Here is a 115343-nt window from a genome sequence, read left to right on the forward strand (position 1 = left end):
TCAGTGGCGAGCTTAACCGAATAGGGGAGGCGTAGCGAAAGCGAGTCTTAATAGGGCGTCTAGTCGCTGGGAATAGACCCGAAACCGGGCGATCTATCCATGGGCAGGTTGAAGGTTGGGTAACACTAACTGGAGGACCGAACCGACTACCGTTGAAAAGTTAGCGGATGACCTGTGGATCGGAGTGAAAGGCTAATCAAGCTCGGAGATAGCTGGTTCTCCTCGAAAGCTATTTAGGTAGCGCCTCATGTATCACTGTAGGGGGTAGAGCACTGTTTCGGCTAGGGGGTCATCCCGACTTACCAAACCGATGCAAACTCCGAATACCTACAAGTGCCGAGCATGGGAGACACACGGCGGGTGCTAACGTCCGTCGTGAAAAGGGAAACAACCCAGACCGTCAGCTAAGGTCCCAAAGTCATGGTTAAGTGGGAAACGATGTGGGAAGGCTTAGACAGCTAGGAGGTTGGCTTAGAAGCAGCCACCCTTTAAAGAAAGCGTAATAGCTCACTAGTCGAGTCGGCCTGCGCGGAAGATGTAACGGGGCTCAAACCATGCACCGAAGCTACGGGTATCATCTTTTGATGATGCGGTAGAGGAGCGTTCTGTAAGCCTGTGAAGGTGAGTTGAGAAGCTTGCTGGAGGTATCAGAAGTGCGAATGCTGACATGAGTAACGACAATGGGTGTGAAAAACACCCACGCCGAAAGACCAAGGTTTCCTGCGCAACGTTAATCGACGCAGGGTTAGTCGGTCCCTAAGGCGAGGCTGAAAAGCGTAGTCGATGGAAAACAGGTTAATATTCCTGTACTTCTGGTTATTGCGATGGAGGGACGGAGAAGGCTAGGCCAGCCTGGCGTTGGTTGTCCAGGTTTAAGGTGGTAGGCTGAGATCTTAGGTAAATCCGGGATCTTAAGGCCGAGAGCTGATGACGAGTGTTCTTTTAGAACACGAAGTGGTTGATGCCATGCTTCCAAGAAAAGCTTCTAAGCATCAGGTAACCAGGAACCGTACCCCAAACCGACACAGGTGGTTGGGTAGAGAATACCAAGGCGCTTGAGAGAACTCGGGTGAAGGAACTAGGCAAAATGGCACCGTAACTTCGGGAGAAGGTGCGCCGGTGAGGGTGAAGCATTTACTGCGTAAGCCCACGCCGGTCGAAGATACCAGGCCGCTGCGACTGTTTATTAAAAACACAGCACTCTGCAAACACGAAAGTGGACGTATAGGGTGTGACGCCTGCCCGGTGCCGGAAGGTTAATTGATGGGGTTAGCGCAAGCGAAGCTCTTGATCGAAGCCCCGGTAAACGGCGGCCGTAACTATAACGGTCCTAAGGTAGCGAAATTCCTTGTCGGGTAAGTTCCGACCTGCACGAATGGCGTAACGATGGCGGCGCTGTCTCCACCCGAGACTCAGTGAAATTGAAATCGCTGTGAAGATGCAGTGTATCCGCGGCTAGACGGAAAGACCCCGTGAACCTTTACTATAGCTTTGCACTGGACTTTGAATTTGCTTGTGTAGGATAGGTGGGAGGCTTTGAAGCGTGGACGCCAGTTCGCGTGGAGCCAACCTTGAAATACCACCCTGGCAACTTTGAGGTTCTAACTCAGGTCCGTTATCCGGATCGAGGACAGTGTATGGTGGGTAGTTTGACTGGGGCGGTCTCCTCCTAAAGAGTAACGGAGGAGTACGAAGGTGCGCTCAGACCGGTCGGAAATCGGTCGTAGAGTATAAAGGCAAAAGCGCGCTTGACTGCGAGACAGACACGTCGAGCAGGTACGAAAGTAGGTCTTAGTGATCCGGTGGTTCTGTATGGAAGGGCCATCGCTCAACGGATAAAAGGTACTCCGGGGATAACAGGCTGATACCGCCCAAGAGTTCATATCGACGGCGGTGTTTGGCACCTCGATGTCGGCTCATCACATCCTGGGGCTGAAGCCGGTCCCAAGGGTATGGCTGTTCGCCATTTAAAGTGGTACGCGAGCTGGGTTTAGAACGTCGTGAGACAGTTCGGTCCCTATCTGCCGTGGACGTTTGAGATTTGAGAGGGGCTGCTCCTAGTACGAGAGGACCGGAGTGGACGAACCTCTGGTGTTCCGGTTGTCACGCCAGTGGCATTGCCGGGTAGCTATGTTCGGAAAAGATAACCGCTGAAAGCATCTAAGCGGGAAACTTGCCTCAAGATGAGATCTCACTGGAACCTTGAGTTCCCTGAAGGGCCGTCGAAGACTACGACGTTGATAGGTTGGGTGTGTAAGCGCTGTGAGGCGTTGAGCTAACCAATACTAATTGCCCGTGAGGCTTGACCATATAACACCCAAGCAATTTGCGTCGAATGACCAGATTGCGGTGACTGTGAAGATGACACGAACCGAAAGTTTGCGTCACAAGCGACACCTGAATAACTGACTGTCACATACCCGATTTGCTGAAGCGCGCCGTATGGCACGACTCGGTACCCGAATTTCTTGACGACCATAGAGCATTGGAACCACCTGATCCCATCCCGAACTCAGTAGTGAAACGATGTATCGCCGATGGTAGTGTGGGGTTTCCCCATGTGAGAGTAGGTCATCGTCAAGATTGAATTCCAGAAACCCTCATCGCTTATGCGTTGAGGGTTTTTGTTTTTATGGCGTTCGCCAAATTTCACTCCGCGCCAGCCTTTGACTTTGTATGTATGAAGCTCAGTGCGAAAATCCTGGTAGTGCCCGTGCTCTGATTGCAGGCATAAAAAAACCACCGGCAAGGTGGTTTTACGTTTGGTGCAGATCAATCTCCGCGATACTCACAACCACTGGTGCAGGTCTCGTGAATGCGGATGGCCGAAAGCTCAGGTAGCAACGGTTTCAATTCATCCCAGATCCACTTCGCAAGATTTTCGCTGGTCGGGTTTTCCAGGCCTGGGATGTCATTCAGATAATGGTGGTCAAGGCGCTCGTAAAGCGGCTTGAAGATGGCTTTGATTTCGGAGAAATCTCGAATCCACCCAGTATGCGGGTCTACCTTGCCGGCCAGGTGAATACCGACTCGAAATGAATGACCGTGCAGACGTCCGCACTTATGCCCCTCAGGAACGTGGGGGAGGAGATGTGCTGACTCAAACGTAAACTCTTTGAAGATTTCCACTGTGTATTGGCCCCGAAAAATGGCGATCGCAGACGCGATAAATGCAGGCGGCAAGTTTAACAGCAATGGTCCGAAACTCCATGCAACCAAAAAGATGACGACGCTTTAAAAATGATGGCACTCGGCCAGATCTATTCAGCTTGAGTTAAGTTGCGCCAGTTAAGGTGAGCACCATAAAAGCATCGACGGCTATGGACTCCCATTAATAATGAAAACGCTGACGAACCTTGCGTCGCTTATCACACTTGCTCTGGTTTCTTCGACCAGTCAGGCGCAAGGTGTTGATCCGCTTGAGGTGCTGCGTCTCAGTGATGCGGGCACGCTCCAGTCAAGCGAAAAGCTTGATGCCAAGGCCTTAAGCAAGCACCCAGGCGCAAGCATTATTGGCACTCAGCTCAAGAACATCTACGGCAGGTACGTTTACAATGTCGAGCTGCGCGATGCGCAGGATATTGAGTGGGACCTCGAAATAGACGCCGCCACAGGCCAGGTCTACCGGAATCATCAGGACAACTAATGAATGTCGACAAGCATCTCTGTGCCATCCTTGGTTTGAGCCTGATCTGCTCCTTAGCGCTTGCCAGAGATTTGAATCAGGATGAAGCGCTCAGTTTGCGTCAGCGCGGAGTGATTCTGCCGCTTGAACAGTTCATCGAACGAGCGATGGGGCTGCACCCCGGTTCGCGTTTGCTGGAAGCCGAGCTTGAAGAGAAAAACAATAGGTACGTTTACGAGTTCGAGCTGCTGACTCCGCAGGGTGTTGTGCGAGAGCTCAAGTTCGATGCCCGCGACAGCAGTCAGTTACTGAAAGACGAGGATGATTGATGCGCCTGCTACTGGTTGAAGACCATGTTCCCCTCGCCGACGAGCTGCTTGCTGCCTTGGGCAGGCAAGGTTACGCAGTCGATTGGCTGGCTGACGGACGTGATGCGGTGTATCAGGGGGCCAGTGAGCCGTACGACCTCATAGTTCTGGATCTGGGTTTGCCTGGGATGTCGGGGCTTGAGGTATTACAGCAATGGCGTGGCAAAGGTCTGGCGACGCCGGTACTGATCCTTACGGCGCGGGGCTCTTGGTCAGAGCGAATAGAAGGATTGAAGGCCGGTGCCGACGATTACCTGCCCAAGCCTTTTCATCCTGAAGAGCTGCAACTGCGTATTCAGGCCCTGTTGCGTCGCTCGCATGGTCTGGCCAACCAGCCAACGCTTGAATCCGCAGGCCTTAATCTGGATGAAGGTCGGCAATGCGTCAGCCGCGATGGTGTTGATATCCAGCTTACGTCCGCAGAGTTTCGCCTTCTACGCTATTTCATGCTTCACCCTGGGCAGATTCTCTCCAAAAGCCATCTGTCCGAGCATTTGTATGACGGTGAAAACGAGCGTGACTCGAATGTCATCGAAGTCCACGTCAATCATCTGAGGCGCAAGCTGGGTCGTGCGGTCATAGAGACACGTCGCGGGCAAGGCTACCTTTACGGCGGAGCCGGAGGTTGAAATCCATACAGCGACGTTTGAGCCTCGGCCTGATCGCTGTCATGGTGGTCGTTGGTCTGGTGATGGCGCAGACCAGTCTCTGGCTGTTTGAAGTGGGTCTGCAACGTTACCTGGAATCGGGCCTGCGCAACCAAAGCGAGAACCTTCTGGTAGCGTTGGTTCGCGGCCCCGCCGGACTGCAACTCGACGATCATCGCTTATCAGGGGCCTATCAGCGTCCTTTGTCCGGCCATTATTTTCGTATGGACCTGCCGCAAGGGCACTGGCGATCCCGGTCATTGTGGGATTTCGAGCTTCCTCAACCTGGTGTGGGTCTGCATGCCAATCTTGAGCTAGGCAAAACCGGACAGTCACTGTTGATGCTGACCAGCGAATATCGCAAGTTCGGCCAGCAGATTTCCATCACTGTCGCGCAGGACTACACCCCGGTAAGGGCAAGCTTTCGCCTCATGCAGCAGATCGGGCTAGGGCTCGGGCTCGCAGCGCTGATTCTTGTGCTTGTACTGCAGCGCATTACCGTGCGAAGGGCACTGCGTCCGCTGGAAACCGTTCGAGAGCAGATATCCCAGCTCCAGCAGGGCCAGCGTTCCCAGCTGGATAATCAGGTACCTCTTGAGCTCGAGCCTCTGGTCGCCCAGATCAACCACCTGCTTGCGCACACCGAGGACAGTCTGAAGCGTTCACGCAACGCGTTGGGGAATCTGGGGCACGCTCTGAAGACGCCGCTTGCCGTTCTCCTCAGCCTTGCCTTGAGCGGGGAGCTCGATGCCAATCCTGCGTTGCGCAAGACGCTCCAGGAGCAACTGGAAAACATCCGTCTGCGTCTTGAGCGTGAGCTCAATCGAGCACGCCTTTCCGGCGATGCGCTGCCGGGTGCTCGTTTTGATTGTGATGCAGAGTTGCCCGGGTTGTTTTCTACCCTGGGGATGATCCACGGTGCTCACCTGCAGTTGCTCAATGACGTCGAGCCAGGCATGTACCTGCCTTGGGATCGGGAGGATATTCTGGAGCTGCTGGGCAATCTGCTGGACAACGCCTGCAAGTGGGCCGACAGCGAAGTACGATTAGGTATCTTGCGTCAGAATCATGGCTTCTGCCTGTTGATCGACGACGATGGGCCCGGCATTCCCGAATCTCAGCGTGCAGAGGTATTCAGTCGTGGGGCTCGTCTGGACGAGCAGATCACGGGTCACGGGCTGGGGCTGGGCATCGTGCGCGACATCGTTGAAGCGTGGGGCGGTCAGCTGCAGTTGCTGGAGAGCCCTGCCGGGGGGCTTCGCGTACGTATCGAACTGCCTGAGCGCACGGCACCCTGAGCAGTCCACCTTGACTGGTCGGGCCGCAGCATAAAACCTTGTTGGAGGTTGTTGCCTTGCGATCATATTGCCTGCATGAGATGGCACTCGTACGTTCATGTGCTGACTAAGCTCTAGACCGCGCGCAAGGCGCGGTTTACTGACATGGACAGGACATGGACGAAACCACGTTGCAATACAAAACCCTTATTCTGCTATTGGTGCTGGTGAGCATTGCCTTCATCTGGATTCTGCTGCCGTTTTATGGTGCGGTGTTCTGGGCGGTTATTCTCGGAATCATTTTTGCGCCAGTACAGCGCAGGCTGCAGATCAAGTTTAACTGGTCACGCAATCTCACCTCCCTGTGTACCCTGACGATCTGTCTGGTGATTGCGATTCTTCCGGTGATCGTCATCAGCGCCTTGCTGGTTCAGGAAGGCACCACACTGTACAAAAACGTCGAAACCGGACAGCTGGATATTGCTGGCTACCTGGCCGAATTCAAGGACCTGCTGCCACACTCGATTCAGGCATTGCTCGACCGTCTGGGCATGGGCGATCTTGAAGGGCTGCGCGACAAGATCACCAAAGGTGCGATGCAGGGTAGTCAGTATCTTGCAACCCAGGCTTTCAGCTTCGGGCAGGGCACGTTCGATTTCGTGGTGAGCGTCTTCATCATGCTTTATCTGTTGTATTTCTTTCTGCGCGACGGGCAGGAACTGGTACGCAAGATACGCACTGCCTTCCCGCTGGGCGAACAACAGAAGCGTCGTTTGCAGCTCAAATTCACCCGAGTGGTACGTGCCACAGTGAAAGGCAACGTGGTGGTCGCGGTGACACAGGGCATGCTGGGAGGCTTCATCTTCTGGGCGCTGGATATTCCAAGCGCATTGCTCTGGGCCGTGATCATGGCCTTTCTGTCGCTTTTGCCGGCAGTCGGCGCGGGAATTGTCTGGGCTCCAGTAGCTGTCTACTTCCTGCTCAGCGGCATGATCTGGCAAGGCGTGATTCTGGGGTTGTTCGGTGTATTCGTCATCGGACTGGTGGACAACGTGTTGCGCCCGGTTCTGGTTGGCAAGGACACCAAGATGCCGGACTACCTGATCCTGATTTCTACTCTGGGCGGCATGTCGGTCTTTGGTCTGAATGGCTTTGTGATAGGGCCTCTGATCGCTGCGCTATTCATCTCCAGCTGGGGACTGTTCAGCGGAGCCAAAAAGACGGTAAAGCTGCCGGGCTAATTCTCGGAGGCAAAAAAAACCCTGCTCTAGCAGGGTTTTTTGTTTCCGGATGATCAGCCTGCGACGTGCAAGCCGGCATTGACCACCAGGTCCAGCAGCGGTTGCGGGTAAACACCCAGTGCAAACGTCAGGATCGCCACAGCCAGCAGCATTACGCCACCTGTGCGCTGTGCCCAGTTGATTGCAGCGTCGTGACGCGGCATCTTGTTGTCGACCAGATACATGGTCACCATCACGCGCAGGTAGTAGAACAGACCGATAGCGCTACCGATTACCAGCGCCCCGACCAGCCACCACAGTTGCGACTCGACGCCGGTTGCCATGATGTAGAACTTGCCGATGAAACCGGCAGTGAGCGGGATGCCGGCCAGCGACAGCATCATCAGGGTCATGACTGCCGTCAGATAAGGACGACGCCAGAACAGACCACGGTATTCGAACATCGCATCGGCATCACGCCCGCTGTAAGGCGAGGACATCATGGTGATCACACCGAAGCTGCCCAGCGATGTCAGGACGTAGGTCGCCAGATAGACGCCAATGGCTTCGACTGCCATACCTTTGCTGGCTACCAGCGCGATCATCAGGTAACCGAAGTGTGCGATGGACGAGTAGCCCAGCAGACGCTTGAGGTTGGTCTGAGTCAATGCCAGCAGGTTACCGACCAGAATGGACGCTACTGCAATCACTGCCAGTACGTCATGCAGCACGCCACTGCTCGCAGCCGGGGAAATCTGGAACAGACGCACCAGCACTGCGAACACGGCGACCTTGCTCGCTGTGGCCAGAAACGCAGCGACAGGGGCGGGTGCGCCTTCGTAAACGTCCGGGGTCCACAGGTGGAAAGGTACCAGCGACAGTTTGAAGGCAAGCCCCACAACCATCATGCCCAGGCCCAGGCTGGCGATCGGGCTGGGCATGCCTGTAGCTGCAATAGCCTTGCCGATGCCTTCAAAGCTCAGAGAACCCGCTTCTGCGTATAACAACGCCATGCCGAACAGCAGGAAAGCCGACCCGGCTGCCGATAGCACCATGTACTTGATGCCGCCTTCCAGCGAGCGCTTGTTGAAGAAGGCATAAGCCACCAGGCCATAGACCGGCACCGACAGCAGCTCCAGGCCGATGAACAGGCCAGCCAGATGCTGAGCACTGACCAGCACCAGGCCGCCGGCAGCTGCCAGCAGGATCAGCAGGTAAAGTTCTTCGCGGTTGCCCGGATAGCCTGCCTTGCCGTCGCCCAGATAAGCGTGCGCCATCGTTACGCAAGCCAGAGTAGAGGCGAGGATGATCGCCATATACAGACAGGCAAAGTTGTCGATGTGCAGCAGCGGTGTCACCACCAGCGGGGCAACTTTCAGTGCCGGGTAAATCGACAGCAGCGCCAGGTTGAGGCCTGCTACCGACAGCAGGAACGTTTGTGAGTGATTGCGGCGCCATGCAATCGCCAACATCACCACTACAACGGTGAGGCTGGTGATCAGCAGTGGCGCAAGCGCAATAAAGTGTTGAATCGTCAGGTCCATAGCGCTCTTACCGGGCCGAAGCGAGTTGAGTGAAGGCAGTGCCTAGCCATTGCTGCACGCCGTGCATGGTTGCTGCCGAGGTATCGAGGAACGGCTGCGGGAAAACCCCGAGCACGATCAGCAACACGGCAAGGCCCAGCACCATGATCATTTCCCGTCCGTCCATGCCTTTCAGAACCTCGTCGGATTTCGACGGGCCGAAGTAGGCGCGGTGGATCATGATCAGCGAGTAGACAGAACCAAACACCAGGCCGGAAGTGGCAATTGCCGTGATCCATGGCGAACTGGCGAAACTGCCCAGCAGGATCAGGAACTCACCGACGAAGTTACCAGTGCCGGGCAGACCCAGAGAGGCAGCCGCGAAGAACAGACTGATCGCCGGTATGTAAGCGATGCGTGACCACAGGCCACCCATTTCTCGCATATCCCGAGTGTGCATACGTTCGTACAACTGGCCACTGAGAATGAACAGGGCAGCAGCTGACAGACCATGCGCAATCATCTGGATCAGCACGCCTTGCAACGCCTGCTGGCTGCCCGAGTAGATACCGATCAGCACGAAGCCCATGTGCGACACACTGGAAAACGCGATGAGACGCTTGATATCGGTCTGGGCGAAAGCCAGAAATGCGCCGTAGAAGATACCGACCAGACCCAGGCCCATCGCAATCGGCGCGAATTCGGCCGATGCATTGGGGAACAGTGGCAGGGCGAAGCGCAGCAGGCCGTAGGCAGCGGTTTTCAGCAGGATACCGGCAAGGTCGACGGAACCGGCAGTCGGTGCCTGTGCATGTGCATCAGGCAGCCAGGAGTGCAGTGGCACCACCGGCAGCTTCACCGCGAAAGCGATGAAGAAGCCCAGCATCAGGATGTACTCGGTACCTGGCGCCAGCTTGGTCTTCAACAGGTCGGCGTAGGCAAAGGTGATCACGCCGGTCTGGTTGAAATGCACCAGCACCAGACCAAGGATCGCCACCAGCATGATCAGACCGCTGGCCTGGGTGAAGATGAAGAACTTGGTCGCCGCGTAGATCCGGGTTTTCTTGCCGTCCGATGAGCTATGGCCCCACAGTGCGATGAGGAAATACATCGGCACCAGCATCATTTCCCAGAAGAAGAAGAACATGAACAGGTCGATGGCCAGGAACACGCCGACGACACCGCCCAGAATCCACATCAGGTTAAGGTGGAAGAAGCCCACCTTGCGCTGGATTTCCTTCCACGAGCACAGCACCGACAGAACGCCGAGCAGGCCGGTCAACAGGATCATCAGTAGCGAAAGGCCGTCGAGTGCCAGGTGCACGTCGATGCCGAAGCGGGTGATCCACGGGTGGTGGAATTCCAGGGTCCAGGTCGGATCGGCACCAGGCACCGGCGCGTAGCCGAAGTTGCCGGTTGCCCACAGCCAGAGGCCGAGAACCAGTTCGAGGGTCATTGTCAGCAGCGCGATCCAGCGCGGCAGGGTAGAGCCGAAGCGCTCACCCAGCCAGCACAGCAGGCCGCCGATAAAGGGGATCAGGATTAGCCAAGGCAGAATCATGACGGGCTCAATTCCTTTCGCAAATTCGCAAGGTTCATGTCAGACCGCAACCAGAACGACGGCGCCGAGTACCAGAACGGCACCCACGGCGATCGAGGCAGCATACCAACGCAACTGGCCGGTCTCGGTACGGCTCATGGTGTCATGACCGCCTTTGACCAGACGTGGGATCAAGCCGATGGTGCGGTCGAATGGATCGCTACGCAGCACATGGCTGATCGCCAGATAAGGTTTGACGAACAGCTTGTCGTAGATCCAGTCGAAGCCCCAGGCGGCGAACCACCAGGCTGAGAGGAAGCGACCCGGACCACTATTGGCGATAGCCGTTGCCAGGCGACGCTTGCCGAGAAACAGCAACGCTGCCAGCAGGATACCGGCCAGGGCAATGGCCCCCGAGGCGATTTCCAGGCTGTGCTTGGCTTCGCCACCGGCATGCCCGACGCTTTGCGGCAGAACACCGGCCAGCGGCGGGGTGATCATCGCGCCGACGAATGTCGACAGTACGATCAGCACCGACAGTGGCAACCAGTGAGCAATGCCGTGACCCGCGTGCGCTTCAGTCTTGGCCTCACCATGAAACGCGATGAAGATCAGGCGGAAGGTGTACAGCGAGGTCATGAACGCGCCGACCAGACCGGCATACAGCAGACCATTGTTACCGCTGGCGAACGCTTCCCAGAGGATTTCGTCCTTGGAGTAGAAACCGGCAGTCAACAGCGGCAAGGCAGACAACGCAGCACCGCCGACGATGAAGCTGGCATAGGCCAGAGGCAGTTTCTTCCACAGGCCGCCCATCTTGAAGATGTTCTGTTCATGGTGGCAGGCAACGATGACCGCACCCGACGCAAGGAACAGCAGCGCCTTGAAGAAGGCGTGAGTCATCAGATGGAAGATCGCGCCTTCCCAGGCACCTACACCCAACGCCAGGAACATGTAGCCGATCTGGCTCATGGTCGAGTAGGCGAGAATGCGTTTGATGTCGGTCTGCACGAGTGCTGCAAAACCGGCCAGTACCAGCGTGACGCCACCGACCAGACCTACCAGATGCAGGATGTCGGGTGCCAGTGCAAACAGGCCATGAGTCCGCGCGATCAGGTAGACACCTGCCGTTACCATTGTGGCCGCGTGGATCAATGCAGAAACCGGAGTAGGGCCGGCCATTGCGTCTGCCAGCCAGGTCTGCAGTGGCAGCTGCGCGGATTTACCGACGGCACCGCCAAGCAGCATCAGCGTTGCCAGCACGATCCAGAAATCGCCAACCTTGAAGTGCTCAGGCGCCTTGATCAGCAGCTCCTGCACATTGAGCGTACCCAACTGCTGGAACAGGATGAACATGCCGATGGCCATGAACACGTCGCCGATACGGGTGACGATAAAGGCCTTGAGTGCTGCGTTGCCGTTGTTGCGGTTGCTGTAGTAGAAACCGATCAACAGGTAGCTGCACAGGCCTACACCTTCCCAGCCAAAGTAAATGAACAGCAGGTTATCGCCCAGTATCAGGAACAGCATGCTGGCGATGAACAGGTTGGTGTACGAGAAAAAGCGTGAGTAACCGGCTTCGCCGCGCATGTACCAGGAGGCGAACAGGTGGATCAGGAAACCGACGCCCACCACGACACCGAGCATCGTGACGGAGAGACCGTCCAGATACAGCGCGAAGTTGGGCTGGAAGCCATCGACGTCCATCCAGCGCCACAGCACCTGGGTGTAGTGACCGCCTTCTGGCGGTGCGACATTGAACTGCCAGATGATCCAGGCCGTCACGACAGCCGACAGGCCAATGGAGCCCACGCCGATCAGCGCTGCGAGATTTTCCGAGATGCGTCCTCGAGAGAACGACAGCAGCAGAAAGCCGATGAGGGGAAATACGAAAGTCAGAAAGAGAAGATTCATCCGCGCATCTCGCTGGCAGCATCGATATCGAGAGTGTGGAAGCGGCGATACAGTTGCATCAGGATCGCCAGGCCGATACTGGCCTCGGCTGCCGCAAGGCTGATCACCAGGATGAACATGACCTGCCCATCCGGTTGCGCCCAGCGACTGCCGGCAACTACAAACGCCAGAGCAGCGGCGTTCATCATGATTTCCAGGCTCATCAACACAAAGAGAATGTTGCGGCGCACCATCAGGCCGACCAGACCCAGGCAGAACAGGACCCCGGCAACCGCCAGACCGTGTTCAAGAGGGATAGCATTCATTGGCTTGGCTCCTTGGCCTCGTTGCGGCCCAGATGGAATGCCGTGATGGCTGCAGCGAGCAGCAGCATCGAGGCGAGTTCCACCACCAGCAGATAAGGCCCGAACAGGCTGATGCCGACCGCCTTGGCGTCGACCGTGGTGTGACCGATGGCAGCGCCGGTCGGATTGGCGAAGAGTACGTACAGCAGCTCGGCCAGCAACAGCGTGCCGAGAATCACCGGGCCAATCCAGATGCCGGGTTTGAGCCAGGCGCGTTCCTGCTGAACCGAGGCCGGGCCCAGGTTCAGCATCATGACCACAAAGACGAACAGGACCATGATCGCGCCCGCATAGGCAATAACTTCCAGTACCCCGGCAAATGGCGCGCCGAGGCTGAAAAAGGTCATGGCCACAGCGATCAGCGAAATGATCAGGTAGAGCAGGGCATGCACCGGATTGGTGTTGGTGATCACCCTAAGGGTGGACACAACAGCGATTCCGGATGCGAAGTAGAAAGCGAATTCCATCTTTACTTCCTTAAGGCAGCAAGCTCTTGACGTTGATCGGCTCGGCTTCATTCTGTGCGGCGCCCTTGGGCTTGCCGCCGATGGCCATACCGGCCACGCGATAGAAGTTGTAGTCAGGGTTCTTACCGGGACCGGAGATCAGCAGATCTTCCTTCTCGTAGACCAGATCCTGACGCTTGAAGTCGGCCATCTCGAAGTCCGGCGTAAGCTGGATTGCGGTAGTCGGGCAGGCTTCTTCGCACAGGCCACAGAAAATGCAGCGCGAGAAGTTGATACGGAAAAAGTCCGGATACCAGCGCCCGTCCTCTGTCTCGGCCTTTTGCAGTGAAATACAACCCACCGGGCAGGCCACGGCGCACAGGTTGCAGGCCACGCAGCGTTCTTCGCCGTCAGGGTCGCGGGTCAGAACGATACGGCCACGGTAGCGCGGCGGCAGGTAGACCTGTTCTTCGGGGTATTGCAGGGTGTCGCGTTTGCGGAAGCCGTGACCGAACACCATCACCATGCTGCGCAACTGGGTACCAGTACCCTTAACGATGTCACCAATATATTTGAACATGGGTCAAATCCTCACTGAACCGAGCCTGCCGGTGTGTTCAACAACACGATCGCAGCAGTCACCAGCAAATTGATCAGGGTCAGCGGCAGACAGAACTTCCAGCTGAAATCCATGACCTGGTCATAACGCGGGCGCGGGATGGAAGCGCGCAGCAGAATGAACAGCATGATGAAGAACGCGGTTTTCAAGGCGAACCAGAAGAACGCAAGCGATGGCAGGATATCGAACGGACCGTGCCAGCCACCGAAGAACAGCGTGACCAGCAGCGCCGAGATCAGGATGATCCCGATGTATTCACCCACGAAGAACATGCCCCATTTCATGCCTGCATATTCAATGTGGTAGCCGTCAGCCAGTTCCTGCTCGGCTTCCGGCTGGTCAAACGGGTGACGGTGAGTGACCGCAACGCCTGCGATGAAGAACGTACAGAAGCCGAAGAACTGCGGAATGATGAACCACAGGTTCTGCGCCTGATATTCGACGATGTCGCGCATGTTGAACGAGCCGACCTGAACCACGATGCCCATCAGCGCCAGGCCCATGAACACTTCGTAGGATACAGTTTGCGCCGAAGCACGCAGGCTGCCCAACAGGGCGAACTTGTTGTTGCTCGACCAGCCCGCAAACAAGACGGCATACACCGACAGACCGGCCATAGCGAAGAAGAACAGCAGGCCGATGTTCAGGTCCGCCACGCCCCAGGTAGGTGTGATCGGAATCACAGCGAAGGCGATCAACAAGGCGCTCATGGCCACGACCGGTGCCAGGGTGAATATCACCTTGTCGGCGAACGGTGGTGTCCAGTCTTCCTTGAAGAACATTTTCAGCATGTCGGCTGCGATCTGGAACATGCCGAACGGGCCAACGCGGTTCGGGCCGTAGCGGTCCTGCCACCAACCCAGCAGACGACGTTCCACAAAGCTAAGCAGCGCGCCGCAGACCACAACGGCCAGCAGCACGACAATGGCCTTGACCGCAGCAAGTATTGCGTCAATCACATCAGGGGTGAACCAGGTCATTGCGCTGCCTCCTGCAGACCGTCAACGGATTTGCCGAAGATCGCTGGTGGAATGCCTGGCAAACCGGCCGGCAATGCCACCAGACCGGCGCCCAGTTCTTCATTGATACGTAGCGGCAGTGTCAGCGACTGTCCTGCAACGCTCAGCGAAAGCAGGGCACCTTCGTTGACGCCCAGACGATCGGCTTCGGACTTGGCCAGTGCCACGTATGGCTGGGGAATGCGCTCTTGAACCGGTGCAGCCAGTGACGAGGTCTCGTCGCTGCCGAACAGGTGGAAGAACGGCACGACCTGCCAGGTACCGCGCTCCGGGGAGAACGCGCGTGGAACACCGGAGAACCACGACAGACCATCGCCATGGCTTTCGATCAGGCGGGTGCCTGGGTCGCCGGCGCGCAAATGACCGCCAACTTCGTCTTGGAACTTGTTCCAGGCTTGCGGCGAGTTCCAGCCCGGCGACCAGGCGAATGGCACCTGCTGACGAGGTTCGGCAGAACCCGAGTAGCCTTCCATGGAGAAGGAGAAGGCGGTATCGATGTCTTGCGAGGTACGAGGCTCATGCACGCTGATGTTCGCGCGCATCGCTGTACGACCGCTGTAGCGCAGCGGTTCGCGAGCCAGCTTCAGGCCTTTGATGCGGAACGAGGCAGACGGTGCAGCATTGACGATACCGGCGAGTTGCGCAGAGCTGCCAGCACAGGCTTCGGTGACGTGATCAAGCTGAGTCCAGTCAACCGGCTTGTCCAGCAAGGTCGCGCGCAGGGCATGCATCCAGCGCCAGCCTTCGTGAACCAGAATGGCAGGGTCCAGATAGGTTGGGTCGAACACCTGGAAGAAGCGCTGAGCGCGGCCCTCCTGGCTGACCAGTGTGCCATCGCCTTCGGCAAAGCTGGCTGCTGGCAGAACCAGATGTGCGCGATCAACAGTCGGTGTTTTTTGATGGTCAGCAACGATCACCACTTTCGCCGCGCTCAGTGCAGCGTCGACGATTTTGGCGTCCACACGGCGATACAGATCGTTTTCCAGAACCACAATGGCGTCGGCCTGACCGGAAATCACTGCCTGCAGTGCAGCATCGACAGACTCACCGCCGAACATAGCCAGGCCCATGCTGTTGGCTTCTGGCACGATCAGGCTGATAGAGCCCTGTTTGTCGCGTAGCTTCAGAGCCTTGGCAATGTTTGCCGCTGCTTCGATCAACGCTGTCGAACCCAGCGAACTGCCGGAAATGATCAGCGGGCGCTTGGCCGCGAGGAGGGCGTCGGCAATACGTTGCGCCAGTTCCAGCGCTTCGCTGTCCAGACCTTCAACGGCCGGTGCGCTGGCGTCCAGTGCGTGGGCAACAGCGAAGCCGATGCGTGCGAGGTCATCCGGTGCGGCGTGGACACATTCTTCTGCGATGTCGTCGAGTCGGGTTTCAGCCAGGCTGGCGATGAACAGCGGGTTCAGTTCATGCTGACCGATGTTCTTCACAGCAGCATCGAGCCACGGCTGGACTTTCATCGCTGCGGCCATGTCTTCGGCCTTGCCCTTGACGGCCTGACGCAGGCCCAGCGCCATGCGCGCTGCGGTCTGGGTCAGGTCTTCGCCAAGGACGAAAATGGCGTCGTGATCTTCGATGTCTCGCAGGGTAGGAATCGGCAGCGGGCTGTCGTTCAGCACCTTGAGGATCAGGCGTACACGTTCCAGCTCGCCGGCTTCGATACCACTGTAGAAGTGTTCGGCCCCGACCAGTTCGCGCAGGGCATAGTTGCTTTCCAGACTGGCACGAGGCGAGCCGATGCCGACAATATTGCGACCGCGCAACAGGTCAGCGGCCTTGTCCAGTGCCTGATCCAGGCTCAGCTTGACCTGACCATCAGCCAGTAATGGCTGACGTGGACGGTCTGTGCGGTTGACATAGCCGTAGCCAAAACGACCGCGGTCACACAGGAAGTACTGGTTGACCGAACCGTTATAGCGGTTTTCGATGCGGCGCAGCTCACCGTAACGCTCGCCTGGGCTGATGTTGCAACCGCTGGAGCAGCCGTGGCAGATGCTCGGCGAGAACTGCATGTCCCATTTGCGGTTGTAGCGCTCGGAGTGAGTCTTGTCGGTAAACACACCGGTCGGGCAGACTTCGGTGAGGTTGCCGGAGAACTCGCTTTCCAGCGTGCCATCTTCGACGCGGCCGAAGTACACGTTGTCGTGAGCGCCGTAAACGCCCAGGTCGGTGCCGCCAGCGTAGTCTTTATAGAAGCGCACGCAACGATAACAGGCGATGCAGCGGTTCATCTCATGCGCGATGAACGGCCCCAGCTCCTGATTCTGGTGGGTGCGTTTGGTGAAGCGATAACGGCGCTCGTTATGGCCGGTCATCACCGTCATGTCCTGCAGGTGGCAGTGACCGCCTTCCTCACAGACAGGGCAGTCGTGCGGATGGTTGGTCATCAGCCATTCGACGACACTGGCCCGAAAGGCCTTGGATTCATCGTCTTCGATGGAGATCCAGGTGTTGTCGGTGGCTGGTGTCATGCAAGACATGACGATACGACCACGGGTGTCGTTTTCGTCGGTGTACTGCTTGACCGCGCACTGGCGACAGGCGCCAACGCTGCCAAGGGCGGGGTGCCAGCAGAAATAAGGGATGTCGAGGCCCAGCGACAGACATGCCTGTAACAGGTTGTCTGCACCATCGACTTCGAGCGCTTTGCCGTCTACGTGAATAGTAGCCATGGTTCAAAGGTCTTCGTTGGCCCGTTGTCAGCGGGCGTGGCTAATGGAATCTCGGTAGTACCCGTATCGTTCAGCCCGCAGGCGTCAGCAGGTACGAGGTCGGCAGCCCGAACAGCCGCCGACCGTTGTGTCTTGTTATGCGCCGACCACAGTCGGACTTTTACCCGGAACAAGTGTGGACGCGCTGGCGGGCGCTATGCCTGCTTCGAACTCCGAGCGGAAGTACTTGATTGCACTGCCAAGCGGCTCGACGGCACCTGGTGCGTGAGCGCAGAACGTCTTGCCAGGGCCAAGGAAATTGACCAGTCCCAGCAGGGTTTCGATATCCCCCGGCTGACCCTGGCCCATTTCGATGGCGCGAAGCATCTTCACGCTCCACGGCAGGCCGTCACGGCAAGGGGTGCAGAAACCACAGGATTCCTGAGCAAAGAACTCTTCCATGTTGCGCAGCAGCGACACCATGTTGACCGAATCGTCTACAGCCATCGCCAGTCCGGTGCCCATTCGGGTGCCGACCTTGGCAATACCGCCAGCGTACATCTGCGCATCCAGATGCTCTGGCAGCAGGAAGCCGGTTCCCGCGCCGCCTGGCTGCCAGCACTTGAGCTTGAAACCGTCGCGCATGCCACCGGCATAGTCTTCGAACAGTTCGCGAGCCTGCACGCCGAAAGGCAACTCCCACAAACCGGGGTTCTTGACCTTGCCGGAGAAGCCCATCAGCTTGGTGCCGTGGTCTTCACTGCCTTCGCGGGCCAGCGACTTGTACCAGTCGTTGCCGTTATTGACGATGGCTGGCACGTTGCACAGCGTCTCGACATTGTTCACGCAGGTCGGCTTGCCCCAGACGCCTACGGCGGCGGGGAAGGGTGGCTTGGAGCGCGGGTTGGCACGGCGGCCTTCGAGCGAGTTGATCAGAGCGGTTTCTTCACCGCAGATATAACGACCGGCGCCGGTATGCACGAACAGCTCGAAGTCGAAACCAGTGCCCAGGATGTTTTTGCCCAGCAGACCGGCAGCCTTGGCTTCAGCCACGGCACGGTTCAAGTGCTTCGCAGCCGTTACATATTCGCCTCGCAGGAAGATGTAGCCGCGATAGGCCTTGAGCGCGCGTGCGCTGATCAGCATGCCCTCGATCAGCAGATGGGGCAATTGCTCCATCAGCATGCGGTCTTTCCAGGTGTTGGGCTCCATTTCATCCGCATTGCACAGCAGGTAGCGGATGTTCATGGATTCGTCTTTGGGCATCAGGCCCCATTTCACGCCAGTCGGGAAGCCCGCACCGCCGCGACCTTTGAGGCCGGAGTCCTTGACCGACTGAACGATATCGTCAGGCGCCTGCTGGGTCAGCGCCTTGCGCGCCGCTGCATAGCCGTCTTTGGTCTGATATTCGTCGAGCCAGACCGGCTCGCCGTCATCACGCAGACGCCAGGTCAGCGGGTGGGTTTCAGCCGTACGCGTAATGCGGTTGGCTGGGCCGAAGGAAGTGATGGTCATAGGTAACCCTCCAGCATCTTGGCAACGCCAGCAGGCTGTACATCGCCGAAAGTGTCGTCATCGACCATCACGGCCGGGGCCTTGTCGCAGTTACCGAGGCAGCATACCGGCAGCAAGGTGAAGCGGCCGTCAGCAGTAGTTTGCCCAAGGCCAATACCCAGCGAAGTTTTGATTTCGTCCACCACGTTCTCGTGACCACCGATGAAGCACACCATGCTGTTGCAGACACGAATGATGTGACGTCCGACCGGCTGGCGGAATATCTGGCTGTAGAAGGTCGCAACACCTTCGACGTCGCTCGCCGGGATACCCAGCAGATCGCCGATCGCATAGATGGCGCCGTCCGGCACCCAGCCGCGTTCCTTCTGAACAATCTTCAGGGCTTCGATGGACGCCGCGCGCGGGTCTTCGTAGTGATGCATCTCATGCTCGATGGCCGAGCGCTCGGTTTCGCTCAGGGCGAAACGGTCAGTCTGGATTAGCGGGCTATTCATGCTTAGCGGTCCACGTCGGCCATAACGAAATCGATACTACCCAGGTACGCGATCAAGTCCGCGACCATGCTGCCCTGGATCACCGAAGGGATCTGCTGCAGATGCGGGAAACTTGGTGTGCGGATCCGGGTACGGTAGCTCATTGTGCCGCCGTCGCTCGTCAGGTAATAACTGTTGATACCCTTGGTCGCTTCGATCATCTGGAAGGACTCGTTGGCCGGCATGACCGGGCCCCACGAAACCTGCAGGAAGTGCGTGATCAGGGTTTCGATGTGCTGCAGGGTGCGCTCTTTCGGTGGCGGCGTGGTCAGCGGGTGATCCGCCTTGTACGGGCCTTCCGGCATGTTGCGCATGCACTGGTCGATGATCTTGATGCTCTGACGCATCTCTTCGACACGCACCATGCAGCGATCATAGGCATCGCCGTTCGCGGCCAGCGGTACTTCGAACTCGAAGTTCTCGTAGCCGGAGTATGGGCGAGCCTTGCGCAGGTCGAAGTCGCAGCCGGTGGAGCGCAGGCCTGCACCGGTGACGCCCCATTCGAGGGCTTCCTTGGTGTTATAGGCGGCAACGCCGACGGTACGACCCTTGAGGATACTGTTCTGCAGCGCAGCCTTGGTGTATTCGTCGAGGCGCTTTGGCAGCCAGTCGACAAAGTCCTTGACCAGTTTTTCCCAGCCGCGTGGCAAGTCGTGAGCAACCCCGCCGATGCGATACCAGGCCGGATGCAGGCGGAAGCCGGTGATGGCCTCGATCACGGTGTAGGCTTTTTGGCGGTCGGTGAAGGTGAAGAACACCGGCGTCATGGCCCCCACGTCCTGGATATAGGTGCCCAGGAACAGCAAGTGGCTGGTGATACGGAAGAACTCGGCCATCATGATACGAATGACGTCGACTTTTTCCGGCACCTTGATGCCCGCCAGCTTCTCGACCGAAAGTACGTACGGCAGGTTGTTCATCACCCCGCCGAGGTAGTCGATGCGGTCGGTATACGGGATGAAGCTGTGCCAGGACTGACGTTCGGCCATTTTCTCGGCACCACGGTGGTGGTAGCCGATGTCTGGAACGCAGTCGACGATTTCTTCGCCGTCCAGCTGCAGAATGATTCGGAATGCGCCGTGAGCAGAAGGGTGGTTCGGCCCAAGGTTGAGGAACATGTAGTCCTCGTTCTGGCCGGAGCGCTTCATGCCCCAGTCTTCCGGGCGAAAGCGCGCGGCTTCTTCTTCCAGTTGCTGTTTGGCGAGGGTCAGGCTGTAAGGGTCGAACTCGGTTGCGCGGGCAGGGAAGTCCTTGCGCAGCGGGTGACCTTCCCAGGTCGGCGGCATCATGATGCGGCTCAGGTGCGGGTGGCCCGGGAAGTCGATACCGAACATGTCCCAGACTTCGCGCTCGTACCAGTTGGCGTTCGGCCAGATGCTGGTGATGGTCGGCACGCTCAGGTCGCTTTCCGACAGCGCGACCTTGATCATCACATCGCTATTTCTTTCAATCGACAGCAGATGGTAGAAGACCGTGAAGTCAGCGCCGGGCAAGCCCCGGCGATTGGTGCGCAAACGCTCGTCCACGCCATGCAGGTCATAAAGCATGGAGTAGGGCTTGGGCACGTTGCGCAGGAACGTCAGAATTTCAAACAGGCGAGCGCGCTCTACCCACAACACAGGCATGCCGGTGCGAGTCGGCTGGGCTGTGAAAGCCTCGGCGCCAAAACGGTTGTTCAGTTCAGTGACGACATCTTGGTCGTCAGCCTTGTAAGGCGGGATGTACAGAGCGTTGTCTGCAGTCATAGGTCTCAATCACTTCGGTCAACGTACAGAATCAACCCCGGTTCCTGTCTTTTTTATAAGCAGAACGGGCTGTATCAGACTTCGTCGGGGCTGCGCAGGTTGGTCACCTGAATACGCTGTTCGCGGCGCTGTTCCTTTTGCGAAGGCATCTCGGCGCGGTACACGCCTTGATCGCCTACAACCCATGAAAGTGGGCGACGCTCCTTGCCGATGGATTCCTGCAGCAGCATCAGGCCTTGCAGAAAAGCTTCGGGGCGGGGCGGGCAGCCGGGCACGTAGACATCCACGGGAAGGAATTTGTCCACCCCCTGGACCACTGAGTAGATGTCGTACATGCCACCGGAGTTGGCACACGAGCCCATGGAAATGACCCACTTGGGCTCGAGCATTTGCTCGTAGAGACGCTGGATGATCGGCGCCATCTTGATGAAGCAGGTACCGGCAATAACCATGAAGTCTGCCTGACGCGGCGATGCCCTGATGACTTCGGCGCCGAAGCGTGCGATGTCATGGGGAGCCGTGAAGGCAGTGGTCATTTCCACATAGCAGCACGACAGGCCGAAGTTGTAAGGCCAAAGGGAGTTCTTGCGACCCCAGTTGACCGCACCGTTCAGCACGTCTTCCAGCTTGCCCATGTAGATGTTTTTGTGGACTTGATCTTCTAACGGATCGGAGACGGTTTCCCGCTTGCCGATGGGGTACTGCTCGTTAGGAGCGTCCGGGTCGATCCTGGTGAGATTATATTGCATCGCCAAAGCCTCATTGTTTCAGCTTCGCTTGCCGATTACGGCGACCTTCAGGAGCCCAGTCAAGAGCGCCAACCCGCCATAGGTAGACAAGACCTGCCAACAGAATTGCTATGAAAACGAGAGCTTCGGCGAATCCGGTCCAGCCGCTTTCGCGGACGGACACAGACCAGGCAAAGAGAAAAAGGGCTTCGATGTCAAAGATCACGAAAAGCATCGCGACCAGATAGAATTTTGCGGAGAGCCGCAGACGCGCACTGCCGGTTGGCAGCATGCCGGATTCGAAAGGTTCGTTCTTGCTGCGGCCCCAGGCCTTGCTTCCGAGCAGGCTGGACAGACCGAGCATGAAGGCGCAAAGGCCGACAACACCCAAAAGGAAAATGGCGAAGCCCCAATTGTGGGCAATCAGACCTGTCGATTCGGGCATGCTGGCAGTCCTTGTTAGAGAGCAAAGGTCTCTGTGCTTGATAAAGAGTCGAGGCAGTGACGAAATGTCGCAGCGCGGTCAACGAATTGATTTTATGTGCAAACAGTTGGCAAGTAAATTTTCTACATCAAATTTATTTACCGAATCAATCACAGTCTGCCTTCTGACTGGGCTGCAGGCCCTGCCAGGCGGGCATTGACAGGTTTTTCGGCGATTATATTTCCAGAAGACAAAAAAGGGCGAAACGAAATTTGAATGATAATTGATATCATTTAAGTGCTCTGGATAGTTTATGCCTAGTTAGTCAAGCGGTAGTTGTCAGCAATGACAGTTAGAAAGTGCGCCCTTTTTAGCATTTCTGAAAGAGCAGATGATTGTCCAAGGTCAATTCAGGCAATGCCTGACAGAAAAAACAGGCCGCCCCTACGGACGGCCTGTTTTTTCAACGCGTTGCGCGATGAGTCAGTGGAATTGCTCTTCTTCTGTGGAGCCGGTAAGTGCGGTCACTGAAGACACGCCGCCCTGGATCACGGTGGTCATGTCGTCGAAATAACCGGTACCTACCTCCTGCTGGTGAGCTACAAAGGTGTAGCCCTTGGCGGCATCGGCGAACTCCTGTTCCTGCAGCTTCACATATGCCGTCATGTCGTTGCGCGCGTAGTCGTGCGCCAGGTTGAACATGCTGTGCCACATGTTGTGGATGCCCGCCAGGGTAATGAACTGGTGCTTGTAGCCCATGGCTGACAGTTCGCGCTGAAATTTGGCAATGGTCGCGTCGTCGAGGTTTTTCTTCCAGTTGAAGGAGGGCGAGCAGTTGTACGACAGCAACTGATCCGGGTACTCCTTCTTGATCGCTTCGGCAAAGCGACGTGCTTCGTCCAGATCCGGTTTCGCCGTTTCGCACCAGATCAGGTCTGCATAGGGCGCGTAAGCCAGGCCGCGTGAAATGGCTTGATCAAGACCCGCGCGAACTTTGTAGAACCCTTCATGCGTGCGCTGGCCGGTCACGAACGGTTTGTCGTAAGGGTCGCAGTCGGAAGTCAGCAGATCGGCGGCGTTGGCGTCGGTGCGGGCCAGAATAATCGTTGGCACCCCGGCAACGTCGGCGGCAAGGCGCGCAGCAACCAGCTTCTGGATGGCCTCCTGAGTTGGTACCAGCACTTTGCCGCCCATGTGGCCGCATTTCTTCACTGATGCGAGCTGATCCTCGAAGTGGACGCCAGCAGCGCCGGCCTCGATCATGCTCTTCATCAGTTCGTAGGCGTTGAGTACTCCACCAAAGCCGGCTTCCGCGTCGGCCACGATAGGCGCGAAGTAGTCGATGTAACCCTCATCCCCAGGCGCCTTGCCAGCCTTCCACTGGATCTGGTCGGCACGGCGAAACGCGTTGTTGATGCGTTTCACTACCGTGGGAACCGAGTCCACCGGGTACAGCGACTGATCCGGGTACATGGACTCGGCGGAGTTGTTGTCGGCGGCGACTTGCCAGCCGGACAGGTAGATGGCCTGAATCCCGGCCTTGACTTGCTGAACCGCCTGGCCGCCGGTCAGCGCACCCATGCAGTTTACGAAGTCCTTGTCAGGGCGAAATGAAGGTTTGGCACCTTGCGTCACCAGGTTCCACAACTTGTCGGCGCCCAGTCTTGCAAAGGTGTGTTCAGGTTGAACCGAGCCTCGCAGGCGGACCACATCAGTTGCAGAATAAGTGCGGGTCACGTTTTTCCAGCGCGGATTTTCAGCCCAGTCTTTTTCGAGAGCCGCTATTTGTTGTTCGCGTGTCAGTGCCATTTCATAAACCCCAGGAAGTAGGTCTCGATTAAAGTCCTGCTCCGCCAAATGCCTCGTGTCTCATGGCACTGTAAATGGCTGCTCGCTGCTCGGCGCGTAACGATCAGGGCGCGTGTCACGTGGGCTCCAGGCAGCGGGAGCGAGGCAATCATGCCTTGGGGTCTGGAAGGGCGTCAAACGTTTTGTAGTGCTTTTTTTGAATCACTACATATTTGTAAGGTGAGACCGGATAGTCATTAAAAGGCCCGCAAGTGCTAGCTTTTACGCCAGCCCTTGTTACTCAAGCGTTTCGACCTTGACTCGCAATACCATGTCGTTTCGACCCTGCGTCGAATAGCGTTGTGCGATACCTCTCTGGTCAGCAACAGACTGGTCGCTATTGCTTGCAAGGGTGATCCATTCGCCTAGCCTCCCGCTGACCTGACTGTCGGTGCTTTGCACCTTGATGGCGTCGGGCTGTTCCTGGCTCATGCGGTCATGGTTGGTGCTGATATTGAGGTGCACGGTATCGCCGGTCACGCTGGCCGTGACGTAAAACCCCTGAGTCACATTGCGGTACTCGGTGTTGTTCTGCGAATAGCCGTAAGAGTCCGTAGAGGAGGAGGTCAGCGGAACGCTTTGTCCGACCTGAATCAGCGCTGGTGTGCCTTCGCTGGTCTGTACCTGTTGCACGCCGCCCTCGCGGCTGGCAGTGCCATACTCGATAACCTGAGAGCCGCCGCTGCTGCGCATGGCGGTGTCGCTGGTATCGACACTGATCAACAGGCGCTTTGGTGCAGTGTCCAGCTGCGAGATAAGTGCACGAAGCTCTTCGATCTTGCGCGAGTCGGCGTTGACTATCAGCTGGTTGCCATAAGCGCTGACGGTACCGTCTGACCCTATAAAGGATTTGGCCACCGGCAGCAGGTCTGCGCTGGTGCGATAGTTGAGCGGGACCACTTCAGTCGCCGCCAGCGCGCTGGCACTGAATGCGATGAGCAGTGTGACAAGCAAAGTGCGTAAAAGCATGTTCATTCTCCGCGATGGGCGCGTGACACGTGATGCACGCATGCATTACGCATGAGTGTGCCTCTGTGTCGGCCGTTATGGATGCAAACTGAATGGCCAGACGCAAAAACGCCCTGCCTTTTGTCAGTCTGGTATGAGTGATACCAGCCTTCGAAGGGCAGGGCGTCAATTATGTAGTGCTTTTAAAACCGCCTACATGATCCAGGTTCGTTACGCTTCCTGGCGAAGCATATCGACATGGGGCAAACCGGCTTCGAGAAATTCCTTGCTGGTTATCTGAAAGCCATAACGCTGGTAAAACTCCACCGCCTGTACCTGAGCGCTGAGTCTCAACGTGGTGAACCCGCGTTTCTCTGCCTCCAGAAGCACCGCCTCAAGCAACATTTCACCAACTCTAAGGCCACGCCAATCCTTGAGTACTGAAAGACGACCAATTTCACCGCCATTCAACAGGCGTGCTGTACCTATCGCGTAGTCACCTTCGTAGGCCAGAAAATGCACCGCATCGGCGTCTTCGGCATCCCACTCCAGCTCGGCGGGAACTGACTGCTCGACGATAAATACTGACTCGCGTATGCGTCGTATATCGGCGTTGTTTTTCTGCCATTGTGCGGCAGCTACGGTGACTTTATTCATCGGCAAATCCCAGGCTTCCTTGTTTTACGAGTTCGCAAAGCAAATTGCGTCCCTCGTCGTCGGCCAACCATTGGCCGAGGTTTTCGCTGTGCAGCGCGTCGGCAGCGCAGATAAGTTTGAGCAGTTCGCGCAGGCTGCCCGGTAGCAGGCGACTCTGCCCGCTGGCAAATAGTAGCAGATCGTCATCAACCTCCGACCAGGCCAGCCTTGCACTCGGGTTGCGTATGAGTACGGCTCCTTGCTCCAGGCTGTCGAGCAAGTCCTGTTCCTGCAGTTCCGGACCGGTTACCAGCTCCGGATAGCGCGGCTCAGTCATGAACTGACCGAACCAGGTCAGCAGCAGTCGTTCATCACTCATGTGCTCCGTGAGCAGCGCCTTGAGCCGATCAAGTGCGTCATGCTGGATCTGGTGAGGGTCGCTGACCGGCTGCGCATCGGCGTCGGTGTAGCGCTCTTCATCCGGAATGAACTGGCTGAGGAAGTCGGTAAAGTGGGTCAGGACCTCAGCGGCGCTGGGTGCGCGAAAGCCGACCGAGTAGGTCAGGCAGTCATCCACTGCAACGCCGCAGTGCGCCAGGCGCGGTGGCAGGTACAGCATGTCACCTGGCTCCAGCGTCCATTCTTCGGTCTTCTCGAATTCGGCAAGGATGCGCAGGTCCGCGTGCTGCAGCAGCGGGCTTTCGGCATCGCACATCTGGCCGATCTGCCAATGGCGCTTGCCATGACCCTGAAGCAGGAACACGTCGTAGTTGTCGAAATGCGGACCCACGCTGCCGCCGGGCGCCGCATAGCTGATCATCACATCGTCAATACGCCAGCTGGGCAGAAAACGGAAGTTTTCCAGCAGCTCGCTGACTTCCGGGACGAATTGATCCACCGCCTGTACCAGCAGAGTCCAGTCGCGCTCGGGCAGTTTGCTGAACTCGTCTTCGGCGAACGGGCCGCGACGCAGCTCCCAAGGGCGCTCGCCGTTTTCGATGACCAGCCGTGACTCGACTTCTTCTTCCAGGGCAAGGCCGGCAAGCTCGTCTGCATCGATCGGGCTTTCGAAGTCCGGCAAGGCCTGGCGGATCAGCAACGGTTTTTTCTGCCAGTAATCGCGCAGGAAAACCCGAGCGCTGATGCCGCCGAGAAGTTGAAGAGGGATGTCAGGATTCATGTGTAAGCCCTTGAAATGAAAACGCCCGGCACAGCCGGGCGTGTGCAATAGTTATGCGTGTCAGATGCGCTTGGCCTGAGCGGCTGCGTTACCGATGTAATTGGCAGGCGTCAGCTTCTTCAGCTCGGCCTTCGCTTCGGCAGGCATGTCCAGACCGTCGATGAAAGTCTGCAGCGCTTGCGGGCCAATGCCCTTGCCGCGGGTCAGTTCTTTCAGTTTTTCGTACGGATTTTCGATGTTGTATCGACGCATCACGGTCTGGATAGGCTCGGCCAGAACTTCCCAGCAGGCGTCCAGGTCAGCAGCGATGCGTTGCTCGTTGAGCTCCAGTTTGCTGATGCCCTTGAGGCTGGCCTCGTAGGCAATGACGCTATGGGCAAAGCCTACACCCAGGTTGCGCAGCACGGTGGAGTCGGTCAGGTCGCGCTGCCAGCGAGACACTGGCAGTTTGCTCGCCAGATGCTGAAACAACGCGTTGGCGATACCCAGATTGCCTTCGGAGTTTTCGAAGTCGATCGGGTTGACCTTGTGCGGCATGGTCGATGAGCCGATTTCGCCAGCGATGGTGCGCTGCTTGAAATAGCCCAGAGAGATGTAGCCCCAGATATCACGATCGAAATCGATCAGGATGGTGTTGAAGCGCGCAATTGCGTCGAACAGCTCGGCAATGTAGTCATGCGGCTCGATCTGCGTGGTGTAGGGGTTGAAGCCCAGGCCCAGTTCGTCTTCGATGAAGGCGCGTGCGTTGGCTTCCCAGTCGATGTCTGCGTAGGCAGAGAGGTGGGCGTTGTAGTTACCGACCGCGCCGTTGATCTTGCCCAGCAGTGGAACTGCCGCAACCTGCTTGATCTGGCGCTCCAGACGGTAAACGACGTTGGCTAGCTCCTTGCCCAGGGTGGTCGGGGAGGCGGGCTGGCCGTGAGTGCGCGACAGCATCGGTACGTCGGCGAAACGTATTGCCAGTTCGCGGATGGCGTCGGCAATCTGGCGCATCAGCGGCAGCATGACGTTGTCGCGGCCTTCACGCAGCATCAGCGCGTGGGACAGGTTATTGATGTCTTCGCTGGTGCAGGCAAAGTGGATGAACTCGCTGACCTTCTCCAGCTCGGGCAGCTTTGCGGCCTGCTCCTTGAGCAGGTATTCCACAGCCTTGACGTCGTGGTTGGTGGTGCGCTCGATTTCCTTGACGCGCTCGGCGTGCTCCACGGAGAAGTCTTGAGCCAGCGTGTCGAGGATGGCGTTGGCCTGCGCAGAGAAAGCCGGCACTTCGGTGATCTGAGGGTGAGCCGCCAGGCGCTGAAGCCAGCGAACCTCGACCATCACGCGAAAACGGATCAGGCCGTATTCGCTGAAAATAGGGCGCAAGGCCTTGGTTTTGCCGGCGTAGCGGCCATCAACAGGGGAAACCGCGGTGAGCGAAGAAAGCTGCATGGGATGCTCTCGGACAGTCGGCGACGAAAAGGGGCGCGTATCATACATGAAAAGTCAGGCGGACCGGTGTCCGCCGACCAGCGTAGACAGCGTCGTGCCGGTGGTGGTGAAGGGCCATTGGTGCGCAGCGGATCAGCCGTGCAGCAATGGGTACAGTTCTTTCAATAACTTGCGACGGCTGAATACCAGCTGCCAGCGATGACCGCCAACTTGCCGCCACAGACGAGCGGAGCGTATGCCTGCCAGCAGAATGGCGCGAATCTTGGAGGCATTGTTTGGCTGCTGCAGGTTGCGCATGTCGCCCTGCACCTGAATACGTTGGCGCAATGTGCTCAGGGTGTCCTGGTACAGCGCGCCGGTCGCGGCTATCACGTTTTCATGCGCCACGCCGAAATGTTCGACCTGAGACTGAATCACCGGGATACGCTTGCCGATCACTTCGAGCAGATCATCACGCTTTGCCAGTTGCCGCTCGAGGCCGAGCATTGAAAGGGCATAGCGCAACGGTTCGCGTTGCAGTGTGGCGGGGTCGCGTTCCAGAGCGCTGGCCATGGCGCGATAACCTTCGTGCAGATTGAGGTCGTCACCGCCGTAGACGTCCAGCGTGTCTTTCGGGTTGACCACCAGCAGGCTGCCGAGCATGCAGCTCAGTGCCGCTTCGCTGATCTGTCCGGTCTTGGCGATTCGATCAACCAGCACGGCGGCCTGAAATACTCCGCCCAAGGCAATCAGTTGTTCCTGAATCGGGGTCATCAACGCTTGTCCTTGCTGGTCCAGGGTTCGGCGATTTCGATTACGCCGCCGCCCAGACATATGTCGCCATCGTAGAACACCACGGACTGACCGGGCGTCACTGCGCGTTGCGGGTCGTCAAAAATTGCCCGGTAGCCATCAGCGGTCTTTTCCAGCGTGCAAGGCTGATCGCCCTGACGATAACGAACTTTCGCGGTGAGCCTGCGCGGGGTGCTCAGGTCGACCGGATTGACCCAGTAGATTTCCGAAGAAACCAGCGCGCTTGAAAACAGCCACGGGTGGTCATTGCCCTGGCCGACGATCAATTCATTGGCGCCCAGGTCCTTGACCAGCACGTACCACGGATCATCGCTGGCGTCCTTGAGGCCGCCGATGCCCAGGCCCTGGCGCTGACCGATGGTGTGGTACATCAGGCCGCTGTGGCGCCCGATGACTTCGCCGGTGGTGGTCTTGATTTCGCCAGGCTGTGCTGGCAGGTATTGGCGAAGGAAATCGGTGAACCTGCGCTCGCCGATGAAGCAGATCCCGGTGGAGTCCTTCTTCTTCGCCGTGGCAAGGCCGTGTTTTTCAGCAATGGCACGTACTTCCGGCTTTTCCAGTTCGCCCACCGGGAACAGCGTCCGGGCGATCTGTTCACCGCCAACGGCATGCAGGAAATAGCTCTGATCCTTGTTCGGGTCCAGGCCTTTGAGCAGTTCGGTGCGGCCATCGGTATCACGGCGGCGCACATAGTGGCCGGTGGCGATAAGGTCGGCACCTAGCATAAACGCATAGTCGAGAAACGCTTTGAACTTGATTTCCCGGTTGCAGAGGATATCCGGGTTGGGCGTGCGCCCGGCCTTGTACTCTTCCAGAAAGTGCTCGAAGACGTTGTCCCAGTACTCGGCAGCGAAGTTGGCCGTGTGCAGTTTGATGCCGATCTTGTCGCACACGGCCTGGGCATCTGCCAGGTCTTCGCGAGCGGTGCAGTATTCCGTTCCGTCGTCTTCTTCCCAGTTCTTCATGAACAAGCCTTCCACCTGATAACCCTGCTCCATGAGCAGTACGGCGGAAACGGAAGAGTCCACGCCACCGGACATGCCGACTATGACGCGCTTCATTTCTGAGTTCGAGGGGGCTGGATCATGCATGGGGATTAAACGGCTGACCTGTAAAAGGACGCGATTCTATCAGGCTGAAGGCGTCGAGTCTCACGCCTTGTCGCGCAGCAGGTCAAGACTGAAATGTTCGCCATTCAGGTAGTCGTCCAGGCAGCGCATTACCAGTTCGCTGCGCCAGCGTGTCTGTTGGGCCAGTAATTCGTCACGTGTCAGCCATACAGGGCCGACAATCCCGTCGTCCAGCAAGTAGTCGGGGCGGTGACTCAGGGCCTTGGCAGCGAAGCAGATACGCTGGTAGGTCACGCCGTTGCTCGGTGCGGTGTACAGATAGATGCCCACCACGCCGGTCAATTCGACGTCCCAGCCGGTTTCTTCCAGGGTTTCGCGAACCGCCGCGTGCTGCAGGCTTTCATCAGGGTCCAGATGGCCTGCAGGCTGGTTGAGGACCGAACGGCCGCCTTTCATTTCTTCCACGAACAGGAAGCGGCCCTGATCTTCGACGATCGTGGCGACAGTAACGTGAGCTTGCCAGGTCATGATAATGGTCTCTTTAGTAAGGTTTAAGTCAGCCGTAACAGGTCACGCCGAACGCTTTGCGCGCTATTTTGGCTCGAACTGCAGATCATGCCTCAGGGCGCTGACGCAGAAGTCTACAAAGGCTCGTACTTTGGAAGAGCGCCGACGCCCCTCCAGATAAACAACGTGAACCGGTTCCGGCATTATTTCGAAAGTGTCCAGAACACACTTGAGCCTGCCTTCCTGCAAGTGCTCGCGTATCTGATAATACGGCACCTGGGTCAGCCCCCAGCCCTGCAATGCTGCGCTGATCGCTGCCTGATAGGAGGTCAGGCTTAGTCTGGAGCCGACGTCCACTGAGTAATCCTTGCCATCAATCCGGAAAAGCCAGTGAGGCGAGCGTTCGGCGGTGGTTGTCGAGATTGTCGAATGTTGTCGCAAATCGTCGGGATGCTGCGGGGCTCCGTGCTTTTCGAGATAGGCAGGGGATGCGCAAACCATACGCCGCACGCTGCCTGTCGGGATGGCGGTAAGAGACGAATCGGGCAGGGTACCGATCCTGACCGCCACGTCGACGCCCTCATCGAGCATGGACACCACCCGATCGACCAGAATGGCACGTATGTCCACCGCCGGAAACCGCTCGAGAAAGCCCGTCATTACGGGCACAACATGCAGCGCGCCGAACATCTGCGGTGCCGTGACCGTCAGCAGGCCGCCTGGAAGCGCATGCAAGCCGCCTGCTGCGCTTTCGGCCTCATCGAGGTCGGCAAGCAGCCGGCGGCAATCAGCGGCGAAGCGCTGGCCCGCCTCGGTGAGCCGCATGTTGCGGGTGGTGCGTACCACCAGCAGGATGCCCAGACGACTCTCCAGGCTCGCGACAGCCCGGGTCACCGTGGCGGTCGACAGACCAAAGTGGCGGGCTACTCCGGAAAAACTGGTTTGCTCGGCAAGTCCGGCAAAAAGCGTCATTTCCTGAATACGGTCCATGTCCCGCCTGCTTGCCATGAGAGATGAGAAATCGTATCAGAATTTCATATAGTGAAATGGTGAATTGATTTTTATGGTTATTCTCAATGCTGGAAGCAACGATCAGGATGATGGCCCATTCGCTCAGCCAGTAAGACTTTCATATGAAAAACTTCGGTTCAGCCGACGCTGAAAATGCCGCACCCGGTGTCAGTCGTCGCAAGGTTTTACAAGCGTCAGCGTTAGGCGCTGCTTCTGCTCTCGGGGCATCTTTGGTGAGCGCCGCTTCTGCCAGCAATAAATATCCATCCAGGGAAAATGCAATGAACACTGATGATGCCTCTCGCGTGACGTTTCACACTCAGCAGGTAGGGAACGTAAATGTGTTCTACCGCGAAGCAGGACCCAAGGACGCTCCAGTGTTGCTGTTGCTTCATGGTTTTCCGAGTTCCAGCCACATGTTTCGTGACCTGATGCCGTTGCTGGCAACTCAATACCGCCTTATTGCTCCTGATCTGCCCGGTTTCGGCAACACTCAGGCGCCGCCGCGTGGGCAGTTCGATTACAGCTTTGAAAACCTTTATAAAGTGATCGAGGGTTTTACCGAAGCGCTGGGGCTGAAGAAGTACGCGCTTTACGTATTCGACTATGGCGCACCGACCGGCTTTCGGCTCGCAGCAGCGAATCCGGAAAAAATCACTGCAATCATCAGTCAGAACGGCAACGCCTACCTCGAAGGCTTCAGTGATCAGTGGGGCCCTTGGCAGGCCTATTGGCGCGAACCTTCGGCGGCCAATCGTGAGGCATGCCGCGCGTCGTTATCGCCGCAAACCATACGTGACTGGCAGTACGGTACCGGGGCTGATCCTGAAAAGCTTTCGCCCGACGGCTACAATCTGGACATTCTGTACATGTCACGACCGGGCGCAGAAGAAATCCAGCTGGATCTTATTCTCGACTACCGCACCAATGTGGCGGCATACCCTTCATTTCAGTCTTACCTGCGCACGTATCAACCAGCGTTGCTGGCTGTCTGGGGCAAGCACGATCCCGCGTTCATACCGCCTGGAGCGCAGGCATTCCTCAAGGACGTTCCGGACGCCGAAGTGCATCTTCTGGATGCCGGTCATTTCGCGCTGGAGACGCATGCTCCGGAAGTTGCCGAATACATCCGCGACTTTCTTTCGCGAGCGCTGAAAGATTGAATCACCTGCGACAGCAGCCTCAACGGGTGGCTGTCGCAGGTATGGATTGAAATTTATCTGTGAATGCAAAAATCCCCGGCACCAGGCCAGGGATTTTTTTGTGCGACGCAGCGCATTTATGGATGCGCTACGCGGTTTGCCTCTTACAGCGCGGCGATGGCCGCGTTGAACGTAGCGCTTGGGCGCATGGCTTTGCTGGTCACGTCCGCGTCAGGGAAGTAGTAGCCGCCAATATCAACTGGCTTGCCCTGAACGGCATTCAGCTCGGCAACGATTTTTTCTTCGTTGTCGGTCAGGGTCTTGGCCAGCGGCGTGAACTGCGCCTTCAAGTCCGCATCGTCATTCTGTGCGGCCAGTGCCTGAGCCCAGAACAAGGTCAGGTAGAAGTGGCTGCCGCGGTTGTCGATGCCACCTACTTTGCGCGATGGCGACTTGTTGCGATCCAGAAACTCGCCAGTGGCCTGGTCAAGAGTCTTGGACAGCACCAGTGCCTTCGGGTTGTTGTAGGCGTTGCCCAGGTGTTCCAGAGAGGCTGCCAGGGCCAGAAACTCGCCCAGCGAGTCCCAGCGCAGGAAGTTCTCTTCAACGAACTGCTGAACATGCTTGGGGGCCGAACCGCCAGCGCCGGTCTCGAACAGGCCGCCACCGTTCATCAACGGAACGATCGACAGCATCTTCGCGCTGGTGCCCAGTTCCATGATCGGGAACAGGTCGGTGAGGTAGTCGCGCAGCACGTTACCGGTCACCGAAATGGTGTCCTTGCCAGCGCGAGTGCGCTCCAGGGTCAGCTTCATGGCGTCGACCGGCGAAAGAATCTGGATGTCCAGACCGGAAGTATCATGGTCGCCCAGGTACTTGCGCACTTTCTCGATCATTACGCTGTCGTGGGCGCGAGACGAGTCGAGCCAGAAGATCGCCGGCGTGTTGCTGGCGCGAGCGCGGTTGACGGCGAGCTTTACCCAGTCCTGGATCGGCGCGTCCTTGGCCTGGCACATGCGCCAGATATCGCCAGCTTCTACAGTCTGCTCCATCAGCAGCTTGCCCTGGCTGTCGGTGACACGAACCACGCCGTTGCTCTGGATGTGGAAGGTCTTGTCGTGGGAGCCGTACTCTTCGGCTTTCTGAGCCATCAGGCCAACGTTCGGCACGCTGCCCATGGTGGTCGGGTCGAAAGCGCCGTTCTTCTTGCAGTCGTCGATGACAGCTTGATAAATGGTGGCGTAGCAGCGATCCGGGATCACGGCCTTGGCATCGTGCAACTGACCGTCAGTGCCCCACATCTTGCCGGAGTCACGGATCATCGCCGGCATGGATGCATCGACGATCACGTCGCTTGGCACGTGCAGGTTGGTGATGCCCTTGTCAGAATTGACCATCGCCAGTTGAGGGCGGACCGCGTAGACCGCTTCGATGTCAGTCTTGATTTCAGCCTGCTTCTCGGCAGGCAGGGCGGTGATGCGCTCGTACAGGTCGCCGATGCCGTTGTTCAGGCTGAAGCCGATCTGCTTCAGAGTATCGGCGTGCTTGGTCAGCGCGTCCTTGTAGAACTCGTCGACGATCTGACCGAACATGATCGGATCGGAGATCTTCATCATGGTGGCTTTCAGATGCACCGAGAACAGCACGCCCTGCTTGCGGGCGTCTTCGATTTCAGCGGCGATGAAGCTGCGCAATGCCTTGGCGCTCATCACCGAGCAATCGACAATCTCGCCCGCCTTGACGGCGGTTTTTTCTTTCAGAACGGTGGTGGTGCCGTCCTGGGCGACGAGTTCGATCTTGACCGAATTGTCGGCTTCGATCTGGGCTGCCTTCTCGCTGCCGTAGAAGTCGCCGTTGCTCATGTGCGCAACGTGGGCTTTCGAGTCAGCAGACCAGGCGCCCATCTTGTGCGGGTGCTTGCGCGCATAGTTCTTGACCGACAGCGGGGCGCGACGATCGGAGTTGCCTTCGCGCAGAACCGGGTTTACGGCGCTGCCCTTGGTTTTGTCATAGCGTGCGCGGGCTTCTTTTTCCGCGTCAGTGGAAGGGTTCTCAGGGTAATCGGGAATCTTGTAGCCCTGGTCCTGCAGCTCCTTGATGGTCGCCTTCAATTGAGGAACCGAAGCGCTGATATTGGGCAGCTTGATAATGTTGGCTTCTGGAGTGGTCGCCAGTTTGCCCAGCTCGGCGAGATGATCCGGCACTTGCTGATCGGCGCCAAGGGACTCCGGGAAGCTGGAGAGAACACGGCCCGCCAGGGAGATGTCGCGTGTTTCCACGTCGATATCGGAGGTTGCCGTGAAAGCTTCGATGATAGGCAGCAGGGAGTAGGTGGCGAGGGCCGGAGCTTCGTCGGTGAAGGTGTAGATGATCTTCGAGCGGTTGGACATTCGTATTAACTCTCTGTTTTGCTGAACATGCACAAAATCTCGATTCGCGCAGGGTATGCACGTTTGCCCACGGTTCGGCCATGAGCCAGGTCGAGGTTTATTCGCGGTGATGTTGGGTGCGTCAGTCGAGCGTCAAGCTGTCGGGTCAGGTAGCGGCCCGACGCATTTGGAAGGCTGAGGGTCAGATTTCAGACGGGTCAGCCTTGATGACTCTGCGGTCACGGCGCGAGTATATCAAACCATTGGGGCAAGGCATTAATGCTATGCGTGCTATCGAAAAATGAATATCCGCCGTTGGTCGAACGAGCTGCCGACTGAAAAACGGACAAATCTGACCTAGCGGGAGCGAGCAAGGAGCTTGAGGATGGGCGAATGAGGTGAAAAGGCGATGGGTGATCTGGCAGGGGGTGTGGCGTCGTTAGTCAAAGGTCGGGCATCCGCGGTGCAATTCCCGCTAATTCGATACCCTGTCGAGTTGCGTCGGTCTAAAAGCCGTCACAATCTCATTGCGTACTGCTGCGCGTGCTGCGAGCTGGATCTGGCGATCTTGGATCCGCTGTGTGAACTATCTCGGCTGTCTCGACTGATTGGCTTCACGCATGCGCGTGAATGTCTTCGTGTTCATGCTGAAGCGGGGCAAGCGTCTCTATTGCCATTGCCGGTTCGCCTGATCGGGCTGCCGACGCTGAGATATTTACCGCGTGATTCCCTTTCGGGCCTTGAATAATGTCGAAGCTGACCGGTTGACCAGCTTTCAGGGTCTTGTATCCTTCCATCTGGATAGCCGAATAGTGAGCGAACAGATCTTCATCAGGTTTGCCGTCTTCAAGTATGAAGCCGTAACCTTTTGCGTTATTGAACCACTTGACTTTTCCATTAAGCATTGTCATATCCCTCTGCAAAGGACTCCGTCAGGAGTATCATCCACTTCAATCCGCCTCACCAAAAATTTTGGTTGACTGCGCGGACCCTTTTTACCCAATGTGGGCTCTATTGTTTGTAACACCGTTTAGCTGATAGTCAAGGTCATGCGACATTCCATTCAAAAACCGTCCAGACTGCGACTAACGGCTCAATCCGCCCTCACACGAACATTTCTTTCCATGCATGCATTCAGCAAGATTCGACTAACATTCAATCAGGATGGTCCGCAGTCACACGAGGACGACTCGGCAGGCATCGCGGTGCAGGACGCCAAACCGACCCTGCAGGCGCCACCGATGTACAAGGTGGTTTTGTTCAACGATGACTACACCCCGATGGATTTCGTCGTAGAAGTGCTCGAGGTGTTTTTTAACCTGAATCGTGAGCTGGCCACCAAAGTCATGCTGGCCGTCCATACAGAGGGACGGGCAGTCTGCGGATTGTTTACCCGCGACATCGCCGAGACCAAGGCAATGCAGGTCAATCAATACGCCAGGGAGAGCCAGCATCCGCTACTCTGTGAGATCGAGAAGGACGGTTAAACGCCGACCACTTGGGTATGAGGTGAAGCTATGTTAAACCGTGAGCTCGAAGTCACCCTCAATCTTGCCTTCAAGGAGGCACGTTCGAAGCGTCATGAGTTCATGACGGTCGAGCATCTCCTGCTGGCTCTATTGGATAACGAGGCTGCAGCGACTGTCTTGCGTGCCTGCGGCGCAAACCTCGATAAGCTCAAGCATGATCTGCAGGAGTTTATCGACTCCACCACACCGCTGATCCCCGTCCATGACGAGGACCGCGAGACCCAGCCTACGCTAGGGTTCCAGCGCGTTCTGCAACGCGCAGTCTTCCATGTGCAAAGCTCCGGCAAGCGTGAAGTCACCGGCGCCAATGTGCTGGTTGCAATTTTCAGTGAGCAGGAAAGCCAGGCCGTATTTTTGCTCAAGCAGCAAAGCGTGGCCCGGATTGATGTCGTCAACTACATTGCCCACGGGATCTCCAAAGTCCCAGGGCATGGCGAACACCCTTCTGAAGGTGAGCAAGATATGCAGGACGACGAGGGCGGTGAAGCATCTTCCTCAGGCAATCCTCTGGATGCCTATGCCAGCAATCTGAACGAGCTGGCGCGTCAGGGGCGTATCGATCCACTGGTCGGCCGCGAAAGCGAAGTCGAGCGTGTGGCTCAGATCCTGGCTCGTCGTCGCAAGAACAACCCCCTGCTGGTCGGTGAGGCGGGCGTCGGCAAGACGGCCATCGCTGAAGGCCTGGCCAAGCGCATCGTCGACAATCAGGTGCCTGACCTGCTTGCCAACAGCGTTGTGTATTCGCTTGATCTCGGTGCACTGCTGGCCGGTACTAAGTACCGCGGCGACTTCGAGAAGCGTTTCAAGGCGTTGCTCAATGAGCTGCGCAAACGTCCGCAGGCGATCCTTTTCATTGACGAGATTCACACCATCATCGGCGCAGGTGCAGCATCCGGTGGCGTGATGGATGCGTCGAATCTGCTCAAGCCATTGCTGTCTTCCGGTGATATTCGCTGCATTGGTTCGACGACGTTCCAGGAATTTCGCGGAATTTTCGAAAAAGACCGTGCCTTGGCACGTCGCTTTCAGAAAGTCGATGTATCCGAGCCTTCGGTCGAAGACACCATCGGCATCCTGCGTGGCCTGAAAAGCCGCTTCGAGCAACATCACAGCATCGAATATAGCGATGAGGCCTTGCGCGCTGCTGCAGAACTTGCGTCGCGCTACATCAATGACCGTCATATGCCTGACAAGGCAATCGATGTAATCGATGAGGCCGGTGCCTATCAGCGCCTGCAGCCGGTCGAGCAGCGCGTCAAGCGCATTGATGTGCCGCAGGTCGAAGACATCGTTGCGAAGATCGCGCGTATTCCCCCTAAGCACGTCAACAGTTCCGACAAGGAGCTGCTGCGTAACCTGGAGCGTGATCTCAAGCTCACCGTGTTTGGCCAGGATGCCGCGATTGACTCGCTGTCGACAGCGATCAAGCTCTCGCGAGCAGGTCTCAAGTCGCCAGACAAGCCGGTCGGCTCGTTCCTGTTCGCCGGCCCTACCGGTGTCGGCAAGACCGAAGCGGCGCGTCAGCTGGCCAAGGCTCTGGGTGTCGAACTGATACGTTTCGACATGTCCGAGTACATGGAGCGTCATACCGTGTCTCGCCTGATCGGTGCCCCTCCGGGGTATGTCGGGTTCGATCAGGGCGGCTTGCTGACAGAGGCCATCACTCGCCAGCCGCATTGCGTGCTGTTGCTCGATGAAATCGAAAAAGCGCACCCTGAGGTCTTCAACCTGCTGCTGCAGGTAATGGATCACGGTACGCTGACCGACAACAACGGGCGCAAGGCAGACTTCCGCAATGTGATCGTGATCATGACCACCAACGCCGGTGCCGAATCCGCTGCGCGGGCTTCGATCGGTTTCACGCATCAGGACCACTCGTCTGACGCGATGGAAGTGATCAAGAAGAGCTTCACGCCGGAATTCCGCAACCGTCTGGACACTATCATCCAGTTCGGTCGTCTGAGCCACGAAGTCATCAAGAGTGTGGTCGACAAGTTCCTCACCGAGCTTCAGGCGCAACTGGAAGACAAGCGCGTATTGCTCGAAGTCTCCGAAGCGGCGAGAAGCTGGCTGGCGCAGGGCGGTTACGACGCAGCGATGGGCGCACGTCCGATGGCTCGTCTGATTCAGGACAAGATCAAGCGGCCTTTGGCTGAAGAGATCCTGTTCGGCGAATTGTCCGAGCACGGTGGTGTGGTGCATATCGACATCAGGGATGGCGAAATCACCTTCGACTTTGAAACTACGGCAGAGATGGCCTGACGTCGTTACCTGCTTCGTATCTTTGATTGATGCGGAGCAGGCGACCCAAGCGTCTGTTTCAGACAAACAAAAACGCCCGGCTTATACCGGGCGTTTTCGTCAATGCCTGATTAACGAGCGCGGTAGGTGATGCGCCCTTTGCTCAGGTCATAGGGCGTCAGTTCTACACGAACCTTGTCACCGGTCAGAATGCGTATGTAATTCTTGCGCATCTTGCCGGAGATATGCGCGGTTACGACGTGCCCGTTTTCCAACTCCACGCGGAACATGGTGTTGGGCAGGGTGTCGACGACAGTGCCTTCCATTTCGAAGCTGTCTTCTTTCGACATGCAGTAAAGCCCTCGGTATACAAATGAGTGGCCCGGTGCAAGTGGCGCCAGGCAAAAGCGGCGTGCATTGTGCCCGAAAAAACCTGTTTAAGCCAAGGGGTTCAATAAAGAGTGACCCATCTTTGATTGGTCAGCAGCTCGATAGGGCGATATTGGGTCTTGTAATTCATCTTTTTGCAGTTTTTTATCCAGTAACCGAGATACACCGCTTGCAGTTCAAGTCTGGCGGCTTCGGCGATCTGCCATAAAATGGCGTAGCGACCCAGGCTGCGGCGCTCTTCGTCAGGTTCGTAGAAGGTATAGACGGCAGAAAGCCCGTTGGGCAGCAGGTCTGTGACCGCAACGGCCAGCAAGCGCTGCTCGACGCGAAACTCGTAGAAGCGCGAAAAAGGCAGGTCTCGAATCAGAAATGTCGAAAATTGCTCGCGGCTGGGTGGGAACATATCGCCGTCGGCGTGACGCTGCTCAATGTAGCGCTGATAAAGATCAAAGTATTCTTGAGTGAAAACTGGTTTGGCGCTGTGGACCTGAATGTCGGCATTACGTTTCAGGATGCGTTTTTGCTGCCTGTCGGGCACAAACAGCTTCACTGGAATGCGCGCAGGAACGCAGGCGCTGCAATTCTGGCAATGGGGGCGATAGAGATGATCGCCGCTGCGGCGAAACCCCATGTCGGACAGGTCAGCGTAGACCTGCACATCCATAGGCTGACTGGGGTCCAGAAACAGGGTGGTCGCCTGCTCTTCGGGCAGATAACTGCAGGTGTGGGGTTGAGTGGCATAAAACTTCAGCCTTGCCAGCTCTGTCATGATCGCCGCCTAATGGTAAATCCATACCTGTGAGTGTATGCCAGCCTTTCAAACTCGCCTAGATAACCAGTCCGCGTCGGTCGGCTGATCGAGGTGCTGTGCGAGGTAGTCTGCGAACTCCCTGCGTGGGATCGAGCGTGCGCCAAGGCTTTGCAGGTGCTGAGTCGGCATCTGGCAGTCGATCAGTACAAACCCCCAGTCAGTCAGGTGTTCTACCAGAGTGGCGAAGCCCACTTTCGAGGCATTGTCTGCGCGACTGAACATCGATTCTCCAAAAAACAGCCGCCCCATCGCCAGGCCGTACAGCCCGCCAACCAGTTCGCCCTGATCCCGGACTTCGACGCTGTGCGCGTACCCGCGACGATGCAGTTCAAGGTAGGCCTCCTGCATTGGGCCTGTGATCCAGGTTTCATTGGCGTAGCTGCGAGGCGCGGCGCACGCCTTGATCACGCTTGCGAAATCGTTGTCGAAGGTCACGCTGTAGCGAGACTGGCGCATCACTTTGGCGAGGCTGCGGGAGACGTGCAGCTCTTCAGGGAACAGCACTGTACGTGGGTCCGGCGACCACCACAAAATGGGCTGGCCGTCCTGAAACCAGGGGAAGCAGCCGTGCCGGTAGGCCTTGATCAGGCGGTCTGCCGATAAATCCCCGCCTGCGGCGAGCAGGCCGTCAGATTCGCGAAGGGCTTTGTCCAGCGGAGGAAAATCGAGGCTGTTACGGTTTAACCAGGTCAGCATGGCATCACGACTTTGCGGAAGGGGAGGGCGCCCAGGCCTGTCGGTGCAACTCTAAGCGGCAGGCGTGGTCACAAGCGGTTGTCATTATGGCGCGTACGTAGCGCTTTCGGTAGGGCGCTGGCCCGACACAGGTGGCGCTATCGTGAAACTTGCAGGTTGTTGACACAATCACGTCATAAGCCTTTGTCACAAAACGGAATGCATGCTCAAATTGAACACTGCCGGCAAACATGAACGCTTATTCGGTCTTTCACGGGAACGGGATACATCCCAACCCGATTTGACGAGTTTTCGTACAGACCCCGGTATGTGTAAAGCCGTACAATGCCCTTTTTGGGCATTATCATTCAAGCGTCTGGCAAGCGGCCTTCCCGGTGCCTGCGATCCCTGTTCATTCGGGCGCAGGCATTGCTGTTCTGCCGACGTTTTTAGTCAATCAACGAGATGTTCGCGCTCCAGCGCAGGAAATAAAGCGTTTTGAAGAAATCCACACCAGCACCCAGCGCTGTCCCGCTTTGGCGGCAGCAACTGCACTATCGGCTCAAGGAAGGGGCTCTGATAGCCTTTGGCGCCCTTTGCCTGTACCTGATGATGGCGTTACTGACCTACGATCAGAGCGACCCTGGCTGGAGTCACACCAGCAGCAATGCTGCTCAGGTCCAGAATGCCGCTGGGCGCGCAGGGGCCTTCTGCGCCGATATCCTGTTCATGGTTCTGGGCTATTTCGCCTATATTTTTCCATTGCTGCTGGCCATCAAGGCCTGGCAGGTCTTCCGGCACCGCCATGAACCCTGGCAGTGGAGCGGCTGGCTATTCTCATGGCGCCTGATCGGGCTAGTTTTCCTGATTTTGGCGGGCGCAGCGCTGGCGCACATCCATTTTCATTTCTCGGCCGGTTTTCCAGGGTCTGCGGGTGGGGTGCTGGGTGAAGTACTGGGCGATCTGGCCAAAAAGGCCCTGAACATACAGGGCAGCACGCTGTTGTTCATTGCCCTGTTCCTGTTCGGTCTGACGGTATTTACCGACCTTTCCTGGTTCAAGGTCATGGACGTCACCGGCAAGATCACCCTTGACCTGTTCGAACTGTTTCAAGGTGCTGCGAACCGCTGGTGGACGGCCCGCGCCGAGCGCAAGCAGATGGTTGCCCAGTTGCGCGAGGTCGATATGCGTGTAAATGACGTCGTGGCGCCTGTCGCCCCCGACCGTCGTGAGCAGGCCAAGGCCAAGGAGCGCCTGATAGAGCGCGAAGTGTCGTTGAGCAAGCACATGACCGAGCGCGAAAAGCACGTGCCTGCGGTCATAGCGCCAGCGCCGTCAAAGCCTGTCGAGCCCAGCAAGCGTGTACTCAAGGAAAAACAGGCGCCGCTGTTCGTTGACAGCGCCGTCGAAGGCACCTTGCCGCCGATTTCGATTCTCGATCCTGCAGAAAAGAAGCAGCTCAACTACTCGCCCGAGTCTCTGGCGGCGGTCGGGCATCTGCTGGAAATCAAGCTCAAGGAGTTTGGTGTCGAGGTGTCCGTGGACTCCATTCATCCAGGCCCGGTCATCACGCGTTACGAGATCCAGCCGGCTGCCGGCGTGAAGGTCAGCCGCATCTCCAATCTGGCCAAAGACCTTGCCCGTTCACTGGCCGTTACCAGCGTTCGTGTGGTCGAGGTAATCCCGGGCAAGACCACCGTGGGTATCGAGATTCCGAACGAAGACCGGCAGATCGTGCGTTTCTCCGAGGTCTTGTCTACGCCGGAGTACGATAACGCCAAGTCACCTGTGACCCTCGCTCTGGGGCATGACATCGGCGGCAAGCCGGTGATCACCGATCTGGCGAAAATGCCGCACCTGCTGGTTGCCGGTACAACCGGTTCCGGTAAGTCGGTGGGTGTGAACGCCATGATCCTGTCGATCCTGTTCAAGTCCGGCCCGGAAGACGCCAAACTGATCATGATCGACCCGAAAATGCTCGAGCTGTCGATCTACGAAGGCATTCCGCATTTGCTCTGCCCGGTCGTGACCGACATGAAGGACGCTGCCAACGCCTTACGCTGGAGCGTTGCCGAGATGGAGCGACGTTACAAACTGATGGCCAAGATGGGTGTGCGTAACCTTTCTGGCTTCAACCAGAAGGTCAAGGATGCGCAGGATGCCGGCGAGCCGCTTGCCGACCCGCTGTACAAGCGCGAAAGCATTCACGATGAAGCGCCGTTGCTGACCAAGCTGCCGACCATCGTGGTGGTGGTGGACGAGTTTGCCGACATGATGATGATCGTCGGCAAGAAGGTTGAAGAGCTCATCGCACGTATCGCCCAAAAAGCCCGTGCAGCCGGCATTCACTTGATCCTCGCGACCCAGCGTCCATCTGTGGACGTCATTACCGGTCTGATCAAGGCCAACATTCCGACGCGAATGGCATTCCAGGTATCGAGCAAGATCGATTCGCGGACCATCATCGACCAGGGCGGTGCCGAGCAATTGCTGGGTCATGGTGACATGCTGTACATGCCCCCCGGCACCAGTCTGCCGATCCGTGTACACGGCGCGTTTGTTTCCGACGAAGAAGTGCATCGAGTCGTCGAGGCCTGGAAGCTGCGTGGCTCTCCGGAGTACAACGACGATATTCTCGCAGGCGTGGAAGAGGCCGGTAGTGGCTTTGACGGCGGCAGTGGCGAGGGCGGCGAAGACAGCGAGAGCGATGCCCTTTACGATGAAGCTGTCAAGTTCGTACTTGAAAGCCGGCGAGCTTCTATCTCGGCTGTGCAGCGCAAACTCAAGATTGGCTACAACCGCGCCGCCCGTATGATTGAGGCCATGGAAATGGCTGGCGTGGTGACATCGATGAACACCAACGGCTCGCGTGAAGTTATCGCACCTGCTCCTATGCGCGACTGAGTTGTACCATCCCGGATTACGGCGGCAGCGTGCATTGCGCGTTGCCGCATCATCTTCGACACAATGAGGAATCCCATGCGTCTTATCCGCATGCTGTTGGCCACCGCACTGACTTTTTCCGTAATCTCCGCCCACGCTGACAGCAAGGATGTGGCACGCTTGACTCAGCTGCTGGAGAAATCCCAGACCCTGACCGCGCGTTTCTCGCAACTGACTCTGGACGGTGGCGGTACGCAGTTGCAGGAGACCACAGGTGAAATGGCCTTGCAGCGTCCTGGCCTGTTTAACTGGCACACCGATGCACCACAAGAGCAACTGATGGTCTCCGACGGCAAGAAAGTATCGCTGTGGGACCCTGACCTGGAGCAGGTCACCATCAAGAAACTTGATCAGCGCCTGACCCAGACCCCGGCACTGCTGCTTTCAGGTGACGTGTCGAAGATCAGCGAAAGTTTTGATATCACTGCGAAAGAAGCGGGTGGCGTGATCGACTTCGTGCTCAAGCCCAAGACCAAGGACACGCTTTTCGACAGCCTGCGTCTGTCGTTTCGCAACGGCATCATCAACGACATGCAGTTAATTGACAGCGTAGGTCAGCGGACCAATATCTTGTTCACCGGCGTCAAGGCCAATGAGCCGATTGCCGCCAGCAAGTTTCAGTTCCAGATTCCCAAGGGCGCTGATGTCATTCAAGAGTAATAGGGCCTATTCCTGATCATGGATCTGTTCAGCCGCGAACCGATAGCTCAGCCCCTGGCTGCACGTTTGCGTGCTACCAAGCTGGACGAATACGTCGGTCAGGAGCATGTGCTCGCACACGGCAAGCCGCTGCGCGAAGCGCTTGAGCAGGGTGCATTGCACTCGATGATTTTCTGGGGGCCGCCGGGCGTGGGCAAGACCACCCTGGCAAGGCTCCTGGCCAAGGTTTCGGATGCCCATTTCGAGACTGTTTCTGCCGTACTGGCGGGGGTCAAGGAAATTCGTCAGGCGGTGGAAGTTGCCCGGCAACAGGCCGGGCAGTATGGCAAACGCACCATTCTGTTTGTCGATGAAGTACACCGTTTCAACAAATCTCAGCAGGATGCATTTCTTCCATACGTGGAAGACGGCACGCTGATTTTCATTGGTGCGACCACCGAAAACCCATCGTTTGAACTCAATAACGCGTTGTTGTCCCGAGCCCGCGTTTACGTACTCAAGAGCCTCGACGAGGCGGCGCTGCGCAAGTTGGTAAATCGTGCCCTGACCGAAGAGCGCGGTCTGGGCCAGCGCAGGCTTACCCTGAGCGACGAAGGTTTCGCGATTCTGATGTCTGCTGCCGACGGTGACGGTCGGCGCATGCTCAACCTGCTGGAGAACGCCTCCGATCTGGCCGAAGATGGCAGCGAGATCGACATAAACTTGTTGCAAAGCCTGCTGGGCGACAGTCGGCGCCGTTTCGACAAGGGCGGTGAGGCTTTTTACGACCAGATATCGGCGCTGCACAAGTCGATACGTGGCTCTAATCCCGATGCGGCCCTGTACTGGTTCGCACGCATGATTGACGGTGGGTGCGACCCGTTGTATCTGGCTCGTCGCGTGGTACGCATGGCCAGCGAAGATATCGGCAACGCCGATCCGCGAGCGCTGCCGCTGTGTATGTCGGCCTGGGATGTTCAGGAACGCCTGGGCAGCCCTGAGGGCGAATTGGCCGTCGCGCAGGCGATCGTGTACCTCGCTTGCGCGCCCAAGAGCAATGCGGTCTACATGGCATTCAAGGCTGCAATGCGGGAGGCGGGCGAGCACGGGTCTCTGGAGGTCCCGCTGCATTTGCGCAACGCACCGACCAAGCTGATGAAGCAGTTGGGTTACGGTGAAGAGTATCGGTATGCCCATGACGAGCCGGACGCCTACGCGGCAGGCGAAGACTATTTTCCGGACGATCTGGAGCCGCGTCAGTATTACCAGCCGGTGCCACGTGGCCTCGAGCTGAAAATCGGTGAAAAGCTCAGACACCTGAACGCATTGGACAATGCGAGTCCTCGCAAGCGGAGAAAATGATGTTTCAAACCATTCTTGCTGTGTCGGTTGCCGGTATCGCTGGTACATTATTGCGCTTCGCCACCGGCACGTGGGTCAGCGCCAACTGGCCGCGGTATTTCTATGCTGCAACGCTGGCGGTCAATATCGTCGGCTGTTTGATCATTGGTGTGCTTTACGGCCTGTTCCTGTTGCGTCCGGAAGTACCCGTCGAAATTCGTGCCGGCCTTATCGTCGGCTTTGTTGGGGGTCTCACGACCTTTTCATCCTTTTCACTGGATACGTTGCGCCTGCTTGAAAGCGGGCAATTGCCGCTAGCCCTGGGCTATGCCGGTATCAGTGTATTCGGCGGGCTGCTCGCGACCTGGGTTGGCCTGTCCCTGACCAGACTTTGATAGACGAGAGAACGATATGCTCGATTCCAAACTGTTACGTACCCAGCTTCAGGACGTAGCGGATCGCCTGGCCTCCCGTGGCTTTACACTGGATGTGGCGCGCATTGAATCGCTGGAAGCCCAGCGCAAGGTAGTGCAGACCCGCACCGAACAGTTGCAGGCCGAGCGCAATGCCCGTTCCAAATCCATAGGCCAGGCCAAACAGCGCGGTGAAGACATCGCGCCGTTGATGGCGGATGTCGAGCGTATGGGTAACGAACTGAGCGAAGGCAAGGTCGAGCTGGACGCCATTCAGGCTGAACTGGATGCGCTGGTGCTCAATATCCCGAACCTGCCTCACGAATCGGTGCCGCTGGGCGCCGACGAAGAAGGCAATGTTGAAGTACGCCGCTGGGGCACGCCGACTGCCTTTGATTTCGAGGTCAAGGATCACGTTGCGCTAGGCGAAAAATTCGGCTGGCTGGACTTCGAGACTGCCGCCAAGTTGTCCGGTGCACGTTTCGCGCTGTTGCGTGGCCCGATTGCGCGCCTGCACCGTGCGCTGGCGCAGTTCATGCTCAACCTGCACATCAACGAGCATGGCTACGAAGAGGCCTACACGCCTTATCTGGTGCAGGCTCCCGCGCTGCAGGGCACAGGCCAGCTGCCGAAATTCGAGGAAGACCTGTTCAAGATTTCGCGCGAAGGCGAAGCCGACCTGTACCTCATCCCGACGGCTGAAGTGTCACTGACCAATATTGTGTCGGGCGAGATTCTTGATGCCAAGCAGCTGCCGCTCAAGTTCGTGGCACACACACCTTGTTTCCGCAGTGAAGCAGGCGCATCGGGTCGCGACACGCGCGGGATGATCCGCCAGCATCAGTTCGACAAGGTCGAGATGGTCCAGATCGTCGCCCCGGACGATTCGATGGCCGCCCTGGAGTCGCTCACCGGCAATGCCGAGCGTGTTCTGCAACTGCTGGAGCTGCCTTATCGCACGCTGGCGCTGTGTACCGGCGATATGGGTTTCAGCGCGGTGAAGACCTACGATCTGGAAGTATGGATTCCTAGCCAGGACAAGTACCGCGAGATATCTTCGTGCTCCAACTGCGGCGATTTCCAGGCGCGTCGCATGCAGGCGCGCTGGCGCAACCCGGAAACCGGCAAGCCGGAACTGGTTCATACACTCAACGGTTCGGGGCTGGCGGTGGGGCGGACACTTGTTGCAGTGCTGGAAAACTATCAGCAGGCCGATGGTTCGATTCGCGTGCCGGAAGTTCTAAAGCCGTACATGGGCGGTATTGAGGTCATCGGTTAAATGGAATTTCTGCCGCTGTTCCATAACCTGCGTGGCAGCCGCGTGCTAGTGGTCGGCGGCGGCGAGATTGCCTTGCGCAAGTCTCGCCTGATCGCCGATGCCGGAGCCGTATTGCGCGTAGTCGCGCCGGAAGTAGAAACCCAGTTGCGCGAACTGGTGGCGCAAAGCGGTGGTGAACTGATCCTGCGTGGTTACAGCGAAAGCGATCTTGATGGCTGCGTGCTGATTATTGCCGCAACAGACGACGAGCCGCTCAACGCCCAGGTTTCCCACGATGCCCGGCTCCGTTGTGTTCCGGTCAATGTGGTGGATGCTCCGGCATTGTGTACCGTGATCTTTCCGGCCATCGTCGACCGTTCGCCCCTGGTCATTGCAGTGTCCAGTGGTGGGGATGCGCCGGTCCTGGCGCGTCTGATACGGGCCAAGCTGGAAACCTGGATCCCCTCTACGTATGGTCAACTGGCCGGGCTCGCCGCGCGTTTTCGCCATCAGGTCAAAGGGCTGTTTCCCAACGTGCAACAGCGCCGGGCCTTCTGGGAAGAGGTTTTCCAGGGTGCCATCGCTGATCGCCAGCTGGCCGGGCAGGGCGCAGAGGCCGAGCGCATGCTGATTGCGAAGATCGCGGGTGAGCCGCCAGCGGAAACAGGTGAGGTCTATCTGGTCGGCGCCGGTCCAGGTGATCCAGATTTGTTGACGTTCCGTGCCTTGCGCCTGATGCAGCAAGCGGATGTGGTGCTGTATGACCGCCTGGTGGCGCCGACCATTCTTGATCTGTGCCGCCGCGATGCCGAGCGTGTTTACGTGGGTAAGCGTCGTGCAGAGCATGCGGTGCCTCAAGAGCAGATCAATCAGCAACTGGTTGCGCTGGCCAAGCAGGGCAAGCGGGTTGTGCGCCTCAAGGGCGGTGACCCGTTTATCTTTGGCCGTGGTGGCGAGGAAATCGAAGAGCTGGCAGCCCACGGGATCCCGTTTCAGGTGGTGCCGGGTATCACGGCTGCCAGCGGTTGCGCCGCGTACGCGGGTATCCCGCTGACTCACCGCGATCATGCCCAGTCTGTGCGCTTCATCACTGGCCATCTTAAGAATGGCACGACCGATCTGCCTTGGTCCGATCTGGTGGCGCCCGCTCAGACGCTGGTGTTTTACATGGGGCTTATCGGTTTGCCGATCATCTGCGAACAGCTGATAAAGCACGGGCGATCTGCCGACACCCCGGCGGCATTGGTCGAGCGCGGCACCACAGTCAATCAGCGCGTGTTCACGGGCACTCTGGCCGACTTGCCGCAAATGGTCGCCGAACATGAGGTTCATGCACCTACGCTGGTGATCATCGGTGAGGTGGTCAAGCTGCGTGAAAAGCTGGCCTGGTTCGAAGGCGCTCAAGCAACACTCTGAAGCTGAAGCGGATAGCCCGCCCGGGCTATCCGCTTTGCCAGCAGGCTACCTGCCTGCCGATCTTTCCCAGACACCCTTTCCAGGCAGGCGTGTCCGGTCATGAGCATCTTGCAGGCTCAGCGCCGGCCCTTTGGGAATGATCCCGGTCGGGTTGATGGTGCGATGGCTTGCGTAGTAGTGACCTTTGATGTGTTCAAAGTCGACCGTCTCGGCAATGCCCAGCCACTGATACAGCTCGCGCAGCCAGTTGCTGAGGTTCGGATAGTCCGCAATACGTCGCAGGTTGCATTTGAAGTGGCTGTAATACACCGCATCAAAGCGCACGATGCTGGTGAACAGGCGTACATCGGCCTCTGTCAGGTGTTCTCCGGCCAGATAGCGCTTCTCGCCCAATAGCTTTTCCAGTGCGTCCAGCTCGTTGAAGACATCGTCGAATGCCTCTTCATACGCACCTTGCGATGTCGCAAAGCCTGCCCGATACACGCCGTTGTTGACGTTCGGATAGATCTGCCCATTGAGTTCGTCGATGGTCGGCTTCAACGCCTGAGGATAAAAATCCAGCGTATTGCCGGTCAGTTCGTCGAAAGCCGAGTTGAACATGCGGATGATTTCTTCCGACTCATTGCTGACGATGCATTGCTGCTGCTTGTCCCATAACACGGGCACCGTCACGCGCCCGGTGTAGTTCGGATCGTCTGCGGTATAGCGTTGATGAAGGTACTGCAGCCCGTCCAGTGCATCGCCGCTGGAGCCTTTCTGCTGATCGAAGGTCCAGTCGTTTTCCAGCATCAGCCAACTGACCACGGAAACCTCGATAAGGCTTTCCAGCCCCTTGAGCTTGCGCACGATCAGCGTCCGGTGGGCCCAAGGGCAAGCCAGCGATACATAAAGATGGTAGCGGCCAGCTTCAGCGGCAAATCCACCTTTGCCGGAGGGGCCCGGTTGCCCATCCGCGGTTACCCAGTTACGACGCAGAGCTTTTTCGCGCTGGAATGCGCCGTCTTTACTGCTTTCGTACCACTGGTCTTGCCAGCGTCCTTCGACCAGAAGGCCCATGTCTGACTCCCATTACTGAATGATGAAACTTGGAGGTCAGTCAAGGCGCATAGGTTCGACCTGAAAAGCGCAGGATTATGAACGTTGGTTATCGTCATGGCCGATAGATCAGATGCTCTTGTCGCGGCGATCCCAAAACACCCGGGCTTGCTCAAACGCCTCTTCACGAGCGACGCCCAGACCGCGCAACGCGAGCGCCATGGTGGAGATCAAGGCCAACTGCGGGTAACTGTCCTCGATTTCGCCGCGCCACAATGCCAGCAGTTGTTGCGGATCAAGTGTGGCCGGTTTGACATGGCGGCGCGGGGAGAGGGCGGGCCACTCTTCGTCCCAAGGCTGCCCTGCGGTGGTGCCATACAGGTGGCTGATGGTGTCAGGGTTGATCTCGATTTCACCGCCGTCGCCCTTGACCACAATGGCGTTATCACCCAGCAGGCTGCTCGCATCTCGGTGCACGCTCTGGTAGCCCGGGTGAAAGATACTTTGCAGGCCGCAACGTGCCTGAAGCGGATTGAGAATGCGTGCCAGCGAATGAATCGGCGAGCGCAGCCCCAACGTGTTACGCAAGTCGATCATGCGTTGCAACTGCGGTGCCCAGTCCGCGAGCGGTATGAACGCCAGGTTGCCTTGTTCAAGCGAGCTGTCTACCGCTGCCCAGTTGCGGCACAGCGGTATATTCAGCAAACCCAGCAGCTGTTCGGTGTAAAGGCGCCCTGCGGTATGCGCACCACCACCATGCAGCAGGATTTTCACGCCGTTCTGCGCGAGGCATTTGGCTGCCAACAGGTACCACGGCAAATGGCGCTTCTTGCCGGCATAGGTTGGCCAGTCGATATCGACCTTGATGGGAGGGGCGTTCAAGCGTTCGCGCAACGCTTCAGTAAAACCGGCCAGTTCCTCGGGGCTTTCTTCCTTGTGGCGCAGCAGCATCAGAAACGCGCCGAGTTGGGTGTCCTCGACCTTTTCATCGAGCAGCATACCCATTGCCTCGCGTGCTTCTTCGCGGGTCAGGTTACGCGCGCCGCGTTTTCCTTTGCCCAGAATGCGTACGAAAACAGCAAAAGGGTGTTCTTCCGGCGTTTCAGTCACCAGCGATGTGTAGTCGTTCATATGCAATTGGTCGGCTTTGGCAGGCCCGCCAGCTTGGCGGCGAGTTTGGCGGGAGTGCCGTTGAACAGGCGATTGAGGTGCAGGCTGTTGCCTTTTTCCGTGCCCAGCTTGAGGGCGGTGTATTTGATCAGCGGCCGTGTGGCCGGTGAAAGCTGAAACTCTTCATGAAAATCCCGCAACAACAGAAGAATTTCGATATGTTCGGGACTCAGAGCGATGCCTTCTTCGGCCCCCAGCGCATGAGCGACGTCCAGCGACCAGTCGTTGAGGTCCTCAAGGAATCCATCCTTATCCAGTTTAATGCTGCGTCCGTCCACAATCAGCTGTTTCATAACCAGGTATTGACTTTGTCAAAGCGCAGCGACAGTTGCACGAAAGTCGGATAGTCGACGCTGCTGACCCCAGCAGGAAGCGACAGGTTGCGTGCCTTGATGTCTTCGTCGAGGGCAAACAACTTCAATGAGCCGATCACTGCCTGCAGAGCGTTCAGCGGCGCGCTGGAGGGCGTCAGCGCATAAGTGGCATCGCCACAGAGCAATACGCCGTCGTCATTGCCCAGCACGCGCAGGCAACTGTCCAGACGGGTATCGGCAAACGGCGAGTGAGATAGAACGTGCAATGTAGCCATCAGATCGTGATCACCTCGTCGTATCGATCAAAAAGCGCCGACAGCTCGGAGCGTGTCGACAATTGACTGATCTCATCGCTCAAGGCATCGGCAGCGATGCCTCGTTCTGCCAGGCTGTGGGCGCAGGCGTAAAGAGCTTCTACACCGAACATCGGCAAGGCCTTCAGGTTGGCGGTGAGGTCTTTTTGTTGTAGTGCCGTCGGCGATTGCTGTGGCACCAACTGAAATACGCCGTCATCCAGAAACAGCAGGCCGACCGGCAGATCGAATGCGCCACCCGCCAGCACGATGTCCAGCGCCTCTCTGGCGCCGGGGCCTGACCAGGGTGACTGACGGCTGACAATCAATAATGACCTGGGCATTTTACGGCCCTCCAAAACAGATCAGGCGATCAGCCGATTGCACTGCATCGTGCAACTGACCCAGGCCGGATAATTGCCAAGGCTCATGCAGGTTCGCCGCTGGCCGCTGGTAACGTTCGGCCTCTTGAGCATCGAGCACACCGCGACGCAACGCTGCAGCAATGCATACCACGCCATCCAGATCATGCTCGACGATGAAATCACGCCATTGCAGCGCGATATCCTGTTCGTCCTGAGGCGTCACGGCATTGGCCGACGCGCTGTGTACGCCGTCCTGATAAAAAAACAACCGGACAATTTCGTGCCCGCCTGCAAGCACGGCGTTGGCAAACAGCAAGGCGCGCCGCGAGGAGGGCGCATGGGCGGCGGAAAAAAGCGAGATGGCGAATTTCATGATCGGCTCTGCCAACGAAACATGCGTAATGATAAAGAATTCATGGCCGAGCGTGTGAGTTTGGCGTGCTCAGGAGAGACATTTGTATAGCGACGGGCCTGCTACATGGGCACATCGGCCTTTCACTGATTGATAACGGTTAGACATCAATCGATGAAAACATAGCACTTATCGTTTCAAAGTGTGTCCGGCAGACTCCTCGATCACAAGCGCTGACAAGCACTCTAATAAGATCGCTGGAGAACATTCATGCAAGGCTCTACCCCTCGACAAACCGCGTCTGCCCGATCCCGGGCCGGAGCAGTATTCCGCGTTACTTCAGGCAACTTTCTCGAGCAGTTCGATTTTTTCCTGTTCGGCTTTTACGCCACTCAAATTGCCTCTGCCTTCTTTCCCGCGAGCAGTGAATTCGCCTCACTGATGATGACGTTCGCGGTCTTCGGCGCGGGCTTCCTGATGCGTCCATTGGGTGCGGTGATTCTGGGTGCCTATATAGATGATGTCGGCCGCCGCAAAGGCTTGATCGTGACCCTGTCGATCATGGCCAGTGGCACGCTGCTGATTGTGCTGGTGCCCGGCTACGCGAGCATCGGACTCTGGGCGCCAGCGCTGGTTTTGCTGGGAAGGTTGCTGCAGGGGTTCTCCGCAGGGGCCGAGTTGGGCGGGGTGTCTGTCTACTTGGCCGAGATGGCCACACCGGGCCGCAAGGGGTTCTACACCAGTTGGCAGTCAGGCAGCCAGCAGGTGGCGATCGTCGTTGCTGCAGCGCTGGGTTACGGCCTCAACCAGTGGATGGCACCTGCCGCTGTTGCAGACTGGGGCTGGAGAATTCCTTTCGCCATCGGCTGCCTGATCATTCCGTTCATTTTCATACTGCGCCGCAGCCTGCAGGAAACCGAAGAGTTTGCGACCCGTTCTCACCGTCCAACCATGCGGCAAGTGTTTGCGACGCTGTTGCAAAACTGGCGTGTGGTGATCGCGGGGATGCTGATGGTTGCAATGACCACCACCACGTTTTACCTGATCACTATCTACGCGCCGACCTTTGGCAAAACCGTGCTGAACCTGAGCACCTCGGATGCGCTGCTGGTGACCTTGCTGGTCGGTGTGTCCAATTTCATCTGGCTGCCCATCGGCGGCATGCTGAGCGACCGTTTCGGGCGCAAGCCATTGCTGGTGGCAATGACGTTGCTGACCATCGTCAGTGCCTACCCGGCGTTGTCCTTTCTCGCGCAGGCACCAAGCTTCGGTCATATGCTGGAAGTGCTGCTGTGGTTCTCGTGCCTTTACGGTTTGTATAACGGCGCAATGATTCCTGCGTTGACTGAAATCATGCCGGTAGAGGTTCGCGTAGCCGGGTTTTCTCTGGCCTACAGCCTGGCGACCGCCGTTTTTGGTGGCTTTACCCCGGCCATATCGACCTGGCTTATCCATTTGACCGGAGACAAGGCTGCGCCTGCCTACTGGATGACGTTTGCCGCGCTGTGCGCGCTGGGCGCAACCCTGGCGTTGTACCGGCACATTTCAGCTCGCCCGCAATTGGCTGTGTAATAAAGGAAAATGAATATGAAAATGTTGCATAAACACTCACTGGCACTGTTGTTTCTGGGCTGCATAGCTGCCAGCGCGGCGGCTCAGGCTGAAGAACTCAAGGTCATGACATCCGGTGGCTTTACCGCTGCTTACACGTTGCTTGGTCCTCAATACGCGGCGTCTTCGGGTGACACTCTGGACACCATTCTCGGCCCGTCGATGGGCAAGGCACCCGAGGCGATTCCAAACCGTCTGGCCCGAGGTGAGCATGCCGATGTGGTGATCATGGTCGGCTATGCGCTGGATGATCTGATCAAGCAGGGCAAAGTAGATCCGGCATCGCGGGTCGAACTGGCCGATTCACGCATCGGCATGGTCGTGAAGCAGGGCGCTGCCAAGCCTTCGATCGGAACCGATAGCGAACTGAAAGACACGCTGCTCAAAGCTCGCTCGGTTGCGTATTCGGACAGCGCCAGCGGCATGTACATCGAGAAGGAGCTGTTCAAAAAGCTCGGCATTCAGCAACAGTTGGCGCCAAAGAGCAAAATGGTCGAGCGGATTCCAGTCGCCTCTGTGGTCGCGAAAGGCGACTACGAGCTGGGCTTTCAGCAGGTTGCCGAGTTGTTGCCGATTCCCGGTGTGACATTCGTGGCAAAGATCCCGGAAGACGTCCAGTCGGTTACGCGTTATGCCGCTGGCATTCCGGTCAATGCCGAGCATCCGAAGCAGGCGAAAGCGTTACTGAAGTATCTGGCATCACCTGAAGCGCAGGTTGCCGTGCAGTCGACGGGGCTGGATTCAGTTCCCGATTGATCGAGACGGCATTTTTCGCACCAGTCGCTCCAGCTCCAGCGCAGCGGGCGTCAATGTTCGCCCGCGGCGCTTGATAAGCCCGACATTGCGGACCACCTCAGGTGCGACCAATGGCACGCTTACCAGAAACGGGTGAGCGGTCATTGGCATGGCAATCGACGGCACCGCTGCCACGCCAAGCCCGGCCTCCACGAGGCCGATCATGGTTGTGACATGCCGCGTTTCACAGATGCTTTCCTTGTGCGGTCGCGAAGATGCCAGCGCCTGATCCAGCACAAGCCGGTTGCCCGACGTGATGTCCAGAGCAATGTAGTCGTGGCCATACATCTGTTCCCAGCTGACGCTTTCCTGACCGGCGAGCGGGTGATCGCGCCGGCAGGCCATCACGTAGCGCTCCTGCAGAAGCAGCTCGAACTCTACTTCCGGGGCCAGGTTGCCGCTGAAACTCACTCCGAAATCCGCCTCGCCAGAGGCAACTGCACTGTTTACCTCATTGGCGCTGGCGTCCATTACCCTGATTCTGATCTTCGGGAACAGCTCATGGAACGCGCTGATGACAGTAGGCATGAAGTAGTAGGCGGCTGACGGCACGCAGGCAATGGTGACGTTGCCCATCCTGGTCGAGCCGAGCTCGCCTATGGTCATCAAGGCAATATCCAGATCGTCCAGAATTCGCTCGACCTGCGGCAGAAAGGCACGGCCGACGGTGGTCAGGCTGACCTTGCGCGTGGTGCGTTCGAACAGTTTCACATTCAGCGCGGACTCAAGCTTTTCTATACGACGGCTGAGTGCAGGCTGGGTGATCTGCACGGTATCCGCTGCCTTGCGGAAGCTGCCGTTCTCGACCACCGCGCGAAATGCCTGGAGGTCGTTGAGGTCGAAATTGATGGGCATTGCCTGGCCAGGTTATTGATACGTGGGGGGCATCAATATATCAGACCGGGCCGGCCAGGCCTTGAAGCCGCGTAGTGCGTGTACCTGCTGCACCTCGATACGCCGGCGTCCAGTTCACGCCACCTGGCACATCGACCAAACCCCGGAAACGACAAAGCCCTGAATAATCAGGGCTTTGCGCTTTTTAATATGGCGGAGGCATAGAGATTCGAACTCTAGGACCTGTTACAGTCGGCAGTTTTCAAGACTGCTGCCTTAAACCACTCGGCCATACCTCCACTTCGTTGCGGGCGCCATAATACCGGAATGAAACAAGCTGTCAAACTCTGTGACTAGCCAGTTGCAGCGCCTCTGTTATGATCTTTGCAACTCAACATTTCAACAGGAAGGAGTTTCGCCATGCGCGAACAGGATTACAGCCTTAAAACCGGCGTGCAGGCCGACCAGCTCGAGGTTAGTCGTGTCCTGCGCAACACTTACGGTCTTCTCGCCCTGACCCTCGCTTTCAGCGGTGTCATGGCGTTTGTCGCTCAGCAGATGCGCGTCGGCTACCCGAATATCTTCGTGGTACTCATTGGCTTCTACGGTCTGTTCTTCCTGACCAACAAGCTGCGTGATTCGGTATGGGGCCTGGTTTCGACCTTCGCGCTGACCGGTTTCATGGGCTTCCTGCTGGGCCCGATCCTCAATCGTTATCTGGGCATGGCCGGTGGCGCCGAAGTCGTCAGTTCCGCTTTTGCGATGACCGCACTGGTTTTCGGCGGTCTTTCGGCCTATGTGTTGATCACGCGCAAGGACATGAGCTTCCTTGGCGGTTTCATCACGGCAGGCTTCTTCGTGCTGCTGGGTGCAGTGGTTGCCAGCATGTTCTTCCAGATCAGCGGGCTGCAACTGGCGATCAGCGCAGGTTTTGTTCTGTTCTCGTCGGTCTGCATTCTGTTTCAGACCAGCGCGATCATTCAGGGTGGCGAGCGTAACTACATCATGGCGACTGTCAGCCTGTATGTGTCGATCTACAATCTGTTCATCAGCCTGTTGCAGATCTTCGGCATCATGAGCCGCGACGACTGATCCACATGATCAAGGCGGCCTGAGTTCTCAGGCCGCTTCGCTGCGAACAAAAGCCCCGACTTGTCGGGGCTTTTGTGTTTCCGGAATTTGAAAATACAAGGTGTGCAGGTGACGTCGGGTTGTGCTGCTTTTCAGTGCGTTCGCGCGTGAGCAGGGTGGGGATGGAGCTCGTCACTTCCTTTCAAGGTCAAGCGTAAAATTTTTTTGACCGATCAGTCATTTTTATCAAGATTATTTCCTTCTTATCAGGCATTTATCGATTTTCAATCATCACTGGAAAATATACCGCGCTATTCCCCAAGGTTTGTAGGCATTTCCTTTTTTAGGCCAAGTGATATCACTCAGGAGGAGTGGACACATTTTTTCAAGGTGTGTCAGTTTTGTTACGCATCACAAGGCGAGTGGCAGGATTTCCTCGCTACAGATGGAGTCCTGTCTACCAATCTGATCTACCAGCAAACAAGGAAGTGTCATGACGAAAGTCAAAGAAAATGCTGCAATTCAACTCTCCGCCGCTACCAGTACCTCCTTCGACCAGATCAATACGTTTGCTCACCAGTACGACCGTGGCGGTAACCTCACGGTCAATGGCAAGCCTTCGTATTCGGTCGACCAGGCTGCCGATTATCTTCTTCGCGACGATGCCGCCTGGGCGGATCGCGACGGGAACGGCACCATCAACCTCACTTATACCTTCCTGACCGCCAAACCCGCCGGGTTCAACAATTCTCTGGGGACTTTCAGCGCGTTCAACGCGCAACAGAAAGCCCAAGCAGTGCTGTCGATGCAATCGTGGGCGGATGTCGCCAAAGTCAGCTTCACCCAGGCTGCTTCCGGCGGCGACGGGCACATGACGTTTGGCAACTACAGTGACGGCAACGCAGGCGGGGCAGCGTTCGCTTACCTGCCAAGTGGCAACAGTCGCACTGACGGTCAGTCCTGGTACCTTGTTGATAACAGCTACAAGCTCAATACAACCCCGGACAATGGCAACTATGGTCGTCATACCCTGACCCACGAAATCGGCCATACGCTGGGCCTGTCTCACCCTGGCGACTACAATGCTGGCGAAGGCAACCCAGCCTACAAGGATGCAAGCTACGCAGAAGATACGCTTGGCTATAGCGTCATGAGTTACTGGAGTGAGTCCAACACCGACCAGAACTTCGTCAAGGGTGGCGCTCCGGCTTACTCATCGGGGCCGCAGCTGGACGATATTGCTGCTGTACAGCAGCTCTATGGGGCAAACATGAGCACCCGTGCCGGTGATACGGTTTATGGTTTCAACTCCACTGCCGGGCGTGATTTTTATAGCGCCACATCAGCAGCTTCCAAAGTGGTGTTCTCGGTATGGGACGGCGGGGGCAAGGATACCCTCGACTTCTCGGGGTTCACCCAGAACCAGAAGATCAACCTCAATGCAGCCTCGTTCTCGGACGTTGGCGGCATGGTGGGTAACGTCTCCATTGCGAAAGGCGTTGTGGTCGAAAACGCCGTGGGTGGTTCGGGCAATGACCTGTTGATCGGCAATGCGGCCGCAAACGATCTGAAAGGCGGCGCCGGCAATGACATCATCTACGGTGGTGCCGGCGCGGACAGCCTGACAGGTGGCGCAGGTGCCGACGTGTTTGTGTTCGGTGCAAGCTCCGATTCCAATCGGGCTGCTCAGGATACGATTCGTGACTTTGTCAGCGGTCAGGACAAAATCGACGTTTCGGCCATTTCCACACTGAGCGCGCTGCAGTTCGTCAACGCATTCAGCGGTCATGCCGGCGAAGCGATCCTGAACTACAACCAGAGCAGTAACCTGGGTAGCCTGGCCATCGACTTCACTGGGCAGGGCTTGGGCGATTTCCTCGTGGGGACTGTTGGTCAAGCGTTTGCCACTGATATCGTGGTTTAATCTGTAACAATCATGGGCGACTGTATGCAGTTGCCCATGATCTGGAATGCACCCCCATCATGAAGATCAATCACTTTGTTCGAATCGTGCCACTCGCTTTTGCGTTGCTGGTGGGGATTTCTGGAGCAAGCATGGCCATGAGTTTGAAACTGCCCGATCCTGCCGAACTCAGCGGCAAGTGGCGACTTTCTCTTGAGGGAAAGGCGGGTGATCGCTGTGAGCTGCAACTGAATACCGAAATACCGCAACTGGGCGGTGAGCTTGCCTGCGCTGCAAAGTGGTTGCACGGCACACCTGCGGGCTGGTTTCCGACCCCGGATGGTCTGGCTTTTACCGACAAGGAAGGCAATCGCCTGATCCACCTCAATAACATGGGGGAGCAGATCTACCAGGCGCGTCTGCCCGACGGCGAAGTGCTGATCCTTGGACGGCTCGCCGATTAAGCGTTTCATGAACGGACGCGAGTTGTTTGACAAAATCCAGGGATGCCACCCCGCCGCAAGCAAGACCATCAAGGAACCATCATGAGTGCGTTGCCCCAAAGCGCCCGACCGCCGCTTTATAAAGCGCTGGCCGATTACAAAAGCGCGTTGATCGCTGTCGGTTGTTTCACCGCGCTGATCAACGTGTTGATGCTCGCCCCGTCGATTTACATGTTGCAAGTCTATGACCGCGTATTGACGTCACAGAACCAGACCACGCTGGCCATGCTGACCCTGATGGTGGTCGGTTTCTTCGCATTCATAGGGCTGCTGGAGATGATTCGCAGCTTTGTGGTGATCCGCATTGGCAGCGAGCTGGAACGGCGTTTCAACCTGCGCGTCTATCAGGCCGCGTTCGAGAGCAACCTGCATGCCGGACAACGGCAGGCAGGGCAGGCGCTGGGCGACCTGACTTTCATTCGGCAGTTTCTCACTGGTCCTGCGCTGTTCGCGTTCTTCGACGCTCCTTGGTTTCCAATTTATCTGGCGGTCATTTTCCTTTTTGACCCTTGGCTGGGTGTGCTGGCCTGTGTCGGCACCGTGCTGTTGGTGGGGCTGGCCTGTCTTAACGAGTGGCTGACCCGCAAGCCTCTGGCCGAGGCCAGCGGTTACTCGCAGCAATCTGCGCAGTTGGCAACCCGCCATCTGCAACAGGCCGAGGCCATTCAGGCCATGGGTATGCTGGAAGCGTTGCGACGTCGCTGGTTCAACGTTCACGGCCGTTTTCTGGCCTTGCAGAACCGCGCCAGCGACACAGGCGCGGTGATCAGCTCGATCAGCAAGGCGCTGCGCCTTTGTCTGCAATCGCTGGTGCTGGGACTGGGTGCATTGCTGGTGATTCAGGGTGAGATGACAGCGGGCATGATGATTGCCGGCTCGATACTGATGGGTCGTGTGCTCAGCCCGATCGATCAGCTTATTGCCGTCTGGAAACAGTGGAGTTCCGCGCGTCTGGCCTACGGACGTCTTGACCAGTTGCTCAAGACCTATGCCGAGCCTGTCCCGCGCATGGCGTTGCCGACGCCGCGCGGTCAGATCAGTGCGGAGCAGGTCAGCGCTGCGCCTCCGGGCCATACCTCGGCCACGGTTCAACAGGTGAGCTTCCAGTTGCAGGCCGGTGAAGTACTCGGCGTGCTCGGTGCTTCCGGGTCCGGCAAGTCAACGCTTGCCCGCGTATTGGTCGGGGTCTGGCCAGCGCTGGGCGGAACTGTGCGGCTGGACGGTGCCGATATGCATCGCCTGGAGCGCGAGGCGCTTGGACCCTTCATCGGTTATCTGCCGCAGGATATCGAGCTGTTCGGCGGCACTGTGGCAGAGAATATCGCGCGTTTCCGTGAAGGCGATGCCAGTGCAGTGGTGGCTGCAGCACAATTGGCGGGGGTGCATGAGTTGATTCTGCGCTTGCCGCAAGGTTATGACACCCGGCTTGGCGATGATGGCGGCGGCTTGTCCGGCGGACAGAAGCAGCGCGTTGCGCTGGCCCGTGCGTTGTACGGCGATCCCAGACTGGTGGTGCTCGATGAGCCCAACTCCAATCTGGACGCTGCAGGCGAAGCGGCCCTGACCCAGGCTATTGGTGAGCTCAAGGCGCGCGGTTGTACAGTTGTTCTGGTCACCCACCGCACGCTCTCTCTTAACCAGACAGATCGGTTGCTGGTGCTGAGCGAAGGCCGCATGCAGGCCTTTGGCCCTACGGCTCAGGTGTTGCAGGCCTTGTCGGGGCAGGCGACACCCAGCCAGGCAGTACAACCGCAACCTCGCTCGGCACCTGCCGGGCTTACCATGAGCCGTCAGTACGGCACCCAGAACAGGCAGTCCGACGTATGAGCAGCCCTCTCGACAATCATTATGCGGTGCCTGGCAAGGAACGCGGCGTGCAGTTCTTTGTTCGCGCGGGCTGGATTCTCATGTTGGCCGGAGCGGGCAGTTTCTTTCTTTGGGCCAGTCTCGCGCCATTGGACCAGGGCATTGCCGTGCAGGGCACGGTTGTCGTGTCGGGTAAGCGCAAGGCTGTGCAGTCGCTGGATGGCGGCGTGGTGAGCAAAATTCTGGTCAGCGAGGGCCAGACGGTGAAAGAGGGCGAGCCGCTGTTTCGACTTGATCAGACTCAGGTCGAGGCTGACGTGCAATCGCTGCGTGCGCAGTACCGAATGGCGTGGGCCAGCCTGGCCCGCTGGCAGAGCGAGCGTGACAATCTGGAGCAGATAGACTTTCCCGCCGAACTCATCGCAGCCGGGCAGGGCAAAGACCCCGACCCTCGTCTGGCTCTGGTACTCGAAGGTCAGCGGCAATTGTTCAGCAGCCGTCGGCAGGCTCTGGCTCGCGAGCAGGCCGGTTTGCAGGCCAGCATCGAAGGTGCTGGCCTGCAGCTCGCAGGCATGCGCCGCGCGCGCTCGGACCTGCTGGCTCAGGCCGACTCGTTGCGACAGCAGTTGAGCAATCTGGAGCCCCTCGCACAAAATGGTTTCATTCCGGGCAACCGCCTTCTGGAGTTCCAGCGCCAGTTGTCTCAGGTACAGCAGAGCCTGGCGCAGAATGCAGGCGATACCGGACGGATAGAGCAGAGCATCGTCGAGTCGCGGTTGCGTATACAGCAACAGCGCGAGGAGTATCAGAAAGAAGTGCGCAGCCAATGGGCCGACGCTCAGGTCAAGGCGCTGACCCTTGAGCAGCAACTGGCCTCGGCCGGTTTCAGTCTGCAGCACAGCGCCATTCTTGCGCCTGCCGACGGTATTGCCGTCAACCTCGGGGTACACACTGAAGGCGCGGTGGTGCGTGCAGGCGAGACCCTGCTGGAAATCGTCCCGCAAGGCACGCGGCTGGAGGTCGAAGGACGTCTGCCGGTGCAGTTGATCGACAAGGTCGCCAGCCATTTGCCGGTCGATATCCTGTTCACCGCGTTCAATCAGAGCCGTACACCTAGGGTGTCAGGCGAAGTGAGCCTGGTTTCCGCCGATCAGATGCAGGATGAAAAAACCGGGCAACCGTATTACGTGTTGCGCACCTCTGTGGGCGATGCCGCCCTGGAAAAACTCAATGGCCTGGTGATCAAACCGGGAATGCCCGCTGAAATGTTTGTGCGCACAGGCGAGCGCTCGTTGCTCAATTATTTGTTCAAGCCGCTGCTGGACCGCGCCGGTTCCGCGTTGACGGAGGAATAGGATGTTTGGTTATCCTCTGAAAGCCGCGTTGCTGACCGCTGTTCTGATAGGCGTTGCACCGATGGCTCATGCGATCGGGCCTTTTCAGGTCTACGAGCTGGCGCTTCGCAACGACCCGACTTACCTCGGTGCCCTCAAGGAACGTGACGCGGGCCTGGAAAACCGGGTGATCGGTCGAGCAGGATTGTTGCCTCGTGTGTCGTACAGCTACAACAAAGGGCGCAACGATTCAAAGGCCACAGTCAAAGGCGCCCGCGACGACACCACCGACCATCGTCATTACAACAGTTTTGGTTCAAGCCTGATGATCCAGCAACCGCTGATCGACTACGCAGCTTATGCCAATTACCGCAAAGGCCTGGCTCAGGCGTTGTTCGCCGACGAAACCTTTCGCAGCAAGAGCCAGGAGTTACTGGTGCGGGTGCTGACGCTCTACACCGATGCGTTGTTCGCTCAGGACCAGATCAACATCGCACGCGCCAAGCAGCAAGCGTTCGAGCGACAGTTTGCGCAGAACAAGCAGATGTTTCAGCAAGGCGAGGGCACCCGCACCGACATCCTCGAAGCGGAGTCGCGCAACGAGCTGGCGATTGCCGAACAGATCGAAGCCAGTGATGAGCAGGACGCAGCCTTGCGTGAGCTCGCTGCATTGCTGGGGGAACCGGGTATTGATATTGATCAGCTGGAGCCGCTGAGGGACAACTTCCAGGCCCTGGTGCTGGCACCTTCCAGCTTTACCGAGTGGCATGCATTGGCGATGGCCAACAGCCCGATTCTGGCATCGCAGCGTCAGTCGCTGGAAGTGGCGCGCTACGAGGTCGAGCGCAACCGCGCCGGTCACCTGCCAACGGTGAATGCCTACGCGAGTATTCGCCAGAACGAGTCCGACAGCGGCAATACTTATAATCAGCGCTACGACACCAACACTGTCGGTATCGAGCTGAGCCTGCCGCTGTACGCCGGGGGCGGCACCAGTGCCTCTGTACGCCAGGCCAACAGCAAGCGCGAGCAGGCTGAATACGAGCTGGACGGCAAGACGCGAGAAACCCTGATCGAGCTGCGGCGGCAGTTCAATGCCTGTGCGTCGGGAGTGAGCAAGTTACGCGCTTACCAGAAAGCACTGGTCTCGGCTCAGGCATTGGTCGAATCGACTCGGCAAAGCATTCTTGGTGGCGAACGCATCAGCCTGGACGCGCTCAACGCCGAACAGCAGCTCTACAGCACCCGTCGCGATCTGGCGAAAGCCCGTTACGACTATTTGATGGCCTGGATCAAATTGCATTACTACGCGGGCACGTTGCGCGACACTGACTTGGCGCGCATTGACGAGGCGTTCGTGATGACGCGCTGAGCTCTTTGCTCAAGCCTGCCTGGTGAAGCGTCGCAGCGAGAAAGCCGAAAGGTCTGCTTCGCTCTCGCCGTCAATACAGCGTTGCGCCAAGGCCAGGCCGAGCGCTGCCGAGTGCTTGAAGCCATGCCCGGAGCAGGCTGAGACCACCGTCACGTTTTTCAGGCGCGGATGCTCGTCAATAATGAAGTGATAGTCCAGTGTGACGGTGTAGGCGCAGACTGCCGACTTGGCTACCGTTGGTGCAAGACCGGCGACCTTTCCCTGAACCTGCGTTTGAAACATGTCCTGCACCTCCTGCGCTGTAAGGGTTCGATCCAGTTCGCTTGCGGCTGAGGCATGCATGTACTGCTCGGTGGCGATCTTCATGCTGTGCTCGCCGGGCAGGGGCGGAAAACCATAGTTCACGTCTGCGTCACCCGGCCCGTGAATCATGATGAAGCTGGGCGAGGCCGGAGCAAAAACGGCGTCTTTCTGTAAGTCGAACCAGAACAGAGTCTGTCGACAGACCCTCAGCAGGTCGCTGAAAGGCGCGCCCAGCAAGTCCGCCGACCACATGCCTGCGCTGACCACCACTTTGTCGGCGATGATCAAGCCCTTGTCTGTGCTGATCCGCACCTGATCGCCGTGGTTTTGTAACGTCGTGACTGTCTCGTTCATCCGCAATCGCGCCCCGAGTTGCCTGGCCAGCCTGAGCTGCACGGCGATGCACCGCTCTGGCCGAACGAACCCGCCACCCGGTTCGAAGTAGCCAACGGCCGTGTCCAGGACCGGCGAGAACTGCGGGAAGCGCTCGCGAATGTCGACCGCTGTCAGCACTTCATGCTCTATACCATTGGCCCGGGCCAAGGCGATGGTCTTGTGGGTGAAGTCTTCGCTGTCGTCAGGGTCGTAAGTCGGGCTGGATGTCATTACCAACACGCCGCATTGCTCGAACAGTGATTCGCCGGTCATGGCTTCGAGTTCGCGCCAGATCGTCTGGGAGCGGCGCACCAGCGGCAGGTATTGCTCACCTTCGCCCGCCGAGAGGCGGGTAATGCGCGTATCGCCGTGGCTGGACCCCAAGGTGTGGGGTGGCTCGTAGCGATCGAGACCGATCACGTCAATGCCGGCTTTGGCGAGCTGGTAGACAGTGGCTGCCCCCATGGCACCCAAGCCAAGCACGGCTACCTTGCAGCGCTGTTCCATCTTTCGTCTACCTCGAAAAAAGCAAGCATTTCAGGGGGATGGGTGTTTTGAATCAACAGTCAATAATGCTAAAGCATATGTCAAAGCGCAGTCGCCGTGCGCTGTGCAGATTTCGACAATCGCCAAAAAATTTACGCTTGCACTGCCCAAGGTTTTTAAGTTCCGGAATCGATGAAAAGTTGTCCACGGAAATCGTGGGTATGTCTGTGGGTAACTTTTTGAAACCCTTGTTGCACGTGGCTTACAGTCGTGTGGTTATTTTATGAACAGCCTGTGAAACGCACCTGTATGGTGCCGCAGACAGGTTGAAAAACAGGCGTGCCAGCGGCGACTGAACGCACAAAAACGAAATATTTTGGCTGGATGAGCGATCATTTTTTCATAAAAAAAACGGCGCCACCTTGTTCAGGTGGCGCCGCTTTTCGTCTCAGACGTTACAACTCAGCCATTACACGACAGGCTGATCACTCCACTCACCGTTGACCAAGCGACGCAAGCCCAGCGGGTTGGCGTTCTGCAGAGCAGGTGGCAACTGGCTGTCGGCGAGGTTCTGGTAGCAGACCGGGCGCAGGAAGCGATCGATGGCCAGAGTACCTACCGAGGTACCACGTGCATCCGAGGTTGCCGGGTAAGGACCACCGTGGACCATCGCTTCGCATACCTCCACACCGGTCGGGTAACCGTTGAACAGGATGCGACCGACTTTTTCTTCCAGAATAGGCTGCAGCCAGTTGTATTGGCTGAGGTCAGCCGGTTCACCGATCACGGTAGCAGTCAGCTGTCCGCGCAAGGCCTGCAAGGCATCTTTAAGCTGTGCATCGTCAGCAACTTCGATGATCAGCGTGGTCGGGCCGAAGACTTCTTCCTGCAACAACTGATCGCCATTGAGTAGCAGGCTGACGTCCGCCTTGAACAGCTGTGCCTGAGCCTGCTTGCCTTCCTGCGGCTTGCCGGCCAGGTGCGTAACGCCAGCGTGCGACAACAGATGCTCGACGCCCTTGCTGTAGCTACGCAGACCGCCTGCGTTGAGCATGGTCTGAGGTGCCTGACTGCCCATCTGTTCAGTGAGCTGTTCCACAAAAGTCGTGAACGCAGGAGAGCGCAGACCGATGACGACGCCCGGGTTGGTGCAGAATTGACCGGCACCCATCACGACAGAACCTGCAAGCTCCTTGGCCACGGTTTCTGAACGGGCCTGAAGGGCGCCGGGCAGAATGACGACAGGGTTGATGCTGGACATCTCGGCGAACACCGGAATAGGTTGCGGACGCTCGGCGGCCATTTTGCACAGGGCATTGCCGCCATTCAGCGAGCCGGTAAAGCCGACCGCCTGAATGGCCGGGTGCTTGACCAGACCTTCGCCGACGCCGTTGCCGAAGATCATGTTGAACACACCTTTCGGCATCTTGGTGCGCTCTGCGGCGCGGATGATGGCACTGGCTACCAGATCGGCAGTCGCCATGTGGCCGCTGTGAGCCTTGAAGACGACCGGGCAACCGGCGGCCAGTGCGGCAGCGGTATCACCGCCAGCAGTAGAGAAGGCCAGCGGAAAGTTGCTGGCGCCAAACACGGCAACCGGGCCTACGCCTATGCGGTATTGGCGAAGGTCCACGCGCGGCAGCGGTTTGCGGTCCGGCAGGGCGAGATCGATGCGAGCACCGACAAAATCACCACGGCGCAGCACTTTGGCGAACAAGCGCATCTGGCCGCTCGTGCGACCGCGCTCACCTTGAATTCGAGCCTGTGGCAGCGCGGTTTCCTGGCAGACAATAGCGACGAAATCATCGCCCAACTGATCGAGTTCGTCGGCAATGGCGTCGAGGAACTCGGCGCGGCGGGCCGGGCTCAGCTGACGAAACTCAGGAAAAGCTGCTTTGGCAGCAAGGGCAGCAGCATCGATTTCGCCGTCGGTGGCCTGGTGGAAGCTGTAGGGCAACTCTTCACCAGTGGTTGCATCCAGGCTCTTTTGCAGGCTTTGGCCGAGGTCACTGCGGCCGCCTGCGATAAAGTTCTGGCCAAGAATGTTAGGCATCGGTATCTCCTGTTGTTTGATGTTAGAGGCGGGTACGAAGGCTCCGGACCGTGCGCTCCTTATGGGTTGCCGAGTTGCTTTGCGGGTGACGGTGTTGCGGCATCTGAGAAGCCGGCCGCAATCATGTTCCATGAATTAGTGGGCAGTCATCGTACAACCTGATTCGATGCCTATGCAACTGCCGGGCGATTCTGCCGCCGGCAATGCGCCTGCCGTTACCGCGTATCAACACGATCATGCGCTTATGGTGATACGTCTTCATGAACCTTTCAGGCGTTGTAGTGCATCCAGCACTTGACGCAGGGGTTTGCTGAGCGGCTTGTCCTGGCGCACCACAATGCCCAGAGTACGGCTTAAACCGGGCGTCAGCGAATGCACCTGCAGCCCGCGACGGTGATGGACGGCAGCGACGGCCATGCGCGGCACGATGCTATAGCCCAAACCTGCAGCTACCATTTCCTTGATCGCCTCGATGCTACCGAGTTCCATCACAGGCTTGACGCGAATCCCTGACTGCAAAAACCACTCGTTGATCAGCAGACGCGTACTGCTCCCGGCTTCGAACACCACCAGAGGCAGCGGGTCAAGGTTCTGGGGTGTCATTCCGGTGTCGGGTAGAGACTGGCTGGTGGCAAAGATCGCCACGAATTCATCGTCGAGCAAGGGGCTGATGTCCAGGCTGCGTCCGGCTGCGGGGAGGGTGACCAGCGCAAGGTCCAGACGGTTTTCCTCGACTGCTTTAAGGATGCCATCTGTGTTGCCGGTGCTGACCCGCACATCCAGATCGGGAAAGCGCAGGCGCAGGGCTCGCAACAGAGGCGGCAACAAGTGGATACAGGCGGTCGCGCCGGTGCCGATGGAGACTTGCCCTGCAACGCCGCTGGCGTGACTGGACAAATCCAGCAAAGCCTCCTCGACCACAGCCTCGATGCGCACGATGTGCTCCAGCAGTGCCTTGCCGGCAGACGTCGGTTTAAGACGTTTGCCCACGCGCTCGATCAATTGCAGGTTCAATTGATCTTCCAGCTGGCGTACTTGCAGGCTCACGGCAGGCTGAGTCAGGTGCAGATGCTCGGCGGCGACAGAAAAACTGCCATGAGCGATGACCAGCGAAAACGTATGCAGATGGTTTAGATTCAGTCGGCGCATGGCAAAGTATTTCTTATGCTGTCGATGAAAAATCATAGCTTTTTTAATGTCGTAGCGGGCGGCATGATTACCATCTTCTACCCAGACCTGCCCAAGAGCCCTGTGATGATCCCGAAACTTATGCTGCGTGACGCCCTCGACGACGACATGCCTGCCGTCCAGACGATTTACGCCGACCATGTGCTGCACGGTATTTCCAGTTTCGAGCTGGAACCCCCGAGCCTTGCCGAGCTGTTGCAGCGTCGCGCGCAGGTGCTCGCCAAAGGCCTGCCGTATCTGGTCGCCGAGCATGCGGGAGAGGTGGTGGGCTATGGCTACGTCACGCCTTATCGACCTCGTCCTGCCTACCGCTTCACTGTCGAAGATTCGGTGTATGTACGTGCTGGCATGGGCGGGCTGGGTATCGGTCATGCGCTGCTGGGCGAGCTGATCAAACGGTGCGAAACGGGTGGCTGGCGGCAGATGATCGCGGTGATCGGCAACAGCGAAAACATCGCCTCGTTGCGCTTGCACGAGCGAATGGACTTTCGCCGGGTGGGGGTCTTCGAGTCGGTAGGGTTCAAGCACGGTCGTTGGGTGGACACCGTGTTGATGCAGAGGGCGTTGGGCGATGGCTCATGCAGCAGGCCTGGAGACCAGGCGTAGGGGTGAAGGGCAGGGAACTGCCTAGCCTGACGGCTCGCGTCGCTGATCAGTCGCCTGAGTTTTCTGAATGCCGGGGCTTTCGAGCTTCTGCCTGATGCGGCCAATGGGTTGCAATTTTGCGCCCACGCCACTGTAATACGTCAATAAATTGTCTGACAATCAGGTTTGTTGGCGTTGCCAGAGGCGTTCTGAATGGTTAGGGTATGCGGCTGTTGAAGAAGGAGCCCGATATGACTCGGCATGAACCCATGGAAACGGGAGCGGTAGCCATCCGACAGCGGCGTGCGCCCAAAGGCGAGAAACGTCGCGAAGAGTTGCTGGACGCCGCGTTGCAGATATTTTCCCTTGAGGGTTACACCGGCGCATCTGTCGCCAAGGTGGCGGCTATCGTCGGAATCTCCGTCGCGGGTTTGCTGCACCACTTTCCGAGCAAGATCTCATTGTTGATGGGGGTGCTGGAGCGCCGTGATCAGGTCAACGCCCGGATTGCTGCCGAAGTCCGTACTGAAAACTCATTGACCGGCCTGCTCAACGGGCTGCGTGCGATCAATCGCTCCAATGCCACTGCACCGGGTGTAGTGCGTGCCTTTTCCATCCTCAACGCCGAAAGCCTGCTGGACAACCAGCCTGCCTATGAGTGGTTTCAGACGCGCTACGAGCGTATCCATGCGCATTTGTTGAGTCAGTTTTCGGAATTGGTGGAACGAGGGGAAGTGCGAGCGGATGTGGATGTGTCAAAGGTGATCCAGCAGATCCTGGCCATGATGGATGGCTTGCAGATTCAGTGGTTACGCTTTCCCGACCAACTGGATCTGGTCGAGTGTTTCGATGCCTACATTGCGCAGGTCGATGCAGCGGTAAGGGCTCGTCCCTGAGCCTTTGTTCGTCCGTTTTTCAGTCAGTCAGCGTGATGCTTACTCGACGGTCTGCTTGAACACACCGCCAGTCTTGACCGGTGGCTTCTCGACCAGAACCGAGTTCAGTGCTGAACGTGGCAGCGGGTTGCTGCTGGTGGTCGACAGTTCCTGACGGAACGAGTTGACCAGCTTGGCGTTCAGGCGGACGTCTTGCGACGAGGCACCGAGCGAGATGTTGAAGGTGTCGGCGTCGACCACCCACTGCTTGCTCTTCTCGTCGAAGTAGGCCAGCGAGCGATCATTCAGCTCGATGGTCACGCGCTTGCTTTCACCCGGCTTGAGGAACACCTTCTTGTAGCCTTTGAGTTCCTTGATCGGACGCTCGACTTTCGGGTTCTGCTGACCAACGTACAGCTGCGCAACTTCCGAACCGCCCACCTTGCCAGTGTTGGTCAGGTCGAACGACACCTTGATCGGCGTATTGCCCACTGCAACGCCCGGCGTGACCTTGATGTTGCTGTAACCGAAGGTGGTGTACGACAGGCCGTAACCGAACGGGTAGAGAGGCTTGATGCCTTTCTTCTCGTAACCGCGATAACCCAGCATCAGGTCATCCTTGTAATCCATGTCGGTCAGAGTGTTCTGATTGTCGAATTTCGGGAAGGATGCGTAGACAGGGTTGTCTTCGATATTGCGTTCGATACTGATCGGCAGCTTGCCCGACGGGTTGACTTTGCCGAACAGAATCTCGGCCAGCGCCTGACCACCGTTCTGGCCCGGGTAGAAGGCGTGCAGAGCTACCGGAACCTGTTCGATCCAGTCGCTCATCTTCAGACCGGTACCGCCGTACATGGTCACCACGGTGTTCGGGTTGACCTTGGCGATGTTCTGGATGAGCTCGTTCTGGAACTCAGGCAGATCGAAGCTGTGGTCGAAACCTTCACCTTCGTATTCGCTGCTGTTACCGACGGCAACCACGACGGCGTCGTAGCCGGACAGGTCCTGCGGCGCGTTCAGCGAAGCCGAGCTCAACTGTACGCCCACCAGGCCGCCCATGGTCGACAGGTAGCCTGCACGACGCGAGTACTCGAGCTTCACGTCATAGGACTGGCCCGCTTCCAGATTGACCTTGGCGAACTCTGGAATGGTTGGCGGGATGCTGTTGCCCGGCAATGGCTTGCCTTCACCGTTGTCGATGATTTTCTTGCCATTGACCCAAAGGCGCACAGCACCGTCGGCGCGAACCTTGAACACCTGCTCGCCGCTCTGGGTCGGGGTGATCTTGCCGGTGTAGCGGATCGATGTCGACGAAGTATCGCCATTCAGCTGGCTAGCGGTCGAACCTTTGCTGGTGTACGGATCGGACGTCGAGGTGTTGCTTTCGAACGGCAGGTTCTTGTCGTTGGCCCAGTCCAGATCAACGTGTTTTTCGGTACGGGTGACCGCTGCATCGCCGGACCAGCTGGTGTTGCTGAAGTACTCGGCTTTCATGCCTTGAACTTCGTTGCCAGCGGTGTCGGTGGTGGTCCAGGCAGAGGTGCTCGGATCCAGCGACAGCCCGTCGATGAACTCGACCTTGGCGTTAGGTGCCATTTGCTGCAGGCCGCTCAGCTCGCTGACGTAATGGCTGGCCATAACGTTGGCGCTGCCGAAACCGGTAGGCGGTGCGTATTTTGCCAAGGTGCCGACCACGGCGATTTTCTTGACTTTCTGCTTGTCCAGCGGCAGCAGGTTGTCCTGGTTCTTCAGCAGCACGATACCTTCACGCGCAGCATTCAGAGCAACCTTGTTGCTGGTCGAGCTGTTCATGTTGTGGGTGGTCAGCGGTGCTTTGCTGTCGAACTTGTACAGGTAGATCTGCTTGAGGATGCGGCGCACCTTGTCATCGATGGTCGCAGCGCTCAGGTCACCGGCGTCCAGATGCGGCTTCAGCACGGAGCTGTTCATCTGGTAGCCCATCATGTCCAGGTCGGTACCGGCACGAGCAGCGTTGAAGCCGTGAACCACGGCGTTGTAGTCGCTCTGTACAAAGCCCTTGTAGCCCCATTCCTTCTTCAGGATCTGGGCGATCAGGTGCTCGCTTTCGCAAGCGAACTCACCGTTCACCTTCTGGAAGGCGCACATCATCATCGCAACGTTGCCGTTTTTCGAGGACGATTCGAAAGCAGGCAGCGACATTTCGCGCAGAACGCGTTCGCTCATCTTCTGGTCGAGATTGAAGCGGTTGCTTTCCTGGTCGTTGGCTGCGTAGTGCTTGGCGTTGGCCCACACACCACGAGACTGGATACCGTTGATCACGCCCGGTGCCAGGCTGGCGCCCAGGAACGGGTCTTCGCCGGAGAGGTATTCGAATGCACGGCCGCCATAAGGCATGCGGTACAGGTTGACGCCGGGGCCAGTGATGAACTGGTAACCGCCGGTGGCAGTGTCATAGCCGAGTGCGCGACCCAGGTCGATGGCACGACGCGGGTTCCAGGTGGCTGCCAGGTTAGGACCGGACGGATAGACCACGCCTTGATCGTTGCCTTCGCTGGTGTAACGCACACCGACGCCGCCATCGGCGCCGTGGATCTGCGGAACGCCATAGTTGGTCAGTGGCTTGACGTCCCAGCCGCCGGTGCCGCCGATGTAGGCCAGCTTTTCTTCCATGGTCATCTTGGCCAGGGTCTTTTGCGCGGCTTTTTCAGCGCGATCTTCACGACCCTGCTGCACGGTCGCGTCAGCGGCGTACACCTGCGAAACCGCCAACGCGAGCAAGGCCAGAGCCGAGTGCGCGCCTATCATCTTTCGTTTGTTCATGCTGTTCTCCAACGGTATTTAGAATAACTGTTTGCCCGCGCTTACACGCCGGTTTAATGCGTCACAACTTGCCCATCGGCGTTTAATATTTTTTCAGGCAACGGTCATCCGTTATCGCGTTTTACCCCTGTTTGAAGGGGGCGATACAGGTCCGCTTAGTTAACACTTTTCTTTTAAATTGTTATGTTTTACTGCCTCTAAGGTGCCATCATTTTGCTATCGCTAAATGGCGCCTCGGGTTTGTGAACGGTGACGATTAAGTCTAAAACAAGCCATAAATGTCAAAAAAAAGCGTATTTTTCTTTATTTTTGTCATTTTTCTGTGCAGATGAGGAACTCTTCTTAAACCTACTGGTCGATGGGTTTAAGATTTTTCAGGATGAAGAAAGACAGCTCGCAAGTTGCCATGCGTGCTGTTCGTTAATTCTTGCCCGTTTTTTATTGTGAGTGCTGCGTCGTGCAGTCTCCTGTGTTTTCCCGAGGAGTTATTAAAATGAAGTTTTCCATGAGCAGTGCAGCGGTGGTTTTAGGTCTGGCCCTGAGTGGCGCAGCAGTTGCCGAAGAGTCGACAGACGCAGATGCCACTTCGGGTACTACCGATTCGACCGTGATGACCCAGACTCAGGACGCCAAAGCAGCTCAAAAACAAAAGACCGAACCCACAAAAGGTGGTCGCCCACAGAACGCAACCCCTCAAAAGCAGTCAAACTGATCATTTGAAGCCTTTGAGCGCAGCACTCTCCATGCGGAGAGTGCTGTAATATGTCCCTCCGAAGTAGCAAAATGCCCTCATTCATGTCTCCAGTTCCCGTCGATATATCCCGCATCGCAATCCCGGATGCCGAGCAGGTCTGTGCCTGGCTGGTCGAAAATGCCGGTCTGAAAGCGGTCGATCTGGAGCGGGCGCACCGTTTGCAACAGGAATCGGAAGGCACCGAGCTGTTGGGTCTTCTGACCCGCCTTGGATTGGTGTCGGAGTTCGAACTGGCACGCGCCTGGGCTGCGCTGTTGAATGCTCCGCTGGTACTGGCCGACGGCGTGCCGCCAATGCTGGATCCGCTGCCGCCGCTGACCGAGCGTTTCATGCGCCACTATCAGGTGGTGCCGGTAGGCTGGAGCGATCAGGGGCTTCAGGTACTCGGCGCCAACCCTGGCACGCTGTACCCGTTTCAAGCAATTGCCTATGCCTGTGAAGTGCCGGTGCGCCTTTCCGTGGGCCCGCGCAATGAAGTCGAGACGCTGATCGAGCGGTATTACGGGCAGGGCCGGTCGGCAATGGGCACTCTGATCGAGAACCTTGACGACGAGGGCGGCTCGCTGGAAGACATCGAGCATCTCAAGGACCTGGCGTCAGAGGCGCCGGTCATTCGTCTGGTCAACCTGATTTTGCAGCGCGCGGTTGAACAGCGTGCGTCGGACATTCATATAGAGCCGTTCGAAAGCCAGCTGAAGGTGCGCTACCGCATCGACGGCGTACTGCATGAAGCCGAAGCGCCACCTTCCAGCTCGTCGGCAGCGGTCATATCCCGGGTGAAGATCATGGCTCGTCTGGACATCGCCGAGCGACGTTTGCCGCAGGATGGCCGGATCATGTTGCGTATTCAGGGCAAGGAGCTGGACCTGCGGGTTTCTACCGTGCCCACCAGTTTCGGCGAGTCGGTTGTCATGCGTCTGCTGGACCGGCAAACCATCAATTTCGACTTCCCGAGCCTGGGCTTCGATGGCGAACGCCTGGACGAGTTTCTGGATGTGCTTGAGCGACCGCACGGCATCCTGCTGGTCACCGGGCCGACGGGTTCCGGTAAAACCACCACGCTCTATACGGCGTTGTCGCGGCTCAACACTGCCGAGCGCAAGATCATCACCGTCGAAGACCCGGTGGAATACCAGCTCGAAGGCATCAACCAGATTCAGGTCAAGCCCTCCATCGGTCTGGACTTCGCCGGGGCGTTGCGCTCCATTGTGCGTCAGGACCCGGACGTCATCATGATCGGTGAGATGCGCGACCTCGAAACCTGCCGCATTGCCATCCAGTCTTCATTAACCGGTCACTTGGTGCTTTCGACCCTGCACACCAACAGCGCTGCGGCGAGTATTACTCGTTTGCTGGACATGGGCGTCGAAAGCTACCTGATCGCCTCGACCGTCAATGGCATTCTGGCTCAGCGACTGGTGCGGCGCCTGGACCCGGCCACTCGTGAGGCGTTCGATGCTCCACCGGAGCTGATCGCCGAGCACGGACTCGAGCGTTTCACCGACGAGCGTCCGATTCGGCTGTACCGGCCACGCGCCGACGCGCCGGGCGGTGGCTACCGCGGACGCAGTGCAATCACCGAGTTGCTAGTCATGAATGAAGAGCTGCGCAGCCTGTTGATGCGTCACGCCGACGCCTCGACACTGGAGGAGGCTGCACGTCGCGGCGGGTTGCGCACCTTGCACGAAGAGGGCTTGCGTCAGGCCGTAGCCGGCGTCACCTCACTGGAAGAAGTGTTGCGCGTCACCCGGGGTGATGGCACATGAGTCTGTTCAAATACCGCGCGCTGGACGCGCAAGGCGCGCCGCAGAACGGCACGCTGGAGGCTCGAGATCAGGAAGCTGCCATCGCTGCTTTGCAAAAGCGCGGTTTGATGGTCTTGCAGGTCGATGTCGCCGGTCTCGGCGGGCTGCGTCGTGTGCTCGGCAGCGGCTTGCTGAACGGAGCGGCGCTGGTCAGTTTTACTCAGCAGCTCGCTACGTTGCTGGGTGCAGGGCAACCGTTGGAACGATCTCTCGGGATTCTGCTCAAACAGCCTGGACAACCGCAGACCAAGGCGCTGATCGAACGTATTCGCGAGCAGGTCAAGGCGGGTAAGCCGTTGTCCGTTGCGCTGGAAGAAGAGGGCACTCAGTTTTCGCCCCTCTATATAAGCATGGTGCGCGCCGGTGAAGCCGGTGGTGCTCTCGAAAGCACGTTGCGCCAGCTGAGCGATTACCTGGAACGCAGCCAGTTGTTGCGCGGTGAAGTGATCAACGCACTGATCTACCCGGCGTTCCTTGTCGTAGGTGTGCTGGGCTCACTGGCCTTGTTGCTGGCTTACGTGGTGCCGCAATTCGTACCGATTTTCAAGGATCTCGGGGTGCCGATCCCTTTGATCACCGAGGTCATTCTCGACCTTGGACAGTTTCTCGGTGACTACGGCCTGGCGGTGTTTGCAGGTCTGATTGCGCTTATATGGGGCATGGCGATCCGCATGCGTGATCCCCAGCGGCGTGAACGGCGTGACCGCCGCCTGTTGGGCATCCGGGTCATCGGCCCTCTGTTGCAGCGCATCGAAGCCGCGCGCCTGACCCGCACTCTCGGAACGCTTTTGACCAATGGCGTGGCGTTGCTTCAGGCGCTGGTCATCGCACGGCAGGTGTGTACCAATCGCGCCTTGCAGGCCCAGGTGGAGCAGGCCGCCGAGTCGGTCAAGGGCGGTGGCACACTGGCCAGTGCGTTCGGCGCGCAGCCACTGTTGCCGGACCTGGCCCTGCAAATGATTGAAGTCGGCGAACAGGCTGGCGAACTGGACACCATGCTGATGAAGGTCGCCGACGTGTTCGACGTCGAGGCCAAGCGCGGTATCGACCGCATGCTGGCAGCTCTTGTACCGGCGTTGACAGTGGTGATGGCGGGCATGGTCGCGGTGATCATGCTGGCCATCATGCTGCCGCTGATGAGCCTGACCAGCAATATCTGAATCCATGAACGAGGAAACCATTGCGATGAATTTTAGCCGTACACGCTTCAAATCCGCACGCCGTCAGGGTGGCTTCACCTTGCTGGAAATGCTCGCCGTTATCGTCCTGCTGGGCATCGTTGCGACCATTGTCGTGCGGCAAGTGGGCGGCAACGTCGACAAGGGCAAGTACGGCGCGGGCAAGGCGCAGCTGGCGAGCCTGGGCATGAAAATCGAAAGCTACGCGCTGGATGTCGGTTCGCCTCCCAAGACGTTGCAGCAGTTGACTGAAAAACCGGGTAACGCGTCGAACTGGAATGGCCCTTACGCCAAGCCTTCGGACCTCAAGGACCCGTTCGGCCATGCATTTGGCTATCGCTTCCCAGGCCAGCACGGCAGCTTCGATCTGATCTTCTACGGCCAGGACGGTCAGCCGGGTGGCGAAGGTTACAGCGCCGACCTGGGCAACTGGGAGTAAATGGCGGAATGAAAACGTCTGTTGCGAGCCGGGGTTTTACCCTCATGGAAATGCTGGTGGTGCTGGTCTTGATGAGCATCGCTGTCGGTCTGGTGGGTTTCGGTCTGCAACAGGGTTTGAGTACTGCCAGCGAGCGTCGTGCAGTGGGCGACATGGTCGAGGCACTGCGGGCGACCCGAGTGCGGGCTATTGTGACGGGCCAGCCGGCGCGCACCGAGTTCAATCTGCGCAAGGCAACGTTCAAGGCCCCCGGCAAGCGTGAAATGCGTTGGCCTGTCACGCTGCGAGTGACCCTGCAGACCTCCTCGGACCTTGGCTCGTCGGTCGAGTTTTACCCGGACGGCGGCTCCAGCGGTGGCAACGTTCTGGTCGCCGACGGTGACCGGCGCTGGCGTATCGATATTGGCTGGCTGACCGGCAGTGTCCAGGTTCGGTCGCTTTAATGAAAACATCGCAGTCGGGGTTCACCCTGCTGGAGATGCTGGCTGCATTGACCGTCATGGCGGTCTGCAGTGGCGTTTTACTGGTTGCGTTCGGGCAAAGTGCGCGGTCGCTGCAACAGGTGTCACGCAGCGACCGGCTCAGTCACGCTGCCCGCACCATCATGGATCAGGAAAGCGCCGGGCCGCTGGAAAACGCTACGCGTAAGGGCACCTTGTCCGGCATTGACTGGACACTGGATATTCACCAATTGCCAGGCGCGAACGGACAACCCAGGTTGTTTCGCCTTGATCTGTCGCTGAACGAGCATCAGCGCAAGGCGCAGTTCAGTACCCTGAAGCTACGCGGCGCTGTCACCGGGGCTGGCTCATGAGGTCGGCTCAGCGTGGCTTCACGTTGCTTGAAGTGTTGCTGGTGATCAGCCTGCTGGGCGTGCTGCTGGTATTGGTAGCCGGGGCATTGTTGGGAGCCAATCGTGCCGTGCTCAAGGCTGAGCGCTACACCGTCAATCTGGATGAGACCCGCGCTGCGCAGGCCTTTTTGCGCAGTTCGATAAGCCAGGCGCTGCCGCTGGACACGTCCGCGGAAGACGATGTGAACAGCGGTTTTTTCGAAGGCTCGGCGCAACAGTTGCGGTTTGTCGCCACGTTGCCTGGCGAGTTGGGCGGCGGCATCCAGGTTCATAGCCTTGAGCTCAAGGGGCCTGAGGGGCGTCGTTCCTTGCAGGTATCTTTTGCTCAGGTTCAGTCCGGTGCAAACGGTATTGCACTTAAACCGTGGGGTGAGCCTCAAGTGTTGCTGCAAAACGTCGATTCACTGACGTTCAGTTACAGAGGGCTCAACCCGAAGGGCAAGCCTACAGGATGGCTGCCCGATTGGCCGTGGCCGAATCGTTTACCGGGAGCGGTACGGATCGACATGCAGACCAGAGGAACCATCAAATGGGTACCCGAGGTTGTAGCGTTGCGTCTGGACTTGTCCGGCGGGGCGAGCGGCGAATGATTGAAGCAAATCGATACCAGCGCGGCGTAGCGCTGCTAGTAGTGCTTTGGGTTCTTGCACTGCTCAGCCTGTTGCTGGGCGGGCTGGCGGGCTGGGTGCAACTGGAAAGCCGGCAGGCACTCTGGCTGCGGCAGAACACGCAGGCTTTGATGGCGGCTGAGGCTGGCATGAATATGGCTGTGCAGGGGTTGCTTGATCCTGCGCAGCGCAAACGCTGGATTGCCGATGGGCGTCTGGTGTCGTTGCGCATGGATGACACGCAGCTGGTTGTGAGTATCAGGAGCGAGCGCGGCAAGCTGGACCTTAATAGTGCGCCGGTCGCCGATATATCACGGCTGCTGCAGGCATGTGGCGCGGCCAAAAACCAGGCCAGCAGTATTGCCCAGGTGCTGGAGGCTCAGCGTAATGGCGGCCAGTCACCCTTGCGAGTGGTCGAGGAAGTACGTCAGTTGCCGGGCATGAGTCAGGCGCTGTATACCCGGATATTACCGGAAATAACATTATGGAGCGGCCTGGACAGGCCCGATCCGGCATTCGCTTCGGGGTTGCTGCGTAGGGCCTTGAACTTGCCGAACCAGAGCGCTGCAGGGGCTGATCCTGGCGAGGTACTGGCCATCGACAGCCGCGCAGAACGACCGGGCGGTGTGACCGCCCTGTTACAAACCACTGTTTTATTGAGCCCATCGGAGGGAAGCGCACAGCCCTACAGGGTATTGCGTTGGCAAGAATGAATTCATCAGTTTCTGCACGTCTGGCGCCTGTTTACGCGTTACGCGAACAGGTCGCCCGGCAGTGGCGTGGCAGTCCGGCCCAACAGGCATGGCAATGGTGGGTGGCCGAGCTTCGCGCCTGCCTGCCTTTGCGCGTGCGCCGCTGGCTGGGTCGCGAGACCGTCGAGCAGACGCACGTCTGGCCATTGGTCGAGCCGTTGCCTGTCGCATCGGCCCAGGTGCGACGCGTTCTGCTGCTGCCTGCTTCTGCGGTGCTGGTGCAAACCTTGCAATTGCCGGCCGCCGCAGCCCGCAACCTGTCCACCGTGGTGGGCTACGAGCTGGATCGCTTTACGCCTTTCGACGCGGGTCAGTTGTATTTCGTCGCTCGCCAGGACAGCCGTAGCGCCAGCTTTGTCCAAGTCACGCTGGTGGCCATACTGCGCGAGCGGCTGGACGCGATACTCGCCGAGTGCGCCGAGCGTGGTCTGCGTCCTGATGCTGTGGACGTTGGCGCTGAAGGTCAGCGCATGGGTGTCGATCTGCTGCCGATGCCGCTGCGTCCGCAACAGTCGCGCTCTGGCCATCGCTTGCAACGCTGGCTGGGCTGGCTGTGTATCGGTCTGCTGTTGAGTGCCATGCTGCTGTGGCTGAATGATCGCCAAAGCCTGCTCGACGACATGCAAGCCAGCGTCAAGGCACAAAAAGCCCAGGTCGGAGAGGTTCAGCAACTGCGCCAGCAATTGACCAATACCCTGGGTGCCGCCAATTACCTGTTGCGGCGCAAGGCTACTCAGCCGCCGCTCTCGGCGTTACTCAGCGAGCTGACCGCCTGCCTGCCTTCGGACACCTGGATCGAGCATCTCGAGATCAGTGACAGCGCCGAAGTGGCGTTTTCCGGCCAGAGCGGCAAGGCCAGTGCTTTGATCGGCCGGGTAAAAGACTGTCGTAGCCTGGACAATGCCCAGTTTCAGGGGGTGATCCAGCCTGACACCAAAACCGGCAAGGATCAGTACTCCCTGCGTGCGCACTTGCACCAGAACCAGCAACAGGAGAACGCCGATGCGCCGTCCACTGACAAGCCGTGAACGGCGGGGCGCGGCCCTTACTGTCCTGGCACTGGTGCTATGCCTGGCTTACTGGTTGTTGATCGACAGCTGGTTCGCCGGGCCATTGCGTGATATCGGCGAACAGACCGAGCAGTTGCGTGAACAGCAGCAACGCTACGCCGGTTTGTTGCAGCAAGGTGATTCCCTGCGCGAGCAGTTAGAGCAGGCGCGTCGGGATCCGGCGAGCAGCACCAGCCTGTTGCCAGGAGAAGACCCCAGTGCCGTGGCGGCGGACCTGATGCAGCGTATCGCCGATCTGATCAGCAGTCAGGCCAACACCGGTGGCGGCTGCGAGCTGACCCAGCGTATGCCGATCACGCCGGAGCAGGACAGCGCCGAGCCGTATCGTCAGGTCAAGGTCAGCCTGACCCTGAACTGCGCCATTGAGCCGTTGACGGCCATTTTGCATGCGCTGGAATACCAGCGTCCGTTTCTGTTTATCGATGAGATGAGTATGCGTCGCGACGCCAATGCGCCTGCCAATGGTGCTGCGGGCAAGCTGGTAGTGCATCTGCTGGTGCGCGGCTACCTGCAACCGGCCAGTGTCGGGGAGGGCGAGCAATGATCGGTTCATTACGTCCGCTGGAGTGGGCCTTGCTGGCATGTGCCGCTTTGCTGGCTGCGCTGATTACACTGATATTCAGTGGTGCAGCACATTCGCCAGGCTGGCTGCCGGAGCAGGCGCCGCGTAACCTGACGGATCAGAAGGCGCAGATCCACAGTGCGCCGTCAGCTACTCTGGACAGTCTGGCTAATACTTGGAAGACCCCGCTTTTCAGTCCTGATCGCAGCCCCGATACGGCGGTCCGCAAAACTGATGTGCAGGCCTCCAGCCTGGCTGGCCTGACCCTGACCGGGGTAATCATGGATGGCTCGCTACGTGTTGCACTGCTCAAGCAGGCCAGCGGCCCGGCACTTAAAGTGCGTCAGGGCGCGCGCCTGCCCAATGGCTGGACGCTTGAGCGTCTTGAGCCTACCGAGGCCACTTTCAAGCTCGACGAGCGTACGCAAGTCCTGCGCCTGCCCGCGTTGCGCCTGCCGCCGCCGTCAAGCAGCCCCCCGATTACGTTAACCAACGATTCCACCCTGTGATGGGTACATTTTCTGGAGTTCCTGCCATCGCTACCTTGCGCACACCCTTGCTTTGCCTGGCCACCGCCGTCGCCCTTGGCGGCTGCGCGACACCGTCAGACACACTCGATCCCGACAATGGCATGCTGCAGGAAGCGCTCCAGGGAACGGGTTCACAACGTCCGCCGGTAGACCCGCGCAGCGAGCGACCGCCTGTCGAGCCACCTGCCCAGCAGACGACGACCTCGCCACAGCGCAAGATCATCCAGGGCAACCAGCGGTTCATCCGTCAGCCCGCTGCGGCGCCGGCTGCGCGCCCGGCCGAGACTGGCGATATCGTCTTCAACTTCACCAACCAGCCCATTCAGGCGGTAATCAACAGCATCATGGGCGATCTGCTGCACGAGAATTACAGCATCGCCCAAGGTGTGAAGGGCGACGTCAGCTTCTCGACGTCCAAACCGGTCAACAAGCAACAGGCGCTGTCGATCCTCGAGACGCTGCTGTCCTGGACCGATAATGCGATGATCAAACAAGGCAATCGCTACGTCATCCTGCCTTCCAATCAGGCCGTGGCGGGCAAGCTGGTGCCGGAAATGCGTGTGGCACAACCTTCGCCAGGCATGTCGGCACGACTGTTTCCGCTGCGTTACATCTCGGCCAACGAAATGCAGAAGCTGCTCAAGCCGTTCGCCCGGGAAAACGCATTTCTGCTGGTCGATCCGGCGCGCAACGTTCTCAGCCTGGCGGGCACGCCTGAAGAACTGGCCAACTATCAGGACACCATCGACACCTTCGATGTGGACTGGCTGAAAGGTATGTCGGTCGGCGTATTCGGTCTGCAGCGCGCTTCGGTCGGCGAACTGATGCCCGAGCTGCAAAAAATGTTCGGCCCTGAAAGCGGCATGCCGCTGGCGGGCATGGTGCGCTTCCTGCCTATCGAGCGGACCAATTCGGTGGTCGCTATTTCCTCGCAGCCCGAATACCTGCGCGAAGTCGGCGAGTGGATTCACACCATCGACGAAGGCGGCGGCAACGAGCCGCAGATGTACGTGTACGACGTGCGCAACATGAAGGCCACTGACCTCGCCAAATACCTGCGGCAGATCTACGGCACGGGCGCTATCAAGGAAGATTCGCCGGCCAAGGTGGCGCCAGGTCTGCGCACCACCACTCTGTCATCGCTCAACTCCAGCGGCGGTGGCGGTGGTGTCGGCGGCATGAGCGGTTCCGGTGGGCTGGGCGGCAACGGCGGTGGTATCGGCAACAGCGGCGGCATGAGCAATGGCGGCGGTTTTGGTAACAACCAGGGCCTGAACAACAGCCAGAACAACGCCGACAGCGAATCCGAGGGTGATGACCAGAGCGGCGGTGATTCCGAATCCGATTCGTCCGGCCAGGACGGCAGCGGCTCCGCAGGCAACGGCAAGTCACTCGACGCCAGCACGCGCATTACTGCGCAGAAGAGCAGCAACCAGTTGCTGGTACGCACACGTCCAGCACAGTGGAAAGAAATCGAATCAGCCATCAAGCGCCTCGATAATCCACCGCTGCAAGTGCAGATCGAGACGCGCATTCTGGAAGTCTCGCTGACTGGCGAACTGGACATGGGCGTGCAGTGGTATCTGGGGCGTCTGGCGGGCAATTCGGGAACCACTGGAAACGTCGCCAACACGGCAGGCAGTCAGGGCGCACTCGGCACCGGCGGGGCTGCGCTGGGCGCGACCGATGCGTTCTTCTACTCCTTCGTCAGCAATAATTTGCAGGTGGCGTTGCGCGCTCTTGAACGCAATGGCCGCACTCAGGTGCTGTCGGCGCCGTCGCTGGTGGTCATGAACAATCAGCAGGCGCAGATTCAGGTGGGTGACAACATTCCGATCAGCCAGACCTCGATCAACACCAATACGTCCACCAACACCACATTGAGCAGTGTGGAATACGTGCAGACCGGTGTGATTCTCGATGTCGTGCCGCGCATCAATCCGGGTGGCCTGGTGTACATGGACATTCAGCAACAGGTCAGTAATGCCGACAACAACGCCTCGAATAACGATGCCAACGGCAACCCGCGCATTTCAAGTCGCTCCGTTTCCACTCAGGTTGCGGCTCAGAGCGGTCAGACGATATTGCTGGGCGGGCTGATCAAGCAGGATAACGCAGAGACGGTCGACGCCGTGCCGTATCTGGGACGTATCCCAGGCTTGAGATGGCTGTTCGGCACCACCAGCAAGTCCAAGGGGCGGACCGAGCTGATCGTGCTGATTACGCCACGTGTCATCACCAGCAGCAGTCAGGCGCGTCAGGTGACGGATGATTACCGTCAGCAGATGCAGTTGCTCAAACCCGAGGTTTCGCGGACCAGCATGCATAACTGACGCTGTGTTAGTTTTGCCACGACATCCACTCACGGCGCTGCCTGTCGGCAGCGCTCAAAAGAGGTCATGAACCGATGCTGAAATTTTTCGCCGCCTTGCTGTTTGCTGTTGCCGGGATGGCGCAGGCACAGGACACCCTGCACACGGATCTGCCGCTGGACTACCTTGCGCAAGCAAATGTCGAAACCCCGAACCGGCCGCTGGTGATCTTCATTCATGGCTATGGCAGCAACGCGGCTGATCTGTTCGGGCTCAAGGAGCATCTGCCGGCCGATTACAACTACCTGTCGGTGCAGGCTCCGGTAACGTTACAGCCCGACAGTTACAAGTGGTTCACCCAAAAGCGGGGTGCACCCGATTACGACGGCGTGACTGAAGACCTGAAAAGCAGCGGCACCAAACTGACTGCATTCATTACTCAGGCCACGGCAAAATTCCACACTCAGCCTGACAAGGTTTTTCTGGTCGGCTTTAGCCAAGGCGCAATGATGAGCTACGAAGTTGCCTTGCGTCAGCCGAAGCTGGTGGGGGGCATTGCGGCGTTGAGCGGGCGTTTGTTGCCGGTGGTTCAGTCCGAGGTCAAACCCTCTGACGACCTCAAGGCGTTGAAAGTCTTCATCGGTCATGGAAAGCAGGACCGCCAGGTGGCCTACGCCAGCGGCCCGCAAGCCGAAGCAACCCTCAAGTCGCTCGGCCTGACGCCGCAGTTTCATGCTTATGAAGGCCTTGGGCACAGCATCAGCGAGGCTGAAGTGGTGGACCTGGGGAACTGGTTGCAACAGTCAGCACGCTAGCCAAAACGTGCGTCATCATGCCTGGAGGGGCGACGCACCATTCACGGTTAACTAATTGACCTTGACCTCGTTGAACTTGAGTACGTTGTCCTTGTTCTCGCGATCACGGAAGGTCAGCTTCAAAGCAGGTGATTGCTTGATCCGGCCCTTGGTCGCTTCAAAGATCAGCGTCACGCGGGTAGGGACGTTGCGAATCAACTGGAAACTGTCCCAACGGTCGTACTTGGCATCGCCAACGCGCAGTTGCGACAGACCCAGTGCGCCGCCGGTTTCCTCAAACAAGCTTATTGGAGTGAGAAAACGGAAGTCGCGGTCTGCACTCTTGTTGATCAGTTCGAGGGTACAGGTAGGCGACTGGCCGTTCTGATCGCAATCAAGCAACTCCACGCTGAGGTTGTCGACGGTCTCGGATCGTTTGCCGAACATGTTGGCGTTGTCATTCTCGACGAACAGCTTCTGACTGCGGGCGAATTCGAGCGAAGGCTTGGCGTATTCACCGCCCAACTTGAAAAAAACTGCACACAGAAACAACGCCAGCGCCAACCAGACGCCAAGCTTGAGTACCGCAGGCAGCTTCCTGGCGAGGATTGCGATACCCAGCCCGCTGAACAACATGATCGCGCTGACAATGATTATCAGCGTCTTCCAGTTGATGAAGTCGACGCTGAGGCCAAGAATGGCCGGGTCCGGGAAGAGGTAGGTAAAGATGCTCCAGATGACCCCGATCATGCCGCTGATGCCGAGCGATATCTTGGCGAAAATCGCGGAAATTTTGCTTGTTCGTGGTGCTGCGTCCATTGCTGTTTTGCCTTGTTCGGGTTGCGGAGGTGCTTACCGATGCGCTTGAACAGCACATCGGCGGGTTGGGGGCCTTGGGATGAGGCGTCTGTACAATCCGTGTTCAATCGCGCTTATCCAGAGGTGCCGGATACGCGAGCCTAAAGGTGCGAGAGAGAGCCAGAAGGGCGATTGGCTATGCAACCGCCACGGCATTATCCTGCAAATCAGTCACAAAGTGCAGCGTTTACGCATTCTGCCTTGATCGATCCCTGAGAAACGCCAGCAACGCAATCAGCGGCAGTACCGTGCCTGCGATCAGCACCCAGGCCCATCCGCCATGGTCGAATAACGGGCTGGCCACCGCTGAGCCAATAGCGCCGCCGATGAAGATGCTGGTCATGTACAGCGCATTGAGCCGGCTGCGACTGGCCGCATCCAGGGCGTAGACGGTGCGCTGACCCAGGACCATGCTGGTCTGTACGCAGAAATCCAGGACCACGCCCGTGATTGCCAGGCCGATCACGCTGTAGGCAGGGTGAACCAGGCCCGGGAGAAAACTCAGAGCGCCGAGCAATAGCGCGCCCAGTGAGGCTATGCGGGTGTAGCCGGCGTCTGCCAGGCGACCACTGATGGGGGCAGCGATTGCGCCGATCGCGCCGATCAGGGCGAAGATGGCAATCTGCGTTTGCGACAGCCCGTGGTTGCGCGACAGTTCCAGTGGCACAGCCGTCCAGAACAGGCTGAACGTCGCGAACATGCACGCTTGGTAAAAGGCGCGTTGACGCAGCACCGGCTGGTTACGCAGCAGAGTCCAGAGCGAGAACAACAACTGGCCGTAGGACGCACGATGGTCCGGCACGCGCTTGGGCATGGTAGTCGCAAGCACTACGCTGATACCTATCATGATCACTGCCGCCGAGCCGAATACTGCACGCCAGCCGAAATGATCCGCCACCAGGCTGGCAATGGGCCGTGCCAGTAGAATCCCCAACAGCAGCCCGCCCATGATCCCGCCGACCACACGGCCTCGAGACTCCTCGGGCGCAAGGTGCGCTGCCAGTGGGATCAGCATTTGCACCGACACAGAACTGAACCCCACCAGCAACGACACCAGCAGAAACAGGTTCGGTTGTTCGGCAAAGGCCGCGCCCAGCAGGCTGAGCACCGCAACCACGGTGGTGATCAGCATCAACCGCCGGTTCTCCAGCAAATCGCCCAGCGGCACCAGAAAGAACAAGCCCAGCGCATAACCGATCTGCGTCAACGAAACGATCAGACTGGCCGCTGTACTCGACAACCCGATGTCCGGGGCAATCAGCTCGATAATCGGCTGGGCATAGTAAATGTTGGCAACAATTGCGCCACAGCAGAACGCGAACAGCATCACCATGGCCGGGGTCATTGTCATCGCATTGTGCGCGGGTCGGGATGCGTGAGGCATGTAAAATCTCGCTTGGGCGCAGGCCTGTCAGATGTCCGGGACGTCTGTGTCAGGCGGTTGTGTGATTGATGGCGAGCAGGCTAACGTTTTTGTCAGGGATTAAGTAGGCACGGCGAGTTGATACAGGATATTTCTGCGAGTGATGGGTGGAGATGGGCTGTTACGTGGCAAGGCTGTTACGAGATACGTGATGAGCAGGATTTTCGTCCTTCTTCCATCATGCCGGCCGCTTGATCCCATAGCTCACCACATACAGCGCCGGCAGAAAAAACAGGGTGAGCAGGGTCGCGATGGCGATGCCGCCGATCATGGCGATCGCCATTGGGCCCCAGAACACTTCGCGGGCGATTGGTATCATGCCCAGGCTGGCAGCCGCTGCGGTCAGCATGATCGGTCGACAACGGTGTTCGGTGGCCTTGACCACTGATGACCAGGCGCTTTCGCCAGCGGCGATGAACTCGTCGATCTGGGTCACCAGAATCACTGAGTTGCGGATAATGATGCCGATCAATGCCAGCACACCGAGAATCGCCACGAAGCCCAGCGGATAGCCGGAAATCAGCAGGGCGGCGACTACCCCTATCAGCCCCAGCGGCACCACACTGACCACCAGCAGAAGCTTTTTGACGCTGTGCAACTGGATCATCAAGAAGCTCACTACCAATAACAGCATCAGCGGCACGACCTTCAGAATGGGCCCTTGCGAGCGTGCGCTGGCTTCTACAGCACCGCCGGTGGCGATCGAATAACGCAGGGGGAGGCGGGCGCTGAAGGCATCGACTTCGGGTTTCAATTGCTTCACCAGTGCAGCCGGTTGCAACTTGCCGAGTACGCTGGCTTTCAGGGTAATAGTCGGCAGTCGGTCGCGACGCCAGACTAAAGGCTGTTCCTGCTCATAACTGAGGGTGGCAAACGCCAGTAGCGGTATGGTCGAACCATCCGGCGTCGGAATCTGCAGGTTGCGGAGGGTGTCTATCGAACTGCGTTCGTCGCTGTCGGCGCGTCCCACCAGATCAATCAGGTAGGTGCTGTCACGTACCTGGGTAATGGCACTGCCCGTTACCAGGCTATTGAGGATCTGCGCCACGTCTTCCGAGGACAGACCAAACTGACGTATTTTGTCTTGAGCGATGTCGATCTTCAGTACTTTGCCCGGCTCGTTCCAGTCGTAGATCACCTGACCGATATTGGGGTTGGCATCCAGAATGGCGGCCAGCGCCATGGCCTGGCTGCGCACTTGCTCGATGTCCGGACCGCTGACCCGATATTGCACCGGCCAGCCGACTGGCGGGCCCATGTTCAAGGGCTGCACATAACCGCCCACACCGACGTAATCATCACGAAAGCGTTGGCGCAAACGTTCGATCAGACGGTCGCGCACTTCGCCACTCTGGCTGACGATCACCAGTTGCCCATAAAACGGATTGCTCAATTGCTGATCCAGCGGCAGGTAGAAACGCACCGCACCTTTGCCGACATAGGAGCTCCAGCGCAGCACATCGGGATCCTGCTTGAGCGTCGCTTCAAAACGGTCCATGGTCTGGCGGGTGCCTTCGATGGAGCCGTTTTGTGGCATGTAGATGTCCACGAGGATTTCCGGTCGGTCGGAGTCCGGGAAGAACTGGTTCTGCAGCAATCTGGCCGCGAACAACGAGCCAATGAACAGCAGTACGGTCAACCCGATCACCCACCCACGGTGTTCAAGGGTCTTGATCAGCAGACGGCTGAAACCTCGCATCCAGCGCCCCGGTTCGGCGTGTCGTGCCGACGCCTTGAGAATGTGCACACCGATCAGCGGCGCAAACAGCACTGCCACCAGCCAGGACAGCAGCAAGGCTACTGCGATCACCGCGAACATGGTAAAGACGTACTCGCCTGCCGAACTGGAGTTCAGGCCGATGGGCACGAAACCGGCAACCGTCACCAGCGTGCCGGTAAGCATCGGGAATGCGGTCGATGTGTAGGCGAATGTTGCGGCCTGAGGCAATGAGTCTCCGCTCTCGAGCCGTGTGACCATCATTTCTACCGTGATCATGGCGTCATCCACCAGCAACCCGAGGGCGATGATCAGTGCGCCAAGCGAAATACGCTGCATGGTGATGCCGCTGTACTCCATGAACACGAACACCAGCGCGAGCACCAGCGGTATCGAGCAGGCCACTACCAGCCCGGCACGAATGCCGAGGCTGATGAAACTGACCACCAATACGATCAGGATCGCTTCGAAGAGCGCATGGGTGAAACCGCCGATGGCTTTCTCGACCACCTCGGCCTGGCTGGACACCAGATGCACGTCGATCCCTAGCGGCAGTTCTGCGCTCAGGTCATCGATGCGTTGCTGTAATTGCGTGCCGAATGTCTGGATATTGCCACCTTGCTTCATGGCCACCGCAAGGCCGATGGCAGGTTGACCGTTGAAGCGGAACAGCGAGGAGGGCGGGTCAGCATAGCGACGCTCGATGGTTGCCAGATCGCTGAGGCGAAAGAACCGGTCGCCGAGGCGTAAATTAACCGCTTGCAGGTCTTCTTCACTCTTGAACTGACCGCTCGCCCGCACCGCGATCCTTTCCGGACCCGCCTCCATCACGCCAGCCGGCGTGACCGAGTTTTGCGCTTGCAGGCTTTGCAGCACCTGACGTTGATCAATCCCCAGCGCTGCCAGCTTGCGGGTCGAGAAATTCAGGTAAATGATTTCGCGCTGGGCACCGAGCAATTCGATCTTGCCCAGATTGGGCACGCTGCGGATGTCGGCGCGTACCTGCTCGACATAATCCCGCAGCTGGCGAAACGACAGTCCGTCGGTAGTGAACGCGTAGATACTGCCGAATACATCACCGAACTCGTCGTTGAAAGCCGGCCCCTGAATGCCGCTGGGCAACTCGGCGCGCACGTCGCTGATTTTCTTGCGCACCTGATACCACGCCGCCGGGATGTCGACGCTGCGGGTCTCACTTTTTAGGAACACGAAAATTGTCGATTCACCCGCCAGCGTGTAGCTTTTGACGTAGTCCAGAGCGTCGATTTCCTCAAGCTTCTTTTCCAGCCGATCGGTGACTTGCAGCAGCGTGTCAGGCAACGTTGCGCCGGGCCAGCGAGCCTGGATGACCATGGTCTTGATGGCAAACGACGGGTCCTCTTCGCGCCCCAGATTCAGGAATGACCAACTGCCCATCAGCAGTGAAACGAACATCATGTACCAGACCAGCGTGCGGTGTTTGAGCCCCCAGGCCGACAGATTGAAGCGCTCCCTCACAAACTGACCTCTCGCTGCAGACCAGTCTTCTGCCCGGGCGAGAGGGTTTTCTCGGTCGACGCGCGCTCCACCACTTCAACCTGTTGGCCGGGGTAAAGAAACTGCAGGCCCCTGGAGACCACGCGATCGCCTTCCGACAACCCTTCGGAAATCACCACCTGACCTTGTTCATAACGCAGCACCTTAACGCGGACCAAAGCGACCTTCGCCTGTGCATCTACTCGCCAGACGGCTGGCTGTCCCTGTGTGCGGCTCAGTGCCGACCAGGGCAGGGCGACTGCCGGCTGCGGGTGCGTCTGCACCTGTGCGCGTACCGCCGTGCCCAGCGAGGGAGCAACGGCATCGTCCGGCAAGGCGACGCGTACACGCAGCGTGCCGTTGGTGGCGGAAACGATGGGCGTGATCTCTCTGATGGTGCCGATAAAGGAAATACCGGGCTGGCCGAGCGCTGTAATCGTGACCTCGCGCCCAGCCTGATCCGCATCCAGCAGTGATTCATACGCGGAAAATACCGCCTCGCGCTTTCCATCGTGGGCAAGGCTGAAAACCGGAGCGGCAGCCTGTACCACCTGGCCTTCTTCAGCATGACGCGCTGTGATGACGCCATCTGCCACCGCGAACAGCTCTGTGTAACCCACTTGCTCACGTGCGTTGGCGAGTTGCGCCTGCAACGCTGCCAGATCTGCGCGTGCGCTCTCCAGGTTCGAGTGTGCTTTCTGATGTTCGCTGAGACTGGTATAGCCTTTGGGGAGCAGGGTCTGCTGACGCTGGTAATTCTGCTCAGCCAGGCGTAGCCGGGATTCGCGTATGGCTACGTCGGCACTGGCTGATGCCAGTTGGGTCTTTTGTTCACGCGGGTCCAGCCTGGCGAGCACTTGATGGGCCCGGACCCGGTCGCCGACGTCCACATAACGTTCGACCAGCTTGCCTGACACGCGAAACGACTGCTCGGTCACTTTACGAGCCTGGATATCACCTGTGAGCGCCACACTGCTGACGACATCCACCGAGACGACTGGCTGCACCTCGACCCGCACCAGCGCCTTATCAGCAGGTTTGCCTGCGGAGCAAGCACTGAGCGAGAGCAGCGAGATGAGGCCCGGCACAGCGAGTAACCGGAAGAACGGAAAGGGGAGCGACCGGGAAGTTATGGGCGCACAGCAGAACGAGCGCAAAGGCGCCGCGATAGAAAAAGTAATCAACTAATAGCACTGCCCAGTCAGGTAAAACAGCGTCCATGCATCACAGCGTCAGACCGGGAAAGCCGATGAGCTGTCCCGGCACTGACGAAGGTGTTTCATGCCATTGCGGGAATACTGGGCCAAACCTGCTGGCTGACTTCGGTGCCCAGAAAGCTCAGTGCAGTCTTTTGCGAGTGATGCCAGGCTGCTTTGCTTTCCAGGTCCAGAAAGTGCCCAGTGTCCGGTACGACATTGAAGCTGCTTTTGGCGATGTAGTTGGAAAACATACGAGCGTCTTCAACAGTGGTGTATTCATCTTTTTCACCATTGATGAACAGCACCGGAATATCGATCGAGGAAAAACGCTCGACGTAGTTACTGGCGCTTAGTTTCCGGATCTGGCTGATATGAAAGTCGATCTGGCCGTATTCGTGTTCAGCAAGACTGATCAGGTGTTTGTAGTTATAGAGTTTGAAAAGGCGCGGCAGGTGTTTGCCTACGGTGTCATTCAACAGCGAGCCGATCTTGCGTTTTTCGCGCGCTGCAAGGTAGACCTGAGCCTTGTCGATGTAGTCGAGCATGGGCGCGTTGAGCACCGGCGAGAACGAACTGATGATCGCCTTCTCCACGGATGGAGGGCATTCAGCAAGCGCCAGCAGCGCTGAAACGCCGCCCCATGACACGGACAGCAGGTAATTGACCTGATACAGGTCAATCAGTTGAAGGAGGATGTGTACTTCATCTTCCTTGCTGACGATCATCTCGTCCGGGTTGTGCGCCCGTGATTGCCCCGAGAACGGCAGGTCGAACAGCACGAGGTTGTAGTGAGGCTGCAGGTACTTGACCGTCTGCCCGAAAGAGCCTGTGGTAGACAACGCACCATTGACCAGCAAGATGGTCTTGGCATCGCTGCTCTTCCAGTAAGTCTCGGTGTAAACCTTGTAGTTACCCACGCTTAAAATCTTTGATTGTGCGCCCATGACAGCCTCCCAGCCGATGTCGATCCTACGATTAGTCCAGCGTTTCTCTGCTCTGGCGGCCATGCCAGCGCCTCGCCTGATAAGTGGCGAATCCGATGAGTTATTGTTATGGGTGCAGCGCATGCAGTTGCGCAGGAACCTTGTTTGCCCGACTATAAATAACGCAGCGCCAGTATGCCGACAAGCCGCTGGCGTCAAAAAATAAGGCGTGCCTGACGTTTGGATCCCTAAACCGAATTTCGCCGATTGATCGGGCAATGGGGGTTGTTCGGGGAAAAAGTCAGTATCGAGGCAGAAAAGCGCAATTTCTGGTCGGAACTTGTCCGTGCTGAAACGGTCAAGCGACGCCATTTTTGAAACATTAAGTTACAATTTAGCGCTTGGCATTGTGCGTCAGATTAATAACCAAAGCTCTGAAACCCCTGAGCCAGACGCGTTAAGCTCGTCAAAAAGCAGGCGCAGGGGTGTCTTGAGGAATACGCCTCATAGGGCATGTGTGATTTGATTTGCACTTTGGGAGAGACGTGCCGCAGGTGAGCGGCAGCTTTCATCCGAACCTTGCGTTTCGGCGTCTCAGTTGAGGGTGTTGGCCGTACGACATTCCAGCAGCAGGCTGGCGCCCCCGTACTCGCTGGTGCCTATCTGCAGCGTAAAGCCATGCAGATTGACGATGGCCGCGACGACGGATAAACCGAGGCCGAAGCCGCTTTGCTCGTTGCTGGCTTCGCTGCGATAAAAGCGTTGAAAGACCGCTGCTCGTTCAGCGACCGGGATGCCAGGCCCCGAATCCTGTACTTCAATGCAGGGTGTATTGCCTTGCTTGTCGGGGAATGCGCTGATTTTCACGATGCCGCCGGCAGGTGTGAACTTGATGGCGTTGCCCAGCAGGTTGGTCAGTGCTTCGAACAACAGCGCACGATCGCCCACAAGCGTCGGCAGCGGGTCTCGCAGTTCCAGCAGTAGCGTGATCTGATCTTCCTCTGCCAGTGGCAGATAAAAATCATGCAGCTCCTGCAATAGCGGCTGGAGTTCCAGCTCGATAAATGCCGAGCGTCTCTGACGGTCCTCAAGCTCGGAAATGCGCAACAGCCCCCGGAAACGCGCCATCAGCGTATCTGCCTCGCCGATGACCTGAGCGATCTGGGTGGCGTGGGTCGAATCGTGCGCAGATTGCTGCTGGATTCGATACAGCTGAGCTCGCAGGCGAGTGAGCGGGGTGCGCAGGTCGTGGGCGATATTGTCGCAGACACCCTTGACCTCATTCATGAGCTTTTCGATCCGGTCAAGCATCGCGTTAACGATCACCGCCAGCATGTCCAGCTCGTCACGCCTGTTGGACACCGGCAGGCGCCCGGCCATGTCGCCTGCGATGATCGATTCGGCGCTGGCCTGAATAGCTCTGATGCGCCGCAAAGGGCGGCGCCGCAGCAGATGCCAGCCAGCGACCCCGGGGATGATGGTCAGCGATATACCCCACAACAACGCGTGCAGGATCAATGTGCTCACCGCAAACAGCGAGCCATTCTCGCGTACCAGCACCAGCCAGCGGCCATCCGAAGTCCGGTTGACGATGGCGTCGCAGCTGCCCTCCGGCATGCCGGGGTCATCCGATTCGATGCAATCGTTCAGGACGTGAATCTGGCCATCAATGGGCAGGTTGCTCGGCACGCTGCTGATGGGGCCGGCGACCGGTCGAAAGTTTTCGTCGAACAGCCCATAGGCGTCCACCGAGCGCGAATCGAAGGTCATGCTGGTGGCCAGCGCATCCTCCAGCGCCTGCCCCTCGAACCGCGAGAACAGCTGCTGGCGATGGGTCAGTGACTGGCGGGCGAGGGTGTCCAGATAGGAAGTGACTTCCCAGTACAGAACGCCCAGAAGGATGACGCTCCAGGCAACGAAGAGAGAGCTGTACAGCGCCAGCAGGCGGCTTGTTGAAGATCGCCAGCCCTTAGACGGGTTCGGCAATGACATAACCCGATCCTCGCACGGTCTGAATAAGCTGTGCGGTGCCGGGTTGGTCGATCTTTTTGCGCAGACGGCCAATGTGGACGTCGATCAGGTTGGTGCCCGGATCGAAGTGATAGCCCCAGACTTCCTGGAAGATCATCATTCGGGTAATGATCTGTCCGCTGTTGCGCATCAGAAATTCCAGCAGTTTGAACTCGGTAGGCAGCAGGATCAGTGGTTCGCCGCCACGGCAGGCTTCCCGGGTGATCAGATTGAGTTCAAGATCGGCTACCTGCAGCACGGTCTTCGCCGCGCTGACCGGGTTGCTGCGACGCAACAGCACCTCGACGCGCGCCGCCATCTCGTCCGAAGCGAATGGCTTTGGCAGGTAGTCATCACCTCCGGCACGCAATCCGCGTACACGTTCGTCCACATCGGACAACGCGCTGATCATCAGAATCGGCGTGGAGATACCCTGGGCGCGCAAGTGGGTGACGATGGTCAGGCCATCCATCTCCGGCAGCATGCGATCCAGGGTTATGAGGTCGTAGTCGCCACTCACTGCACGCGCCAGGCCATCACGACCGTTATCGACCCAATCCACTTCCAGCCCGTGGCTGTTGAGTTCGGTGACGATTTCCTTGGCGGTGATGGCATCATCTTCGATTGCCAGAATTCGGGTCATGGTCCCTGCCTGAATAAGTGCGTTCAAAGCGTCATTCTGCCTTTAAAAGAAGGCGCCGTTTCTGAAAGAAAGTTTAATGACAGGGATCATATCTCTTTCTTTGCCCCGGCATCTGCGTCCTTGAGCTGTTGCGCCTTCTGCAAACGAATTTTTTCTGCCTTGTTCTTGCGGTCGCGCTCCATTCGCGCGGTGGTGTCCTTTTCGCTGCGAATCTGCGCGTGGCTGATCAGCGCGAAAATGAAGCTGCCACCGATGATATTGCCTGCCAGTGTCGGCGCTGCAAAGGTCAACCAAAAGTCCCCCCAGCCCAATTCTCCGGCAAACACCAGATAGGACACTTCCGCCGAGCCCACCACGATGTGAGTGAAGTCTCCGAGCGCCATGAGGTAGGTAATAAGCACAATGATCGCGATCTTGGCTTTTTCCATGGAGGCAATCATCCAGACCATGGTCGCAATCATCCAGCCCGACACGATGCCCTTGGAAAACATCTGGGCGACATCGTTTTCCATGACTTTGTGGCCTATCTCCAGAAACGCCTTGTCTGTGCTGGCATCGAAAATTGGCAGATTGAGCATCACGTAGGCGACCAGCAACGTGCCGACCAGGTTGCCGCCAAGCACCACACCCCACAGGCGAAACAAACGGCCTATGTTGGCCAGATTGAATTTGCTCATGATGGGCAATACGGCAGTGATCGTGTTTTCAGTGAACAACTGCTGGCGCGCCAGAATGACCGCCAGAAAGCCTGCCGAATAGCCCAGGCTGCTGATGACATGACTCCCGGTAATGCCCTCGAGACGGGAGTTGAGCAGCCCCATCGCCATCAATGACAACCCCATGGTCAGACCCGCTGCCAGCGCCGACCACCACAATGCGGCCACACTGCGCTCAAGCTCGTGATCGCCCTGAATACGGATCGTCTCGTGCAACACAGCTGCACGAGGCGGCTGGTTCTCGTCAATCTCGCGCTCTTCCTCGGCGGAAAGGCCGGGGGTCTTGCCGTCTACTTCGTGGTCCATACAACGTCCTCAGCGCCAGTGATGAATGGTCCTGCGCAGGCGGCGTCAGTCCGATGCTTCAGACAGGTGCGGCGCGCCGTCGTTCGCTGCCGCTCTTGCACATCGAGAATTGTATGCGCGAGTTGGCAAATTGTCGGTGCTAGCCCAGCAAATCGGCGCTTTGTACACGCTCTACGCCGATGCCCAGAAGGGTCTTCCATGCGTGCTCCAGCGAGCCGTTCATGTCGATGGCGCGACAGGCGTCTTCAACCACGTACGTATTGAAACCGGCACTGCGTGCATCCTGCGCCGACCACGCAACGCAGAAATCCAGCGCCAGGCCGACCACGAACAATGTGTCGATGCCACGTTCCTTCAGATAACCCGCGAGCCCCGTAGAGGTCGTGCGATCGGCTTCCAGAAAAGCCGAGTAACTATCGATATGCGCATTGCAGCCCTTGCGCAGGATCAATTGTGCGTGGGGCAGATCAAGCCCTGCATGCAATTGCGCACCGTGGCTGCCTTGCACGCAGTGGTCCGGCCAGAGGGTTTGAAGGCCGTAGGGCAGGGTGATGCTCTCGAACGGCGTGCGTTGCGCGTGGCTGGACGCAAAGGAGATATGCCCGGCCGGGTGCCAATCCTGAGTGATGATCACCCTCACAAAGCGGCTGCCCAGACAGTTTATCAATGGCAACAAGGCATCGCCATCAGCCACGGCCAGTTGCCCGCCGGGCATGAAGTCGTATTGCATGTCGATCACCAGCAAGGCGCAGCGAGGGTCAGCAGGCTTGTCGGAAAGGAGCATGGTCGGTTCTCTCGTCAGGGCGTAAGCGTCAGTTTGCCTGTTTGCGCCTGTGTTGGCTAAGCGAGGCAGGCAGCATGGAAAAGGAAATAAGGGATTTTGTATCAAGTGTTAATGCGAATCTGTACTATTCGCAAAAATCCCGCCGGGTCCCAAGAGGCCTGGTTTCTTGCCAAGGGCAGCACCTCAATGCGTCGTACTCTCGTTTCTCTTTGTATCATTCAGGCCATATCTCAAAACGCCTGGGCCGAGCAGCCTACTGCCGGTCAACCTTCACTGGAATTGCAGAACATCGACATCCAGAGTACGGCCAGCGCCGATACGGCGCAGGGGCCGGTGGAAGGTTATCGCGCCACGCGCTCTGCCAGCGCAACACGTACCGACACCTCTTTGCATGAAACGCCGCAGTCCGTCAGCGTCATGACCCGTGATGCGGTAGAGGACATCGGCTCCACGCGTCTGCAGGATGCGCTCGACTATGCCGGCGGGGTCGGTCGGGCCAACAATTTCGGTGGGCAGGGCCTGACGACGTTCACCGTTCGCGGCTTCACCACCGGCGAGTTCTACCGCAACGGCTTCCCGATCAACCGGGGTTACCCGAACATGCCTGATGCCAACAGCATCGAGCGTATTGAAGTGCTGCGCGGTCCGGCGACCACACTGTATGGCCGTGGCGATCCCGGCGGTACCTTCAACGTAGTGTCGAAACAACCGCTCAGCGAGCCCAAGGTCACACTGGGCAGCCAGCTCAATGACCAGGGCATGAAGCGCGGCACACTGGACGCTTCTGGCCCGCTGGATGATGAAGGGCGCTTCGCTTATCGCCTGAACGTCGTGGGCGAGGGTGGTGACACCTTCCGGGATCACGTCGAAACCGAGCGCTATGGCGTGGCACCCGTATTGAGCTGGCAGGTCAACGACGCGACCCGCATCACCTTCGAGGGGGATTTCATGCGCAACAACGCGCCGCTGGATCGGGGCCTGACGCGCTATGCCAACCAGACGAGCACCGCTTCTCGAGACACTTTCTTTGGCGAGAAGAGCGTGGGCAAGCTGCACAATGACAACAACATGGCGCAGCTGCGCTTCGATCACGACCTGAACGCCGACTGGAAGCTGGGCGGCGGTGTGCAGATACTCGACGGCTCGCTGCAGGGCGATGCCATCGAGGCCAACGGCCTGGCTGCCGACGGTCGCACCCTCGGACGCAACTTCAACTATCGCAAGCTGGAGTGGACCGACCGCGACGTGCAACTGAACCTCACCGGGTATTTTTCTGCTGGCGGCTTCGACCACACCTTGCTGACCGGGGTCGAATACGAAGACTACGACTACAAGTCGATCATCCAGCGCTCCAGTGGCGCGGTCAGTGCCTACCCCATCGACATTTTCAACCCGGTCTACGGGCAGGCTCGGCCTGCGCTGACCCGAACCACCACCCATGACAAGGAAAACCTGAAAACCTGGGCGGCTTTCGTGCAGGACCAGGTGGCGTTGACCGAGCGCCTGAAGCTGCTGGGCGGCTTACGTCTGGAGCGTTTCGAGCACGATTACGATTCATTCCTGCCCGGTACCAGCAGCTGGACAGCCAGTGATAATGCGGTCACGCCACGCATTGGCCTCAGCTATGACCTGACCGACACCGTCGCGGTTTATGCCAACACGGCACGCTCGTTCAAACCCAACAGCGGTGCCAGCCGTCTGGGTGGCGGATTCAAGCCGGAAGAAGGCAAGTCTTACGAGATCGGCACCAAGTGGGAGGCGCTGGACGGGCAATTGAGTGTCGATGCAGCGGTCTACCAGATCGAGAAACGCAACGTGCTGACCACCGACCCGGTAGATTCCACATTCAGCGTGGCGGCAGGCGAAGTGCGCAGTCGCGGTGTTGACCTCAACGTGGTCGGCAACCTGACCCCCGAGTGGCGGATGATGGGCAGCTACGCCTATGTCGATGCCGAAGTGACCAAGGACAACACGCTGCGCTCCGGCACACGGCTGATGAACATCCCCGAACAGACCTTCAGCCTGCTCAATGTCTACGAATTTCAGGACGGTGCCTTGCGTGGCCTGGGGCTTGGCGCTGGCGGCCGCTACGTCGACCAGCGTGCTGGTCGTACCGCCAATGTCGCCTTCTCGATGGACAGCTACACCGTGTTCGACCTGCTGGCTTATTACAGGGTCAATCAGCACGTGAAGCTGAATCTCGACTTGAAGAACGTGTTCAATACCGAGTACGAAGAAGGCGCGTTCGGTAACGTCTACGCCTATCCGGGAGCCCCGCGAACGGTGCAGGTGGGAGTCGCTTACACGTTGTGATGCTGCACGTATATGCTTCTTGTATAGAAAGCCTGACCCTTTTCAGGGTCGGGTTGAGCGGCGCGTGTCGCTGATATCAAACCCCGGTCGCACGGGCATTGAATCATGAGTACTGGTCTGACTTTGAAAACCCGACACGGTGGCGAAGTTTGCCATACTGGAACTGCTCCTTGCCGGGCAAAATATCCGCTCCCGCTGCTTTGAGCGCGGTCATGTTATCCGTCAAGGCTTTAGTGGCAGCGTCCTTTTGCTGGAAAGTGTTGCCTAACAGCAAGCTGGCATTGCCCACTTCTCCGATCTGGAATTTATAGCCGGCCTCTTGTAACGCCTTGATCTGTTTTGCGAGCCGGGAAGATGCTTCGTTTTCTCTGGCATACACATGAAAACCGCCAATGAGGGCGGGGTTGCCTTCACCATTGGCGGCTTTCAGTTGTTCGGCAAACTTGACCAGGCCACTCTGCGGGCCAGCGGTCAGGCCACCCCCCCAGTTACTGTCCTCGACAACAATGCTTCCTTTAAAGCTGGCATTGCGCGCGGATCTAATCAACGTGGTCTGCATGTCGGCCCATTCCTGACTGGCACTCTGACCGCCCTGGTTAAACGTATCCAGCACGAAACCGGGGCGACTGCCGAACTTTTTGACCACACTGCTGATGTCGGCCGCAGCCTGCTTCAACTTGTCTCCCGTCAGCACGTTGCCGCTGCCCTGGTTCGCATTGTCACGAAAAGTGAACTGAACTTTTACACCCTGTTTCCCCCCTTCATTAAGCAGTGCCCTGAGCTTATCCATCTGCTGGGAATCCTGAATCTGAACATGGGTCATCTGGATGCGTAACGTCCCGCCTCCAATCGCTTTCAGCTCCTGAATCATCTTTGTGGCAGCCGCAGGTGTGGCGATGTCATCAGGATTGACGTTGGCCCCCCCGCGCGCTGGCGGGGCGGCAGGTTTGGCTGGCTCTGAAGAGGCGGCTTTTTCAGTTTCCTTGGCTTTTTTTTCTGCTGAAAGGACCGTGCTGTCTTTAACGGCGGCCACTTCGTCGCGAGAAGCTTTTGGATCGTCGTGGCTGACACGCGCTTTTTGACTGGCAAGCAAAGCCGTGTCTGACGAGGAAGCTTCGCTCTCCAGTGACCGAGTATTTCGACTGAGCATCATTCTTGTGTAAACGGGGGGCATCTCCGGTGTCGCTGCGGTGCGCCTGTCGGAGGCCGTGTAGGTGTCGAGTTTTGCCTGCTTATCCGGATTAGCTTCAGTCGCGACAGCGTCCACGGTCCGAGTGGTCCCGTCTGCCTTTGCAGGCCTTTCGTTGGCGGCCGTAAGAGGGTCATATGACCTGGCGGTGCGGATATTCATCGAATGTCTCTGTAGGCTCTGTACGAAAAGTGGCTGCGCTCGGCGAAACAGAAGAGTGAGTCGTCAGGGAAGCAATAACTTATTAAATGACGGTGTTCATATAGCTGGTTGGGGTAGTTGTGATGACGCTTTTATTAACGTTCCGCTTTTCCTGTTTTTTTCTTAATATGCTTTTTGGGGCAAAAACGTATGTTGAGCGTTAATCTGTCGGCAGCGAGTGACGCATAAACAGAGCGCTCAGGGCAACAAAAATTATGAGTGGCTGCGGTCAAGTCACCTCCCCAGTGACTGTAGCTCCCTGTTGGCAACGTTCATGAGACGTGCGGCCTTGTTTATTACAGCAGGTTTTTCTGTCGCACCCATCGAAAGGTCATAGGGCTGTTTTTCATCGCGCGTCTCTGTAAAGGGGTAAATTCGGCGGCGATGCTCAAGGTGTCAATTATCTATATCCAGTACTCAACAGTAAAATATATAAGTGCCGAGCGCCCTGAGTTATTGAATGTCGTTAATAATAAGAAGGCGTGAAAAGCGCGTTAAACAAATTAATGCCTGTGTTCGCCTTTTAGGGCGCGGCTAAGACTTTTAAATACTCCGCTCGTCACGCCAAACAGGTTCACGCACTGATCACGGCAGGTCAGGAAGACGCAGTGCACGTCACCCAAACACCCGAATCGGAGACCCCGCATGCCAGGCCAGAATGTCCTCGATCATCTGCCCGTAGAACGTCCGGTAGTTGTTCTCGGTGACATAACCGATATGCGGAGTTGCCAGCACGTTATCCAGCGTGCGGAACGCATGGTCGGCGGGCAGCGGTTCGATGTCGAAGACGTCCAGCGCCGCGCCTGCGATCCTGTGCTGTTGCAGCGTCTCGATCAGTGCGGCCTGATCGATTATCGGGCCGCGTGACGAGTTGATCAGGTAGGCGCCTGGCTTCATCCAGCCCAGTGCTTCTGCATCCACCAGCCCACGGCTGCGGTCGCTGAGCACCAGGTGCACCGACAGCACGTCGGCCTGCTCGAACAATTGCTGTTTGCTGACATAAGTGACGCCCGATTCGGCTGCGGCTTCTGCGGTCAAGTTCTGGCTCCAGGCAATGACGTTCATGCCGAATGCCTGCCCATAACGCGCGATCCACTTGCCGATACTACCCAACCCGAGGATGCCAAGCGTTTTGCCATGCAGGTCACTGCCCAGGCCGACCTGCCAGTTGCCAGCGCGCAGCGAATTGGCTTCGCTGACCAGATTGCGGGTGATGCCCATGATCAGTGCCCAGGTCAGTTCCGGAGCCGCATTTTTATAGCTTTCAGTGCCGCACACGGCAATGCCCTGTCGTTTGGCGGCTGCCGTATCAATGGCAGCGTTACGCATGCCGCCAGTGACCAGCAACTTGAGTTGGGGCAGCTGGCTGAGCAGCGCTTCGTCGAACAGGGTTCGCTCGCGCATCACACAAATGATGTCGAACGCCTGCAGGCGCTGCACCATGGTCGGCGTGTCGGCAGGGTAGTCGTGCAAAAAACTCACGTCGCCCACTGAGTCGAGTGCCGACCAGTCCACCACGTCGCTCGCGACGTTCTGCCAGTCATCAAGCACGGCGATGTTCAATGGGGTCATGTCTGCAGTCCTCATGGTGAAGTTTGCTGAAAGGGTTAGTTGAACAGGCTGGCGGCAATGTTGATCGAGAAGCCCAGAATAGCTGTGTTGAAGACGAAGCAGATCAGCGATTGGCCCAGCACGACCTTGCGCATTTCACGCGTCGCCACGCCGACATCCGAGGTCTGAACCGCGACGCTGATGGTGAACGAGAAATACAGGAAGTCCCAGTAGTCAGGGTGCTGCTCACCGCCGACAAATGCCAGCGCCGGCTCCTTGCCTTTCCAGGTGTAGAACACGCGCGCGTAATGCAGGCTGAAGATTACGCCGATCATCAGCCAGGAACCTATGACGGTCAGGCCGGTAAAGGCGTGATGAAGCATGCGGGCATCGCTGGAAAGCCCCTTGCTGCTCGCAATCTCGACGATGATTGCAGCCAGGCTGGCCAGCGCCGCGACGCACACCGTGACGAGGATGACGCCAGCGTTTTCGTCTTCCATCAGGGCGACCCGGCGGACATCCTGAGCATTGCTGCGCAGGGTGCGGACGAAAATCAGGATCAGGTACAGCCAGACGCCTGTGTCCCAGCCGGTTAATAAACTCTGCGTGAGTGTTGCCTGGGGTATAAGCCAGGCCCAGGCGATGCCAGCGGTCAGTCCAACCAGAGCTGCGAGAGTCAAGCGAGGGCGGGTGCGGGCGAGATGGCGCATGCGGTTTATTCGTTACTGGATGTTGCGAGACAGTAGCACGGCCATTCGACGGGCCAAATCCGATTTGAAAAAAAACGGCGCGCAAGGGGGTTGCGCGCCGTTTGCCAGCATCGTGGCGAGTCGGCTTTGAATACAGGTTTGTTTCAACGCACCAGGCAAGGCTGTTTGTTGTTGAATTTCCAGTCGGCGATCAGAAACTGCATGGCCACGGCGTCGTTGCGTGCGCCCAGGCCCATGCCTTTATAGAGCTCGTGCGCCTTGGCCAACTGGTCCATGTCTAGTTCGACACCAAGCCCCGGCGTCTTCGGTACATCGACCTTACCGCCGACGATCTGCAGCGGGGCCTTGGTCAGGCGCTGGCCGTCCTGCCAGATCCAGTGAGTATCGATTGCCGTGATGTTGCCTGGCGCTGCGGCGGCGACATGGGTGAACATTGCCAGCGAAATATCGAAATGATTGTTGGAATGCGAACCCCAGGTCAGGCCCCATTCGTTGCACATCTGAGCCACCCGGACCGAGCCCTGCATGGTCCAGAAGTGCGGGTCGGCCAGTGGAATGTCCACCGATTGCAACTGAATGGCATGGCCCATTTCACGCCAGTCGGTGGCGATCATGTTGGTTGCTGTCTTAAGGCCAGTGGCGCGGCGGAACTCGGCCATGACTTCGCGGCCGGAAAAGCCGTTTTCCGCACCGCATGGGTCTTCGGCATACGCCAGCACGTGATGTTGATCACGGCACAGGCGGATGGCTTCCTTGAGTGACCAGGCACCATTAGGGTCGAGGGTGATGCGCGCTTCGGGAAAACGCTCGGCCAAAGCGGTGACTGCTTCGATCTCCTGGTCGCCGCTTAATACGCCGCCCTTGAGTTTGAAGTCCTGGAAGCCGTAACGCTGGTGCGCTGCCTCGGCCAGACGCACTACTGCCTCGGGGGTGAGCGCTTCTTCATGGCGAATGCGGAACCAGTCGTTGTCAGCGTCGGGTTCGCTGCGGTAGGCCAGATCGGTCTTGCGCTGGTCGCCGACGTAAAACAGGTAGCCAAGCATCTCGACCTGGTCACGCTGCTGTCCTTCGCCCAGCAACGCCGCCACAGGGACTTCCAGGTATTGACCCAGCAAGTCGAGCAGCGCGGCTTCGAGTGCGGTAACCGCATGAATGGCGATGCGCAGGTCGAAGGTTTGCAGGCCGCGACCGCCAGAATCGCGGTCGGCGAAGGCCTTGCGTGCCTCGTTGAGAATCTTCTGGTAAGTGCCGATGCTGCTGCCGACCACCAGTGAGCGGGCGTCCTCCAGGGTCTGGCGGATAAGCTCGCCGCCAGGCACTTCGCCGACGCCGGCGTGCCCGGCGTTGTCCTTGAGGATGACGATATTGCGGGTGAAATAGGGGCCGTGTGCGCCGCTGAGATTGAGCAGCATATCGTCATGCCCGGCCACCGGCACGATCTGCATTTCGGTAATGACGGGTGCCTTGCCGGTGATATTGGAGTGCTGAATGTTCATGACGGGTCCTGTAAAAAGTACGGCCTTTGAATGCGGCCTTTAAAAACGGGCGGTCGTTCAGTGAGCTGCCGGGGTCTGGATCGCGGCGACCGGTGTCGCGCCCGGTTTGGGCGTGTTGCGCGCGGCAAAAACAACGATCGCGGCAATGATCGATGTCGCGGTCAGGCCATACAGGCCGCCCTGAATCGAGCCGGTGTGCTCTTCCAGCAGGCCGAATGTGGTAGGTGCCACGAACCCGCCGAGGTTGCCGACCGAGTTGATCAGCGCGATGACCGCAGCAGCTATTCGGGCATCCAGATACGCCTGAGGAATAGGCCAGAACAGTGAGGAGGCCGATTTGAAACCGAGGGCGGCGAAACAGATAGCCACGAAAGCAAAGATCGGACTACCGGTGGTAGACATGAACATTCCGGCGGCAGCGATCAGCAGGGCAATCGCGACCCACGCCTGCTGGCGTTTCCATTTGGCCGAAAGGGTTGCGAAGACGTACATACCGATGATCGACAGCAGCCACGGAATCGAGTTGAACATGCCCACTTCAAAATCGGTCATGTTGCCCATTTTCCTGATGATGCTCGGCAGCCAGAAGGTCGCTGCATAAATTGTTAACTGAATGAAGAAGTAGATCAGGCAGAACAGGATGATCTGACTGTCCTTGAGGAGCTGGCCGATAGACGCCTTCACCGGCATCGCCGCTTCACGAGCAGCTTGCTCGGCGTCGATGGCATTGACCAGCGCATCCTGTTCTTCACGGGTCAGCCATTTGGCATCGTGCGGTTTGGAGTCCAGCCAGAACCAGACGAAGAAGCACAGCCCGACCGAGAACATGCCTTCGATGAAATACATCCACTGCCAGCCTTTCAGGCCCAGGCCGGTGATTTGCAGCAGCAGGCCGGACAGCGGGCCGGAGATCAGAGAGGCGATGGCCGAGCCGCTGAGGAAGATGGCAATTGCCTTGCCACGCTCGACGCCGGGCAGCCATCGGGTGAAGTAGTAGATCACCCCCGGAAAGAAGCCGGCTTCGGCCACGCCCAGCAGAAAGCGCAGGATATAAAAGTGCGTTTCGTTCTGGATAAAGGCCATGCAGGCGGCAACGATGCCCCAGGTGAGCATGATCCGCGTCAGCCAGATACGTGCGCCTACTTTTTGCAGCAGGATATTGGAGGGGACTTCGAACAGCGCGTAACCGATGAAGAACAGCCCTGCACCCAGCCCGTAGGCAGCAGCACCGATCCCCAGATCGTGCTCCATGTGCGAGCGCACGAAGCCGATGTTCACCCGGTCGATGTAATTGACGATAAACATGATGACGAATAGCGGCAGGACATGACGTTTGACTTTCGATACGGCTGAATTCAGCACCGAATCTGTGCCGTCGGCCATCCTGGAACTGGATGTGCTCACAGATGAATCTCCCACTCGTTGTTTTTATGCGGGTATGTGCAGGGTGTCTCCCGTGCATTGTCGGTCATCATACAAGTAAAAGCCGGTTTCGCAATCCCCTCAATGTGGTTGATTCACATGTCTGATGAGCAAGTGATGGGCGAACATTCTTGTCAATTTGAGACTGGTCAGAGGCTCGATTAATGGAGGTAATATTATTTAAAACAATTAGATGGCTATTTGCTACAAGACTTTCCTCTTGCTGCTGTGGATGATTTTTCCGATGCTTGACGGCACAAATTACAATCAACGCTGAAACAATACGCTTTGACACGTCTAATCAGCTTGTAATACAAGTTAGACAACCGGTAGGGCTTTGAAACCGGGCTCTCCGCGCATTTGCTGTCGCTATGGCACTGTTCCAGGCCTGATGTGGCAGCACAATCAGACAAGTCAGGATTACTCGCCATGCAGGAACCTCTCAGTGCCGCGCCCAAGCGCCGTCAGCACAGCCTCGCCACGGATCTGGTCACCGAGTTGAGTCAGCGTATTTTGCTGGGCAAGATCGCGCCGGGTCAGAAGTTGCCGTCCGAAAACCAGATTGTTCGGGAGCATGGTGTCAGTCGTACCGTGGTCCGCGAAGCGATTTCCAGGTTGCAGGCTTCCGGTCTGGTGATCACTCATCATGGCATTGGCACCTTTGTGCTGGAGCGGGGCGATCAGACCGGTCTGCGCCTCAAGGTCGAAACCGTTTCCAGGGTGCGCGACATCATCGAACTGCGCATAGGGCTGGAAACCCAGGCCGTTGCCTTGGCCGCTGTGCGTCGTACTGATGAGCAACTGGCGGCCATGCGTCAGGCGCTGGACGATTACCAGAGCCTGCTGGCGAAGGAGGACAGCTGTGTCGAAGCCGACAAGCGCTTTCACATGCTGATCGCCGAAGCGACCGGCAACCCGTACTTCATGGAGATCATGCAGCATCTGGGCAGTGCGGTTATTCCGCGCAGCCGCATCGCCTCGAGCGAGAGGGCCGGCAACAACCTGGCGCATCAGGGGTATCTGGCCAACCTGGAGCACGAAGCGCTGCTCAGCGCCATTCGCCGCAAGGATCCTGACGCAGCCAGGGCCGCGATGTGGACACACCTGAGCAACAGTCGCGAGCGACTGGTGCCGCTGGAGTAGGGCCGGCGCTAAGGTTTGGCATCGAGTACGCCGAGCATCACGTCGCTCTGCCACTCGAAATACGGGTTGAACGTCAGACGTGCGTGGATTTTGCCCGGCTCGGTGTAGCCCCAGTCCGAATACCACACGGGTTCGCCCGCCATGCATTTCGCGGTGTCCGGCGTGCTCTGGCCGTTCCAGCAGATACGCTGACTGCCCGCCACGCCATAGAGCGGGTTGTCCGGCGAAAAAAGCATTCCCATGTGAGAAAAACGGCTGATGCAATAGTCCGGCAGGTAATCCGTGCGCACCTCAACGCGAGGTGTCTTTGTGGTGCCCTCAGGCAGGTCGCCGTACCAGATCAGGCGGCTGGCCGGGTGGCTGAAACGCTGAAGGAAATTGTCCAGCACATAATCGGTGTCCAGCACCGAATCGTGTTCGGCGATCGCGATAAATACGGGCTTTTCGTAGCGCTGTCGATGCAGGCGATTCTGTGCGAGCGTGCTGCTGCGATAGAACTGGGCAAAACCGTTGGTGGGCACATTCATGTAGCGCACCGGGGTCTGCATGGGGCGCAGGCCGCCATCGGGTTTTGCCAGCCAGGGCCTGACCCAGCCGATCCACGGTGTCAGCCAGGCGTAGCCATTGTTGGAGCGAAATGCCGGTGAGAAGAGCACCAGACCGGCAATTTCGTCGTGATCATAGGCGTAGTCCAGAACCAGATTGGCGCGGGTGGAAAAACCGCCCAGGTAGACTTTGGGGACTTCCTGGCCGAGCAGTTGCGCCTGCTCGCGCACTACTTGCTGCCATTGCTCAAGGCTCACATTGAGCATGTCCTCGGGTTTGGTGCCGTGCCCTGGCAGCAGCACGGTGCGCACCAGAAAGCCCTGATCGGCGAGTTTTCGGGCGACATCGTGGAACGACCACGGCGAATCGCCCAGCCCGTGTACCAGCAGCACACCGGCCTTGATCGTCCCGTTTGGAGTCCATTGGCGTGGTGCATTCCAGTCAAGCTCCGCGCGGTGATCATCGGTCTGGAAAGTGCGCTGATTGCGGATCAGTTCGACGGTCCGTTGCCGGTAATCGTCGAAACGTGTGTCCGGTACGTCGTTGTCAGCCATTGAGGTGCAGGCTTGCAGGGTCAGCAGTGACAGCAAACCGGCGAGTCGGGATCTGATCAAGTCTAGGGGCCTCATGCTGGGGAACAGTCGAAACGATCAATCATGCATTGCAGTTCAACGCGGGCACGCCGTCAGGTACATCGCGCGCTGTGTCACTTTCAGGCACACTCGGATGCTCCATAACTTCAATAAAATGCATCCACATGCCGAACCATTGCAAGCCTTGCCCGGCGTCGGGAGCCTTTCATGTTTGCGCTTGATCGAGCGCTGGCGCAGGACATCGTCGACCGGGCGATGGCAATTCTGCCTTACAACGTCAACGTCATGGACTACCTGGGCATCATCATCGGCAGTGGTGACCCGCATAGGCTGTGCACTCGTCATGAAGGGGCGCAAAAGGTCCTTGCCAGCAGTCAGGTTGTAGAAATCGACTCCCGTGCTGCCTTGCAACTGGGTGGCGTCAGGCCAGGGGTCAATCTGCCTTTGATGCTGGACCATCAACTGGTCGGCGTACTGGGCATCACCGGCGAACCGGACGAGGTTCGCGTGTATGGCGAGCTGGTGAAGATGACCGCTGAGATGCTCATGGAGCATCGTCGTCAGCAGGCTGGCCGTGAGTGGCGCGCACAACGCAGCGAGGACCTGCTGGCTCGCTTGCTGTTGCCCGATTGCCCCGAGAGCCTGGTGGACGAAGCGCGCCAGCTGGGGCTGCAACCGCATTTGCCGCGCCAGGTGGCATTGATCCAGTTCGACCCACAGGGTGCATTTTCCAGCCAGATCGTAAGCTGGCTGGGTTCGCGCTGCACCGACAGCTGGTGCGTACTGCGCGAGCCCGGTTTTCTGTACTGGTGTCGACCGGTGCCCAAGGAGCGGGACGACGGGCTGCTGCTCAAACAGATTAATGATCGCGGCTGGCCGGTATCACGCATCGCAACCGCCGCGCCATCCTCTGACTTGCCGGCATTACGGCATGCCTGCGTAGCAGCTCGGGATCTGCTGGATTACGCCGCTCAGGCCAGACCGGAGCAACGCATCCTGCATCTTGACGCGTTCCGTTTGCCGGTGCTGTTCTGGCGCTATCGTCACGATTGGCTTGCTGCGGAGGTAGCCGAGCCGGTGGTGCGTTTGCAAAAACACCCGCAATTGCTTGATACCTTGTGCATGTGGTTCGAACACAGCGGCGAGAGCCAGACCTGCGCACAGGCGCTGGGCATTCATCGCAACAGCCTGCGTTACCGGCTGGAGAAAATTGCCGAACTGACCGATTGCGATCCGTACAAGACCGGTGACTTGCTGCGCCTTTACGTGGGTGCGCAAATGATTACCCGTCACCAATAAGCAGGGCTTTGGTCAAATGCCCGAGAAGCGCTGAGTATCATTGTGCGAAGCGCTGGCGGCAAAGCGGGCGCCGGATGAGAGCATGCGGGCACTGGATATGGAGAACAACAATGAAAATAGTGATTGCCCCCGACTCGTTCAAGGACAGCCTCAGCGCCCAGGCAGTTGCCGACGCAATCGCCAGAGGTCTGGCCGAAACCTGGCCGGATGCCGAACTGATCAAGTGCCCGATGGCCGATGGCGGGGAGGGCACCATCGAAGCGCTGCTAGCTGCCTGCAACGGCACACTGATGAGTGCCAGCGTCAGCGGACCATTGGGTGAACCGGTCGAAGCCCAATGGGGCTGGCTGGCCGACAGCAAGACCGCAATCATCGAAATGGCCATGGCCAGTGGTTTGCAATTACTGAGGCTTGACCAGCGTAATGCCTGCGTGACCAGCACAGAAGGCACCGGGCAGTTGATTCTTGCAGCACTGGACGCGGGTGCGCAGCGGGTCATTCTGGCCATTGGCGGCAGCGCGACCAATGACGCTGGCAGCGGCATGCTCAGTGCTCTGGGCGCGCGCTTTCTCGATGCCGATGATCAGCCGCTGCAGCCCGGCGGACTTGCGCTTGCCGACCTGTCCCGTATCGACCTCGGCGGTTTTGATCCACGCTTGTCAGCCGTGCGCATCAAGATTGCCGCCGACGTCGATAATCCCCTGTGCGGGCCGAACGGCGCCTCGCATATCTTCGGTCCGCAAAAAGGCGCTTCGCCCGAACACGTCATGGCACTGGACGCCGCGCTCGGTTGCTTCGCCGACCACTCGGCGAAAATCCTTGGCCGGGACCAGCGCAACAGCCCGGGCAGCGGTGCGGCAGGGGGGATGGGCTTTGCAGCCAAGGCTTACCTGAATGCCTCGTTTCGAGCAGGGGTCGAAGTGGTTGCGGACCTGACCGGGCTTGAACAGCTGTTGGAGGGCGCTGATCTGGTCATCACCGGTGAAGGCCGTTTCGACGCGCAGACCCTGCGTGGCAAGACGCCTCTTGGCGTGGCGCGAGTCGCGCAGCGCCAGCAAGTGCCGGTGATTGTCCTGGCGGGAACGCTGGGCGAGGGCTACGAGCAGCTCTATGCGCATGGCATCGGCGTTGCCTTTGCCTTGGTCAGTGGGCCGATGAGCCTGGAGCAGGCCTGTCAGGATACTCGCCGCCTGCTGCATGATCGCGCGCGGGACATTGCCCGGCTTTGGCAACTGGCCGCAAGACATTGATGACAGCCCTCTGATCAGGGGCCCCACGCATGGCGACCGCACAGGATGACTAAAAAGCCTTAAGTTCACTGAACGCTCTAAAGAATTGTCGAGCAGCGACGATACGCTGGCGGTTGTCTGACAACTCCTCGCCCGACACCCCCCTCTAAATACAAAAGAGCACTGGTCATGAACTTACGCAAACTCACTATCGCTCGTCGCGCCGGCCTGGGGTTTACCCTGATATCGCTGCTGGTCGCGTTGCTTGGCTGGTTCGCGCTGGCGCAGATGTCGACCATTCGACAGAGCGAGGTGGCAGTGGAGACCAACTGGCTGCCCAGTATGCGGGTGGTCGGTGATATCCGGGAAATCATGCTGCGGATTCGTACCATCTCTCTGCGTATGGCACTGGATACCGATCCTGCGAGCATCCCGACCTATCGTGGGCAGATGGATGTGCGCCTGGGTGATCTGGGCAAAAAGCTGGACGTCCTCAAGACCTTTGTCGACACACCTGAAGAGAAAACCCTGACCGATCAGTTCATGGTGACAATGGGCCAATACCGCAGTGCGCTGGATCGCTCCTTTGTTCTCGCAGGGCAGGGCGACAGTGCCGGCCTGAACAAGCTGCTGCTGGTCGATATGAAACAGATCGTCGACGGCTCAGGCAAGCAGCTCAATGACCTCGCCGATTTTTATGTCACCAAAGTCGATGCGGAAGGCAAGTCGGCCGAAGCCCAGTACACCAAGTCGCGCGACATTGTCATCGCTTTTGTTGTCCTCGCCGCACTCTGCACCATCGGTCTGGCCCTGTGGCTGACGCGCAGCATCGTTCGTCCGCTGCAGCGTGCAGTGACGGCTGCCGAGCAGGTTGCCAACGGTGACCTGACACACACCATCGAAGTCGATGGTGAAGACGAAGTCACCCGTCTGTTGCGTGCGCTGGCGATGATGCAGGTCAACCTGCGCGAAGCCATGCGACACATCGGCAGCTCGGCGACCCAATTGGCGTCGGCAGCCACTGAACTCAACTCTGTCACTGAAGACAGCTATCGCGGATTGAATCAGCAGAATGCGGAAATCGATCAGGCCGCCACGGCGATCAACGAAATGACTTCGGCGGTAGAAGAAGTCGCTCGTAACGCCGTGTCCACTTCCGATGCGTCCAGTCAATCCAGCACCTCGGCACGTGCGGGCCAGGCGCGGGTGATCGAGACCGTGCAGTCTATCCAGACGCTGACTGACAACGTGCAGGCCACCTCAACCCTGGTGCAGAACCTGGCCAACCAGTCGCAGGATATCGGCAAAGTGCTGGACGTCATTCGGTCTATCGCCGAACAAACCAACCTGTTGGCGCTCAATGCGGCTATCGAGGCAGCGCGTGCCGGCGAGTCGGGTCGTGGCTTTGCGGTGGTGGCGGATGAAGTGCGGGCGCTGGCGCACCGTACTCAACAGTCGACGCTGGAGATCGATTCGATGGTCGGCGCCATGCGCAGCGGTTCTGCGCAGGCGCTTGATTCGATGAATACCAGCCGTGACCGCGCCGACTCAACCCTGGCACTGGCCAAGGGGGCAGGTGAGTCGTTGAGTGAAATCACTTCGTCGATCAACCAGATATCCGAGCGAAATCTGGTCATTGCCAGTGCTGCGGAAGAGCAGGCGCAAGTGTCGCGTGAAGTCGATCGTAACATCGTCAACATTCGTGATCTGTCGATGCAGTCGACTCAGGGGGCCAACCAGATCAGCGCATCGAGCCACGAATTGTCGCGTCTGGCGGCAGATCTGAATCAGGTTGTCTCACGCTTCAAAGTGTAAAACCCTACCTTGATACAGGTTGTGTCCGCTTGCCGCCGCTCGACCGTGCGCGCATTATGCCCACGGTCAAAATGACCATCGGTACAGTCTGGACACATACCTTATCGAAGGGGGTGGCATCGCGTCATGGACAATAACAATCATACCTTCAGCAGTTGGCTGCGTTCTCCAGCCCATCATCAATGGCTGGCACTGGAGGGCAACCGCCTGCTGGCTTTCGCCAAGGCCGCCAAGCTGGAAAACGGCTTCGGCAGTCTGGATGACTACGGTCGTCTGATGGTGGGTGCCACCGCTGAAACCATGAACACCGCGCGCATGACCCATTGTTTTGCAATGGCTCACGCACAAGGCATTCCCGGCTGCGCCGCGCTGGTCGATCACGGTATTGCTGCCCTGCAGGGGCCGTTGCGCGATGCCGAGCACGACGGCTGGTTCAACGCCGCGCTCGAAGACGGCGGGACAACCGGTAAACAGGCTTATCTGCATGCCTTTGTGGCACTGGCTGCCAGCTCGGCAGTCGTCGCACGTCGCCCTGGCGCGCAGGCACTGCTGTCCGACGCGATCAACGTGATCCAGACCCGCTTCTGGAGCGAGCAGGAAGGCGCGATGCGCGAGTCATTCGCGCAGGACTGGAGCGACGAAGAGCCCTATCGGGGTGCCAATAGCAACATGCACAGCACCGAAGCCTTTCTTGCCCTGGCAGACGTGACCGGCGACGCGCAATGGCTCGACCGGGCGCTGAGCATTGTCGAGCGGGTGATCCATCAGCATGCCGGCGCCAATGACTTTCAGGTCATCGAGCACTTTTCCCAAAGCTGGGAGCCGCTCGCCGATTACAACCGTGAAAACCCTGCTGATGGCTTTCGGCCTTTCGGCACCACGCCCGGTCACGCTTTCGAGTGGGCGCGTTTGCTGTTGCACCTGGAAGCAGCGCGGCGCCGTGCAGGGCGTGGCAATCCTGAATGGTTACTCGACGATGCGCGGAGCCTGTTCGCCAATGCCTGTCGCTACGGCTGGGACGTGGACGGTGCGCCTGGCATTGTCTATACCCTCGACTGGCAGAACACGCCCGTGGTTCGCCATCGCCTGCACTGGGTTCACTGTGAGGCGGCCGCCGCAGCCGCTGCATTGTTGCAACGCACCGGCGAGCAACAATACGAAGAGTGGTATCGCTGCTTCTGGGAGCTCAACGAAACCCTGTTCATCGACCATGAACACGGCAGCTGGCGACACGAACTGAACGAGCGCAACGAGCCGAGCGAGGATATCTGGCCAGGCAAGCCCGACCTGTACCATGCGTATCAGGCCACGTTATTGCCGGTACTGCCGCTTGCCCCCAGCCTGGCTAGCGCACTGGCGTCCCCAGCCTGACCGGGCGCAGAGGCAAAGGTGTCAGAGCGCAGGGATGCGTTTATCTGTCAGGCGAATGATCTGTCGGGCTAGAAAGCTGCCCGTCAGAATCACGCCGAACAGGCGCAGGGTCTGCATGGCCAGCACAAAACCGACGTCTGCGTGAGTGTCGATTGCGATGATCGCCATTGTGTCCAGCCCGCCTGGGCTGGTAGCCAGGTAAACAGAGAGGTAGTCCTTGTCCATCATTACCGCGATCAGCCAGGCTGACAGCGCGCAAAGCACGATCAGCAGCAGCGAGGCCAGCACCATCATCGGCAGTCTTCTCCAGACGTATTGCACGGTAGGGCGATCAAAGCGCAAGCCGACGTAGCAGCCAATAGCGCCATAACCTATGGGCAGCAGCCAGTCCGGAATGGTGATTTGCATCACGCCGCTCAGTTGCAGCGCACCGCCCAGCATCAACGGTACCAGCAAGGCGCCCGCCGGCAACCGCGAGCCCAGCACTACGCCCGCCACGATAACCGCCAGGCTCAACCCCAGATCCACAAGGCTCAGGCTCTGTATGACAGTGTCGCTGACGTGCGCCTGTGCGCCGGAAACCGGGGCGCCGATGAAATGGCTGACCAGCGCGCCGATGGTCACCACGCAGACCACTCGCACGTATTGCATCGTCGCCACAACGCGTGAATCGGCACCGTAGTCCTCGGACATGGCGACCATCGCCGAAGCGGCACCTGGTGAAGTACCCCAGGCCGCAGTGTTGCTGGGGATACCTGCAAAACGCACCAGTACCAGACCGACTGCGGCACTGAGCATGACGGTGAGAATCGTCGCCAGCAACATGACTGGCCATGACTTCAGTGCCGTCAGCAGTACGCTGGCTGACATCGCATGGGCGATCAGCACGCCAACCGTGCCTTGACCCAGCTGAAACACTTTCTTGGGCAAACGAATCGTGGCGCCCGACACGCCGAAACCAATGGCTACCAGCATCGGGCCAAGGAACATTGCAGCAGGCATCTCAAACAGCTTGAGCAACTGCCCGGCAGCCCCGGCCAGCAGGATCAGGCCCGCCCATTGGGCCAGCGGGGGAAGGGTGGGTATCGAAAAACGTGCCGCCTGTGACAAGGACGATCTCCTTGAGTGGTGTGGATTACAGGCATCAGTATCGACATCACAACCAATCAAGTCTATTTTCTAATAATCATGAATTGATAACTTTGGTTGATGAATATGGACCTGCGGGATCTCAATTATTTCGAAACCATTGCGGAGCTGGGACACCTCGGCCGTGCAGCGGAAAAGCTCAATCGCAGCCAGCCGGCGCTGACCAAAAGCATCCAGCGCCTTGAAGAATCGTTCGGGACGAAGCTGTTTCAACGAGACGGCCGACGGATCAAGCTGACCCCTGTGGGCGAGCTGCTGCAGGCTCGCGGCAAGGAGCTGCAACAGAGCGTGGCTCAGACCCAGCGTGAGGTACGGGACTTTGCCAGCGGCATGGTGGGCAATATTCGCGTCGGCTGTGCTGCGACGATGGCGGAATACCTGATGCCGAAACTGACGTCGGCGCTGTTGCAGCGCACGCCGGACGTTACGTTCAAACTGGTGATCGGCCAGGATGACCTGTTGCGCGAGTCGCTGCGTTCCGGTCAGTTGGACATGATCATTTGTGCATTGGCGCCCGACAGCGAAGACGTCAGCAGCTTTGCCATCTTCAGGGATGAAGCTGTGGTGATTGCTGCCAAGCATCACCCGATCTTCAAGGGGCCATTGAAGATGAGTGATCTGTGTGGATACCGCTGGGTGTTGCCGCCGGTAAGTGTTTCATCGCGTAAATGGCTGGACGCGACCTTCGCTGCGCACGGCTTGCCGCTGCCGATGGTGCAGATCGAAGCCAATTCCATTTCTCTTCTGCCGGGCCTGATCGCACAGGGCAACCTGTTGAGCTTCATCGCCCGCGAGTCACTTGAATTCGGCAAGACCATGCAACATCTGCGAGAGGTGCCGCTTGAACAGACCACATTGAAGCGCACCATCGGCGTGACCCTGCGCAAGGGCGGCTACCTGTCGCCCGCTGCAGAAGGGATGCTGCAGATGCTGCGTGACAACGGCGGGGACTTTCTGGTTTGGGGGTGAGCATGCCTGGTTAGCGTCAGACCGCCGTTGCCTGTCAGAGAGCCCCCTTGCGCGCCTTGCTGTTCATGATTTGCAGGCTTCCTTGCAAGCAAGGCTCATCGCTCACTCAGGTACTTCGCCAGCGCCTCGGCACCGAGTTCCACGGTCGAGCTGGGGCCTGTCCAGCCACAGGCGAGCATCAGGTTGCGTGGCAATCCAAAATCTTCAACCGTGAAGCCGTGCTGGTCCTGACCGTTTTCATCGTGAGGTACAAGCTCACGTAAAGAAGCTACCGGGTCAAAGTACGCCCATACCGGCTTGTTCAGCGCCACTGCCATGCCGATTTCAAAAGCTGTTCCCGAATCCGGCTCCAGACCGCGAAACACATTCAGGTTGGCAAGTACGGCTGTACAGCGGTGGATCATCGCGACGTTCATCGCATAGATCTGCTGCGCCGTTTC

General features: G+C 58.2%; 100 protein-coding genes, 1 tRNA gene, 2 rRNA genes and 1 pseudogene (2 of these 104 cut by a window edge). 47 read left to right on the forward strand and 57 right to left on the reverse strand.

The window, feature by feature from the left end:
* Together I9H09_RS10665 and rrf are read left to right on the forward strand one after the other, a co-directional pair.
* Positions 1–2310: ribosomal RNA gene (locus tag I9H09_RS10665) — 23S ribosomal RNA — on the forward strand (it extends 584 nt beyond the left edge of the window).
* Between the two features lie 157 nt (positions 2311–2467).
* Positions 2468–2583, forward strand: a 5S ribosomal RNA gene (gene rrf / locus I9H09_RS10670).
* A 189-nt stretch (positions 2584–2772) separates the two neighbouring features.
* Here rrf and queD read toward each other — a convergent pair.
* Positions 2773–3129 (reverse strand): 6-carboxytetrahydropterin synthase QueD, encoded by a 357-nt coding sequence (gene queD / locus I9H09_RS10675; RefSeq protein ID WP_055002879.1) that lies wholly within the window; start codon positions 3127–3129, stop codon positions 2773–2775.
* A gap of 208 nt (positions 3130–3337) precedes the next feature.
* On the opposite strand from queD, the gene I9H09_RS10680 reads away from it, so the two are divergent.
* The 5 genes from I9H09_RS10680 (at position 3338) to I9H09_RS10700 (ending at position 7158) form a co-directional block, all read left to right on the forward strand.
* Complete coding sequence (locus I9H09_RS10680; protein WP_122313066.1) at positions 3338–3646, forward strand: PepSY domain-containing protein; 309 nt, start codon at positions 3338–3340, stop codon at positions 3644–3646.
* Positions 3646–3954: a PepSY domain-containing protein gene (locus I9H09_RS10685; RefSeq protein ID WP_005886650.1), complete on the forward strand. Its 309-nt coding sequence runs from the start codon at positions 3646–3648 to the stop codon at positions 3952–3954. Before I9H09_RS10680 ends, I9H09_RS10685 begins: the two co-directional genes overlap by 1 nt.
* Positions 3954–4622 (forward strand): response regulator transcription factor, encoded by a 669-nt coding sequence (locus tag I9H09_RS10690; RefSeq protein WP_122313065.1) that lies wholly within the window; start codon positions 3954–3956, stop codon positions 4620–4622. The genes I9H09_RS10685 and I9H09_RS10690 overlap by 1 nt, the downstream gene beginning before the upstream one ends.
* Complete coding sequence (locus tag I9H09_RS10695; RefSeq protein ID WP_005886654.1) at positions 4619–5938, forward strand: ATP-binding protein; 1320 nt, start codon at positions 4619–4621, stop codon at positions 5936–5938. Before I9H09_RS10690 ends, I9H09_RS10695 begins: the two co-directional genes overlap by 4 nt.
* Positions 5939–6093: 155 nt before the next feature.
* Complete coding sequence (locus tag I9H09_RS10700; protein WP_122347031.1) at positions 6094–7158, forward strand: AI-2E family transporter; 1065 nt, start codon at positions 6094–6096, stop codon at positions 7156–7158.
* 53 nt (positions 7159–7211) lie between these two features.
* Here I9H09_RS10700 and nuoN read toward each other — a convergent pair whose 3' ends face one another.
* The 22 genes from nuoN to I9H09_RS10810 all read right to left on the reverse strand — a co-directional run bounded on the left by nuoN (position 7212) and on the right by I9H09_RS10810 (position 31543).
* On the reverse strand, positions 7212–8681 hold the full coding sequence (gene nuoN, locus I9H09_RS10705) for an NADH-quinone oxidoreductase subunit NuoN (protein ID WP_024670043.1): 1470 nt from the start codon (positions 8679–8681) through the stop codon (positions 7212–7214).
* Positions 8682–8688: 7 nt separating this feature from the next.
* Entirely contained in the window at positions 8689–10221 is a 1533-nt protein-coding gene (gene nuoM, locus I9H09_RS10710; protein ID WP_005886659.1) for an NADH-quinone oxidoreductase subunit M, read from the reverse strand.
* Positions 10222–10260: 39 nt separating this feature from the next.
* Positions 10261–12114 (reverse strand): NADH-quinone oxidoreductase subunit L, encoded by a 1854-nt coding sequence (nuoL, locus tag I9H09_RS10715; protein WP_024670042.1) that lies wholly within the window; start codon positions 12112–12114, stop codon positions 10261–10263.
* The gene (nuoK, locus tag I9H09_RS10720; protein WP_003380111.1) at positions 12111–12419 is read right to left on the reverse strand and encodes an NADH-quinone oxidoreductase subunit NuoK; all 309 of its coding nucleotides are present in this window, start codon (positions 12417–12419) and stop codon (positions 12111–12113) included. Before nuoK ends, nuoL begins: the two co-directional genes overlap by 4 nt.
* The gene (nuoJ, locus tag I9H09_RS10725; RefSeq protein ID WP_003380113.1) at positions 12416–12925 is read right to left on the reverse strand and encodes an NADH-quinone oxidoreductase subunit J; all 510 of its coding nucleotides are present in this window, start codon (positions 12923–12925) and stop codon (positions 12416–12418) included. Before nuoJ ends, nuoK begins: the two co-directional genes overlap by 4 nt.
* A 10-nt stretch (positions 12926–12935) precedes the next feature.
* Complete coding sequence (gene nuoI / locus I9H09_RS10730) at positions 12936–13484, reverse strand: NADH-quinone oxidoreductase subunit NuoI (RefSeq protein WP_003380115.1); 549 nt, start codon at positions 13482–13484, stop codon at positions 12936–12938.
* Positions 13485–13495: 11 nt separating this feature from the next.
* Positions 13496–14503 carry an NADH-quinone oxidoreductase subunit NuoH gene (nuoH, locus tag I9H09_RS10735; protein ID WP_024689669.1) on the reverse strand — a complete coding sequence of 336 codons (1008 nt, stop codon included), beginning with the start codon at positions 14501–14503 and terminating at the stop codon, positions 13496–13498.
* Positions 14500–17217, reverse strand: a complete 2718-nt coding sequence (gene nuoG, locus I9H09_RS10740) for an NADH-quinone oxidoreductase subunit NuoG (protein WP_122347032.1) — start codon at positions 17215–17217, stop codon at positions 14500–14502. Before nuoG ends, nuoH begins: the two co-directional genes overlap by 4 nt.
* Positions 17218–17352: 135 nt before the next feature.
* Positions 17353–18711 (reverse strand): NADH-quinone oxidoreductase subunit NuoF, encoded by a 1359-nt coding sequence (gene nuoF, locus I9H09_RS10745; RefSeq protein WP_024689667.1) that lies wholly within the window; start codon positions 18709–18711, stop codon positions 17353–17355.
* Complete coding sequence (gene nuoE, locus I9H09_RS10750) at positions 18708–19205, reverse strand: NADH-quinone oxidoreductase subunit NuoE (RefSeq protein ID WP_024689666.1); 498 nt, start codon at positions 19203–19205, stop codon at positions 18708–18710. The genes nuoF and nuoE overlap by 4 nt, the downstream gene beginning before the upstream one ends.
* Before the next feature lie 2 nt (positions 19206–19207).
* On the reverse strand, positions 19208–20989 hold the full coding sequence (gene nuoC, locus I9H09_RS10755) for an NADH-quinone oxidoreductase subunit C/D (RefSeq protein ID WP_054990916.1): 1782 nt from the start codon (positions 20987–20989) through the stop codon (positions 19208–19210).
* 74 nt (positions 20990–21063) lie between these two features.
* On the reverse strand, positions 21064–21738 hold the full coding sequence (locus I9H09_RS10760) for a NuoB/complex I 20 kDa subunit family protein (protein ID WP_002554012.1): 675 nt from the start codon (positions 21736–21738) through the stop codon (positions 21064–21066).
* A 10-nt stretch (positions 21739–21748) separates the two neighbouring features.
* Positions 21749–22162 (reverse strand): NADH-quinone oxidoreductase subunit A, encoded by a 414-nt coding sequence (locus I9H09_RS10765; protein WP_005892671.1) that lies wholly within the window; start codon positions 22160–22162, stop codon positions 21749–21751.
* 462 nt (positions 22163–22624) lie between these two features.
* Positions 22625–23950 carry an isocitrate lyase gene (gene aceA, locus I9H09_RS10770; RefSeq protein ID WP_005892673.1) on the reverse strand — a complete coding sequence of 442 codons (1326 nt, stop codon included), beginning with the start codon at positions 23948–23950 and terminating at the stop codon, positions 22625–22627.
* Between the two features lie 276 nt (positions 23951–24226).
* Positions 24227–24964, reverse strand: a complete 738-nt coding sequence (locus tag I9H09_RS10775) for a secretin N-terminal domain-containing protein (RefSeq protein ID WP_024670037.1) — start codon at positions 24962–24964, stop codon at positions 24227–24229.
* Positions 24965–25168: 204 nt separating this feature from the next.
* Positions 25169–25594, reverse strand: a complete 426-nt coding sequence (locus tag I9H09_RS10780) for a GNAT family N-acetyltransferase (RefSeq protein ID WP_005892679.1) — start codon at positions 25592–25594, stop codon at positions 25169–25171.
* The gene (locus tag I9H09_RS10785) at positions 25587–26753 is read right to left on the reverse strand and encodes a ribosomal protein uL16 3-hydroxylase (RefSeq protein ID WP_005892681.1); all 1167 of its coding nucleotides are present in this window, start codon (positions 26751–26753) and stop codon (positions 25587–25589) included. The genes I9H09_RS10780 and I9H09_RS10785 overlap by 8 nt, the downstream gene beginning before the upstream one ends.
* A gap of 60 nt (positions 26754–26813) precedes the next feature.
* Positions 26814–28184 carry an adenylosuccinate lyase gene (purB, locus tag I9H09_RS10790; RefSeq protein WP_054997281.1) on the reverse strand — a complete coding sequence of 457 codons (1371 nt, stop codon included), beginning with the start codon at positions 28182–28184 and terminating at the stop codon, positions 26814–26816.
* Positions 28185–28316: 132 nt separating this feature from the next.
* Positions 28317–28937 carry a high frequency lysogenization protein HflD gene (gene hflD / locus I9H09_RS10795; RefSeq protein ID WP_024670036.1) on the reverse strand — a complete coding sequence of 207 codons (621 nt, stop codon included), beginning with the start codon at positions 28935–28937 and terminating at the stop codon, positions 28317–28319.
* The gene (gene mnmA / locus I9H09_RS10800) at positions 28937–30067 is read right to left on the reverse strand and encodes a tRNA 2-thiouridine(34) synthase MnmA (RefSeq protein ID WP_122347862.1); all 1131 of its coding nucleotides are present in this window, start codon (positions 30065–30067) and stop codon (positions 28937–28939) included. Before mnmA ends, hflD begins: the two co-directional genes overlap by 1 nt.
* Before the next feature lie 60 nt (positions 30068–30127).
* Positions 30128–30574 (reverse strand): NUDIX hydrolase, encoded by a 447-nt coding sequence (locus I9H09_RS10805; protein WP_122347861.1) that lies wholly within the window; start codon positions 30572–30574, stop codon positions 30128–30130.
* A 63-nt stretch (positions 30575–30637) separates the two neighbouring features.
* Positions 30638–31543 carry a LysR family transcriptional regulator gene (locus tag I9H09_RS10810; RefSeq protein ID WP_122347860.1) on the reverse strand — a complete coding sequence of 302 codons (906 nt, stop codon included), beginning with the start codon at positions 31541–31543 and terminating at the stop codon, positions 30638–30640.
* Positions 31544–31845: 302 nt separating this feature from the next.
* On the opposite strand from I9H09_RS10810, the gene I9H09_RS10815 reads away from it, so the two are divergent.
* A complete protein-coding gene (locus tag I9H09_RS10815) occupies positions 31846–32727 on the forward strand; it encodes an alpha/beta fold hydrolase (protein WP_122347859.1) in 882 nt (293 codons plus the stop codon).
* A 143-nt stretch (positions 32728–32870) separates the two neighbouring features.
* Here the strand turns inward: I9H09_RS10815 and I9H09_RS10820 are convergent, their stop codons facing one another.
* Complete coding sequence (locus tag I9H09_RS10820) at positions 32871–35096, reverse strand: NADP-dependent isocitrate dehydrogenase (protein ID WP_122347858.1); 2226 nt, start codon at positions 35094–35096, stop codon at positions 32871–32873.
* Between the two features lie 593 nt (positions 35097–35689).
* Entirely contained in the window at positions 35690–35980 is a 291-nt protein-coding gene (gene cspD / locus I9H09_RS10825) for a cold shock domain-containing protein CspD (protein ID WP_005892701.1), read from the reverse strand.
* A gap of 219 nt (positions 35981–36199) precedes the next feature.
* Here cspD and clpS point away from each other — a divergent pair, with 219 nt between their 5' ends.
* Positions 36200–36562, forward strand: coding sequence for an ATP-dependent Clp protease adapter ClpS (gene clpS / locus I9H09_RS10830; protein ID WP_004884680.1), 363 nt, complete (start codon positions 36200–36202; stop codon positions 36560–36562).
* 30 nt (positions 36563–36592) lie between these two features.
* Positions 36593–38866 (forward strand): ATP-dependent Clp protease ATP-binding subunit ClpA, encoded by a 2274-nt coding sequence (clpA, locus tag I9H09_RS10835; RefSeq protein ID WP_024670029.1) that lies wholly within the window; start codon positions 36593–36595, stop codon positions 38864–38866.
* 110 nt (positions 38867–38976) lie between these two features.
* Here clpA and infA read toward each other — a convergent pair whose 3' ends face one another.
* The 3 genes from infA to aat all read right to left on the reverse strand — a co-directional run bounded on the left by infA (position 38977) and on the right by aat (position 40742).
* Positions 38977–39195, reverse strand: a complete 219-nt coding sequence (infA, locus tag I9H09_RS10840) for a translation initiation factor IF-1 (protein WP_002553999.1) — start codon at positions 39193–39195, stop codon at positions 38977–38979.
* Between the two features lie 101 nt (positions 39196–39296).
* A complete protein-coding gene (locus I9H09_RS10845; protein ID WP_005892717.1) occupies positions 39297–40004 on the reverse strand; it encodes an arginyltransferase in 708 nt (235 codons plus the stop codon).
* 48 nt (positions 40005–40052) lie between these two features.
* Entirely contained in the window at positions 40053–40742 is a 690-nt protein-coding gene (aat, locus tag I9H09_RS10850; RefSeq protein ID WP_122347857.1) for a leucyl/phenylalanyl-tRNA--protein transferase, read from the reverse strand.
* A gap of 477 nt (positions 40743–41219) precedes the next feature.
* Here aat and ftsK point away from each other — a divergent pair, with 477 nt between their 5' ends.
* The 6 genes from ftsK to cysG all read left to right on the forward strand — a co-directional run bounded on the left by ftsK (position 41220) and on the right by cysG (position 48731).
* Positions 41220–43625 (forward strand): DNA translocase FtsK, encoded by a 2406-nt coding sequence (ftsK, locus tag I9H09_RS10855; protein ID WP_024670027.1) that lies wholly within the window; start codon positions 41220–41222, stop codon positions 43623–43625.
* A gap of 75 nt (positions 43626–43700) precedes the next feature.
* Positions 43701–44324, forward strand: a complete 624-nt coding sequence (lolA, locus tag I9H09_RS10860) for an outer membrane lipoprotein periplasmic chaperone LolA (protein ID WP_005892726.1) — start codon at positions 43701–43703, stop codon at positions 44322–44324.
* Between the two features lie 18 nt (positions 44325–44342).
* A complete protein-coding gene (locus I9H09_RS10865) occupies positions 44343–45665 on the forward strand; it encodes a replication-associated recombination protein A (protein ID WP_122347855.1) in 1323 nt (440 codons plus the stop codon).
* Positions 45665–46039 carry a fluoride efflux transporter CrcB gene (crcB, locus tag I9H09_RS10870; protein ID WP_005892730.1) on the forward strand — a complete coding sequence of 125 codons (375 nt, stop codon included), beginning with the start codon at positions 45665–45667 and terminating at the stop codon, positions 46037–46039. The genes I9H09_RS10865 and crcB overlap by 1 nt, the downstream gene beginning before the upstream one ends.
* A 16-nt stretch (positions 46040–46055) precedes the next feature.
* Positions 46056–47336, forward strand: coding sequence for a serine--tRNA ligase (gene serS, locus I9H09_RS10875; RefSeq protein WP_005892733.1), 1281 nt, complete (start codon positions 46056–46058; stop codon positions 47334–47336).
* Positions 47337–48731 (forward strand): siroheme synthase CysG, encoded by a 1395-nt coding sequence (cysG, locus tag I9H09_RS10880; RefSeq protein ID WP_024689660.1) that lies wholly within the window; start codon positions 47337–47339, stop codon positions 48729–48731. It begins immediately after the preceding gene.
* A gap of 45 nt (positions 48732–48776) precedes the next feature.
* Here cysG and I9H09_RS10885 read toward each other — a convergent pair whose 3' ends face one another.
* From I9H09_RS10885 to tusD, 6 genes are all read right to left on the reverse strand, one after another.
* On the reverse strand, positions 48777–49787 hold the full coding sequence (locus tag I9H09_RS10885; RefSeq protein ID WP_122347854.1) for a glutathione S-transferase family protein: 1011 nt from the start codon (positions 49785–49787) through the stop codon (positions 48777–48779).
* A gap of 108 nt (positions 49788–49895) precedes the next feature.
* Positions 49896–50897 (reverse strand): glycosyl transferase family protein, encoded by a 1002-nt coding sequence (locus I9H09_RS10890; protein ID WP_005892738.1) that lies wholly within the window; start codon positions 50895–50897, stop codon positions 49896–49898.
* Positions 50894–51229, reverse strand: a complete 336-nt coding sequence (locus tag I9H09_RS10895; RefSeq protein ID WP_024689658.1) for a TusE/DsrC/DsvC family sulfur relay protein — start codon at positions 51227–51229, stop codon at positions 50894–50896. Before I9H09_RS10895 ends, I9H09_RS10890 begins: the two co-directional genes overlap by 4 nt.
* Positions 51226–51525, reverse strand: a complete 300-nt coding sequence (tusB, locus tag I9H09_RS10900; protein WP_005892742.1) for a sulfurtransferase complex subunit TusB — start codon at positions 51523–51525, stop codon at positions 51226–51228. Before tusB ends, I9H09_RS10895 begins: the two co-directional genes overlap by 4 nt.
* Positions 51525–51887, reverse strand: a complete 363-nt coding sequence (gene tusC, locus I9H09_RS10905; RefSeq protein WP_005892744.1) for a sulfurtransferase complex subunit TusC — start codon at positions 51885–51887, stop codon at positions 51525–51527. Before tusC ends, tusB begins: the two co-directional genes overlap by 1 nt.
* Before the next feature lies 1 nt (position 51888).
* Positions 51889–52281, reverse strand: a complete 393-nt coding sequence (gene tusD, locus I9H09_RS10910; RefSeq protein WP_122313069.1) for a sulfurtransferase complex subunit TusD — start codon at positions 52279–52281, stop codon at positions 51889–51891.
* 249 nt (positions 52282–52530) lie between these two features.
* On the opposite strand from tusD, the gene tcuC reads away from it, so the two are divergent.
* Both tcuC and I9H09_RS10920 read left to right on the forward strand, forming a co-directional pair.
* Positions 52531–53832 (forward strand): MFS transporter, encoded by a 1302-nt coding sequence (tcuC, locus tag I9H09_RS10915; RefSeq protein WP_024689656.1) that lies wholly within the window; start codon positions 52531–52533, stop codon positions 53830–53832.
* 15 nt (positions 53833–53847) lie between these two features.
* Entirely contained in the window at positions 53848–54627 is a 780-nt protein-coding gene (locus I9H09_RS10920) for a substrate-binding domain-containing protein (protein ID WP_024689655.1), read from the forward strand.
* Here I9H09_RS10920 and I9H09_RS10925 read toward each other — a convergent pair.
* Both I9H09_RS10925 and I9H09_RS10930 read right to left on the reverse strand, forming a co-directional pair.
* On the reverse strand, positions 54613–55521 hold the full coding sequence (locus I9H09_RS10925) for a LysR family transcriptional regulator (protein WP_005892755.1): 909 nt from the start codon (positions 55519–55521) through the stop codon (positions 54613–54615). The two genes, I9H09_RS10920 and I9H09_RS10925, sit on opposite strands and share 15 nt — an antisense overlap.
* 190 nt (positions 55522–55711) lie before the next feature.
* Positions 55712–55799 (reverse strand) — tRNA-Ser (locus tag I9H09_RS10930).
* Positions 55800–55920: 121 nt separating this feature from the next.
* Between I9H09_RS10930 and I9H09_RS10935 the strand changes: the two genes are divergently transcribed.
* The 6 genes from I9H09_RS10935 to I9H09_RS10960 all read left to right on the forward strand — a co-directional run bounded on the left by I9H09_RS10935 (position 55921) and on the right by I9H09_RS10960 (position 63489).
* Positions 55921–56592, forward strand: a complete 672-nt coding sequence (locus I9H09_RS10935; protein ID WP_005893886.1) for a Bax inhibitor-1/YccA family protein — start codon at positions 55921–55923, stop codon at positions 56590–56592.
* A 472-nt stretch (positions 56593–57064) separates the two neighbouring features.
* Positions 57065–58495 carry a serralysin family metalloprotease gene (locus I9H09_RS10940; protein ID WP_005893887.1) on the forward strand — a complete coding sequence of 477 codons (1431 nt, stop codon included), beginning with the start codon at positions 57065–57067 and terminating at the stop codon, positions 58493–58495.
* 59 nt (positions 58496–58554) lie between these two features.
* Positions 58555–58938 (forward strand): protease inhibitor Inh/omp19 family protein, encoded by a 384-nt coding sequence (locus tag I9H09_RS10945; protein WP_054997292.1) that lies wholly within the window; start codon positions 58555–58557, stop codon positions 58936–58938.
* Positions 58939–59019: 81 nt separating this feature from the next.
* Positions 59020–60804: a type I secretion system permease/ATPase gene (locus tag I9H09_RS10950; protein ID WP_054997293.1), complete on the forward strand. Its 1785-nt coding sequence runs from the start codon at positions 59020–59022 to the stop codon at positions 60802–60804.
* Positions 60801–62138: an HlyD family type I secretion periplasmic adaptor subunit gene (locus I9H09_RS10955; protein ID WP_024669453.1), complete on the forward strand. Its 1338-nt coding sequence runs from the start codon at positions 60801–60803 to the stop codon at positions 62136–62138. Before I9H09_RS10950 ends, I9H09_RS10955 begins: the two co-directional genes overlap by 4 nt.
* A gap of 1 nt (position 62139) precedes the next feature.
* Positions 62140–63489: a TolC family outer membrane protein gene (locus I9H09_RS10960; protein ID WP_005893893.1), complete on the forward strand. Its 1350-nt coding sequence runs from the start codon at positions 62140–62142 to the stop codon at positions 63487–63489.
* 9 nt (positions 63490–63498) lie between these two features.
* Here I9H09_RS10960 and solA read toward each other — a convergent pair whose 3' ends face one another.
* From solA to I9H09_RS10975, 3 genes are all read right to left on the reverse strand, one after another.
* Positions 63499–64674 carry an N-methyl-L-tryptophan oxidase gene (gene solA, locus I9H09_RS10965; RefSeq protein WP_122347853.1) on the reverse strand — a complete coding sequence of 392 codons (1176 nt, stop codon included), beginning with the start codon at positions 64672–64674 and terminating at the stop codon, positions 63499–63501.
* Between the two features lie 448 nt (positions 64675–65122).
* Positions 65123–66706, reverse strand: coding sequence for an aldehyde dehydrogenase (NADP(+)) (locus I9H09_RS10970; protein WP_122347852.1), 1584 nt, complete (start codon positions 66704–66706; stop codon positions 65123–65125).
* A gap of 258 nt (positions 66707–66964) precedes the next feature.
* The gene (locus I9H09_RS10975; RefSeq protein ID WP_122313052.1) at positions 66965–67855 is read right to left on the reverse strand and encodes a LysR family transcriptional regulator; all 891 of its coding nucleotides are present in this window, start codon (positions 67853–67855) and stop codon (positions 66965–66967) included.
* A 105-nt stretch (positions 67856–67960) separates the two neighbouring features.
* Here I9H09_RS10975 and I9H09_RS10980 point away from each other — a divergent pair, with 105 nt between their 5' ends.
* Positions 67961–68500 carry a GNAT family N-acetyltransferase gene (locus I9H09_RS10980; RefSeq protein WP_024689652.1) on the forward strand — a complete coding sequence of 180 codons (540 nt, stop codon included), beginning with the start codon at positions 67961–67963 and terminating at the stop codon, positions 68498–68500.
* Between the two features lie 230 nt (positions 68501–68730).
* Entirely contained in the window at positions 68731–69375 is a 645-nt protein-coding gene (locus tag I9H09_RS10985) for a TetR/AcrR family transcriptional regulator (protein WP_005893899.1), read from the forward strand.
* Positions 69376–69414: 39 nt separating this feature from the next.
* Here the strand turns inward: I9H09_RS10985 and I9H09_RS10990 are convergent, their stop codons facing one another.
* Positions 69415–72156 (reverse strand): beta-glucosidase, encoded by a 2742-nt coding sequence (locus I9H09_RS10990; RefSeq protein ID WP_236502193.1) that lies wholly within the window; start codon positions 72154–72156, stop codon positions 69415–69417.
* A gap of 493 nt (positions 72157–72649) precedes the next feature.
* Between I9H09_RS10990 and I9H09_RS10995 the strand changes: the two genes are divergently transcribed.
* The 13 genes from I9H09_RS10995 (at position 72650) to I9H09_RS11055 (ending at position 83834) form a co-directional block, all read left to right on the forward strand.
* Positions 72650–72868, forward strand: coding sequence for a hypothetical protein (locus I9H09_RS10995; protein ID WP_183130813.1), 219 nt, complete (start codon positions 72650–72652; stop codon positions 72866–72868).
* An 83-nt stretch (positions 72869–72951) separates the two neighbouring features.
* The gene (gene gspE / locus I9H09_RS11000) at positions 72952–74676 is read left to right on the forward strand and encodes a type II secretion system ATPase GspE (RefSeq protein ID WP_024669448.1); all 1725 of its coding nucleotides are present in this window, start codon (positions 72952–72954) and stop codon (positions 74674–74676) included.
* Positions 74673–75875: a type II secretion system inner membrane protein GspF gene (gspF, locus tag I9H09_RS11005; RefSeq protein ID WP_122313049.1), complete on the forward strand. Its 1203-nt coding sequence runs from the start codon at positions 74673–74675 to the stop codon at positions 75873–75875. Before gspE ends, gspF begins: the two co-directional genes overlap by 4 nt.
* Before the next feature lie 25 nt (positions 75876–75900).
* Positions 75901–76332 (forward strand): type II secretion system major pseudopilin GspG, encoded by a 432-nt coding sequence (gene gspG / locus I9H09_RS11010; protein ID WP_122324336.1) that lies wholly within the window; start codon positions 75901–75903, stop codon positions 76330–76332.
* An 8-nt stretch (positions 76333–76340) separates the two neighbouring features.
* On the forward strand, positions 76341–76775 hold the full coding sequence (locus tag I9H09_RS11015; protein WP_083492127.1) for a prepilin-type N-terminal cleavage/methylation domain-containing protein: 435 nt from the start codon (positions 76341–76343) through the stop codon (positions 76773–76775).
* Positions 76775–77146, forward strand: coding sequence for a type II secretion system protein (locus I9H09_RS11020; protein ID WP_005893909.1), 372 nt, complete (start codon positions 76775–76777; stop codon positions 77144–77146). The genes I9H09_RS11015 and I9H09_RS11020 overlap by 1 nt, the downstream gene beginning before the upstream one ends.
* Positions 77143–77775, forward strand: coding sequence for a type II secretion system protein GspJ (locus I9H09_RS11025; RefSeq protein ID WP_005893910.1), 633 nt, complete (start codon positions 77143–77145; stop codon positions 77773–77775). Before I9H09_RS11020 ends, I9H09_RS11025 begins: the two co-directional genes overlap by 4 nt.
* Complete coding sequence (locus tag I9H09_RS11030; protein ID WP_053932740.1) at positions 77772–78506, forward strand: type II secretion system protein GspK; 735 nt, start codon at positions 77772–77774, stop codon at positions 78504–78506. Before I9H09_RS11025 ends, I9H09_RS11030 begins: the two co-directional genes overlap by 4 nt.
* Positions 78503–79573 carry a type II secretion system protein GspL gene (locus I9H09_RS11035; protein WP_122324324.1) on the forward strand — a complete coding sequence of 357 codons (1071 nt, stop codon included), beginning with the start codon at positions 78503–78505 and terminating at the stop codon, positions 79571–79573. Before I9H09_RS11030 ends, I9H09_RS11035 begins: the two co-directional genes overlap by 4 nt.
* Complete coding sequence (gene gspM, locus I9H09_RS11040; protein WP_024669443.1) at positions 79548–80159, forward strand: type II secretion system protein GspM; 612 nt, start codon at positions 79548–79550, stop codon at positions 80157–80159. Before I9H09_RS11035 ends, gspM begins: the two co-directional genes overlap by 26 nt.
* Positions 80156–80686 (forward strand): general secretion pathway protein GspN, encoded by a 531-nt coding sequence (locus I9H09_RS11045; protein WP_122347630.1) that lies wholly within the window; start codon positions 80156–80158, stop codon positions 80684–80686. The genes gspM and I9H09_RS11045 overlap by 4 nt, the downstream gene beginning before the upstream one ends.
* Entirely contained in the window at positions 80686–83040 is a 2355-nt protein-coding gene (gene gspD, locus I9H09_RS11050; protein WP_122313044.1) for a type II secretion system secretin GspD, read from the forward strand. The genes I9H09_RS11045 and gspD overlap by 1 nt, the downstream gene beginning before the upstream one ends.
* Positions 83041–83114: 74 nt before the next feature.
* Entirely contained in the window at positions 83115–83834 is a 720-nt protein-coding gene (locus tag I9H09_RS11055) for an alpha/beta hydrolase (protein WP_005893918.1), read from the forward strand.
* 51 nt (positions 83835–83885) lie between these two features.
* On the opposite strand, the gene I9H09_RS11060 is transcribed toward I9H09_RS11055, so the two are convergent.
* The 9 genes from I9H09_RS11060 to pncA form a co-directional block, all read right to left on the reverse strand.
* Positions 83886–84632, reverse strand: coding sequence for a hypothetical protein (locus I9H09_RS11060; RefSeq protein ID WP_005893919.1), 747 nt, complete (start codon positions 84630–84632; stop codon positions 83886–83888).
* A gap of 226 nt (positions 84633–84858) precedes the next feature.
* Positions 84859–86055: an MFS transporter gene (locus I9H09_RS11065; RefSeq protein WP_122347629.1), complete on the reverse strand. Its 1197-nt coding sequence runs from the start codon at positions 86053–86055 to the stop codon at positions 84859–84861.
* A gap of 217 nt (positions 86056–86272) precedes the next feature.
* Positions 86273–89308 carry an efflux RND transporter permease subunit gene (locus I9H09_RS11070; protein ID WP_122347628.1) on the reverse strand — a complete coding sequence of 1012 codons (3036 nt, stop codon included), beginning with the start codon at positions 89306–89308 and terminating at the stop codon, positions 86273–86275.
* Positions 89305–90495, reverse strand: coding sequence for an efflux RND transporter periplasmic adaptor subunit (locus I9H09_RS11075; RefSeq protein WP_051126737.1), 1191 nt, complete (start codon positions 90493–90495; stop codon positions 89305–89307). Before I9H09_RS11075 ends, I9H09_RS11070 begins: the two co-directional genes overlap by 4 nt.
* Before the next feature lie 110 nt (positions 90496–90605).
* On the reverse strand, positions 90606–91469 hold the full coding sequence (locus I9H09_RS11080; RefSeq protein ID WP_024669437.1) for an alpha/beta fold hydrolase: 864 nt from the start codon (positions 91467–91469) through the stop codon (positions 90606–90608).
* 573 nt (positions 91470–92042) lie between these two features.
* Positions 92043–93440 (reverse strand): sensor histidine kinase, encoded by a 1398-nt coding sequence (locus I9H09_RS11085; protein WP_024669436.1) that lies wholly within the window; start codon positions 93438–93440, stop codon positions 92043–92045.
* Positions 93418–94101 (reverse strand): response regulator transcription factor, encoded by a 684-nt coding sequence (locus tag I9H09_RS11090; protein WP_005893930.1) that lies wholly within the window; start codon positions 94099–94101, stop codon positions 93418–93420. The genes I9H09_RS11085 and I9H09_RS11090 overlap by 23 nt, the downstream gene beginning before the upstream one ends.
* Before the next feature lie 86 nt (positions 94102–94187).
* Positions 94188–95123 carry a formate/nitrite transporter family protein gene (locus tag I9H09_RS11095; RefSeq protein ID WP_024669435.1) on the reverse strand — a complete coding sequence of 312 codons (936 nt, stop codon included), beginning with the start codon at positions 95121–95123 and terminating at the stop codon, positions 94188–94190.
* A gap of 139 nt (positions 95124–95262) precedes the next feature.
* The gene (gene pncA / locus I9H09_RS11100) at positions 95263–95907 is read right to left on the reverse strand and encodes a bifunctional nicotinamidase/pyrazinamidase (protein WP_122347627.1); all 645 of its coding nucleotides are present in this window, start codon (positions 95905–95907) and stop codon (positions 95263–95265) included.
* 186 nt (positions 95908–96093) lie between these two features.
* Here pncA and I9H09_RS11105 point away from each other — a divergent pair, with 186 nt between their 5' ends.
* A complete protein-coding gene (locus I9H09_RS11105; protein WP_122347626.1) occupies positions 96094–98220 on the forward strand; it encodes a TonB-dependent siderophore receptor in 2127 nt (708 codons plus the stop codon).
* 103 nt (positions 98221–98323) lie between these two features.
* Here the strand turns inward: I9H09_RS11105 and I9H09_RS11110 are convergent, their stop codons facing one another.
* The 5 genes from I9H09_RS11110 to I9H09_RS11130 all read right to left on the reverse strand — a co-directional run bounded on the left by I9H09_RS11110 (position 98324) and on the right by I9H09_RS11130 (position 104750).
* Positions 98324–99571 carry a cellulase family glycosylhydrolase gene (locus I9H09_RS11110; RefSeq protein WP_236502194.1) on the reverse strand — a complete coding sequence of 416 codons (1248 nt, stop codon included), beginning with the start codon at positions 99569–99571 and terminating at the stop codon, positions 98324–98326.
* Positions 99572–100225: 654 nt separating this feature from the next.
* On the reverse strand, positions 100226–101182 hold the full coding sequence (locus tag I9H09_RS11115; RefSeq protein WP_122313039.1) for a D-2-hydroxyacid dehydrogenase family protein: 957 nt from the start codon (positions 101180–101182) through the stop codon (positions 100226–100228).
* 35 nt (positions 101183–101217) lie between these two features.
* The gene (locus tag I9H09_RS11120; RefSeq protein WP_024669430.1) at positions 101218–101871 is read right to left on the reverse strand and encodes a DUF1345 domain-containing protein; all 654 of its coding nucleotides are present in this window, start codon (positions 101869–101871) and stop codon (positions 101218–101220) included.
* Positions 101872–102014: 143 nt separating this feature from the next.
* The gene (gene gudD, locus I9H09_RS11125; RefSeq protein ID WP_122347624.1) at positions 102015–103367 is read right to left on the reverse strand and encodes a glucarate dehydratase; all 1353 of its coding nucleotides are present in this window, start codon (positions 103365–103367) and stop codon (positions 102015–102017) included.
* 57 nt (positions 103368–103424) lie between these two features.
* The gene (locus tag I9H09_RS11130; RefSeq protein WP_122347623.1) at positions 103425–104750 is read right to left on the reverse strand and encodes an MFS transporter; all 1326 of its coding nucleotides are present in this window, start codon (positions 104748–104750) and stop codon (positions 103425–103427) included.
* Between the two features lie 468 nt (positions 104751–105218).
* On the opposite strand from I9H09_RS11130, the gene I9H09_RS11135 reads away from it, so the two are divergent.
* Positions 105219–105932: a FadR/GntR family transcriptional regulator gene (locus I9H09_RS11135; protein ID WP_122324332.1), complete on the forward strand. Its 714-nt coding sequence runs from the start codon at positions 105219–105221 to the stop codon at positions 105930–105932.
* A gap of 8 nt (positions 105933–105940) precedes the next feature.
* Here I9H09_RS11135 and I9H09_RS11140 read toward each other — a convergent pair whose 3' ends face one another.
* On the reverse strand, positions 105941–107032 hold the full coding sequence (locus I9H09_RS11140; protein WP_236502206.1) for an alpha/beta hydrolase: 1092 nt from the start codon (positions 107030–107032) through the stop codon (positions 105941–105943).
* A 246-nt stretch (positions 107033–107278) separates the two neighbouring features.
* Between I9H09_RS11140 and I9H09_RS11145 the strand changes: the two genes are divergently transcribed.
* The 5 genes and pseudogenes from I9H09_RS11145 (at position 107279) to I9H09_RS11160 (ending at position 112785) form a co-directional block, all read left to right on the forward strand.
* On the forward strand, positions 107279–108370 hold the full coding sequence (locus I9H09_RS11145) for a CdaR family transcriptional regulator (RefSeq protein ID WP_122324333.1): 1092 nt from the start codon (positions 107279–107281) through the stop codon (positions 108368–108370).
* A gap of 110 nt (positions 108371–108480) precedes the next feature.
* Positions 108481–109620 (forward strand): glycerate kinase, encoded by a 1140-nt coding sequence (locus I9H09_RS11150; protein ID WP_236502195.1) that lies wholly within the window; start codon positions 108481–108483, stop codon positions 109618–109620.
* A 168-nt stretch (positions 109621–109788) separates the two neighbouring features.
* A pseudogene (locus tag I9H09_RS27150) lies at positions 109789–110559 on the forward strand (HAMP domain-containing protein); the annotation flags it as partial.
* Between the two features lie 15 nt (positions 110560–110574).
* Positions 110575–111414, forward strand: a complete 840-nt coding sequence (locus tag I9H09_RS27155; RefSeq protein WP_371903709.1) for a methyl-accepting chemotaxis protein — start codon at positions 110575–110577, stop codon at positions 111412–111414.
* Between the two features lie 126 nt (positions 111415–111540).
* Positions 111541–112785 carry a D-mannose isomerase gene (locus I9H09_RS11160; RefSeq protein WP_236502196.1) on the forward strand — a complete coding sequence of 415 codons (1245 nt, stop codon included), beginning with the start codon at positions 111541–111543 and terminating at the stop codon, positions 112783–112785.
* Between the two features lie 21 nt (positions 112786–112806).
* On the opposite strand, the gene I9H09_RS11165 is transcribed toward I9H09_RS11160, so the two are convergent.
* Positions 112807–113895 carry an AbrB family transcriptional regulator gene (locus I9H09_RS11165; RefSeq protein ID WP_122323399.1) on the reverse strand — a complete coding sequence of 363 codons (1089 nt, stop codon included), beginning with the start codon at positions 113893–113895 and terminating at the stop codon, positions 112807–112809.
* A 105-nt stretch (positions 113896–114000) separates the two neighbouring features.
* Here I9H09_RS11165 and I9H09_RS11170 point away from each other — a divergent pair, with 105 nt between their 5' ends.
* Positions 114001–114903 carry a LysR family transcriptional regulator gene (locus tag I9H09_RS11170; protein ID WP_005893952.1) on the forward strand — a complete coding sequence of 301 codons (903 nt, stop codon included), beginning with the start codon at positions 114001–114003 and terminating at the stop codon, positions 114901–114903.
* Between the two features lie 95 nt (positions 114904–114998).
* On the opposite strand, the gene I9H09_RS11175 is transcribed toward I9H09_RS11170, so the two are convergent.
* Positions 114999–115343, reverse strand: partial view of a nucleoside 2-deoxyribosyltransferase gene (locus tag I9H09_RS11175; protein ID WP_122347621.1) — the 3' portion only. It continues 153 nt past the right edge of the window; the window shows 345 of its 498 coding nt (coding positions 154–498); its start codon lies beyond the right edge, outside the window; it ends in the stop codon at positions 114999–115001.

The sequence above is a fragment of the Pseudomonas tremae genome, assembly GCF_023278125.1.
GTDB classification, from domain to species: Bacteria; Pseudomonadota; Gammaproteobacteria; order Pseudomonadales; family Pseudomonadaceae; genus Aquipseudomonas; species Aquipseudomonas tremae.

What these genes read in the sequence shown, in the direction of transcription:
- I9H09_RS10680 (WP_122313066.1), top strand. Translation starts at nt 3,338, where the DNA reads ATGAAAACGCTGACGAACCTTGCGTCGCTTATCACACTTGCTCTGGTT.
- I9H09_RS10685 (WP_005886650.1), top strand. Translation starts at nt 3,646, where the DNA reads ATGAATGTCGACAAGCATCTCTGTGCCATCCTTGGTTTGAGCCTGATC.
- I9H09_RS10690 (WP_122313065.1), top strand. Translation starts at nt 3,954, where the DNA reads ATGCGCCTGCTACTGGTTGAAGACCATGTTCCCCTCGCCGACGAGCTG.
- I9H09_RS10700 (WP_122347031.1), top strand. Translation starts at nt 6,094, where the DNA reads ATGGACGAAACCACGTTGCAATACAAAACCCTTATTCTGCTATTGGTG.
- nuoN (WP_024670043.1), bottom strand. Translation starts at nt 8,681, where the DNA reads ATGGACCTGACGATTCAACACTTTATTGCGCTTGCGCCACTGCTGATC.
- nuoM (WP_005886659.1), bottom strand. Translation starts at nt 10,221, where the DNA reads ATGATTCTGCCTTGGCTAATCCTGATCCCCTTTATCGGCGGCCTGCTG.
- nuoL (WP_024670042.1), bottom strand. Translation starts at nt 12,114, where the DNA reads ATGAATCTTCTCTTTCTGACTTTCGTATTTCCCCTCATCGGCTTTCTG.
- nuoK (WP_003380111.1), bottom strand. Translation starts at nt 12,419, where the DNA reads ATGAATGCTATCCCTCTTGAACACGGTCTGGCGGTTGCCGGGGTCCTG.
- nuoJ (WP_003380113.1), bottom strand. Translation starts at nt 12,925, where the DNA reads ATGGAATTCGCTTTCTACTTCGCATCCGGAATCGCTGTTGTGTCCACC.
- nuoI (WP_003380115.1), bottom strand. Translation starts at nt 13,484, where the DNA reads ATGTTCAAATATATTGGTGACATCGTTAAGGGTACTGGTACCCAGTTG.
- nuoH (WP_024689669.1), bottom strand. Translation starts at nt 14,503, where the DNA reads ATGACCTGGTTCACCCCTGATGTGATTGACGCAATACTTGCTGCGGTC.
- nuoG (WP_122347032.1), bottom strand. Translation starts at nt 17,217, where the DNA reads ATGGCTACTATTCACGTAGACGGCAAAGCGCTCGAAGTCGATGGTGCA.
- nuoF (WP_024689667.1), bottom strand. Translation starts at nt 18,711, where the DNA reads ATGACCATCACTTCCTTCGGCCCAGCCAACCGCATTACGCGTACGGCT.
- nuoE (WP_024689666.1), bottom strand. Translation starts at nt 19,205, where the DNA reads ATGAATAGCCCGCTAATCCAGACTGACCGTTTCGCCCTGAGCGAAACC.
- nuoC (WP_054990916.1), bottom strand. Translation starts at nt 20,989, where the DNA reads ATGACTGCAGACAACGCTCTGTACATCCCGCCTTACAAGGCTGACGAC.
- I9H09_RS10760 (WP_002554012.1), bottom strand. Translation starts at nt 21,738, where the DNA reads ATGCAATATAATCTCACCAGGATCGACCCGGACGCTCCTAACGAGCAG.
- I9H09_RS10765 (WP_005892671.1), bottom strand. Translation starts at nt 22,162, where the DNA reads ATGCCCGAATCGACAGGTCTGATTGCCCACAATTGGGGCTTCGCCATT.
- aceA (WP_005892673.1), bottom strand. Translation starts at nt 23,950, where the DNA reads ATGGCACTGACACGCGAACAACAAATAGCGGCTCTCGAAAAAGACTGG.
- I9H09_RS10775 (WP_024670037.1), bottom strand. Translation starts at nt 24,964, where the DNA reads ATGAACATGCTTTTACGCACTTTGCTTGTCACACTGCTCATCGCATTC.
- I9H09_RS10780 (WP_005892679.1), bottom strand. Translation starts at nt 25,594, where the DNA reads ATGAATAAAGTCACCGTAGCTGCCGCACAATGGCAGAAAAACAACGCC.
- I9H09_RS10785 (WP_005892681.1), bottom strand. Translation starts at nt 26,753, where the DNA reads ATGAATCCTGACATCCCTCTTCAACTTCTCGGCGGCATCAGCGCTCGG.
- purB (WP_054997281.1), bottom strand. Translation starts at nt 28,184, where the DNA reads ATGCAGCTTTCTTCGCTCACCGCGGTTTCCCCTGTTGATGGCCGCTAC.
- hflD (WP_024670036.1), bottom strand. Translation starts at nt 28,937, where the DNA reads ATGACCCCGATTCAGGAACAACTGATTGCCTTGGGCGGAGTATTTCAG.
- mnmA (WP_122347862.1), bottom strand. Translation starts at nt 30,067, where the DNA reads ATGCATGATCCAGCCCCCTCGAACTCAGAAATGAAGCGCGTCATAGTC.
- I9H09_RS10805 (WP_122347861.1), bottom strand. Translation starts at nt 30,574, where the DNA reads ATGACCTGGCAAGCTCACGTTACTGTCGCCACGATCGTCGAAGATCAG.
- I9H09_RS10810 (WP_122347860.1), bottom strand. Translation starts at nt 31,543, where the DNA reads ATGGACCGTATTCAGGAAATGACGCTTTTTGCCGGACTTGCCGAGCAA.
- I9H09_RS10815 (WP_122347859.1), top strand. Translation starts at nt 31,846, where the DNA reads ATGAACACTGATGATGCCTCTCGCGTGACGTTTCACACTCAGCAGGTA.
- I9H09_RS10820 (WP_122347858.1), bottom strand. Translation starts at nt 35,096, where the DNA reads ATGTCCAACCGCTCGAAGATCATCTACACCTTCACCGACGAAGCTCCG.
- cspD (WP_005892701.1), bottom strand. Translation starts at nt 35,980, where the DNA reads ATGCTTAATGGAAAAGTCAAGTGGTTCAATAACGCAAAAGGTTACGGC.
- clpS (WP_004884680.1), top strand. Translation starts at nt 36,200, where the DNA reads ATGCATGCATTCAGCAAGATTCGACTAACATTCAATCAGGATGGTCCG.
- clpA (WP_024670029.1), top strand. Translation starts at nt 36,593, where the DNA reads ATGTTAAACCGTGAGCTCGAAGTCACCCTCAATCTTGCCTTCAAGGAG.
- infA (WP_002553999.1), bottom strand. Translation starts at nt 39,195, where the DNA reads ATGTCGAAAGAAGACAGCTTCGAAATGGAAGGCACTGTCGTCGACACC.
- I9H09_RS10845 (WP_005892717.1), bottom strand. Translation starts at nt 40,004, where the DNA reads ATGACAGAGCTGGCAAGGCTGAAGTTTTATGCCACTCAACCCCACACC.
- aat (WP_122347857.1), bottom strand. Translation starts at nt 40,742, where the DNA reads ATGCTGACCTGGTTAAACCGTAACAGCCTCGATTTTCCTCCGCTGGAC.
- lolA (WP_005892726.1), top strand. Translation starts at nt 43,701, where the DNA reads ATGCGTCTTATCCGCATGCTGTTGGCCACCGCACTGACTTTTTCCGTA.
- I9H09_RS10865 (WP_122347855.1), top strand. Translation starts at nt 44,343, where the DNA reads ATGGATCTGTTCAGCCGCGAACCGATAGCTCAGCCCCTGGCTGCACGT.
- crcB (WP_005892730.1), top strand. Translation starts at nt 45,665, where the DNA reads ATGTTTCAAACCATTCTTGCTGTGTCGGTTGCCGGTATCGCTGGTACA.
- serS (WP_005892733.1), top strand. Translation starts at nt 46,056, where the DNA reads ATGCTCGATTCCAAACTGTTACGTACCCAGCTTCAGGACGTAGCGGAT.
- cysG (WP_024689660.1), top strand. Translation starts at nt 47,337, where the DNA reads ATGGAATTTCTGCCGCTGTTCCATAACCTGCGTGGCAGCCGCGTGCTA.
- I9H09_RS10885 (WP_122347854.1), bottom strand. Translation starts at nt 49,787, where the DNA reads ATGGGCCTTCTGGTCGAAGGACGCTGGCAAGACCAGTGGTACGAAAGC.
- I9H09_RS10890 (WP_005892738.1), bottom strand. Translation starts at nt 50,897, where the DNA reads ATGAACGACTACACATCGCTGGTGACTGAAACGCCGGAAGAACACCCT.
- I9H09_RS10895 (WP_024689658.1), bottom strand. Translation starts at nt 51,229, where the DNA reads ATGAAACAGCTGATTGTGGACGGACGCAGCATTAAACTGGATAAGGAT.
- tusB (WP_005892742.1), bottom strand. Translation starts at nt 51,525, where the DNA reads ATGGCTACATTGCACGTTCTATCTCACTCGCCGTTTGCCGATACCCGT.
- tusC (WP_005892744.1), bottom strand. Translation starts at nt 51,887, where the DNA reads ATGCCCAGGTCATTATTGATTGTCAGCCGTCAGTCACCCTGGTCAGGC.
- tusD (WP_122313069.1), bottom strand. Translation starts at nt 52,281, where the DNA reads ATGAAATTCGCCATCTCGCTTTTTTCCGCCGCCCATGCGCCCTCCTCG.
- tcuC (WP_024689656.1), top strand. Translation starts at nt 52,531, where the DNA reads ATGCAAGGCTCTACCCCTCGACAAACCGCGTCTGCCCGATCCCGGGCC.
- I9H09_RS10920 (WP_024689655.1), top strand. Translation starts at nt 53,848, where the DNA reads ATGAAAATGTTGCATAAACACTCACTGGCACTGTTGTTTCTGGGCTGC.
- I9H09_RS10925 (WP_005892755.1), bottom strand. Translation starts at nt 55,521, where the DNA reads ATGCCCATCAATTTCGACCTCAACGACCTCCAGGCATTTCGCGCGGTG.
- I9H09_RS10935 (WP_005893886.1), top strand. Translation starts at nt 55,921, where the DNA reads ATGCGCGAACAGGATTACAGCCTTAAAACCGGCGTGCAGGCCGACCAG.
- I9H09_RS10940 (WP_005893887.1), top strand. Translation starts at nt 57,065, where the DNA reads ATGACGAAAGTCAAAGAAAATGCTGCAATTCAACTCTCCGCCGCTACC.
- I9H09_RS10945 (WP_054997292.1), top strand. Translation starts at nt 58,555, where the DNA reads ATGAAGATCAATCACTTTGTTCGAATCGTGCCACTCGCTTTTGCGTTG.
- I9H09_RS10950 (WP_054997293.1), top strand. Translation starts at nt 59,020, where the DNA reads ATGAGTGCGTTGCCCCAAAGCGCCCGACCGCCGCTTTATAAAGCGCTG.
- I9H09_RS10955 (WP_024669453.1), top strand. Translation starts at nt 60,801, where the DNA reads ATGAGCAGCCCTCTCGACAATCATTATGCGGTGCCTGGCAAGGAACGC.
- I9H09_RS10960 (WP_005893893.1), top strand. Translation starts at nt 62,140, where the DNA reads ATGTTTGGTTATCCTCTGAAAGCCGCGTTGCTGACCGCTGTTCTGATA.
- solA (WP_122347853.1), bottom strand. Translation starts at nt 64,674, where the DNA reads ATGGAACAGCGCTGCAAGGTAGCCGTGCTTGGCTTGGGTGCCATGGGG.
- I9H09_RS10970 (WP_122347852.1), bottom strand. Translation starts at nt 66,706, where the DNA reads ATGCCTAACATTCTTGGCCAGAACTTTATCGCAGGCGGCCGCAGTGAC.
- I9H09_RS10975 (WP_122313052.1), bottom strand. Translation starts at nt 67,855, where the DNA reads ATGCGCCGACTGAATCTAAACCATCTGCATACGTTTTCGCTGGTCATC.
- I9H09_RS10980 (WP_024689652.1), top strand. Translation starts at nt 67,961, where the DNA reads ATGATCCCGAAACTTATGCTGCGTGACGCCCTCGACGACGACATGCCT.
- I9H09_RS10985 (WP_005893899.1), top strand. Translation starts at nt 68,731, where the DNA reads ATGACTCGGCATGAACCCATGGAAACGGGAGCGGTAGCCATCCGACAG.
- I9H09_RS10990 (WP_236502193.1), bottom strand. Translation starts at nt 72,156, where the DNA reads ATGAACAAACGAAAGATGATAGGCGCGCACTCGGCTCTGGCCTTGCTC.
- I9H09_RS10995 (WP_183130813.1), top strand. Translation starts at nt 72,650, where the DNA reads ATGAAGTTTTCCATGAGCAGTGCAGCGGTGGTTTTAGGTCTGGCCCTG.
- gspE (WP_024669448.1), top strand. Translation starts at nt 72,952, where the DNA reads ATGTCTCCAGTTCCCGTCGATATATCCCGCATCGCAATCCCGGATGCC.
- gspF (WP_122313049.1), top strand. Translation starts at nt 74,673, where the DNA reads ATGAGTCTGTTCAAATACCGCGCGCTGGACGCGCAAGGCGCGCCGCAG.
- gspG (WP_122324336.1), top strand. Translation starts at nt 75,901, where the DNA reads ATGAATTTTAGCCGTACACGCTTCAAATCCGCACGCCGTCAGGGTGGC.
- I9H09_RS11015 (WP_083492127.1), top strand. Translation starts at nt 76,341, where the DNA reads ATGAAAACGTCTGTTGCGAGCCGGGGTTTTACCCTCATGGAAATGCTG.
- I9H09_RS11020 (WP_005893909.1), top strand. Translation starts at nt 76,775, where the DNA reads ATGAAAACATCGCAGTCGGGGTTCACCCTGCTGGAGATGCTGGCTGCA.
- I9H09_RS11025 (WP_005893910.1), top strand. Translation starts at nt 77,143, where the DNA reads ATGAGGTCGGCTCAGCGTGGCTTCACGTTGCTTGAAGTGTTGCTGGTG.
- I9H09_RS11030 (WP_053932740.1), top strand. Translation starts at nt 77,772, where the DNA reads ATGATTGAAGCAAATCGATACCAGCGCGGCGTAGCGCTGCTAGTAGTG.
- I9H09_RS11035 (WP_122324324.1), top strand. Translation starts at nt 78,503, where the DNA reads ATGAATTCATCAGTTTCTGCACGTCTGGCGCCTGTTTACGCGTTACGC.
- gspM (WP_024669443.1), top strand. Translation starts at nt 79,548, where the DNA reads ATGCGCCGTCCACTGACAAGCCGTGAACGGCGGGGCGCGGCCCTTACT.
- I9H09_RS11045 (WP_122347630.1), top strand. Translation starts at nt 80,156, where the DNA reads ATGATCGGTTCATTACGTCCGCTGGAGTGGGCCTTGCTGGCATGTGCC.
- gspD (WP_122313044.1), top strand. Translation starts at nt 80,686, where the DNA reads ATGGGTACATTTTCTGGAGTTCCTGCCATCGCTACCTTGCGCACACCC.
- I9H09_RS11055 (WP_005893918.1), top strand. Translation starts at nt 83,115, where the DNA reads ATGCTGAAATTTTTCGCCGCCTTGCTGTTTGCTGTTGCCGGGATGGCG.
- I9H09_RS11060 (WP_005893919.1), bottom strand. Translation starts at nt 84,632, where the DNA reads ATGGACGCAGCACCACGAACAAGCAAAATTTCCGCGATTTTCGCCAAG.
- I9H09_RS11065 (WP_122347629.1), bottom strand. Translation starts at nt 86,055, where the DNA reads ATGCCTCACGCATCCCGACCCGCGCACAATGCGATGACAATGACCCCG.
- I9H09_RS11080 (WP_024669437.1), bottom strand. Translation starts at nt 91,469, where the DNA reads ATGGGCGCACAATCAAAGATTTTAAGCGTGGGTAACTACAAGGTTTAC.
- I9H09_RS11085 (WP_024669436.1), bottom strand. Translation starts at nt 93,440, where the DNA reads ATGTCATTGCCGAACCCGTCTAAGGGCTGGCGATCTTCAACAAGCCGC.
- I9H09_RS11090 (WP_005893930.1), bottom strand. Translation starts at nt 94,101, where the DNA reads ATGACCCGAATTCTGGCAATCGAAGATGATGCCATCACCGCCAAGGAA.
- I9H09_RS11095 (WP_024669435.1), bottom strand. Translation starts at nt 95,123, where the DNA reads ATGGACCACGAAGTAGACGGCAAGACCCCCGGCCTTTCCGCCGAGGAA.
- pncA (WP_122347627.1), bottom strand. Translation starts at nt 95,907, where the DNA reads ATGCTCCTTTCCGACAAGCCTGCTGACCCTCGCTGCGCCTTGCTGGTG.
- I9H09_RS11105 (WP_122347626.1), top strand. Translation starts at nt 96,094, where the DNA reads ATGCGTCGTACTCTCGTTTCTCTTTGTATCATTCAGGCCATATCTCAA.
- I9H09_RS11110 (WP_236502194.1), bottom strand. Translation starts at nt 99,571, where the DNA reads ATGAATATCCGCACCGCCAGGTCATATGACCCTCTTACGGCCGCCAAC.
- I9H09_RS11115 (WP_122313039.1), bottom strand. Translation starts at nt 101,182, where the DNA reads ATGACCCCATTGAACATCGCCGTGCTTGATGACTGGCAGAACGTCGCG.
- I9H09_RS11120 (WP_024669430.1), bottom strand. Translation starts at nt 101,871, where the DNA reads ATGCGCCATCTCGCCCGCACCCGCCCTCGCTTGACTCTCGCAGCTCTG.
- gudD (WP_122347624.1), bottom strand. Translation starts at nt 103,367, where the DNA reads ATGAACATTCAGCACTCCAATATCACCGGCAAGGCACCCGTCATTACC.
- I9H09_RS11130 (WP_122347623.1), bottom strand. Translation starts at nt 104,750, where the DNA reads ATGGCCGACGGCACAGATTCGGTGCTGAATTCAGCCGTATCGAAAGTC.
- I9H09_RS11135 (WP_122324332.1), top strand. Translation starts at nt 105,219, where the DNA reads ATGCAGGAACCTCTCAGTGCCGCGCCCAAGCGCCGTCAGCACAGCCTC.
- I9H09_RS11140 (WP_236502206.1), bottom strand. Translation starts at nt 107,032, where the DNA reads ATGGCTGACAACGACGTACCGGACACACGTTTCGACGATTACCGGCAA.
- I9H09_RS11145 (WP_122324333.1), top strand. Translation starts at nt 107,279, where the DNA reads ATGTTTGCGCTTGATCGAGCGCTGGCGCAGGACATCGTCGACCGGGCG.
- I9H09_RS11150 (WP_236502195.1), top strand. Translation starts at nt 108,481, where the DNA reads ATGAAAATAGTGATTGCCCCCGACTCGTTCAAGGACAGCCTCAGCGCC.
- I9H09_RS27155 (WP_371903709.1), top strand. Translation starts at nt 110,575, where the DNA reads ATGCGACACATCGGCAGCTCGGCGACCCAATTGGCGTCGGCAGCCACT.
- I9H09_RS11160 (WP_236502196.1), top strand. Translation starts at nt 111,541, where the DNA reads ATGGACAATAACAATCATACCTTCAGCAGTTGGCTGCGTTCTCCAGCC.
- I9H09_RS11170 (WP_005893952.1), top strand. Translation starts at nt 114,001, where the DNA reads ATGGACCTGCGGGATCTCAATTATTTCGAAACCATTGCGGAGCTGGGA.